The sequence below is a fragment of the Bacillus sp. FJAT-27231 genome, assembly GCF_001183975.1.
GTDB classification, from domain to species: domain Bacteria; phylum Bacillota; class Bacilli; order Bacillales; family Domibacillaceae; genus Pseudobacillus; species Pseudobacillus wudalianchiensis.
Genome location: NZ_LFZU01000001.1, coordinates 386,691 through 502,033 on the forward strand (window position 1 = coordinate 386,691; position 115,343 = coordinate 502,033).

Sequence of the window (115,343 nt, forward strand, 5' to 3'; positions counted from 1 at the left end):
GCCAGGCAAAAAGAGAGCCAATTTATGGCTCTCTTTTTTTATTGATCCTTACGTTATTGAATATAAGGAATTTATCTTCTAATCCCGTTTTGTGTACTTTACTACTTTTCCCGTCATTGCATTGAAGTAAAAAGAGAGCCAATTTATGGCTCTCTTTTTTTATTGATCTTTACGTTATTGAATATAAGGAATTTATCTTCTAATCCCGTTTTGTGTACTTTACTACTTTTCCCGTCATTGCATCTACCAGTACTTCTGCTTCACGTCCATAGACTGTAGATATTTCAACATCATAGACTAATCGGTTGTTGTAGGTGTCTAAGTTGATTTCCGAAATGGTTCCTCGTCCATTTACCTGATCTATTGCTATTTCCCGTGCTTTTTGATTAGAAACTTTTGTTTTGATTTTATTTTTTTCAGGGAGGTATTGGCTAACTTCTGAAATCTTGCCTGTTAAGGCGTTAACGTCCACCTCAAATCGTTTATCCTTTTTTACAATAGTAATTTCGTATTCTTTATTCCCCTCCTTACTTTCTTCCAGGTGGATTTCTCTCACTATCCCGCCCTTTAATTCATTTAATGCAATTCTCTTTGCCTTTACCTCATTAATTAATGGTTTTGTCTCATTTGTTTGGACTGATTTTGGTTCGTTATTCGCCGGAGTGCAAGCACTAACTCCTGATAAAGTTGTTATAAATATGGTCCCTGTTAGGATCTTTGTTATTAATTTCATGATGAAAATCCCTTTCATAATGGCAGTATGTTATTAGTATTCCCACTTCAAATCCCTTTATTTAAGATTGTTTGCTTTTTTCGTCATACCGTAAATGTTAGAAGATGTTCATAAAAATTGATATCAATTCTTTATTTTATGAAAGTGACTCGGCAAGTCCATCTTATGGCTTGCTCCCTTTTAATGGATAGAAAGCTACAAGGAGAATTTTTTCCCTTTCTCTTCTTCTTTTTTCTCTATTTAATTTGTGATAAACTTACGTCATTGTTTAAAAGGTTATTAGTTTTTAATTTAAAGGAGGGTGCCCCATGCTCGAAAATGGATTAATTATGGCGTTGATTATTTTAATTATTAATGTTTGTTATGTATCATTCTTTACTATTCGGATGATCTTAACCTTAAAGGGGTATCGTTATATAGCTGCTTTTGTCAGTATGATCGAGATTGTTATTTACATTATTGGCTTAGGAATGGTGCTTGATAATTTAAACGAAATTCAAAATGTCATTGCTTATGCGATTGGATATGGCCTAGGGGTTATTGCTGGCATGAAATTGGAAGAAAAACTAGCGCTTGGTTATATTACAGTTAATGTCATTACAAAGGAATATGATAAAGACTTGCCAAAACAGCTGCGGGAACAAGGATATGGGGTAACAAGCTGGGCGGCTAATGGACTTGAAGGCGACCGAATGGCATTGCAAATTTTAACTCCAAGAAAGTATGAATTAAAGCTATACAGCCAGATTAAAGAGCTGGATCCTAAAGCATTTATTATCGCATATGAACCAAAAACAATTCATGGCGGGTTCTGGGTGAAAACTGTAAAAAAAGGAAAGTTGGCCGAATGAGTAAAAAGAGAAAGTTTTATTTACAGGAAAATGAAACGATTGATCAGTGCCTTGAGAGAATGGCTAAGGAAGGATATCTTCCTGTGCGAAGAATGGAACGGCCTATTTTTAAGGAAGAAATGACGAATGGAGAGAAAAAGTATATATCAGTTGGCAGAGAAATCATTTTTGAAGGAAAAATGATAGGCTAAACACGAACATTAAAAAATGAAAAAATATAATTGTTCGATTTTTTATTGACAACAACGTTTTAAGCTTGTTAAGATGTAGATGACAAATACGGCGCCTCATATAATAGCGGGAATATGGCCTGCGAGTTTCTACCCGATTACCGTAAATGATCGGACTATGGGGAAAGCACATCTTATCTTGGGCTTATTATATTCTTAACGAGCTTTTTGCCCGGATGAGCTGCTTTCTCTTGTGAGAAAGGCAGCTATCCGGGCTTTTTATATGCAATTAACTATTTTGGGGAGGGCAATCATGTCAGTAGAAGTTGGCGTAATTATGGGAAGTACCTCTGATTGGGAAACGATGAAGCATGCTTGTGATATTTTGGAAGAGCTAGGGATTCCCTTTGAAAAGAAGGTAGTGTCTGCACACCGTACACCGGATCTCATGTTTCAATACGCGGAAAGCGCAAGAGAGAAAGGATTGAAAGTGATCATTGCTGGTGCAGGGGGCGCGGCTCATCTTCCAGGAATGGTTGCCGCTAAAACGACGTTGCCGGTCATTGGTGTGCCTGTCCAATCGAAAGCACTAAATGGTATGGATTCCTTATTATCCATCGTACAAATGCCAGGTGGTGTGCCAGTAGCAACAGTGGCTATTGGGAAAGCTGGTGCTACCAACGCTGGATTATTGGCAGCCCAAATATTGTCTACTGTGAATCAGGAAGTGGCTCTAAAACTCGAGGAGCGACGCAAAAAGATAGAAGAAACTGTGTTGGAAAGTAGTGATCAGCTTGTCTAGACAAATGATTATGCCCGGGCAAACGATGGGAATTATCGGTGGTGGGCAGCTTGGCCGCATGATGGCGCTTGCTGCTAAAGAAGCTGGTTTTAAGATTGCGGTCCTTGAACCAGGAGAAAATTCTCCATGCGGACAAGTGGCTGATATCGAAATTAATGCAGCTTATGACGATCCGGAAGCTTTGGAGCAACTGGCTGCAGTTAGTGATGTCATTACGTACGAATTTGAAAATATTGATTATGAAGGCTTAAAGAAGCTGCAGCAAAAAGCCTTTGTTCCACAAGGGGCAGAATTGATCAGGGTGACACAAAATCGTGTTGCTGAAAAAGAAGCGATTACAAATGCTGGCGTCCCTGTCGCACCTTATGCAGTGATCACAGAAGCAGGGGAAATTTATGATACGATAGATAAGCTCGGATATCCAGCTGTCTTGAAAACAGCACGTGGCGGCTATGATGGCAAAGGTCAATTTGTGATTAAAGAAGCGGCTCATATTGAAGAAGCAGCCCAGCTCTTGCAGCATGGTGTATGTGTATTAGAGAAATGGATTCCGTTTGAAAAGGAAGTTTCGGTTATTGTTTCACGAAATCTTCAAGGGGAAACCACTTACTTTCCGGTCGGAGAAAATATACATAAAGAAAATATTCTCCACGAAACAATCGTACCAGCAAGAGTGACGGATGAAGTCAAAGAAGAGGCGGTCAAAGCAGCGGAGAAGATTGCTGAAGCGCTCTCTCTCATTGGCACATTAGCTGTAGAGATGTTTGTTGGTAAAGACGGAGAAATTTACATTAATGAGCTAGCGCCGAGACCTCATAATTCAGGGCACTATACCATTGAAGCCTGCGACGTTTCCCAGTTTGGCCAGCATATTCGTGCCATTTGCAATTGGCCGCTAAAAACGCCGGAACTGCTAAAACCGGCTCTTATGGTGAATATCCTCGGTGAACACATGCCTGGTGTTCTGGAGGGCATAGCTGAACATCCAGAATGGTCTGTTCACTTATACGGGAAAGCAGAAGCGAAAGTGAAAAGAAAAATGGGGCATATCACCATTTTGGTGAATGACGTCAATGACGCACTTAAAGAAGTCGAGGCAAGCGGAATCTGGAGCAATAATGGAAAGTTGATCGGAGGACAAAAGAAATGATCGAACGTTATACACGCCCGGAAATGGGAGCCATTTGGACAGAAGAAAACCGTTATCAAGCTTGGCTGGAAGTGGAGATTCTTGCTTGTGAAGCATGGGCAGAACTTGGTGAAATCCCGAAAGAAGATGTGCAAAAAATTCGTGAACATGCGGGGTTTGATGTAAATCGTATTAAAGAAATTGAAGAAGAGACACGGCATGACGTTGTAGCCTTTACACGGGCCGTATCCGAAACACTCGGAGAAGAACGTAAATGGGTACACTACGGTTTAACTTCTACAGATGTGGTCGACACAGCGTTATCTTATCTATTAAAGCAGGCAAACACTATCTTGAGAAAAGATCTTGAGAATTTCATTAGCATTTTGAGAGAGAAAGCGAAAGAGCATAAATACACCGTTATGATGGGCCGGACGCATGGTGTTCACGCAGAGCCGACTACGTTTGGCTTGAAGCTTGCTCTCTGGCATGAAGAAATGAAACGAAACCTAGAGCGCTTCAATCAAGCAGCCGAAGGAGTAGAGTACGGAAAAATCTCAGGAGCAGTCGGTACGTATGCGAATATCGATCCATTTGTAGAAGAGTATGTGTGCAAGCATCTTGGAACAAAGCCAGCACCGATCTCTACACAAACTTTACAGCGTGACCGTCATGCTCATTACATGGGGACTCTCGCTTTGATTGCTACTTCGATTGAGAAATTTGCTGTTGAAATTCGCGGTCTGCAAAAAAGTGAAACACGGGAAGTAGAGGAATTTTTTGCAAAGGGTCAAAAAGGCTCTTCTGCGATGCCGCATAAGCGTAATCCAATTGGGTCGGAAAATATGACTGGTCTTGCCCGTGTTATTCGTGGCCATATGCTAACAGCTTATGAAAATGTACCACTTTGGCATGAACGCGATATTTCTCACTCTTCAGCTGAACGGATCATTTTGCCAGATGCTACAATTGCCCTGAATTATATGCTAAACCGCTTTGGAAACATCGTGAAAAATTTAACTGTTTTTCCAGAGAACATGAAGCGTAACATGGATCGGACATTAGGCTTAATTTATTCACAGCGTGTTCTTCTAGCTTTGATTGATAAAGGCATGGCACGTGAAGCAGCCTATGATACGGTGCAGCCAAAGGCGATGGAAGCTTGGGAAAAGCAAGTGCCATTCCGTGAATTAATTGAAGCGGACGAGAACATTACATCAAAATTAACTGCTGAAGAAATTGCTGATTGCTTTGACTATAATTATCATCTTCAGCATGTAGATACAATCTTCACCCGTCTTGGATTAGATCAATAACAAAATAAAGGCACCCGTTTTATACGGGGCCTTCTTCTAACAACTAGTGACTGAAGATTTTTAATTATTTTTACAAGGGGGACGTTACATTGGAAAAGGGCTCAATGCTTTATGAAGGAAAAGCGAAACGGATTTATGCAACCGATCAGGAGGATGTTGTCTTGATCTCCTACAAAGATTCAGCCACTGCTTTTAATGGAGAAAAGAAGGCAGAGCTGGCAGGTAAGGGAAGACTGAACAATGAAATCAGCAGCCGCATCTTTTTAAAGCTTAAGGAGCACAATATTCCCTCTCATTTTATTAAGCAGCTCTCAGAGCATGAGCAGCTGGTTAAGCATGTAACGATTATTCCGCTCGAGGTTGTAACGAGAAATGTGGCGGCAGGAAGCTTAGCCAAACGTCTCGGACTTGAAGAAGGACAAGTATTTGATCAACCAATCGTTGAGTTCTACTTTAAAGATGATCAACTTGGTGATCCTCTTCTTATTGAAGACCATATTCAGTTGTTAAACATTGCTTCTAAAGAAGAAGTAGCTGAGATCAAGAAGCAGGCTTTAGCTATTAACGAAGCTCTTCGCTCATTATTTGCAGAAATGGAAATCGATTTGATCGACTTTAAAGTCGAATTCGGCAAAGACAAAAATGGAGTTATTTTACTAGCTGATGAAATTTCACCAGATACTTGCCGTTTATGGGAAAAGAACACAAATCGCAAGCTGGATAAAGATGTATTCCGCCGCGATTTAGGTAATTTAGTAGAAGCATATGAAGAAGTATTTAATAGATTAGGGGGAAAACAACATGTATAAAGTAAAAGTATTCGTCACATTAAGAGAAAGTGTATTAGATCCACAAGGAAAAGCGGTTCAGCAATCACTAACGAATCTTGGCTATGAAGGCGTTCAAGATGTGCGTATCGGTAAATATATGGAATTAACGATTGATGGAAACAACCAAGATGTAGAGAAGACGGTAAAAGAAGTATGTGAAAAGCTGTTGTCAAATCCAGTTATCGAAGATTATAGATATGAGATTGAGGAGAGTGTTCAGCAGTGAAATTTGCAGTGATCGTGTTCCCTGGCTCTAATTGTGATGTTGATATGTTTCATGCGGTAAAGGATGAATTAGGTGAAGAAGTAGAATATGTCTGGCATGATGCCGATGACTTAAGCCAATTTGATGGTATTTTACTGCCGGGCGGCTTCTCCTATGGTGACTACCTTCGTTCAGGAGCCATTGCTCATTTATCAAAAGTGATGAGTGAAGTGAAAAAAGCAGCTGAAGCAGGAAAGCCGATTCTCGGTGTGTGCAATGGCTTCCAAATTTTACTCGAATCTGGCTTGCTGCCAGGCGCGATGCTGCGCAATAAAGATTTAAAATTTGTTTGCAGACCGACAAAATTACGAGTGGAAAACAACGAAACGATGTTTTCTTCTGCCTATAACAAAGGAGAAGAAATTACTATCCCTGTCGCTCACGGAGAAGGAAACTATTACTGTGATGAGGCAACATTAAAGCAGCTGCAAGACAATCAACAAATCGTGTTTACGTATGCTGATAATTTCAATGGCAGCCTGCAGAGCATTGCCGGAATCGTGAATGAAAAAGGGAATGTTCTTGGAATGATGCCCCATCCTGAGCGAGCAGTGGATGAACTGCTTGGAAGCGCAGACGGATTAAAACTATTTCAATCAATTGTAAAACAATGGAGGGAATCTCATGTCGTTAATGCTTGAACCAAGTCCATCACAAATTAAGGAACAGAAAATTTACCATGAAATGGGCATGACGGATGAGGAATTCGCAAAAGCTGAGCAGATTCTAGGACGTACGCCAAACTACACGGAAACTGGTCTTTTCTCTGTCATGTGGTCTGAGCACTGCAGCTATAAAAATTCCAAACCAGTGCTTCGCAAATTCCCGGTAACAGGCGAACGTGTTCTTCAAGGACCGGGAGAAGGCGCCGGAATCGTTGATATTGGCGATGAGCAGGCAGTCGTCTTTAAAATCGAAAGCCATAACCATCCTTCTGCGATTGAACCGTACCAAGGTGCAGCAACAGGTGTCGGCGGCATTATCCGTGATGTTTTTTCAATGGGGGCTCGTCCGGTTGCCATGCTGAATTCCTTGCGTTTCGGCGAACTAGAGTCTAGCCGTGTGAAATATTTGTTTGAAGAAGTGGTAGCCGGAATCGCCGGGTATGGCAACTGTATCGGTATTCCGACAGTTGGAGGAGAGGTTCAATTCGACCATACGTACGAAGGAAACCCACTAGTTAATGCGATGTGTGTCGGATTAATTGATCATAAAGATATCCAAAAGGGCCAAGCAAAAGGGGTTGGCAACACGGTTATGTACGTTGGAGCCAAGACAGGCCGCGATGGCATTCACGGTGCAACTTTTGCTTCTGAAGAATTAAGCGAACAATCTGAAGAAAAGCGCCCAGCTGTCCAAGTCGGCGACCCGTTCATGGAAAAGCTGTTATTGGAAGCTTGTCTTGAATTAGTAAAAAGCGATGCACTTGTCGGCATTCAAGATATGGGAGCTGCGGGATTAACGAGCTCTTCAGCAGAAATGGCGAGCAAAGCTGGCTCAGGAATCGAAATGAATCTTGATTTTGTTCCTCAGCGTGAAACAGGCATGACGCCATATGAAATGATGCTATCAGAATCACAAGAGCGGATGCTCATCGTTATTAAAAAAGGCCGCGAAAAAGAAATCGAAGAGCTTTTTGCTAAATATGGCCTAGAGGCTGCAACGGTTGGCCGAGTAACAGATGATGGCATGCTCCGTCTTCTTCATAAAGGCGAAGTAGTGGCAGAAGTGCCTGCAGATGCCCTTGCGGAAGATGCGCCAGTGTATTATAAGCCATCAGCAGAGCCGGCTTACTATCGTGAATATCAAGCGATGGAGCAAAAAACACCTCAAGTGGAAGACTTCAAACAAACACTTATTCAATTGCTCTCTCAGCCTACAATTGCAAGCAAAGAATGGGTGTACGGACAATATGATTACCAAGTAAGAACAAATACAGTTGTAGCACCTGGTTCTGATGCAGCGGTCATTCGTGTACGTGGTACGAAAAAAGCGTTAGCGATGACAACAGACTGTAACTCTCGCTATCTATACTTGGATCCTGAAACAGGCGGAAAAATTGCGGTAGCGGAAGCGGCTCGTAATATTATCTGCTCAGGCGGCGAACCATTAGCGATTACCGATTGTTTAAACTTCGGAAATCCAGAAAAACCAGAAATTTTCTGGCAGCTTGAAAAAGCAACAGACGGAATGAGCGAAGCATGCCGCGTGTTAAGTACACCAGTTATCGGTGGAAACGTGTCTTTATACAATGAAACGAACGGAACAGCTGTTTATCCGACACCTGTTGTAGGAATGGTCGGTTTAATTAGAGATCTTTCACATATTACAACTCAGAGCTTCAAACAAGCCGGCGATCTTATCTATATTATCGGAGAAACACAAGCCGAATTTGGCGGAAGTGAATTGCAAAAGCTGCACAATAATGGAGAAATCTCCGGAAAAGCACCAGCGATTGATTTAGCAGTAGAGGAAGCAAGACAAGCAGCTTTATTAAAAGCGATTCAAGCAGGCACCGTACAATCTGCACATGACGTAGCTGAGGGTGGATTCGCAGTAGCGCTTGCTGAGAAAGCTTTCGGCACTGGCCTTGGAGCAAGCGTAGCTGTTGAGGCAAATATTGAGCGAACAGCAGCTTTATTTAGCGAAACGCAATCTCGTTTTATCGTGACAGTCAGCAAGGAAAAGCAAGCGGCATTTGAAGCCACTGTAACGGAAGCGAAGTTGATTGGTGAAGTAACGGCAGAAGCAGATTTAGTGATCGAGCAACAAGGTGAAGCAGTCATCAAAGCGGAAATCCATGAACTTGAAGGTGCTTGGAAAGGGGCGATCCCATGCTTGCTGAAATCAGAGGATTAAATGAAGAGTGCGGCGTGTTTGGCATATGGGGACATGAAGATGCAGCGCAGATTACGTATTACGGTCTGCACAGCTTGCAACACCGCGGTCAAGAAGGAGCTGGAATTGTTGTATCAGACGGCAAAAAGCTTCGTGGTGTAAAAGGTGAAGGTCTTGTCACAGAAGTATTCAGCCAGGAAAAAGTTCAAGAATTAAAAGGTTTTGGAGCCATTGGTCACGTAAGATACACAACAGCAGGAGGCGGCGGATATGAAAATGTTCAGCCGCTGCTGTTTCATTCACAGTCTGGCAGTCTGGCACTGGCTCATAACGGAAATTTAATTAATGCAACTGCTTTAAAGCATCAGCTTGAAGGCCAAGGAAGCATTTTTCAAACAACTTCAGACACAGAAGTATTGGCACATTTAATTCGCCGCGGCGGGTTTGGAACGATGAAAGATCAAATGAAACATGCTTTGTCTATGTTAAAAGGAGCGTATGCCTTTTTAGTTATGACAGAAAATGAACTAATGGTGGCACTTGATCCAAACGGGTTGCGTCCGTTATCAATCGGTCAGCTTGGCGATGCCTTTTGTGTAGCCTCTGAAACATGCGCCTTTGACCTCATTGGAGCGAAATTTATTCGTGATGTCGCACCAGGAGAACTATTGATTATCAATAAAGATGGTGTGCGGTCCGAGCGTTTTTCAATGGCTACGAACCAAGCGATTTGTACGATGGAGTATGTGTACTTCTCTCGTCCAGACAGTGATATTCATGGAATCAATGTTCACAGTGCGAGAAAGCGTTCTGGCATTCAGCTCGCAAAAGAAGTAAATATTGAAGCGGATGTTGTAACTGGTGTACCGGACTCAAGTATTTCGGCTGCAATTGGGTTTGCAGAAGCAACAGGCATTCCTTATGAAATGGGGCTCATAAAAAATCGTTACGTCGGCCGAACGTTCATCCAGCCTTCGCAATCTTTGCGTGAACAAGGGGTTAAAATGAAGCTGTCTCCAGTTCGCGGCGTAGTAGAGGGAAAACGTGTTGTCATGGTTGATGATTCAATCGTACGAGGCACGACGAGCAAACGGATTGTAAAAATGTTAAAGGATGCTGGCGCACTGGAAGTACACGTATGTATTACTTCGCCGCCAATTAAAAATCCTTGTTATTATGGGATTGATACTTCAACGAGAGAAGAGTTAATCTCTGCTGCTCATACAGATGAAGAATTGCGTCAGATTATTGGAGCCGATTCTTTAACGTTTCTGAGTGTAGAGGGCATGATTGAAGCAATTGGCCATGAGAAGCAAAATGGTCACTGCGGCCAGTGCCTCGCTTGTTTTACAGGAGAATACCCAACAGAGATTTTACCGGATACAAAGCATCCGCATGATAAAGAAGTAATGTGTTAATGAAAGAGCTGCGGGGAGGCTCTCGCAGCGATGAGGATATTAAGGGGGAACTTATAAAATGGCAAAGGCGTATGAAGCGGCAGGAGTCAATATTGAAGCAGGCTATGAAGCCGTTGAACGGATGAAGAAGCATGTAAGCCGGACGAACCGTGCTGGTGTGATGGGCGCTCTTGGCAGCTTTGGCGGCATGTTTGATTTATCTGCTGTTAATGTAAAAGAGCCTGTGTTAGTGTCCGGTACAGATGGAGTGGGAACAAAGCTGAAGCTCGCATTCATGATGGACCGCCATGACACAATTGGTATTGATTGCGTGGCAATGTGTGTGAATGACGTAATCGTCCAAGGAGCAGAACCGCTTTATTTCCTTGATTACATTGCCTGCGGCCAAGCTTTGCCTGAAAAAATCGAGCAAATCGTTAAGGGAGTTGCTGACGGCTGTGAACAGGCTGGCTGTGCGTTAATCGGCGGGGAAACAGCGGAAATGCCTGGGATGTACAGCGATGGAGAATATGATATCGCTGGCTTCACGACAGGCGTCGCTGAGAAGAGCAAGCTGATTACAGGGGAGACAATTCAAGAAGGCGATGTGCTCATTGGCTTGCCATCAAGCGGTGTGCATAGCAACGGGTTTTCGCTCGTTCGTAAAATCTTTTTTGAACAACATGGTCTTCAGCCACAAGCTGAATTAGAAGAGCTATCAGCTCCTCTTGGGGAAGTGCTGCTTACACCGACAAAGATTTATGTAAAACCAGTTCTCGAAGTATTAAAGAAGATGGAAATCAAAGGAATGGCTCATATAACAGGCGGCGGCTTTATTGAAAATATTCCGCGTGCATTGCCGGAAGGACTTGGAGCAGTGATTACCGAAGGGACATGGGAAATTCCGGAGATTTTCTATGCCCTAAAAGCGTACGGTAAACTTGATGAGAAGGAAATGTATAATATTTTCAACATGGGGATCGGATTAGTGATGATCGTATCTGCTTCAGAGGAGGAACAGGCTAAACAGCTGATTGAAAAAGCCGGGGAGAAAGCTTACACAATCGGCCGGGTCATCACAGGTGAAGGAGTTCAATTCAAATCATGAAAAAAGAGGGGAAAAGCTGTATCGCTCTGTTTGCATCCGGCAGCGGGAGTAATGTTCAGGCGATCGCAGAAGCGGTTCAAAAAGGGGAAATTCCGGCTCACATTTCGTTGTTAGTTTGTGACCAGCCGGATGCATATGTGATCAAGCGTGCGGAACAATTAAGTATTCCAGTGTTTTCTTTTCGTGCAAAAGACTATGCGTCTAAAGCAGAATTTGAGCAAGAAATCGTTCATAGACTCTGGGAAGCCGGAGTTGACTTTATTTTTCTGGCAGGGTATATGCGTTTGATTGGAGAAACACTTTTGAACGCTTATCGTGGCAAAATAGTAAATATCCATCCTTCTTTACTTCCTGCTTTCCCTGGGAAAGATGCCATTGGTCAGGCTTTTAATGCCCGGGTGAAGATAGCTGGAGTGACCGTTCACTTTGTGGATGAGGGAATGGATACAGGACCAATCATCGATCAGGAAAGTGTTCGGATGACGGAGGATGAGACAAGGGAATCATTGCAGAGAAAAATTCAAGCAGTGGAGCATGACCTGTATCCGCGGGTGATTAAAAAACTTTTAACTGAAGCAGTTATGGAGGGAATAACGGAATGAAAAAACGCGCTTTACTCAGTGTATCGGACAAAAGCGGTATCGTAGATTTTGCAAAAGAATTAGTAGCGTTGGACTTTGAAATTATTTCAACAGGCGGAACAAAGAAAATGATCGAAGAAGCAGGTTTGCCTGTTATGAGTGTCAGTGACGTAACAGGATTTCCTGAAATTCTTGAGGGGCGCGTAAAAACGTTAAACCCATTTATCCACGGCGGTTTGCTTGCTAAAAGAGACGAGGCAGATCATGCAAGACAGCTGGAAGAACAAAAAATTACTCCAATCCACCTTGTTTGTGTAAATTTATACCCATTCCAACAAACGATTGCTAAGCCGGATGTGACAGTGGAAGACGCGATCGAAAACATTGATATCGGCGGTCCGGCTATGCTGCGTGCTTCTGCCAAAAACCATGAATACGTAACCGTTCTTGTCGATTCTGCCGATTATGAAACAGTATTAGCAGAATTGAAATCAACTGGAGCCACGACGAAAGAAACGAGAAGAAAGCTAGCCGCAAAAGTATTCCGTCATACAGCTGCTTATGATGCGATGATTGCCAGCTACATGACAGAACTAACTGATGAAAAACAACCAGAAAAAATGACATTTACATATGAATTAAAACAGTCGCTTCGTTATGGAGAAAACCCTCACCAACAAGCTGCTTTTTACGAACAGCCGCTTGGCTCTGCTTTTTCGATTGCACGTGCTAAACAGCTACATGGAAAAGAGCTTTCCTACAATAACATTCGCGATGCGGATGCCGCTTTGCAAATCGTTAAAGAGTTTTCTGAGCCGGCAGCTGTAGCTGTTAAGCATATGAATCCATGTGGTGCGGGCGTAGGCAGCACGATCCAGGAAGCGTATGAGCGTGCTTATGAAGCAGATCCGACATCTATTTTTGGAGGAATTGTTGCTTTAAATCGTCCTGTAGATGAGGCATTAGCTGAAAAGCTGCATGAAATTTTCCTAGAAATCATCATTGCACCAGAATTTACAGAAGAAGCACTGGCTGTATTAACAGCGAAAAAAAATATCCGCCTCTTAACGCTGTCATTTGATAAAGGAAATGACAAAGAGAAAGTATTAACATCTGTAGAAGGCGGCTTGCTCGTTCAAGATCTTGATCTTCATTCATTGGAGGATGCTGACCTTCGTGTTGTTACAAAGCGTGAGCCGACGGAAGAGGAATGGGCTGCGTTAAAGCTTGGCTGGAAAGTTGTAAAGCATGTGAAGTCCAATGCGATCGTTGTAACGGATGATAAGATGACACTTGGTGTTGGGGCAGGCCAAATGAATCGTGTAGGCGCAGCAAAAATTGCGCTGGAACAGGCTGGAGAAAAAGCAAACGGTGCAGCTCTCGCTTCCGATGCGTTCTTCCCAATGAATGATACGGTAGAAGCGGCAGCAAAAGCTGGTATTACAGCGATCATTCAACCAGGGGGCTCGATTAAAGATGAAGATTCAATTAAAAAAGCAGATGAATACGGCATCGCGATGGTCATGACTGGTATTAGACACTTTAAACATTAATCAAGAGGGGAGGAATGAAGATGAACGTTCTTGTTGTTGGCCGTGGAGGCAGAGAACATGCAATCTGCAAGAAACTGTCGGAAAGCCCGCAAGTGCAGAAAGTCTTTTGCGCACCAGGCAATGCCGGGATTGCCCAAGATGCAGAAATAGTAGAGATTGATGAAATGAATTTTACAGCTTTGAGCGAATTTGCCCTTAGTGAGAATATTGGATTGACGATCATTGGTCCTGAAAATCCGCTTTCTGCTGGGATTGTCGACCATTTTCAAGAAAAAGGCTTAAAGGTATACGGGCCTAATAAAGCAGCGGCAGAGCTTGAAGGAAGCAAGTCTTTTGCTAAGATGATGATGGAAAAACACAACATTCCGACCGCTCGCTATGCCTCTTTTGATCATTACGAAGAAGCAAAAGCTTATATCGAGGAACAGGGAGCACCGATTGTTCTTAAAGCAGACGGGCTTGCAGCTGGAAAAGGTGTAACAGTAGCCATGACCATTGAAGAGGCACTTGCAGCTCTTGAAGAGATGATGGTCGCTAAAAAGTTTGGCGAGGCTTCTTCAAAGTTAGTCATTGAGCAGTATCTTGAAGGGGAAGAGTTTTCTTTAATGGCATTTGTGAACGGCGAACATGTGTATCCAATGGAAGCAGCTCAGGATCATAAGCGGGCCTTTGACAATGATGAAGGTCCAAATACGGGCGGCATGGGCGCTTATTCACCGATCCCTCATATTCCAGCAGATGTGATTGAGCAGTCGGTTCAGGAAATCCTTCTTCCAATTGCTAAAGGAATGGCAGCGGAAGGACGCCCATTCACTGGCATCATTTTCGCCGGTCTAATGCTGACGAAAGAAGGACCGAAAACAATCGAATTCAATGCTCGTTTTGGCGATCCCGAGACACAAGTTGTGTTGCCTCGGCTTGAATCTGATCTTGTCCAGGTTTTCCTCGATGTGCTTGCTGGAAAAGACCCTGAATTAAAATGGAAAGACGATGCGGTGCTGGGTGTTGTGCTGGCATCAGATGGTTATCCGGAAAGCTATGAAAAAGGCCATCCGATTAAAGGTCTTGAAAAAGTAGATTCTGCTGCTGTCCTGCATGCAGGAACCTTTAAAGATGAAGCAGGAACTATTTGTGCGAATGGCGGCCGGGTGCTCCTCGTAACAGGAATTGCTCCGTCTATCCAAGAGGCGAGACAAGAGGCTTATAAAAAAATGACCAATATTCAAACGGATTATTTTTTCTATCGAAAAGATATCGGCAGCCGAGCTATTGCTAGTGCCGAATCAGTAAAGTAATGGCGCAAAGGCAAGACCCTTTTTAAGGGTCTTGTTTTTTTTATATCTAATAAAGTTTTCTTGTTTGTGAGAGATCTCTTGTGGAAAGTAATGATAGTGGATCATATAAAAAAGAAAGGCGGATTGTTATGTTTCATTATACAAAGGTGGTCTCCCTCCCTTTGGAAGAGGCTGTTACGGAGCTGGAGAGCTCTTTAAAAAGCGAGAAATTTGGGGTGCTATGGCAGTTTAACATCCAGGAGAAGCTGCAGGAAAAAGGAGTAGAGTTTAACAAGAAGTTTATTGTGCTTGAAGTATGTAATCCACAGGAAGCTAAAAAAGTATTAGAAGAAGAAAATTTGGCAAGCTACTTTCTGCCATGTAAAATAGTCGTTTACGAAGAGAATGGCCAGACGAAAATTGGCATGCCAAGGCCGACAGTTTTAATTTCTCTTCTTGAGAATGACAAGTTAAAAGAAGCGGCAAAGGATATTGAAGAAAGATTGATTGGCTGCATGGATGCTATTTAGTAAAAGGAAGCCTTATTTTTAAAAATAAGAATACCGCTCAGAAGGATAACTCCTTCTGTTTTTCTTTGTTTTCTAACAGTGACTAGAATCTATTTTGTAGGAAAATAAATTGCTTTTATTAGAGAAATTTAAAGAGAATAAGAGGCAAAAAATGGCTTATATATAAAGGGGAGCGGCTGTATGAAACAGCATGTCTAATTTTTCACATATTGTTCAAAAAAAATCTAATTCTTTAATGCTTTAAACTGTGAAATATGTTAAGATAACACTAATCTAAAATACGGGATGATAGCTTCCTTTCAGGAGGGGTGTTTAGATAAATGTTAGAACAAAGACATCAATGGAAGAACAAACAATTAAGAGAACATGTAGCAGTAGTCAACGGCGAAATTTCTCCGACGCTAGTGCTGAAGAATGCCCGCTTTTTGCATTCCGTGCTAAAGCAGTGGGTGACTGCGAATATATGGATTTATGAAGATCGCATCATCTACATTGGAGAAGAACTGCCACAAAATAATACGGGCGAAGTGTATGATTGCAGTGGTAAAACACTTGTTCCAGGTTATATTGAACCGCATGTACATCCGTTTTTACTTTATAATCCTCAAAGTTTCGCTGAGTTTGCAGCAAAAACAGGAACAACAACATCTATTAATGATAACTTAATGTTATTTTTGGCATTGGAAGAAAAGAAAGCGTTTTCTTTGTTGGAAGAATTCCGGTCGCTGCCTGTTAGCATGTATTGGTGGTGCCGCTATGATGGACAGACAGAATTAGCCAATGAAGAAGAAGTCGTCTCGAATGTAGCCGTTAAATCTTGGATTGAGCATGATGCCGTAGTTCAAGGCGGTGAATTAACAGGCTGGCCGAAGCTGTTGGCCGGCGATGAGATGATGCTGCATTGGATTCAAGAAACGAAGCGGCTTCGCAAAAGAATTGAAGGCCACTTTCCAGGTGCCTCTGAGAAAACATTAACAAAGATGGCTCTGCTTGGAGCGGACAGTGATCATGAAGCAATGAGCGGCACGGACATTTATAAGCGGCTGATGGCTGGTTATATGGTCTCTTTGCGTCATTCATCGATTCGCCCTGACCTTGAAGTGCTGCTTCAGGACATGAGAGAGATGGGGCTTAACCAATATGACATGATGATGTTCACAACAGACGGAGCAAGCCCTTCTTTTTACAAAGAAGGAATTTTAGATTGGATGATTGCTAGAGCGATGGAATATGATATTCCAGCCATTGATGCATATCACATGGCCAGCTACAATGTAGCAAGATATTACCGCATCGACCATTTACATGGCATGATTGCTCCAGGACGGATTGCCAATATTAATATTTTACAAGATGAATTTCATCCTTCTCCAATTTCAGTCCTATCGAAAGGCCAATGGCTGAAAAAAGAGGATGAAGTTCCCTCGTTCCCAGCTATTGAGTGGGAGAAGTTTGGCTTTGGCCCGCTTGCTCTAGATTATAACTTGACAGAAGAAGATTTGCAATTTTCCATGCCTTTTGGAATGCATCTTATGAATAATGTTATTACAAAGCCATACTCACTTGAAAGAGATATGTCGGCAGAAGAAATTTCTACAACAGATGATGAAAGCTTTTTAGTGTTGCTTGACCGTCAAGGTAAGTGGCGGGTTAACACGACTCTTAAAGGGTTTACTTCGAAAGTAGAAGGGCTGGCTTCTTCTTTTTCCAACACAGGCGATATTATTTTAATTGGAAAATGCAAAAGAGAAATGGAGAGGGCATTTAATCGGATGAAAGAAATGGGCGGGGGAATCGTCCTTTCAGAAGGTGGAGAAGTTATTTATGAAATTCCGCTTGCGCTCTCTGGATTAATGTCAACAAAGCCTTTTGAAGAGGTTATGAAAGAAGAGGAAGAGTTGAAAGGACTCTTAGTGGAAAGAGGCTATTTATACGATGACCCTCTTTACACATTGTTATTCTTATCGTCTACTCATTTACCATATCTTCGAATTACACCACAAGGAATGTACGACGTTATGAAGAAAACGGTACTCTTTCCGACGATAATGCGTTAAAATAGTAAAGTACAAGAGAATAGATATGGGAGTTTATGTATGAGAAAATGGACCATGCTAGCCTTGTTAGCAGGCGTTTTGCTATTGGGCGGCTGCTGGGGAGAGAAAAAGACAAAGGTAGAAAAAGATAACGAACGGCAAACGAAGGGACAGAGTTATACGTTTCCTTTAACCGGAAAACAAACAAAAGAACAGTCTGACCAGCGTGCGATCGCTGTAGTTGTGAATAACCACCCTCAAGCCCGGCCGCAAACCGGCCTAGCCGAAGCAGATGTAGTATATGAAGTACTAGTTGAAGGAAATATGACCAGGTTTCTTGCTATTTATCAAAGCGAGCAGCCTAAAGAAGTCGGCCCCGTCCGAAGTGCCAGAGATTACTTTATTGACTTAGCTGAAGGGTATGAAAGTCTTTTCATTGCCCATGGATACAGTCCAGAAGCAAAAGAGCGGCTTTTCAGTGGAGAAGTTGATCAAATAAATGGCATTCAGCATGATAAAACAATTTTTACAAGGGATTCTTCCCGGAAGGCACCACACAATTCTTATGTCCAGTTCGATAAGATGTATGAAGAAGCGAAAGAAAGAGGCTATGAACTCAATGATATGCCAGATCGATTAAATTTCTTAAAGTCGTCCGATGTAACAGAAGGCGCTGAGCAAAAAGCGTCATCTGTTCGTGTTGATTACTCAAGCAATCCTGCTTTTCAAGTAGAGTACAGATATGATGCTGACAAGAAAAGCTATGAGCGATTTGTCGGAGGAGAGCAGCAATTTGATCGTGAGTCGAAAAGAGCCATTCGTGCCGCTAACGTGCTTATCATTGAAGCGGGACACCGTGTGATAGATGGGGAAGGACGGCTTGATATCGATTTATCTTCCGGTGGGAATGCGTATCTCGTGCAAAATGGAGTGATTCATACGGCAGAATGGTCAAACGTAGAGGGACGGATCTTGCCTTTTAAAGATGGTTCACCGATGGGATTTGCGAAAGGGAAGACGTGGATTAATATTATTCCTGCTTCTAAAGGATTAGATAAGATGGTAGACTTTGGAAATAACTAAAAAAGGGGTTTGACACTTAATATGCAAATTGAAAAGCTGCGCGGAAGGGAATTGGATCAGTTATTTGAAGCGGTTCTCACACTTCGTAATTTAGAAGAATGTTATTTATTTTTCGATGATCTTTGCACGGTGAACGAAATTCAGTCTCTCGCCCAACGTTTGGAAGTAGCACGCATGCTGAAAGAAGGAAAAACCTATCATAAAATTGAAAGCGGAACGGGCGCATCTACGGCTACCATTTCACGAGTGAAGCGCTGCCTTAACTACGGCAACGATGCGTACCAGCTTGTTTTAGATCGATTAAAAGAAAAAGAAAATTTGAAAGAACAGCAATAATGGGGTCTGACCCCCACCGCGTTAATATGTTAATGCGATGGGGGTCAGACCTTTGTTTTAGCATAGAGGAACAAATGTTATAATGATGGGGTGCAATTTTGCGAATGGCAAGAGCACGGATAAAAGAATGGAGGAAATTGCTAGATGTATGATGTGCGTGAATGGCGTCATGTGTTTAAGTTAGATCCAAATAAGGAGATAGATGACTCCGCGTTAGAACAAGTATGTGAGTCAGGGACAGATGCTGTTATAATCGGCGGCAGTGATGGAGTTACTTTGGATAATGTATTAAATTTAATGGCGCGTATCCGCCGTTACACCGTACCGTGCGTACTCGAGGTGTCCACGATTGAATCGATTACCCCGGGTTTTGATTTGTATTTTATCCCCACGGTGCTAAATAGCAGAAATACAGAGTGGGTGACAGGGCTTCATCATCAGGCAGTGAAAGAGTACGGAGAGCTGATGGAGTGGGAAGAAATTTACATGGAAGGCTATTGTATTGCCAATCCCGATTGTAAAGCAGCAGCCTTAACAGAAGCCAAAGCGCCGCTTGAAATAGAAGACATTACAGCTTATGCGATGATGGCGGAGAGAATGTTTCAGCTGCCGCTGTTTTATTTAGAATATAGCGGTACATATGGCGATTTAGCTGCCGTAAAGGCCGTACGTGAGACACTTGAAAAAACGGTTTTCTTTTATGGCGGAGGGATTACAGGCCCTGAGCAGGCAAAGGAAATCGCTCAGTATGCAGATGTCATTGTCGTTGGGAATGCCGTGTATGAAAATGTAGATAAAGCTATTGAAACAGTCACAGCAGTGAAAAATCAGATATAATAGGAACGAACGTTCTAATAGGCGGTGAAAGTATAATGCAGTTTTTAACTGAGAAGCTATTAACAGGTTTGAATAAACAGCAGCAGGAAGCTGTTAAAACAACGGAAGGCCCGTTATTGATCATGGCAGGGGCAGGGTCTGGCAAGACAAGGGTGTTAACGCATCGGATTGCGTACTTGATGGTGGAAAGAGGCGTTAATCCTTATAATATCCTCGCGATTACCTTTACGAACAAAGCAGCGCGGGAAATGAGAGATCGGATCGGAGCATTGCTCGGCGGAGCGGCAGAAGAAGTGTGGATTTCCACGTTCCACTCGGCTTGCGTCCGTATTTTACGACGAGATATAGATCGGATTGGCTACAACCGGAACTTCACAATTTTAGATACAACAGACCAGCAGTCAGTTATTAAAGGAATCTTAAAAGAGAAAAATCTTGATCCTAAAAAGTTTGATCCCCGTGGCATTCTGGCAGCAATCAGTTCGGCAAAGAATGAATTAATTGATCCCGAGACATTCGCTAAGCGACAAGGCGGTTACATGGATCAAATCGTGAGCGAAGTATACACTGAGTATCAAAGACGCTTGAAAAAAAATCAGGCACTTGATTTTGACGATTTAATTATGGTGACCATTCAATTGTTTCAACGAGTTCCGGAGGTGTTGGAGTTTTATCAGCGGAAATTTCAATACATTCATATCGATGAGTATCAGGATACAAACCGGGCTCAATATATGTTAGTCAAGCTGTTAGCGAGCCGCTTTCAGAACTTGTGTGTAGTCGGAGATTCTGATCAAAGTGTATACGGCTGGCGGGGAGCAGACATTGCTAATATTCTTTCTTTTGAAAAAGACTACCCGCAGTCACGTGCAATCTTCCTTGAACAGAACTATCGGTCAACGAAGCGGATTTTACACGCGGCAAATGAAGTGATTAAAAACAATTTTAATCGGAAGCCGAAAAACTTGTGGACGGAAAATGCAGATGGATGCAATATTTCCTATTTCCGGGGCGACACACAGCAAACGGAAGCACAGTTTGTCGCCGGAAAGATTCAAGAATTAACAGCAAGCGGCAAACGGAATCGCTCAGACATCGCGATTTTATACCGTACGAATGCTCAATCGCGTGTAATAGAAGAAGTATTGATGAAGTCGAATATTGATTACAATATCGTGGGAGGCACCAAGTTCTACGACCGTAAGGAAATTAAGGATTTGCTGGCCTACTTGCGGCTCATCGCTAATCCGGCAGATGACATTAGCTTACAGCGTATTATTAATGTGCCAAAGCGTGGACTAGGCTCAACGTCTCTTGATAAAATATCACGGTACGCCCAAGATAATGATTTGACGATGTATGAAGCTTTAGCAGAAGCGGACTTTATCGGAATTAGCAGCAAGGCGGCAAAGACGGCCCTGGAATTCCGCAGACTGATTGAAACGTATACTCAGCAACAGGAATATCTATCGGTCTCTGAGCTAGTCGAAGAAGTACTAGAGCGCACCGGTTACCGTGACATGCTAAAGGCAGAAAAGACCATTGAAGCACAAAGCAGACTAGAGAACATTGATGAGTTTCTTTCTGTTACAAAGAACTTTGAAGACAACAGCGAAGATAAAAGTTTAGTTGCTTTTCTTACGGATTTAGCTCTTGTGGCAGATATTGATGAAGTAGGCAAAGAGGAAAAAGTGCAGGATTCCGTTGTTTTAATGACGCTTCATTCTGCCAAAGGATTAGAGTTTCCAGTCGTCTTTTTAATGGGAATGGAAGAAGGTGTATTCCCTCATAGTCGTTCCTTGATGGACGAAAACGAAATGGAAGAAGAAAGACGTTTAGCTTACGTTGGGATCACGAGAGCAGAGGAAGAGCTGTACTTAACGAATGCTCAAATGCGGACCTTATATGGACGAACTAATATGAATCCTGTATCGCGGTTTATTAGTGAAATTCCGGCTGATTTAATTGATGACTTAGCAGCAAGCAAAAAGGTCAACACGTCATTCGGTTTGAAAACACAGCCTGCCCGCCGTCCTGTCACACGTCCGCAAATTAAAACAGCCAGCATAGAATCTGATTGGAAGGTTGGCGACAAAGCGACCCATAAAAAGTGGGGCACAGGCACGGTCGTCAGTGTGAAAGGCAGCGGAGAAAGCATCGAATTAGATATCGCATTTCCAAGCCCAATTGGCATTAAACGTCTGCTGGCAGCATTTGCCCCGATTGAAAAAGCGTAAATGAAGGAGTGGTCAACATGGACTTGCAAGCTGCTGAAAAAAGAGCACAGGAGCTTCATAATCTCTTAAATCAGTATAATTATGAATACTACGTGCTGGACCAGCCATCTGTTCCGGATTCGGAGTATGACCGCTTAACACAGGAATTGCTTAAGATAGAAGAAGAGTTTCCTGAACTACAAACCTCTGAGTCGCCTACTCAGCGTGTTGGCGGCCAAGTGCTGGACGCATTTAAAAAAGTGCAGCACAATGTACCAATGTTGAGTCTTGCCAATGCGTTCAATGAAGACGACTTGCGGGATTTTGACCGTCGGGTAAGTCAAGCGCTTGATGAAAATAGTTATTCCTATGTATGTGAATTAAAAATTGACGGCCTAGCTGTTTCCTTAAAATATGAGGATGGTTTGTTCGTTCAAGGATCGACACGTGGAGATGGCACAGTCGGTGAGGATATTTCTGCTAACTTAAGAACCATTCGCTCTATCCCTCTGCGCTTAAAAGAGCCATTGACGCTAGAGGTACGCGGAGAAGCCTTCATGCCGAAACAATCTTTTATTGCATTAAATGCCATCCGTGATGAAAAAGGGGAAGAGCCCTTTGCGAATCCCCGCAATGCGGCGGCAGGATCTTTGCGCCAGCTAGACCCGCGCATTGCGGCTTCCCGCAACTTAGATATTTTTCTATACGGCGTAGCCAAAGCAGAAGAATTAGGAGTTAGCACTCACAGTGAAAGTTTAGAGATGTTAGACCGTCTTGGCTTCAAAACGAATAATGAACGAAAAGTATGCCGCACGATTGATGAGGTCATTCAGTATGTTAGCGGCTGGGCGGATAAACGGCCTAAGCTGTCTTATGAAATTGATGGGATCGTTGTTAAGGTGAATTCGCTTGCCCAGCAAAAAGAGCTCGGCACTACGGCAAAAAGTCCGCGCTGGGCGATTGCTTTTAAGTTTCCGGCTGAAGAAGTCGTAACGAAGTTAACAGGTATCACATTAAGTGTCGGACGAACAGGTGTCGTGACCCCGACGGCTTTATTGCAGCCGGTGAAAGTAGCTGGTACTACGGTCCAAAGAGCGACATTGCACAATGAAGATCTCATTAGAGAGAAAGATATTAAAATTGGCGACTTTGTCGTCATTAAAAAAGCAGGAGATATCATTCCGGAAGTCGTCAATGTGATTGCTGAAAGACGGACAGGCGAGGAAGAGGAATTCCATATGCCAACGCATTGTCCGGAATGTAACAGTGAACTCGTTCGGTTGGAGGGAGAAGTGGCACTTCGTTGTATCAACCCGCAATGTCCAGCCCAAATACGTGAAGGCATGATTCATTTCGTTTCCCGTAATGCGATGAACATTGACGGCTTAGGGGAAAAAGTGGTGGCTCAGTTGTATAGAAGCGGGCTTGTACATGATGTCTCTGATTTATATAGCTTGACGAAGGAGCAGCTCATTCAGCTTGAACGGATGGGGGAAAAGTCAGCGGATAATTTGTTGAAGGCGATTGAAGCGTCCAAGGATAATTCACTAGAGAAACTGTTATTTGGTCTTGGCATCCGCCACGTTGGAGCAAAAGCAGCGAAAACACTAGCCCAGCAATTTGAAACAATGGAAGCACTCGCTAATGCTGACATGGAACAACTAACCGCTATTCACGAAATTGGTGGTAAAATGGCAGAAGCGATCGTCACATATTTTGATCAGCCAGAGGTGGGTGAACTCATAGCCAAGCTACAAACAGCCGGGGTGAATATGACGTATAAAGGGCCGAAGCTGTCAGCCGTGGAAGCATCCGATTCATTCTTTGCAGGGAAAACAGTTGTCTTAACTGGTAAGCTGTATGAATTGACTCGCAATGAGGCGAAAGAGCAAATCGAAGCGCTTGGTGGAAAAGTAGCAGGAAGTGTTAGCAAAAATACAGATGTTGTCATTGCCGGTGAAGAAGCAGGTTCTAAATTAGAAAAAGCTCTGCAGCTGGGTGTTGAAGTATGGGACGAACAAAAGCTATTGGATGAACTTAATAAGTAAGAGGTGGCTCTTTTGAATAAAAAGGTATTTTCGGCGGCATTTGCAGCGATGCTTCTTGTCAGTGGTTGTGCGCCGAAATTAGATAAAAAAGAAGAAGTAATCCAGGAAGATGGGAAACAGGAGAAAGCGATCATTCCAAATTATCAAATCTCTGAGAATTTTTATCGGACGATCGTGCCATTCAAGCCAGGAAAGGCAAGGGGAATGGTCGTCTCGAACCTTAACACACGCTTTGATATTGTAGAGTTTGAAACAGGCTTAATGAGGATTGCCCAGGATAATTTTTCACCGAAAAGTTATTTATTTCAGGAAGGTCAAATGCTTGATAGTGATACGATCAAAGCCTGGCTGCACCGGAAATATACGGATGAGCAACTAAAAGAGAAGAAGCTTGAATCGAAAGATAACCTTGGCTTGAACCCAATAGATGATGGGAAAGGCTCAGTGGAGCAGCGGAATGAAAAAAGCCCCATTTATCTAGCGCACATTATGGAGCATGATTATCTGACAAAAACAGATAATAATTCACTGCAGCTATCAGGAGCGGTCATTGGCCTTGCTTTAAATTCTGTGCACTATTATACAAAAGAGAAGTACGGGGCCGTATATGATTATAAGATCCCTGATGAAGAAGTAGAAAGAGAAGGCAAAAAAATAGCGGACGAGGTAGCAAAAAGAGTACGGCAGACGAAAGGGCTGAAAGATATACCCGTCACGATTGCTCTTTTTAAGCAAGCACCTCAAAACTCAGTCGTACCTGGCAATTTTATTGCCTACACCCATCTTGACGCCGATGAAGACACGATTAAAGGCTGGGAAAAAGTGAATGAAAAATATTATCTTTTCCCATCGGCAGAAGCGGAAAAAGATCATCGGGATGATACGACCTACTTCTTGAACTTTAAACAGGATGTTGAAAAGTACTTTCAAAACTACAATGGTGTTGTTGGGACAGCTCTTTACAACGGTGAAGAACTTGTTGACTTGAGAATTAAGATTCCAATCCAGTTCTATGGAAAAGCAGAAGCGATTGGGTTCACCCAATTCGTAACAGGGCTGATCATGGATCATTTCCCAGCTTACGTCCCGATTGAAGTTACCATTTCTTCAGTGAATGGGCCAGAAGCGCTCATTGTGAAGAAAGCCAATGAGAAAGAACCACAAGTTCATATTTATGAATAACAAAAGAGAATGTCCTAAAACTTTTATGTTTTAGGACATTCTCTTTTTAATTTTAATGATTGGCACCCCAACAACATCATTTGTTTTTTATCTCTTCTAACAGAGAAATCATCTTTTCATTTTGCTGAATGATGGTTTCGTTTTGTTTTCTTAATTTTGTAAAGTCAAATAAATAGATCAATAGAATGATGACGACAAGAAACCCCATACCTTCACCTCTGGCTCTGCTTTACTTGAATTTTACCATATTCAAGAAAAATTTTTTCAGAAAAGGTTGATATTTCCTGAAAACTGTATTATATATATTAATACAGTTAATACGGTTGGCTGAAAGGAAGCGAAGCGATGTTTACGATTGATACAAGGAGCCGTGTCCCGATTTATGAGCAGCTGATGAGCAAGTTAAAGGAATTAATTATTCGTGAAGTGTGGAAGGAAGATGAACAGCTGCCGTCGGTCCGGTCACTTGCCCAGGATTTGACGATTAATCCAAACACGATACAAAAGGCATATCGCGAATTGGAACGAGAAGGCTACATCTATTCTGTTCCGGGAAAGGGAAGCTTTGTCGCCCCTGTGAAAAAAGAAATTAGCGAGGAGCGGATGATGGTGCTGAAGAAAGAGTTAGAGAGGGTAGTAGGGGAAATCTTATTTCTAGGAGTATCTAAAGAGGATGTCATTCGATTAATTGAAAAAATGGAGATGCCGGAAAGGGAGAACGAGGATGATCACAGCTGAAAAAGTATCAAAGCGATTCGGACGCTATGAGGCAGTAAAAGACGTCTCTATCCATGTAAAAAAGGGTTCCATCTATGGACTGCTTGGTTCAAATGGAGCTGGGAAAACAACTTTTTTAAAGATCATAACAGGGATCATTCGTCCGGATCAAGGCTTGACAGAGATTGAAGGAGAGTCTGTGTATGAACGGCCGGAAGTAAAAGAAAGAGCCTTGTTTATTCCAGATCAGCCTTATTTCTTTCAGCAGTCCACACTGATGCAGATGTCTTCTTTTTATAAAGCAGTTTATAAGCGTTGGGATGAAAAGCGATTTCAAAAGCTGCACGGACACTTTGGATTAAATCCTCATGCAAAGCTGTCACGAATGTCAAAAGGGATGCAGCGGCAGGCGGCCTTTATTTTAACGTTGTCTGCCATGCCGGACGTACTTATACTAGATGAGCCGTTTGACGGTCTTGATCCTGTCGTGCGGCAGCAAGTGAAGAACCTGCTGATCCAAGATGTCAGCGAGCGAGAAATGACTGTCATCGTTTCTTCACATAACTTGCGTGAAATGGAAGATTTCTGTGATAGTGTCGGCATCATGCATAAGGGCAGATTACTATTTGAGCGAGAATTAGAAGAGTTAAAGACAGATGTTTGCAAAGTGCAAGTCGCTTTTCGAAAATTGCCGGATTCATCATTTTTGGACGGCTTGAACCTTCTTCACTATGAAAAGCGGGGACGTGTACTCATTTGTATTGTGCGCGGACAGGAAGAGGAAATTCACCGGCACGTGCAAGCTTTTGAACCGGCAATATTTGATATTCTGCCGTTAACTCTGGAAGAAATATTTACGTATGAAATGGGGAGTGTCGGCTATGAAATCCGGAACCTTATCGTTTAATAAAGGGCTGTTTCAGCAGCATGCCCGCTCAGTTTTATGGATTAGCATCTTTTTTGCACTGGCTTTGCTCCTTGTTCTTCCGCTCGGTATGTGGATGATCTATATGAATGCAGAATCAATGGATATTTATCTCCCTCATAAAGGGAAAAACGGAGTGTTTACTTTTTCCTACCCGTATCAGTTTATCACTTTCCTTGTTTTTCCTGTGATTACTGGATTAGTTTTAACTAGTTATATGACGAAAAAAGGGTCTTCTGATTTTATGCATAGCCTGCCTTTCAAGCGGGAAACTTTATTAACACATGTATATGCGGCTGGTGGCATCGCTTTGATTCTGCCTATTCTATTAACTGGGGCAGTATTAATAATCATCCGTCCATTTATGACGCCACCGCTTTATACAATGGGGAATATTGTTGGCTGGATCGGCATTTCATTGCTCATTGTCTTATTAATGTTTACCGTCACTATTTTTGTTGGCTTATTTATCGGCTCAACCTTGATTCAAGGAGTCATGGCTTACGGCATTCTCATTTTGCCGGGAGCACTCATTATGCTTGCTTTAGGCAACGCCCGCTTTTTCATTAACGGATTGGCGGCAGATGCTTATATCGATAGGGTTATGACAAAAGGGATTTTTCTAGTAAGGGCGGCATCCATTACAGAAAAGCCATTCAGCAGTTTAGAGCTGGTTTTATATATTGGATTGATCGTTCTGCTCATTGCTGTTTCTTATTTTATTTATAAAGTACGGCCAGCAGAAGCTGTCGATGAGACGATTGCGTTTCCTTTCTTTCGTTCTCTGTTCATTTTCAGTCTTACCCTGTTTGTTATGCTTGCAAGCGGACTGTACTTTGCAGAGTTTTTGAATGGGGCATTTGGCTGGACATTGTTTGGCTATGCAATCGGCGCATTCGTTGGTTATACGATTATGCAAATGATCGTCCAGAAAACCTTGCGTCTTTCATGGCCGTGGAAGGGGTTTGTTCTGTATGCCGCCGCTGTTATCGTTTTATTGATACCGACAGCTATTTTGGCGGGTGCTTACGAGAAAAAAATTCCGGCAGAAAACGAGATTGCCGCAGTATATGCTGGAGATAGTATTTCTTACGACTCTACGTATCTTCCTGACTCTGCAGCTATTGATAAAAAGAGATTTGGAGAAATGAAAGGAAGAGAATCCATTCGTCAAACGATTTCCCTTCACAAACAATTAATGAAGGAAGGGCATCCATCTAAACAGCGGAATTATCAAGTTGGCATTGTATATAAGCTGAAAGATGGAAGCCGGATAGACCGGCAATATTATTTAGATGCTGACCAGGTAGCAGAAATGACAAAGGAGTTAAGAAACAATCAAGAATTCAAGCAAAAAACGAGCCCCATTTTTGCCATTACTCGTCCTGAAAAAATCAGTTATTTAGCTGTCGCAGACTTTCAAGGAACGAGAGATCTGCGAGTAACAGATCAAGAAGAGATGAAGAGTCTCATCCAAGCTGTAAAAAGGGATACGTTAAGGGAAGCATCACGCCGATTTGTCATTTATGACCTTTCTCAAGTTGGCGAAGTGCAGATCTGGTTTACGAACGGGCATATGATGTCTGTCCCAATTTATCTGGACCAGGAACAGACTATGCGTTACATTCATGAAAAGGTTAGAGGCGGAACGAATTTCGCATCGGCTGAACAAGTAGAAGAAGCTTACATTCTAACGACTGATACATCAGAGCGCCGCGAACAGCTCATGACGTATATAAATGAAAATTCTTTCAGTGAGAAGGAAACAGAATTGAGTGATATTCCAGTGCCAGCCGAGAAAGTGACAGACCCTGGCCAATTAAAACAATTGTTAGACCCTGCTCATCTGGAACAAGAAGGCAACAAGAGTTTATTGATTAGATGGAAAGGAAATAGACAAATATCTATTGTAGGGATAAAAGAATAATAGAGAAACAGCTGCCGAGATCACTCGGCAGCTGTTTTTATATTTGTCGAAAAGAAAATTTAAAATAGTTTGAAAAAGGGCTTCCATTTTCAAAAACACTGTTATATAATACAAACAACAGATGATAACTGTTTTATAACAACAGATGATCAACACAAGCAGCGAAGAATGGGGTAACGACAGGCATTAAGGCAAAGAATGCCACTTGAACAAGGGCAGTGCTGTTACATAATTTTTTAAAACAGCTATTGCGCAACATTCATAAAAAAACATATGGGAGGAATTAAAATGACAAACGAACGCGTACAACAATTACAAGAACAATGGGAGAATGATAAAAGATGGCAAGGGATTACTCGTCCCTATACAGCAGAGGAAGTAATCAAACTACGTGGCTCTATTGACATTGAACATACACTGGCACGCCGCGGAGCAGAAAAGTTATGGAACTACTTAAATACGGAAGACTTCATTAATGCTCTTGGTGCTTTAACTGGAAACCAGGCTGTCCAACAAGTAAAAGCAGGACTGAAAGCTATTTACTTGAGCGGCTGGCAAGTAGCGGCAGATGCCAACCTTTCCGGTCATATGTACCCAGACCAAAGCTTGTACCCTGCGAACAGCGTTCCGAGTGTAGTCAAGCGTATTAATCAAGCTTTACAACGGGCTGACCAAATCGCTCACATGGAAGGCGACGATTCCATTGATTACTTTGCGCCGATCGTGGCAGATGCCGAAGCTGGATTCGGCGGCCAGTTGAACGTGTTTGAATTGATGAAAGGCATGATCGAAGCGGGTGCAGCAGGTGTTCACTTCGAAGATCAGCTTTCTTCAGAGAAAAAATGTGGCCATTTAGGCGGAAAAGTTCTCCTCCCAACGAAAACAGCCGTGAAAAACTTGATTGCGGCCCGCCTTGCAGCAGACGTTATGGGAACACCAACTATTCTAGTTGCCCGTACAGATGCTAATGCCGCTGATTTAATTACAAGCGACTTTGACCCAGCTGATGCTCCATTTATTACGGGCGAGCGCACACCAGATGGTTTCTATCGTACAAAAGCTGGCCTTGACCAAGCGATTGCTCGCGGCCTTGCTTATGCTCCATATGCAGACCTTATCTGGTGTGAAACATCTGAGCCAAATCTTGAAGAAGCGCGCCGCTTTGCTGAAGCGATTCATGAGCAATTCCCTGGAAAAATGCTTGCTTACAACTGCTCGCCTTCTTTCAACTGGAAAGCAAAACTTGACGATGAGACGATCGAAACGTTCCAAGTGGAGCTTAGCAAAATGGGGTATAAGTTCCAATTCGTTACACTTGCTGGCTTCCATTCTTTGAACCACAGCATGTTCAAATTGGCGCTTGGCTACAAGGATCGCGGCATGGGCGCTTACTCCGAGCTGCAACAAGCCGAATTCGATTCAGAAAAAGATGGCTACACAGCTACACGTCACCAGCGTGAAGTTGGCACTGGCTACTTTGACCAAGTATCCATGGTCGTTTCTGGCGGTGAATCTTCTACAACAGCCCTAAAAGGTTCAACAGAAGAAGACCAATTCCAAACACAAGCTTAATACACTGAACTGCCTCCAGCATATTGGAGGCAGTTTTTTGTGTTGAGTATAAGCATTAGTTGTTAATTTTGAACAAACTAGCGAAAACAGGAGAGAAAAGAAAGATTCTTTTACGTAGAAGCTATTTGAATAATAGAAAGCGTGATAAAATAAAGGCTGGAGAAATCCTTTAGAATATTGCTACTAAGCGTTCATATTTGATAAGATGAATAGTATTGTGATCGTTTTATATTTTTCTTGGAGGTGAAGGAAATTGTCACGAATTTCCGAAGAGCAAGTTAGACACGTCGCTCATCTTGCGCGTCTGGCTATAACAGACGAAGAGGTAGAAACATTTACAGCTCAGCTTGATAGCATTATCCAATTCGCTGAACAGCTGAATGAACTAGATACAACTGGGGTAAAACCAACGTCACACGTGTTGGATATGAAAAATGTATTGCGTGAAGACAAGTCCGAACCAGGGTTGCCGCGCGAGGAAGTATTGAAAAATGCTCCGGATCACGAAGATGGGCAAATCCGCGTTCCGGCAATCATTGAGTAAGGAGAGAACAAAATGTCATTATTTAATCATACATTGACGGAGCTTCATGACCTTTTACATAAGAAAGAAGTATCCATTCCTGATTTAGTGGATGAATCTTATAAAAGAATTAGCGAAGTAGAAGATAAAGTAAAAGCTTTTATCACATTAGATGAAGAAAATGCTCGTAAGCAGGCAGAGGCGTTACAGGCGAAAGTTGGCACGGATGAAGCAAAAGGCCTTCTATTCGGAATGCCAATTGGAATTAAAGATAATATTGTAACAAAAGGGCTGCGCACAACGAGCGGCAGCCAAATTTTAAATAACTTCGATCCAATTTATGATGCAACGGTGATGCACAAGCTTCACGAAGCCCAAGCCATTACGATTGGAAAGTTAAACATGGATGAATTCGCGATGGGGTCTTCGACAGAAAATTCTAGCTATCAAAAGACAGCAAACCCATGGGATGTAAGCAGAGTGCCAGGTGGTTCATCAGGCGGTTCAGCTGCAGCGGTGGCGGCAGGGGAAGTACCGTTCTCACTAGGTTCTGATACAGGTGGTTCCATCCGCCAGCCAGCCGCTTTCTGTGGCGTTGTCGGGTTGAAACCCACATATGGCCGTGTTTCTCGTTTTGGTTTGATTGCTTTTGCTTCTTCTTTAGATCAAATCGGGCCGATTACACGTAATGTAGAAGATAATGCTCGTTTGCTTGAAGCCATCTCCGGTTTAGACCCAATGGATGCTACTTCTGCAAATGTACCAGTTGATACGTATTCTGATGCGTTAACAGGCGACATTAAAGGTTTAAGAATTGCTGTGCCAAAAGAGTATCTTGGCGAAGGGGTCTCAGAAGACGTGCGTCAATCTGTGTTAGATGCATTAAAAGTATTAGAAGGACTCGGCGCTACATGGGAAGAAGTGTCTCTCCCACATTCTAAATATGGATTGGCTACTTATTATTTATTGTCTTCTTCAGAAGCGTCTTCTAACCTTGCCCGTTTTGACGGTATTCGTTACGGCTACCGTGCTGAAAATGCAGAAAACTTAATTGATCTTTACAAAAAGACACGTGCGGAAGGCTTTGGCGATGAAGTAAAACGTCGTATTATGCTCGGTACATTCGCTTTAAGCTCTGGCTACTACGATGCTTACTACAAAAAAGCTCAACAAGTACGTACATTGATTAAAAAAGACTTTGAAGACGTATTCGAAAACTATGACGTCATTATCGGACCAACAACACCGACCCCAGCTTTTAAAATAGGTGAAAATATTGATGATCCATTAACGATGTATGCGAACGATATTTTAACGATTCCGGTAAACCTTGCAGGGGTTCCGGGAATTTCCGTGCCGTGTGGATTCTCAGGCGGTATGCCGCTTGGTCTGCAAATTATCGGCAAGCACTTTGATGAGAAAACGGTCTACCGTACGGCTTATGCATACGAGCAGGCAACTAATTTCCATCAACAGAAACCATCGCTGTAAGGGGTGACACACATGAACTTTGAAACGGTTATTGGGCTAGAAGTCCACGTAGAGCTGAAAACAGAATCCAAAATCTTTTCTTCTGCTCCCGCTCATTTCGGAGCAGAACCAAATACGAATACAACGGTCATCGATCTTGCTTATCCAGGTGTGCTCCCTGTTTTAAATAAGCAGGCAGTCGAGTTTGCAATGAAGGCGGCTATGGCGTTAAACTGTGAGATCAATACAGAAACGAAGTTTGACCGCAAAAACTACTTTTATCCGGACAATCCGAAAGCCTACCAAATTTCGCAGTTTGATAAGCCAATCGGTGAAAATGGCTGGATTGAAATTGAAGTAAATGGCGAAAAGAAAAAAATCGGCATTACGCGTCTACACTTAGAAGAGGACGCTGGGAAATTAACACACTCCCGTAACGGTTATTCGCTCGTTGACTACAATCGTCAAGGCACACCGCTCGTTGAAATCGTCTCTGAACCGGATATCCACACGCCTGAAGAAGCGTATGCGTATCTTGAAAAATTAAAATCCATCATCCAATATACAGAAGTATCCGACTGTAAAATGGAAGAAGGCTCCCTTCGCTGTGATGCGAATATTTCTCTTCGTCCATACGGTCAAGAAGAGTTCGGTACAAAAACTGAGTTAAAGAACTTAAACTCTTTCAACTTTGTTCGCAAAGGGTTGGAGTACGAAGAAAAGCGCCAGGCGGATGTATTGTCTTCCGGCGGTGTCATCGAACAGGAAACACGCCGCTTTGATGAAGCGACAGGCAAAACATTGCTTATGCGTGTAAAAGAAGGCTCCGATGATTATCGTTATTTCCCTGAGCCGGACCTCGTTGAATTGTACATCGATGACGAGTGGAAAGAGCGTGTCCGCGCTTCGATTCCAGAATTGCCGGATCAACGGAAAGAGCGTTATATGAATGAACTTGGTCTGCCAGCACATGATGCGAACGTATTGACGATGACAAAAGAAATGTCTGACTTTTTTGAAGCAACTGTGCAAGAGGGAGCTGACCCTAAGCTAGCTTCTAACTGGCTCATGAGTGAAGTATCAGCTTACTTGAACGCAGAAGGCAAAGAGTTAGGGGAAGTTGCCCTGACACCAAAGAGCCTAGCTGATATGATCGCTTTAATTGAAAAAGGAACGATCTCCTCTAAGATCGCCAAGAAAGTCTTTAAAGAGCTTGTAGAAAACGGCGGCGATCCAGCGACAATCGTGAAGGAAAAAGGTCTTGTGCAAATTTCTGACGAAGGCGAATTGCTGAAGTTTATTACAGAAGCGCTTGATGCGAACCCGCAATCTATCGAAGACTTTAAAAATGGTAAAAGCAAAGCAGTCGGCTTCCTTGTCGGCCAAATCATGAAAGCTTCTAAAGGACAAGCCAATCCATCTGTACTAAACAAATTGCTGCTCGAAGAAATCAAAAAACGCTAAATTGTGTAAGCCTCTCAAGCTGTCTGCTTGAGAGGCTTTTTGTCTGATTTTTAGATAAAGCGAGCGCGTTTCAAGATATGTAGCCGATCATCTAGGATAAAATCCATATTCATCTCTTCAAGTACTCCCTCTTATCATGTTCTACGATTACCAACCGCCAGCTTCGTAAATTTCCGCAAATTTTCTGTCCGCAGTTAGCTCATTATTTTCTTTCTCCCATGAATTTAACCTGTAAAGGGAAGAACAAAGGGAGAAGATACCTTTTAAACTTTAATTCCTAGTTGACAGATGGGTAATAAAGGATTAAACTACATATAACCTATAAAAATAATCGGAATTGAAAGGGGAGCCAAATATGAAAGAACAATTTGCAGTTATCCCAGGAGCAGAATCATTTTACTTTGAGGGAAATGATATTGGAATTTTGCTTTCTCACGGTTTTATTGGAACGCCGCAAAGTGTACACTTTTTAGGAGAGAAGCTTGCAAAACAAGGTTTTACAGTTTTGGCTCCTCGTTTGAAAGGGCACGGCACTCATTATCTCGACATGGAGCAGTGCACACATGAAGACTGGTATCAAAGCTTGAAGCAAGGATATTGGCAGTTGAAGAAGCGGGGAAAGAGAGTGTTCGTAATGGGGCAATCCATGGGAGGGACATTGGCGCTTAAGCTTGCTGCTGAGTATAAAGATATTGAAGGAATTATCACAATTAATGCCGCTTTATCTCTTCCTGCTGTTGAATATTTAAGAGAAGAACGAGCTCCTCGTTTTATAAAAGAAGGAGCGCCAGATATTAAAGCGGAGAATGTTCATGAAATTACTTATGAAAAAGCGCCAGTCCGGGCGATTCGCGAATTACAGGAATTGATGGCTGAAGCACCAGCTTTGATTCATAACATTCAAGTTCCCGCTCTATGCATTAAATCATTCACCGATCATGTAGTTCCGCCAGAAAATACCGTGTTTATTTACCGAGCGCTTGCATCCAAAAACAAACGGCTTGTGACACTGCCAAACTCTTATCACGTCGCGTCGATGGATCATGACAAAGAGTTGATTGTTGAGCAGGCAGCTCGTTTTATCAGCTCTTACGCTGCGGTTCATGATTATGTTGCTATAAAATAACCTAGTCCAGACACCTCTCTGCCATAGAGAGGTGTTTTATTTTGGTTTCCTGTCGCATAAAAAGAGGTAAATACAAAAAGATAAAATAAAGAGGTGAAGATGATGAGGAAAGGTTTAGGACCACTAGCCATTATTGCCATTATCGTTGTAGTGCTAGCAGCCATGCTGATCCCAAGTTATAATGGCATGGTTGAAAGAGAAGAAAATGTCGATCAAGCTTATGCACAGGTCGAGAATCAACTGCAGCGAAGAATGGATTTAATTCCGAACTTAGTGAATACGGTAAAAGGATTTGCCAGTCATGAAAAAGAAGTGTTGAAAAACGTTTCGGATGCTCGTGCCAAGCTGGCTGGAGCCGGTTCTCCGAAAGAGCAGGCTGAGGCGAATGACGAGTTATCAGGAGCATTGAGCCGATTACTGGTCGTTGTTGAAAACTATCCGCAGTTAAAAGCGGATGCTAATTTCAGACAACTAATGGATGAACTGGCCGGAACGGAAAATAGATTAGCTGTTGCCCGACAAGATTATAACGCTGAAGTAGCGACCTATAATAAAAAAATTAAGCGATTTCCTGGTTCCTTGATGGCAGGCATCTTTGGATTTGATGAGAAAGAATACTTTAAAGCCGAGGCAGGAGCGAAGGAAGCGCCAAAAGTAGATTTTGAGGGTGTACAGCAATGATGAAAAAAGCTGCTTTCTTTTTAGCAGCAGTGATTCTTTCTATTCAATCATTTGTTACGCCTGCTTTGGCGGCACCAGCGCCTCAAGGAGATATTTATGTTCAGGATTTCTCGGGTGTGTTGTCTCCGGAGCAAAAAGCAGAGCTGATCCAGCTAGGGAGGCAGCTTGAAGATGCTACTACTGCTCAAGTTGCTGTGCTGACAGTGCCGACGACAGAAGGCAAGCCTATCGAACAGTATGCGAATGAAGCCTTTCGGCAGTATGGATTAGGAAGTAAAAAAGAGAATAATGGTGTTCTGCTCGTTCTCACAACCGAAGGCGGCGAAGGAGAAAGAGATATTCGGGTAGAAGTCGGCTATGGGCTTGAAGGGGCTTTACCAGATGGGAAGGTCGGCAGGATTTTAGATGAATATGCTATTCCTTATCTAAAAAATGAAGCACCGGCAGAAGCGATTATGAACACATATAAGGCTTTGTATAACGAAACAGCGGCCGAATACAACTGGAATGGACAACAGGCGGATGCAAAAGCTTACTCTGCTAATGAAGGAGAAGGGATGAACCCCTTTCTGCTGATCATTATTGCCGTCGTCGTCATTTTTCTTGATATGAAGTTTTTCGGCGGCTTTTTAACACAAATCTTTTTTGCTATCCTGTCCCGCGGAGGCGGGGGAGGAGGCGGAGGGCCCCGTGGTGGAGGCGGAGGTTCTTCGGGCGGAGGCGGTGCCGGCAGAAGTTGGTAATCTAATTAGATTTTAGCGTGAATTCTCATACGAATTCACGCTTTTATCTTTGTTGATCATTCAATATTTTTTAAGATTTTTCATGTGAATTCACATACAATCAACCCGGGAAAGGCATTAAGAAATAATCCCTTATATTCCTTAATGTTGTTTATCTAAGGCTAGTTTTAAACCAAATCCAATTAAGACAAGACCTGTTGCTTTCTCCATTGTCTTTTGAACTTTTGGGGACATCAGCCATTCACGTAAATAGTTAATGAAAAAGACATAAATAAAAAACCAAGAAATAGAAAGCAGTGTGTAAATCACTCCCATTATAATCAGTTGTTGTGTTGCGTTTTCTCCTGTTTTCACGAATTGAGGTAAAAAGGTTAAGAAAAACATGGCAACTTTAGGGTTCAGTATATTTGAGAAGAGACCTTGTTTAAAGGCTGACTTTTTTATTTCAACATTATTTTGTTTTTTGATGCTGGTAACTGTCTTCTTTTTTCTTGAGAGAAAAGAAGACAGTCCAAGATATATTAAGTAGATAGCACCAACATATTTAACGATCTCAAAAGCAACAGTGGACTGCATCAAAATAGCTGACAGTCCAAAAGCAGCAGCAAATGTATGCACCAAAGAGCCAGTTGTAATCCCTACAGCCATTTTATACCCATCGTTTCTTCCGTCTGAAATGGTCCTTTTCGTAATAAGTGCTGTGTCGATCCCTGGGCTCATCACAACAAATAATGAAAGGATTAAGAACGTAAAAAATTCATCCATTTTCTCCACCTCCTACTGACCTGTAAAACGTCATCTCTTAAAATAAAATTTAACACATACTCAGTTTTTTGTTAATTGTAATTTTTGAAAATTCAATCATATTCTTTTTTTTGCAGCCTCGCCAGCCTTTTAACTGTCTTTTAAATTAAAAAACGCTGTTGAAATCAAACTCAACAGCGTTTTCTTATGTGAATCACTTGTTAGCATCTTTAAAAATAATCCGTTATAATAGTCACTTTTTTTGTTATTGGCCAGCTGTTTTCTCGTATGTATGTTCCTTAATTGTTTCGATAAGGATAGCTGCTGCCTGATTCATTTCTTCTTCTGTTACATTCAGTGGCGGAAGCAGACGAATGGTATTCGTACCGGCTGTTAAAATTAACAGTCCTTTTTCGCGTGCCGCGGGAATGAATGACGCTGCTTCTTCGTTCATTTCGATGCCGACCATCAAGCCTTTTCCTTTTATTTTTTTGACTTGTGGAACAGAAGAAAGACCTTCTGTAAGCAGGGAAGAAAGGTGCTCACCTTTTTTCGTCACGTCCTCTAAAAAGACATTGTCAAAAATGGTGTCAAGCGTCGCTTTTGCGGCAGCAAGAGAGACGGGGTTGCCGCCGAAGGTAGAACCGTGTGAACCAGGTGAAAAGGCCTCCGCCAATTCTTTTTTGCCGATAATGGCACCGAGCGGCAGGCCGCTGGCAATGCCTTTAGCGCTTGAAACAATATCGGGGTTAAGCTCAATATGCTGGAAGGCAAACGGTTTTCCCGTCCGTCCAATTCCTGTTTGCACCTCATCGACAATAACGAGCGAGCCGTTGTCATGAGCAAGCTGTTCGACTTGAAGGAGAAATTCGGGATCACCAGCGTTCAGGCCGCCTTCTCCTTGGATAATTTCAAACATGATGGCTGCTGTTTCTTCGTCTACCGCTGCTTTCAAAGCTTCCAAATCATTGAAGGGAACATACTCAAATTTCTCAAGCATTGGACCGAAGCCTGTTTTGATCTTTTCCTGTCCAGTTGCGGCCATCGTGCCGAATGTGCGCCCGTGGAAGGAGTCAATAAACGTAATAATTTTAGGCCGTCCTGTTGCTTTGCGAGCTAATTTGATCGCGGCTTCGTTCGCCTCTGCGCCGCTGTTTGCGAAAAAGACTAAATCGAGACCTGAAGCGGCCGTCAATTGTTTGGCTACTTCTTCCTGCAGCTCGATTTGAAAGAGGTTAGATGTGTGCCAAAACTTTTCAAGCTGTTCGTTCACCGCTTGTTTCACATTGTCGGGCACATGGCCAAGATTGCATACACTAATTCCGGTCGTAAAGTCCAAATATTTTTTTCCGCTTTTATCTGTCAGCCAGGCGCCTTTAGCTGTGACCGGTGTGACATCCCAGCGGGCATAGGTAGGAAATAAGCTGCTCATATTGTCACCTTCTCTTTAATAAATTTTGTTCCGAGCCATTCACCGTGCTCATAAAAAGCTTTCTTGCCAGAAACGATATGCACACTTTGCACATGATCGGAAAAAGCTTTCAGGGCAGAGTGGACTTTAGGGATCATTCCGCCGCTAATAATGCCTTTGTCAATGAGTGCTTTCGTTTCCGTTTCTGTGAGTGTCGGTACAAGCTCGCCGTCCTTTAATACACCGTCTACATCGGTTACCATGAGGAAATGCTCTGCTTTTAAGGCGTTGGCTACTGCGCAGGCGGCGTGATCAGCGTTAATATTCAATACTGTTCCATTAGGTCCTGCTGCGAGCGGAGTCATTACAGGAAGCAGCTGTTCCTGGCACAGCAATTGAATAAATGGACTATTGACCGCCGTTACATCACCGACATAGCCGAGCTGCTCCTGATTAATAAAGTCAGCTTCGAGCAAGCCGTTGTCACTTGAGTTTAAACCGATTGCACGAATACCGTGCTTTTCAAGCATTCTGACGAGCTGCCGATTTAAGCTGCCGGCAAGAGCAAGCTCTGCTGTTTTCAATACTTGCTTAGAAGTAACGCGCAGTCCATTTTTAAATTCACTTTTTACTTGCAGCGCTTCAAGCATAGAATTGATTTCAGGTCCGCCGCCGTGTACAAACACGATGGCATAGCCTTGTTCTTGCAACTCTTTCATGCTGTCAAAAAACGCTTCTGATAGTTCGCTCAACACACTGCCTCCGCACTTTACAACGATGGTTTTCATAAGCTCCTCCTTGATAAAAATAGTAAGGAGCCAGTAGTTTGCAGGCTCCTTTTATGAGAAAAATTTAAGTTCTGTAGCTTGCATTGATTTTAATATAGTCATAAGAAAGGTCGCAGCCCCAAGCTAAGCCGTGGCCTTCTCCTAAGTGAAGGTTCACCGTAATTTTAATTTCTTCTTCTTTTAAATAAGCGATTACGTCTTCTTCTGAGTAATCGACTACTTCGCTTTGAGAAAGAATGAGGTGATCGCCGATGGAAATGTCGATCGTTTCCGGGTTGACTTCAATGTCGCTATAGCCAATCGCACTAATGATTCGGCCCCAGTTCGCATCAGCACCATAAACGGCTGTTTTGACGAGGTTGGAGCCAACTACTTCCTTAGCGGCTTTTTTTGCTTCTTCATCAGACACGGCACCAAGTACTTCTACCTCAACAAGCTTTGTCGCTCCTTCGCCATCGCGGGCAATTTTTTTGGCGAGCTGCTCACTAACTTCGTGAAGCATAGAGAGGAAGACCGGCCATTCCGGGTGCTCAGGTGAAAGCGGGGCGTTGCCTGCCAAACCATTCGCCATGACAACGACCGTGTCATTTGTGGATGTATCACCGTCAACCGTAATTTGATTAAAGGTTTGGTCTGTGACTTCGCTTAGGGCTGTTTGCAAATGTTCGGAAGCAACAGCTGCATCGGTTGTAACGTAAGCAAGCATGGTGGCCATGTTTGGATTAATCATCCCGGACCCTTTTGCGGCTCCACCCATTGTGACGGTTTTACCGTCAATCGTTGCTTGTACGGCCCACTTTTTTGTGGCAAGATCGGTTGTTAAAATAGCAGCCTCGAATTGTTCGGCTGCCGTTGCTTCCGGGGCAGGCTGCAAGTTCGCAATACCGGCTTTCATTTTATCCATTTTTAAGTATTCACCGATGACACCAGTGGAAGAAACAGCGACCAAGTGCTCCGGAATATTTAAATGTTCTGCAAGCCACTGACGTGTTTGATAAGCATCAGCGAGACCGCGCTTTCCTGTACAAGCATTGGCGCAGGCGCTATTGACCAAGATAGCTTGCAGCTTGTTTTCAACGGCCAGGCTGTCTTTTGTAACTTTAATTGGCGCTGCTTGGAAATGGCTCGTCGTATAAACCGCAGCGCTCTCAGCGGGGACTTCACTAAAGATGACACCTAAATCATTCTTAGAGTGACGCAGACCGGCGTGCAGTCCGGCAGCGGAAAACCCTTTCGGTGAGACGATCGAGCCTTGTAGCAGCACCTTTATATGAGTAGTTTCTTTTATTGCAGGCATAGTTGTTACCTCCTAAAGTGATTATGGATAGATTGGGAATCCGCGTAAGCCGGCTGTTTCTTCAAAGCCAAACATCAGGTTAGCGTTTTGGATGGCCTGGCCTGCTGCTCCCTTCATTAAATTATCGATAACAGAAACGATGGTGACTCTGTTCGTCCGTTCATCAACGGCCACTCCGATATCACAGAAATTCGAACCGGCGACTTCTTTTACGCCAGGGAACTCTCCTAGCGGACGGACGCGGACAAAAAAGTCATTTTGATACGTTTCTTCATATAACTGATGCAATTCTGCTGTAGTCATTGGCTTTTTCATTTGGGCATACGTTGTTGTCATAATTCCACGAGTGATAGGCAAAAGATGAGTAGAAAAGGTAATTGGGCTGCTACTGTTATCCCAGAGGCACAGCTGCTGCTCAATCTCAGGGATATGCTGATGTTGATTTACTTTGTAGATTTTAAAGTTGTCGTTCATTTCTGCAAAATGGACAGCAAGGGAAAGTCCGCGGCCGGCACCAGATACACCAGACTTGGCATCAATGATAATTCCGGTGCTGTCAATTGCCTCTGCCTGGATAGCAGGAGCAAGGCCTAGCAAGGCGGCTGTCGGATAACAACCCGGATTAGATAAAAGTGTTGCATTTTTGACTGCTTCCCGGTTCCATTCCGTCAAACCGTATACTGCTTGTTCTAGCACGCTCAGTTCAGCCGGTTCTTTTTTGTACCATTTTTCATAATGTTCCGGCTCTTTTAGACGTAGGTCACCTGATAGGTCGATCACTTTCGTACTGTTCTCTAATAACTTAGGCGACAGGGCGGCTGAAGCTCCAGAAGGAACAGCGAGAAACACGGCGTCGCATTCGTTTGTTATTTTCTCAGGATCGATTTTCATTAAAGGCAGTGGACAAATATCTTTTAAATGGGGATAGTCATCCGTTGCCGGTACTTGATCTTTACTCGATGAATATACAGAATGAAGGGTGAAGCTTGGATGGTTGGATAAAAGACGTATAAGTTCAATTCCTCCATATCCAGTAGCCCCGATAACTGCTGCTTTCATTGTGGCCTCCTGTTGTATTTTTATTTATCTAAATACATAAATATTAATATTTTTTTATAATTATAAGTTGGTTAACAAATTAAATCAACCACTTTTAGAAAAAAGCTCCACTTTATGAGATAATAAGGAGAGATCCTTTTATAATTCAGAGAAGAATAAAAGGATTTCTGGGAAGAATAGCGAATAACAAAGAAGAAGTATGAAGCTTCTTAGATCAATAAGTGGAGGAAAAGACCATGAATTTGATGGATTGGTTTCAAAAAGGCATCCCAGCGGATGAGTATATTGAAAATATGAAAGAGAATAAGGAAAGAGTTAAACAAATTCAATCCTCTTTTCAAATTCAAAAGGACGAAGCTTCTTTTTTAACAGGTCTGCAGGCAGAACAACTAAAAGTGATTGTACTGACGGAAGATTGGTGTGGTGATGCGATGTTAAACGTACCGATTTTACTAGAAATCGCGCATCATTCTGACATGGAAGTTCGCTTCTTATATAGAGATGAAAACTTAGAGCTGATGGATCAATATTTGACGAATGGGACGTCCCGGGCTATCCCGATCTTTATTTTTATTAATGAACAGGGAGAAGAGAAAGCCGTCTGGGGCCCCCGTGCTCAAGAGCTGCAGGAACTTGTAAACAGCAAACGGTCCAGCTTGCCGCCGCTTGATCATGAAGATTTTGCGGACAGGCAGAAAGAGATGTACCAGGAGCTTCAAGAGGCATACCTTACGAAAAGAGAGTTGTGGCAGGAAGTATACCGAAGTATCAAAACGTCATTGGCTGAACGGTTGTTTTAATAGAGGGCAGGCTTTCGGGAGAAATTCCGAAGCCTGCTTTTCTTTCGCAAAACGGCAAACGACATGGTACGATAAATGAAAGAACGGAAGGTGGACACATGGATGCTGTATCAGCATATTTAAAACAGCTGAAAATGAATAGAGAAAAACCCAGCTTAAATTATTTGCAGCGGCTTATCCAGCACCATTTGTCGCTGATACCATATGAAACGTTTAGTAAATTTCACTATTTTAATGAACAAGGGTGCGAAGTGCCGACCTTTACTCAGTTTGTAGAGAATCTTAAAAGCAGGGGATGGGGAGGCACTTGTTATTCGTTAAATATGAATTTTGCGAGGCTTCTTGAACAACTAGGCTTTTCATGTTCGTTTGTTCGTGTACTGCCGGGGCATGCAGCGATTATGGTTCACATGGCTGACAGGAAGTTTTACGTAGATGTTGGTTACGGGTCGCCTATTACACGCCCTATTGAACTAAACAGCCGACCAAAGCACGTTCTTCATGGTTTTGGAGAAGAAATTATTTTTACAGGCCGTAATGAGAAGGAATTTCAGCTGGAACGGCGGTCTCATGGAAAGACATTTGTGACAAAACAGATTATCTGGGAGCCGCTCACGGAAGAAGAGCTGCAGCAAGATATTGAAGAGTCTTATAAAGATAGTAACAACAATATTACGATGAGGCGGATTTCAGCTGTCCGTTTTCAAGGAAATAACTGCTATTTTCTGCGCAATGAGACACTCAAAGTGATTAATTACCGGGATATTAGAGAATACCACTTTCGTGAGCCGGCTCAATGGATAAGTACAGTAGCGGAAGCATTCCAGCTTGATGAAAAGGGAATAGAAGAGTCACTCGTCTTTTTAGCGGATCGGGGCATTTATGTATTTGATGAAGAGACACAGAGTGAGAAATAGCTTTTTCGCATAAAACGTAGTAAGATATAAAACGGAAATGTGAATGGTAAAATTAAGCATGATCATAAATGAGACTGGGATGGATAGACATGAAAAGAGCACGTATTATTTATAATCCTACTTCAGGGCGGGAGCTGTTCAAAAAGAATTTGCCAGAAGTACTGCAAAGGCTTGAAGAAGCCGGCTATGAAACATCCGCTCATGCTACCACTGGTGCAGGTGATGCCACAAGAGCTGCCAGGATAGCGGTAGAACGCCGTTTTGATATCGTCATCGCTGCTGGCGGCGACGGCACGCTGAATGAAGTCGTCAATGGTTTAGCTGGTCAGGAGTATCGTCCGAAATTCGGTGTCATTCCGATGGGAACGACAAATGACTTTGCCCGAGCCCTGAAAATTCCCCGCGACATTGATGGAGCTGTAGATGTAATCACAACTGGAAAAACCATTCCGGTCGACATTGGAAGAATGAATGATAAATACTTTATCAACATTGCTGGCGGCGGACGTCTGACGGAGCTTACGTATGAAGTGCCAAGTAAGTTAAAAACGATGATTGGCCAGTTGGCATATTACTTAAAAGGCATTGAAATGCTGCCTTCTATTAAAGCCTCAGAGGTAACGATTGAATATGATGGCAAGTTGTTTGAAGGAGAGGTTATGCTGTTTTTAATCGGGCTGACAAACTCTGTGGGCGGCTTTGAAAAGCTGGCGCCGGACTCTTCTGTGAACGATGGCTTGTTCTCTTTATTGATTTTGAAGAAAACAAACTTAGCTGAGTTTATTCGAATTGCCTCTCTCGCTTTAAGAGGAGAGCACTTAAATGATCCTCATGTCATTTATACGAAGGCAAATCGTATTAAAGTACATGCACCGGAAAAAGTCTTGCTGAATTTAGATGGAGAACCAGGTGGATCATTGCCGGCAGACTTTGAAAACTTATACCGTCATATTGAAGTCTTTGTTCCGGTCGATCAGCTTCGACCGCAAGACCGGATTTACTAAATAGAGAAAACTGTCGAATCTTTTCGGCAGTTTTTATTTTGCCTGTGAATGGGGGCCTGTTGATTTCCATTTCAGGCGTTTCGCTTTCCGCGAGGCGGGCGGTGAGCCTCCTCGCGGAAAGCGAAACGCCTGCGGGATCTCACCTGTCCCGCTGATCCCGCAGGACGTTGAATAACACCCTTGAATTCGCATCGCACGAGATCATGCGAATGCATGATGGAGGAGTTTTTGCGCTTTTCATTCCAATCAACAGGGTTTAAAAAGTTAGGATAGCCGTACAATCTATTTTAGAATAAATAGATAGAAACCTTGAAGTGATAAATATGCTTTCATAAAAAGCCTAATTCAACGGGAACAGCGTGTTCCCTAGCCCCATTTAGCCTGTAAGATGGAAGCAGCCCTTAATTTCTCTTTTATTTATAAGCTGAACTGCCGATTTTTTGGCAGTTTTTTATTTTCTTTTAAGAAAACTGTGTTACAATAAGAAAGTTGAAAAAATAGTTACCTAGGTAACTAAAGGAGAAGAGATATGGAGCTGCATGTTTTATTCCACTCTGTTCACCAGTTATCCCGGCAAATTATGAAGCACAATAACATGGTCTTGCAAGAATACGGCCTTTATAGTGCGCAATGGTCGGTGTTGTATGTGCTAAAGCAAAGGGGAAGGCTCACACAAAAAGAGCTTAGTGAGTATTTAGCTGTAGAAGCACCGCCGATGACGCGGACGATTCAGCGTCTCGTCAAGCAAGGATACGTCAGGCAGGTGCCTGGCCAAGATAAGCGGGTGAAATTTATTGAGCTGACGGAGCTGGCTGAAAGAGAGTATCCCGTGTGGGAACAGGCTGTATTAAAAATGAACGAAAAAACGATTAGAGGTTTTTCAAAAGAACACCAACAGCAACTGCAGAAACTTATGACAGAATGGTTATCTGCAATGGAAAGTCATCAAGGAGAGGAAGAAAAGAAATGAATAAGGAGCCTTTATGGACGAAGGATTTTATTAGTGTATCAGCGAGCAATTTCTTTTTGTTCGTTGCTTTTTATTTTTTACTAGTTACGATGCCGATCTATGCTATTCAAGAATTAGGAGGGAGTCCTGCACAGGCGGGATTGCTGACTACATTCTTTTTAATTTCGGCTATTATTGTTCGGCCCTTTGCTGGTCAATGGATTGAGCAGTTTGGAAAGAAGGCTGTCTTAATCAGTTCGCAAGTTATTTTTCTAGGCGCATCGCTATTATACTTTTTTCCCGACACGCTTAATATGATGTTAGTCATTCGCTTCATTCATGGTATTGGCTTTGGAATGGCGACGACAGCGACAGGGGCCATGGTGGCTGAAATCATTCCTGGTTCCCGACGTGGAGAAGGAATGGGGTATTACGTGATGTCTACAAATCTGGCGATGGTTATTGGTCCTTTCTTAGGACTGACTGTCATGCGGGAATGGGGCAGCTTAGTTATGTTCACTATGTGTATCGTAATTTCAGGGCTTGCACTGATTGCTGGATTATTAGTGAATGTAGTAGAAAGCAAGAATAACATCCGCGTGATGTCTATTTTTCAAGTGAAATTCAATCCAAGAGATTTATTTGAATTTTCAGCACTGCCGATTGCCATAGTGGGAGCCTTTTTCTCGATTGCGTATTCGTCTATTTTATCGTTCGTTTCTGTTTACGCAGAAGAAATTCAAGTCGGAGAGGTAGCCAGCTATTTCTTTATTGTCTATGCCGTTGTTTTACTCTTATCCCGTCCGTTTACCGGCAGATGGTTTGATCAGTATGGAGCCAATGTTATTGTCTACCCAGCTATTTTTCTTTTTGCGGCTGGACTGCTTTTACTCAGCCAAGCAGAAACAGCTCTTATCTTTCTTGTGACAGCTGGAATGATTGGTGTTGGATGGGGCACATTGTTCCCAAGTTTCCAGACGATCGCTATTCAGGAAGCAGCACCGCAGAAAAAAGCGCTGGCGACCGCTACATTCCTATCTGTATTTGACTTCGGCATTGGTCTCGGCTCCTTCATTATCGGCTGGGCCGTTACAGGAATAAGCTTTAGAACGCTTTATGCTTATTGTGCGATTTATGTGATCGTTGGTCTGTTCGTTTATTTAATGCTGCATGGCAGGCAGGAGAAGAAGAAGCGCCAAATGGTTTGATGATGCGCATTGCTTGGACTATACTGGTAAAAATACGGTTGTGACATTGCGCCAATAGGAGGGGAAGTCTGCCGTGAAAAGTGTCTTGTTTTATTTAAAACCATATAGGAATTACATGGCCTTTGCTTGGTTGTTAATGCTTGTAGAGCTGGCGGTTGAACTAACCCATCCATTGTTTATGGCAAAAATCATCGATGAAGGAATCGTACAGCATGATATGGGAGCTGTTTATAAATGGGGAGGGCTTATGCTAGGCACTTCTTTACTAGCCTTTGCTTCCGGTATTATTAATTCCTTCGCAGCCGCTCATGTCGGTCAGAACTTTGGCTTTGACTTACGGGAGAAAATGATGGATAAAATCCAGTCATTTTCTTTTGCCAACTATAGCCGATTTGCCGCATCTTCTTTAATTACAAGGCTGACAAATGATGTCACCCAGGTGCAAAATTCCGTTTTCATGAGCTTACGCATCATGCTGCGAGCTCCGTTGATGGTCGTCTTCGGAACAGTGATGGCTTTGCTCATCCATGCAAAGCTGACGATTGTTTTACTCATAACGATTCCGCCGATGATTATGTTTCTATTAAAAATGCTAAAGAAAAGTGCTTCTTTATTCCGGTCCGTTCAGCAGCGGCTTGACGGTGTGAATAATGTGATGCAGGAAAACTTAACGGGTATCCGCATCATCAAGGCGTTTCTGAGATGGAAATACGAAAACAGCCGTTTTCAGCAGGCGAGTGAACAGCTTATGGCACAGACGACCCGTGTCTTGCGCACAGTAGAGACAACAACACCTGTTTTGCTGCTCGTAATGAACAGCAGTCTCATCGCTATTTTATGGTTTGGATTCGCTGAATTTACAAATGGTACGGCAACAGCGGGTCAGATTGTGGCGATTATCAACTATGCTACGAGAATTATTTCTTCCTTATCTATGTTTACGTTTATTTTAATGGCTTTTTCAAGAGCGCGCGCTTCAGGACAGCGGATCGGCGAGCTTTTAGAGCAGCCGGAAGAAGAAGCGGATCAGCGCTTGAAAGGGAACGATTTCTACCCTCAAGGAGGAAAAATCCAGTTTGACGATGTAAGCTTTTCTTTTCTAGGGGGAAGAGAGCCTGTTCTTGATGATCTTACACTTTCGGTTCAGCCCGGAACAACAGCCGCTATTTTAGGTGCAACCGGCTCGGGAAAATCAACGCTCTTTTATTTAATTCCCCGCCTATATGAGCCGGATAGGGGCAAAATCTTCATTGATGATCAGGATATCAGCAAGGTTCAGCCAGCCGCGTTACGTGAGCAAATCGGCTTTGTTCCTCAGGAATCTCATTTGTTCACGGGGACGATCCGTGAGAATATTTCTTGGGGGAAAGAAGATGCCTCTATGGAAGAAATAATAGATGCGGCCCGACGTGCTCAGATACACGAAACCATTGAACAGCTGCCGAATCAATATGAAACGATGATTGGCCAAAAAGGTGTCAACCTATCAGGCGGTCAAAAGCAGCGATTGTCGATTGCACGAGCGCTGATCCGTAAGCCGCTTATACTGCTGCTGGATGATAGTACGAGTGCCCTAGATGTGCAGACAGAAGCTAAATTACTGTCGGCTCTACGAGAGGAACGTTGTACAACCATCATCATTACACAAAAAATTAGTACGGCATTGCAGGCCGACCAAATTATTTTACTTGAAGACGGCCATGTTACGGCATCTGGCAGCCATGAAGAATTAACAGCAGGCAGTGAATTGTATCGCCGCCTGTTAGCTTCCCAATATGGAAAAGGAGGGATGCCGCATGTCAAGGTCAGCCGTTAAGCCTGCCCATCCACATAGCCGGCATGCTCACCTCGGGCCAAAGCCGCAAGTGAAAGAGCTAGTGCCAACCTTGAAAAGATTAGTTGGATACTTAGCAAGGAGAAAGGGACTGCTTTTTCTCGTTGTTCTGATGGTAGCAGCAAGCTCCGCGCTTGGGCTGCTCGGACCTTATCTTGTCGGGATGGCCATCGATGATTTTATCATGACGAAAGATGAAAAAGGTCTGGTACTGCTGCTGTCATTACTTGGTGTTGTGTATCTCTTGTACTCTTTGACGATCTTTTTACAAAACTACTGGATGGTCGGGGTTGCCCAAAAAACAGTATTTGAGATGCGGACAGAATTGTTTGCACACCTTCATCAGCTGCCGCTGTCTTTCTTTGATAAACGCCAGCATGGAGAGCTGATGAGCCGGGTAACGAATGATATTGAAAATATTAGCAGCACGCTGAACAGCTCTGTCATCCAAGTTACCTCGAGCGTTCTGACCCTTACCGGAGCCGTCGCGGTTATGCTTTATTTAAGTCCGGTGCTAACGGCTGTTACTTTATTAATCGTGCCGCTTCTCTATATCGGTATGAATTGGATTACACGCCGGACACGCCGGCTATTCAAGGAGCAGCAGCGCCATTTAGGCGAGTTGAACGGATTTATTGAAGAAACAGTATCAAGCAAGCATATTGTAAAAATGTTTTCCCGGGAGGAAAAAATTGCGTTAGCATTCAATGATAAAAATAAAAAGTTAAAGGAAGCCGGCTTTTGGGCGCAGACCTACTCTGGTTTTATCCCAAAACTGATGAATATGCTGAATAACATTAGCTTCGCGTTAATTGCCGGAGCAGGAGGACTGTTGGCGCTGCACGGTTATGTGACTGTCGGGGTGATTGTCGTTTTTGCTGAATATTCCCGCCAGTTTACAAGGCCGCTTAATGATCTGGCGAACCAATTTAATACATTGCTTTCTGCGATTGCCGGGGCAGAGCGGGTCTTTGATATTTTAGACACAGAAAAAGAAGAGGAAGAAAAAGCAGAGAGAATTCGTCTTGATGAAGTCCGGGGAGACATTGAGTTCCGCAATGTTTCTTTTTCATACGAAAAAGGGAACGAAACGATTAAGCAAGTCAGCTTTAAAGCAAACCAAGGGGATATGGTCGCGCTCGTTGGGCCAACTGGTTCAGGAAAGACAACTATTATTAATCTGCTCTCCCGCTTTTATGATCCGGACAGTGGGGCGATCTTTGTGGATGGCTGCAATACCGCTGATATTTCACGGCAGGAGCTGAGAAAGCATATGGGCTTCGTGCTGCAGGATTCCTTCTTATTCGAGGGAACGATTAAAGAAAACATTCGCTATGGCCGTTTGGAGGCAACGGATGAAGAAGTGATAGAGGCGGCTAAGTCTGCTAATGCTCATACATTCATCATGAAATTGCCGGACGGCTATGAAACAAAGCTCCAGCATGAAGGCACTGGTATTAGCCAAGGACAGAGACAACTGCTCGCCATTGCGAGAGCGATCCTAGCAGATCCGGCTATTCTCATTTTAGACGAAGCAACGAGCAGTATCGATACGATTACAGAAATGTATATCCAAGAAGCGCTCGGCCGTCTTATGGAGGACCGTACAACCGTCGTAATCGCCCACCGGTTGAACACGATCCGGCAAGCCGATCAAATCCTTGTTCTCCATCAAGGACGGATCGTGGAACGAGGCAATCATGAAGAGCTTATAAAGGAACAAGGACAATATGCCGGCTATGCCGGAAGCCTGTCTCCCACTGCTTTAAAGCAGTGAAGGGGCGGGCTTTTTTTGTGTGAAGAAAGAAGAGTATCAGGAGAACTGCTTTGTTTATCGGAGAAGGTTGGCGGTTTATCATGACAGAGTACTCTTTTATCAAGAAAAGAGGAACCTATATCATGAATCGCCCCTTTTTTGCGAATGGCTTTACATATATGATAGAATAACTTTCGATTCTTAAGAAAAACCAAAGAGGGTGGATAATCGTGGCAAAAATTCAAGCCCCTGTTCAAAAAAATCAAGTGATAGACGTGGAATTTGAAGATTTAACGCATGACGGGAATGCGGTCGCAAAGGTAGAGGGCTACCCGCTGTTTGTGGCAGGTGCGCTGCCGGGAGAGACGGGCCGTATCCAAGTGACAAAGATTAATAAAGGGTATGGCTTCGGCCGGCTAATGGAGCTTTTTGAGCGAAGCCCGCATCGGGTTGATGTCCCGGCTGCTGACCTGCATAAATACGGAGGAACCCAGCTGCAGCACATTAGCTATGAAGGACAGCTGCAATTTAAAGAAAAGCAAGTACGTGAAGTACTTACCCGGATCGGGAAATTGGAGGACGTAAAGGTGCATCCTGTGTTAGGCATGGAAGAGCCATGGTATTACCGCAACAAGGCTCAAGTACCTGTTGGGGAGAAAAATGGCAAGCTGATTGCTGGTTTCTTCAAACCACGCAGCCATGAAATTGTCGATACGAATGAAAGTATCATCCAGCTGCCAGAGGTCAATGAAGCGATTCAGACAGTAAAAGAAATCTGCAGTGAGTTTGGCATTAAAGCATACGATGAAGTAACGCATAAAGGTGTGCTTCGTCATATTATGGCACGCTATGGAAAACAAACAGGGGAACTCATGGTTGTGCTTATTACCCGGACAGCTGATCTTCCTCATAAAGAACAGATTGTGAAGGAGATCATTAAGCGGCTGCCACGGGTAAAATCGATTGTTCATAATGTTAATTCCAAACGAACGAACGTGATTATGGGCGACACAACAAAAGTGATCTGGGGAAACGAAGTGATCTACGACTACATCGGAGGCGTGAAGTTTGCCATTTCAGCTCGATCTTTTTACCAGGTGAACCCGGTGCAAACGAAAGTGCTGTATGACAAGGCGCTTGAATATGCAGGGCTCACCGGAACTGAAGCTGTAATTGACGCTTATTGCGGTATCGGTACGATCTCTTTATTCCTTGCACAAAAAGCGAAAAGCGTCTTTGGTGTCGAAGTAGTTCCAGAAGCGATTGAAGATGCTAAACGAAATGCTGAATTGAACGGTATTCATAACGTTGAATTTGCTGTTGGGAAAGCCGAAGACGTGATTAGCGAATGGTACAAGCAAGGAAACAAAGCAGACGTGTTGGTCGTTGATCCGCCGCGCAAAGGCTGTGATGAATCCCTTTTGCAGACGATCATTGACATGAAACCGACAAAAGTCGTCTACGTCTCCTGCAATCCGGCTACACTCGCTCGTGATTTACGTATATTGGAAGACGGCGGCTACAAAACGATGGAAGTGCAGCCAGTGGATATGTTTCCGCAGACAACACATGTGGAGTGCTGTTCACTACTCGTAAGAAAAGACAAATAATAGATGCAACAGTGAGTACAGAGCCTTTCCCTTTAGAAAAGGCTCTTGTTTTTATTTTAATACCGTTTTTATCTAATCTTAGAAAGGTTCGTCTTAATTCATTAAGACTTGAAAGCTCCATTTGTGAAAGCAGAATAAAAGATTTGGAGAAGGTGAATAATATTGAAGAAATTCTAAGTATTGTATCGGAATGTAAAGTTAACGCGTTTGGAGAACTTGCCATTTACGATACATCCATAAGGATAGGCTCTTATTATGTTATAAAACCAACTAACGTTTATTTGCATACAAATGTAAAAGTGGGTGCCAAGAAATTAAGATTAGATTTTCGAAAGAAGAAATTAAAAATAGATGATTTTCATATTGAGTTACAAAGTATGCCCTCTTTAGAGCTTGAGGATTTTCTATGTATAGATACAAATAAATTTAAAGTATCTTAAACTTGTTAAAGGCTAAGTAGATTACTTGGCTTTTTTTGAGTAATTTTGGTTTGAATGTTGATACATTAGCCTCTAACAGTATTAGGGAGTGATGATGCATGAGAAATTGAACTAAATTCCACAAGAATTTAAAGACAACTAAGACTATTTAACAAAAGATTAATATATTTGAAAGAGTCCCTTATTACATCTGGGTCTTTAATCTTTAGTTTTTTTTACTAGATTTTACTTTATTCGTGCTTTTTAACTTCTAGACATTACTTATGTATGCCTCGACTTCCAATAATGTCCTTTATTTGCCATACCATTGCTTTGTTTTCCGATATTAAGTCTAAAATTACAGTAAATTAACAAACTTATTAGAATCATCTGTTAACTTTTTTAATAGAGCTTGCTTTAACAAATAGCATCCTTAAGAAAATAAGTTATGGGGGTAATGTTGATGAGTGCTAGTAATAATGGTTTAAACAGGCGTGACTTCTTAAAAGTCGGAGGTGTGGGTGCGGTAGCCTTAACGTTAGGAACAACAGGGCTATTATCACTAAATGGAGCTACCCAGAGTTTAGCTGCAGCCAATCATAATCCTACGAGCGGCTTTGGCGGCTATGGCCCTCTTGTAAAGGATCCAAATGGCATTCTTGACCTTCCGCGGGGATTCCACTACAAGATGCTTTCTCAAACTGGAGACATCATGCCGAACGGTGACCGAGTCCCTTCTATGCATGATGGAATGGCGGCATTTAAAGGAGAGAAAAACACAACAATCCTTGTAAGAAACCATGAGAATAGTACGAATGCAGACTATCCCGTAAACGGAAAAAACCCGTGGAACAATGGTGCAGCTGGTGGAACAACAACTTTAATTGTTGGACCAAATCGCGAAATTATTAACCAATACGTATCTAGTTCGGGGACAATCCGCAATTGTGCCGGCGGTCCTACTACTTGGGGCACGTGGTTAACTTGTGAAGAGACTCGTAATATGGGCCATGGTTTTGTCTTTGAAGTGAATCCCCTTGATCCAGAGAATGAAATGTCTAAAACACCTATTCGTGATATGGGTTACTTCTCTCATGAAGCATGCGCCGTTGACCCTTCCACAGGTATTTGGTATTTAACTGAAGACGCGTCGCCAAGCTTCCTTTATCGATTTACACCAAATGATCGCAGCCAAAAGCTTGGGTCCCTTCAAAAAGGAGGCAAGCTTGAAGCAGCAGCCATTGAAGAATTGCCAACTTCTTCTGCTAGCCAATTTTACAGCGGGCAAAAATTCGGTGTCGTATGGAAGGAAGTAAATCCTGAACGTGCACAACAAGATGCAAAAGATAAAGGCTGTATTCAATTTAGCCGCTTAGAAGGGGCATGGTTCTCTGCAGGAGTATTCTGGTTTGATGACACAAGTGCCGGCGGTAAAGCACTTGGCCGTGTTTATCGTTATCACCCAGCTACTAATACATTAGAGCTTTTCTATGAATCTACAGATAAGAATGATTTAGAAATGCCAGACAATATTACCATTACTCCTTGGGGAGACCTTTGGATTGCGGAAGATGGAGGCGGAAATGACCGAATCGTTGGGCTTACACCGGAAGGAAATGTTTACACTTTCGCCGAGAATAAGATGAACGGATCTGAATTTGCGGGACCAGCATTTTCTTCAGACGGGAATACTTTCTTCGTAAATATGCAAACACCTGGTATTACTTTTGCGATATGGGGGCCTTTTGCCCGTAGAAATGCAGCACGTCAACGGGCAATGGGGCATGCAGCACCACCGGCAGATCTTGCACCTGTAGTTTCTAAAAAGCTAGCGGCATTTGCTGAAGAACAAGGAATGTCTATTTTAGAAGCGGCCGCGTTAGAACGCCACGGGATGCCGATAATATAATTACTTAATTCCAACAGGTAGAGAGTTACCAGGCACTAAAACGATTCATCCTGTAGGAGGTGGAATTGATGCTATCAAATATTGGGATTCCAGGGTTAGTTCTCATACTCGTCATTGCTTTAATTATTTTTGGTCCTTCTAAACTTCCTGAAATTGGACGGGCATTTGGCAGTACCTTGAAGGAATTCAAAAAAGCAACGAATGATTTAGTTAGCGGTGACAAGGAAGAAATGGGGTCTCCGAAAGAGGAAAGTAATGTACTAGCACATGAAAAGTCTGAAAGTAAGATTGGGAGCTAATGCCTTAAGGATGTAAGTGGCAGAAGGAGAGACTGTTTACATCTTCCCATTTGGTTTTTATGTAAAGTGCCAGCTCAGCAATTGCGAGAATGAGCATTTAAGACAGAGAACTTTCGTCTGTCTTTTTTTATTTGCTGTAGTGGTCAGTATTCTGCCTATGTGGAAGCAGCCACTAAGCTAATTGTAGTAGAAGGGAACTAATCTAATCGCTGATTCCGCTCGTCTTCTCGTGGAGAGGATGTAAATCGGTTTAAAGGGTTCCCTTTTACAGGTCATTAGCTGTTATGCTGCTGAAGTGAAGCAGTACGACTGCTAACTCTTGTTTTTAAATAACCAGAGCTCTTGTAAATTGAGCTGCCTCGTCATTGTTAAACACAATTAACGATTACGAGGTGTTTTTATATCTAAGTCTTTTTTTAGAGATTCTTGTCTAACTGAATATTATTGTGAGAAAGAATGCGAAAACTAATTCTAATATAGTTAATGGAAGTAGAAATGTCGTTAATTTCATAAAAATAAATGGTTATCTTGAGGTTAATAGCGTGCCTCTTCTCTAGCTCATTTGACATAAAAGTTATATTGATATATAATATTGTAGGTTATATTTTTGTTTCATATCCATTTCATCCCCCTTCAAACGTCTTTTGTTCATTTATTCTTTATTTTCCTAGGTGAATCTATTATGGATAGTTTTCAGTTGATGGAGTCCTTTGTCACCTGCTAAATTCACACAAAATCATCGTTGTTAAATATGATCCCCAAACCATTTCCTCGGTTGTTTTTATACATTTCGTCAAAATAAGGTTCTAAAATATCAAGAAGCAGGGACATCTATAACAATTAGATTGAGAGAGAGAGCTTCATTTCTTCTCTCTTTCTTTATTTAGCCTATTTTTACAATTTTCTTCGTCTGATATGAAGGCTGGTAAAGAACGGGCTGTCTTCTATTCGGAAAAGAAAGCTGAGCAAGTATTTGAGCTTTATATTGCTTTGCTGGGAGAGGTATAAGTTTTACTCTTGATAGACAAACTAAATACAAAATTGCCAGTTGGCACGGAGAAGCGATAAGCAATGGTACGCGCGTATATGCGCTAGTTTGCATTTTCCGGAAGGTTGCGGCAAAGTGACATTCTCTTTCCTATCCTCACCATTCACATAGTGTGATTGATCATTTATTAAGAGTTGAGTGAAATGATTCATCAGGAAATAAAGCTGATTCTTCATTTGGCTGAATTCTGGTGAAATAATTTTTGGAGAGGAGGTAGAGTTGATGAATGTAAAAAATATAAAAGAAGCTAGAAAAGGTATAGGCTTAGGAGCTGCTTCGGCTGTCGCCTGGGGAATAGATACGGTGATCATCGGCCTTATAATAGCAAGTACACCTTTTAAAGAGGCGGTTGTGCTTGCTCCAATTGTAGCCGCTTTCATGCATGACTTTTTCTCTGCCCTTTGGATATCCTTGCTTATGATTGTAAAAGGTGAATTTATTAACGTGTTAAGGCTGTTAAAAACAAAGAGCGGAGCCATTTTAGTTTTAGGAGCAGTGTGCGGCGGGCCTTTGGCCATGACCTTTTACTTTCTTGGTATCCAATATGCAGGAGTAACGTATGCGGCGAGTATTTCTTCTATCTTTCCTGGGATAGGTGCTGTACTTGCTTTCATTTTTTTGAAGGAAAAAATGAATAGAAAAACTTGGTTTGGTGTTTTTTTGAGTATGACTGGAGTAATTATATTAGCCTATATGCCATCAAAATTTAGCATCGATAGTCACTTCTTCACAGGAATACTGTTTTCATTAGGAGCTGCCATATTTTGGGGGCTTGAAGGGGTAATTGGTGCGTGGGGAATGAAAGGAAAAGAGGTTGTTCCTCTATACGCCATTAATATAAGGCAGATGGTCTCAGCACTGTGTTATGCAATATTAATTATTCCGTTTATTCATGGATATTCTCTAGTATTTCAAGCAGTGTCATCTGAGATCGTTTGGATAATAGTCATAGCAGGTTTATTAGGAACTGCCAATTATTCTTTATACTACATGTCTATTAATGTAATTGGTGCTGCTAGGGGTCAATCACTTAACAATACTTATGTTTTTTGGGCTATAGTAGTTTCAATATTGTTTATTGGCACCCCTGTTAGCTTACAATTTATTATAGGTGCATTAATTGTATTGTTAGGTTCTATTCTCGTTTCAGGAAATTTAAAAGAGTCAAAGAATTGATTAGTATTCTTTATAGGAAAACGGTCGCGGTCACGAACTATCCGGATGCTGATAGGCGGTTTTACTGCGGCAAGCTCGATTTAAGTCGTATTTTGTTGTATATTAGTGTTATGGAAAAATTTCTTCCTTTTTACTTACTTTTAAATGGCTTATAATTATCGTATAATAGTGATATTTTATTCTGCCAGTAAATGTGATATACTATAAGTAAAAGTGATATACTGTAATTGAGATATATTGATACAGAAAAGGTGTGTGTTTAGGTCGTGTCTTGGCTTGCTCGTACCGCCTAAGAAGGAGCGACTATATCTTTTCTGCAAATCTTAGGGGATAAGGAAGGTAAAAATGAGCGACATACAAACTAAAACAGACGTTATCTTAATTGGTGCCGGAATTATGAGCGCGACTTTAGGTACTCTTCTAAAAGAATTAGCACCGGACTGGAATATCACAGTGTTTGAGAAGCTTGACAAAGCAGGAGAGGAAAGCTCTAACGAATGGAATAACGCAGGAACAGGGCACGCTGCATTGTGCGAGCTGAACTACACAGTTGAAAAACCAGACGGATCTGTAGATATTAGAAAGGCAATAAACGTTAATGAACAGTTTCAGGTTTCTATGCAGTTTTGGTCTTATCTTGTAAACAGTAATTTAATCCGTAATCCACATGACTTTATCATGCCATTGCCTCACGTCAGTATGGTACAAGGGGAGGAAAATGTAGCATTTTTAAAGAGACGCTTTGAAGAAATGACTAAGAATCCTCTTTTTAAAGGAATGGAATTTTCGGATGATCCAGAAAAACTGAAAGAATGGATTCCGCTTATTATGCAGGACCGTCCAGCGGATGAAGCTATTGCAGCAACCAAAATTGATACTGGTACAGATGTCAATTTTGGTGCTTTAACACGTATGTTATTTGAACACTTGGAAACTCAAAATGTTGAAATCAACTATAAACATAGTGTTGAAGGCATTAAACGTACGAAAGACGGCTTATGGGAAGTGAAAGTCCACGATCTCGATGGCTGTAAAATGGAATACCATACTGCAAAATTCGTTTTCCTCGGAGCAGGAGGAGGAAGTTTGGAATTACTGCAAAAAACAGGCATTCCTGAAGGAAAGCACATTGGCGGATTCCCGATCAGCGGGTTATTCATGGTATGTAACAACCAAGAAGTTGTTGAGCAGCATCACGCAAAAGTATATGGAAAAGCCAAAGTTGGTGCGCCGCCAATGTCTGTTCCTCACCTTGATACACGATATATTGATAACAAAAAGTCATTGCTGTTTGGACCGTTTGCCGGTTTCTCGCCTAAGTTCTTAAAAAACGGTTCAAATATGGATTTAATTGCTTCTGTCAAACCGCATAATATTACAACGTTGTTGGCGGCAGGGGTTAAAGAGATGGCGTTGACAAAATATTTGATCCAACAATTGATGTTATCGAAAGAACAGCGTATGCAAGAGCTGCGTGAATTTATCCCGAATGCTAAGACCGAGGAATGGGATATTGTAGTGGCTGGCCAGCGTGTACAAGTTATTAAAGATACAGAAGCGGGCGGCAAAGGAACGCTTCAATTTGGTACGGAAGTTGTAAGTGCAGCTGATGGATCGGTTGCAGCATTGCTGGGCGCATCTCCAGGTGCCTCTACAGCTGTTCATGTTATGCTTGAGGTAATCAACAAATGCTTCCCTCAACATGTAAAAGAGTGGGAAGCGAAGATCAAAGAGATGATTCCATCTTACGGCATCTCACTCATGCAAAACCCGGAACTTTTGCATGAAGTTCACACTTCAACAGCGCAGACACTTGGTTTAAGTAAAAGCCAGTCGTTAGAAGCCGCAGGTCATAGCGTATCATAAGCGGGTCGAACGATCATCCAGCACATAAAGACTTAAAGATTACACATATATGATTCTACTAAAAAGGCTTCTCACTTTTTATGAGAAGCCTTCTTTCTTGATTACTTATTATTTTCCCGCAATTCTCTTTAAGCGTCCCGCAATTGGTAAGACAATGATACCAGCGATAACAACCTGCATCACGTTTCCAGGGATGGAGCCGAACGGCTGTACCCAGTTAGCGTAAAGAATAACTTCAGCAAAATAATAGCCTGTGATTTTAATTACCAGTGCAGCGATAATGGCTATTGTATGGACAACCACTTTGTTGCCAGGCATTTTGTCAGAGATAAGACCGGCTGTAAAGCCCATTGCTCCTACGATGATAAATGTAAACGGCGCCCATATTGTCCAACCAGAGATCAGGTCAAACAAGCCCATTCCAAACGCACCTGCTATCGCTCCAGTTTTTCTTCCATAAGCAAAGGCTGCTATAAAAAGGGGAACGTTTCCTAAATGGATGAGTCCTCCGTTACCCATGATGGGAAGCCTAATGTTGATGAACATAGTAGCTACAAGCGTCAATGTGATAAAAAGCGCATTGATAACAATGGCTCTTGTTTTAGATTTGGCTGCACCTGCCGATGAAAATGTTGAATCCATAAGATGACCTCTTTCTTTTTTTAAATATTATGATACTCCTAATTGCATACTTAATAAATACCTAAAACTATTTTTCTAGTAACAACCAAATATGAGAAAAGCATGTGGAACTTTTTTTGAGGCAGTGGGAAAAGAAAAAGCAGGTTTCCAATAAGGGATACCCGCTTTCATAAAAATATGATGGATATGGCAGATGGACTGCTGAAAAAGTGAAGAAAGACCGATTAGAGAAGGGGTTATCTCCTGTCTTTTTCCTCCGTATTTAATTCCATAATGGTAGAAATTTTTTTAAATCCGAACTCCTTATACATATTTTTTGCTGGGTTGCCAGCGAACACATTAAGGTGAATTTTTTTCATGCCTTGGGCTTGAAGCTGTCTGATCGCTTCCTGCATTAACCTCCTTCCGATCCCCGTCTTTCTGTATTGAGGAAAAACATATATTTGAAGCAGCTGTCCAATCACATTGCCGGCCATGAAATCCCCATCTATCCCCAATAGGAGCCAGCCCTTCAGTCTCTGATTTTCTTCCTCAATCAGATAATAGGCACCGTTTTGGATATAGGGTAAAAACATGTGATACGCCGTGTGAACATTATTTTTTATATGTCCCATAGAGCTCTCGCTTAATACATTACCGGTAAGCTGAAGAATATAATGCGTTTCGGATTGATTGGCTCTTCTTATCGTCATCATAGCACCCCAATGAAAAAAGATTATGTATTAATATATAGTGAGGCCGAGCAACAGGTGCTTAAATATAGGATTGTGACATTGTATGAAATATGATTCTGTGGTACATACAATTAAATTGAACCCTGAACCATTTAATATGGGAAAAAATCTTCTTCCATAATATATGTATTGAAGCTAGTATTTTAGTATGCTAGTATAAATACCGACATAATAGTATCTTTAATACAGTCCAGAGAGGCTGAAAAGGCGAGTGAATACGGGATGCTTCTATTTAACTATGCCTATTTATGCCCTTTTGTCCTCTCTGACAAAAGGGTTTTTATTTTGTCCGAATGATGAATACCTCTTTTAAATAAAGTCCCGTGAGGCTTGAAAAGAGAATGGAAGAATTATATGTAATTCATCTATCCATTCCCTCAAAGATAAAAGAGAGTGATTACAACATGAGAAATATCGGAGGGTGGTACAAAATGGATTATCGTAAAAAAACAGTGGTAGCATCAGTCGCTGGATTAACATTAGAAGGCATGGACATTATGTTCATTTCGTTTGCGATGTCAATGATGATTGCTGAGTTTCACATAGACTTGGCAACGGGCGGACTGATTTCTTCGATTACAAATATTGGGATGCTTTTAGGTGGAATGATTTTCGGAGTGCTAGCAGATAAGTTTGGCCGCGTGAAAGTTTTTACTTATACGGTTCTGTTGTTTGCGATCGGCACTGCTTTAACGGGTTTAGCAGCGAATATAGAACAAGTTTACTTATTTAGATTCATCGCCGGATTAGGTGCAGGTGGAGAGTATGGGATTGGGATGGCACTTGTTGCAGAGGCGTGGCCAAAGAATAAGCAGGGAAGAGCCTCATCCTACGTTAGTGCAGGCGCTCAGTATGGTGTCATTCTGGCAGCGCTTTTGAGTGCGATGATTCTCCCTGCTCTAGGGTGGAGAGCGCTGTTTTTTGTTGGTGTGGTGCCGGTTATTTTCGCTGTAATTGTAAGAAAAAATTTAGAAGAGTCTCCAGAATGGCTGGCTGCTCAAAAGGATAAAAAGGCGGCTAAAAAAGGGGAAAAAGGAAAGTTGATTCAGTTGTTTGCCACTCCACGAGCAACGATGACAACTATTGCCTTGAGCATTATGGCAACTGTTCAAATTGCTGGCTATAACGGTTTAATGATTTGGCTGCCATCCATGCTTCAGCAATCACAAGGCTTATCAGTTTCGAGCTCGGCGCTTTGGACGATCAGCACAGCAGTTGGAATGATCATTGGGATGTTAACCTTTGGACAATTTATGGATCGATTTGGAGCAAAGCGTTCCTTTGGCATCTTCCTGCTTGCTTCTGCATGTGCCGTGTTCTTATACTCCTATGCGACTGGCAGCGCTGGAGTGTTAATAGGCGGCGCCATTGTCGGGTTCTTCTCAAACGGAATGTTTGCTGGGTACGGTGCATTAATCAGCAGCTATTACCCGGTTCAAATTCGCAGTACGGCGACAAATACGATTTTTAACTTTGGCAGAGCAGTAGGAGGGCTTTCACCGATCCTAGTTGGTTATATTCTGCAAAGCTATGATATGACCGTAGCTATGATTTACTTGGCAGCACTATACTGCATCTCCTTTGTGGTGATGCTTACGTTGAGCAAAAGACAATCTGGCAGTACACTCAGTGCGATCCAGCCTGTTGAAGAATACTAATGTAAATGCCAACTAAAATGCAACTGCATTTTAGTTGGCGTTTTTATTGCTCGACAAAAGAGAGTCGAGTTTAGTCACGGTGCTTTTTACAACTAAGCATTTGCTGTTTTTTATAAAATCTTACCTTTTTATCTTTTTAATTATTGACCTTTATCGAAAAAGATATTATTATCATAATTAATAATGATAATAAAAAAGAGACATTCAATTCTAGAATTAGTTGATGCATCATTTAGAAATAAAACATTCATGATCACTATTATTCCTGAGGGGGAGAAAATATGGTTGAAAAAGAGGTTGTTATTGAAAAAGACATTTTTGCTACGCTGGCATGCCCAGAACAGGAAGGAACCTTTCCGGCTATTTTGCTCATCGCCGGTTCAGGGCCCCTTGATCGTAATGGGAACGGGCCGAAGGGGAAGTATCAAACGAATTTATATAAAGAATTGGCGCACTTTTTTACTAATATCGGCTTCATCACGCTTCGCTATGACAAATGGGGAACAGGAAAACGAAACGGCAGCTTGGTAGAAGCAGGCTTGTCTAATTTACTGCATGACGCTAAAGTTGCGGTGACCTTTTTGCAGGAGCAGCCAAATGTGTCGGATGTGATTGTGTGTGGCCATAGCGAAGGGACTATCTTGGCAACAGATATTGCTGCAAAGATGAAAATCGACGGCTGTATGCTTCTATCTGGAGGGGTTGATAATCTACTGGAGGCACTCTCTCATCAGCGGCAGCAGGCATACCGGGAGTTGCTTTCCATGCCGGGCTTGAAAGGCTGGTTGAATCGGACGCTTAAAGTAGACGAAAAGGGCGAGAAGAAAGCAGAAAAGATGTTGAAGAAAATGATCGAATCAAATAGCGATATTGTCCGGGTCGCAGGCATGAAGCAACCGGCTAAGTGGTTCCGGGAGCACGATTCGTATAATACAAGAGCCGCTTTGAAGAATGTCTCTTGTCCCGTTTTTGCGTTGCATGGCGATAAAGATTCACTTGTGGAAAGTTCCGTTTTAGAAGAATTGACTGGACTTGTGCAAGGAGAAAGTGAGTATCACATTATTCATAACATGGAACATGGCCTCCGAGAGCAAACAGAGCCAAAAAGTATTTTAGATACGAAAAAGTTAATGAAGGCTATTTTAGAACGGCCGCTTCACAAAGAAGGGTTGCAGCTAATGGCTGCATGGCTAGGGCGATTTCTAGACAGTGGACATAAGTCTGCTTGAAAAAATAGACCTCCTTACACTTAAGTTTATACATGCGGGGAACGAGAAAAGATAAACAATAAGCAGGAGCCTTTTCACTAGGAAAGGCTCTTCGTTTGTTGACAAGTGTATGCTCATATCCCTTCCGTCCTCAAAAGGCAAGCACTTCATTGTATATAAAGCTGCCGTTTTGCTCTGTTCCACGCATTAGTTTTATTATTTCTCTTTTAAATCTAAAAAGGTGTTAATGATTTTAACATATTTTTCTTTTGGATAGTCCTTATATAAGGAGCTGGATAATCGCACAGGATCGCCAAAGAAGTATCTTTCATATTGAGTTTGTCTCGTGCCAAAGGAGCTCATCGTCAGATCCCAAGCTAAACGAAAAATCTTAATTCGGTTTTCTGCTGTTTTGGTGGTCCCTTGAAGATATTGATCGAGATCTCCTCTAATAGTAGAATGAAAGGCTTTTTCGGTTGGTAAAGTGACCATTCCACTAGCTCCGATTAATTGGATAATTTCACTGAAGCGTGGATAGATTTTAGGAAAGACGTTACTGGCAACTTGAAGTGGAATAATGCTCGGCCGCATGTAACCACATTCATCTAATTTCGCATCGTTTTCCGACTTTTCTAGAAGAGCCTTCATTGTTTCAAGTCCAATGATGATCTCTGATAATTTTTCTTGTATATGTTGATAGCTGCTAATATTAAGGGTTTCTATAAGAAGCTCCGCGATCCCTAAAATAAACTCTGTTTTTACAATTTGTCTCGTTACGACTTGGTGTATAGCAAAAGGAGAGAAGGAGCTTTTTGAGAGGAAAGATCTGGCGGCTTCCACATTGTCGTAAAAAAATACCCGATCCCAGGGAACTAGCACATGATCGAAGACGACAATAGAGTCCATTTCTTCGTATTGTGAGCTTAACGGATGATCAAAAATAGATTCTCCTCCAACAAAGCTCTCTCTGCAAATAAATTTTAAGCCTTTCGTGTTGGAAGGGATAGAGAAAGCAAATGCTTCGTCCATCTCAAAGAATAATCGAGGAGCATGGAACACTAGCACTTCATCTGTTAAGCCGCCTTGGGTAGCTAAGAGACGGGCTCCCTTAATGACTATTCCTTCTTCATTTCTGTCAATCACTTTGGCAGAGATGGGTTCCTCGGAGCATTCGAAGTAGGTTTGAGAACGATTTACTTGAGGAGTTATAAATGTATGTGTAAATGACAAATCTTTTTCCCTGGCTCGTTCATATAGAGCTTGAATATTTTTCGGAAAACAATTGTCTTTTCCGATCAAAAGATTCGCGGAGGAGGCAAAGCTCATTAAAACTGTATTTAAATAATCAGGGCTTCTTCCCATCATGCCCCCAGTGCGCCTTGCCCAATGTTCAATCATCGTTCTTCTTTTAATTAAATCTTCCTTTGTTTTTGGCTGTAAATAAGAAATTCCGACAGGCTCTTTCGTCTGGGGGGATAAGAACAGCATCTGCTCTTTTAAGTTTGAATCATGCTGTAAGTCATAAAGAGAGGCTTTTGTTTGGATAAGACCTTTAAAAGCGGGATGCTCAGAGACTTTTCCTTGTATTCTTACTCCATCAAACCAAATTTCGTTATTTAGTTGATCTAATCGGTTAATAAAATCTTTTCCGTTAACCGCTCCCATACTTCCACTCCCTCAATTAAAACAGTCCTGGCAACTGTATTTGTTTGTTGTTTCATCTTATTAGTTAACATGTTGGTCTGTTCCATACTTTTAAAGCAAAAAGCTCTAAATAATGTTGAATATAAGTGGGGAAGTTTGGTGAAGTTGCGGAGTTTCTCAGTTATATGAGAGGAATGCAAACAATCCGCTTTAAACAAAAAAAGTTTAAAGCGGATTGTTTCAGAATGATCGTGCATGCTTAATGGTTGAATAGCAGGCTATGAGCAGCTTGTTTTTACGCTTCTACTAAGCAGCTGTCGTTAAAATAAATCACTTCGGTTAGGAATTTATGACCTTTGATTCTTTTGAAAGCTTCTGTTGCTTCTTTCTGGGTATCATACTCAAACATTTGTACATTGTTTTTAGAATGAACAGTGATAATCCACATAAAAATTTTCCTCCAATTAAAGGGTTCTTTTCCTACTTTTTATTCCACGAGACTTCGACTTTCTTTCCCATGCACATTACACCTTATGCTAATTCATCTCAAGTGATCGACTTAATAAACTTTTTATTCAAGAGTATAGTCTTAAACGTCGTTGTTCGTTTGTCAGCTAGCGCGGATAAGGAGATGTGCTAATTTCCCTGTTTTTATTTGTGTTTTTTTACAAACTCATAAATAATTTTTTATCAGTTTAAACAAATTATATAGTTAGGTCAATATATATTTTTTATTAAAAGTGAATATTGTTTGAATTCTGTTTTTTTAAAACGTTTATTTGATAAGCAAAAAAAATTTGCGCTTATTAAAATGGAATCTGAAACCAAGCAAAGGAAGTAAAGGGAGAGAAGGGGAAAAAGCAAATGAAAGACATTATTAAGTGTGGTGTTATCATTAATTTTTTTGCGCTGTAATCCATAACAGCAAAGGGAGAGTAAATTTAGTCACTACTTAAAGGTGGCTGCTACGTCAGAAACAGCAAGAAGCATTCATGGGTGCATGAACATAACTTTTGGGCTCTTGCTCCTCTTGTGGAGGCGCATTTTCGATAAGCTCTATTGATTTATGATATAATATTATGTCTTAAAAATTTTATATAGGAGGATACCATGGTGCAGCTAGATACAACACCTCAACCTAAACAGGCGACGCACAAAAGAACCTTTTGGTTTGTTGCTGCCTTTATTCTGATTGCAGCTGCTGGATTGTTTTACATCAAATGGTGGCCTTATTATAACAAATCTATTTTAGCAGCCAATACGCATTCTATTGGCGATTCTATTTTAGGAGATCTATCAAGTGAGACGCCATCATGGCAATCGGCTTGGGACTATGCACTTGCTTATTTTAGTTCTGTATGGAAAGCGGCGGTCCTCGGTATTTTGCTTGGTTCCCTGCTTCAAGTTTTATTGCCAGCACAATGGCTGCTTAGATTGCTTGGAAAAGCCTCATTTGGCAGTACAATGATTGCTGGGATGGCTGCCGTTCCGGGTATGATGTGCAGCTGCTGTGCGGCACCGATCGCGATTGGACTTCGTAAGAAGAACGTTTCCGTTGGTGCTGCCTTAGCTTTTTGGATTGGCAATCCTATGATGAACCCCGCTACTCTTATTTTTATGACTTTTGTCTTGTCCTGGAAGTTCACCCTTATGCGGCTCGTCTTTGGATTTATTTTAACGTTTGGCATTAGTTACTGGGCCAATCGTCTTGCGAAAGACGTTCAGCCGGTTGATGTCGACCAAGTGATAGTAGAGACGCAACAAGAGGGCAAATTTTTAAGAAGATGGTTGGGAAGCATAGGAAGGATGCTTCTTTATATTGTGCCGGCATACGTGCTGTCAGTATTGCTTTTAGGAGCAGCGCGCGTTTGGTTATTCCCGCAATTAAGTGAATCAGTAGCGAATAGCCTGCTGGCAATTATTATATTTGCAGTTGCTGGTATGCTTTTTGTCATTCCAACTGCAGCAGAAATTCCGATCATTCAAACGCTTATGTCCTTAGGTCTCGGCGCTGGTCCTGCAGCTGCACTACTTATTACATTGCCTGCTATTAGCTTGCCGTCTTTGTTAATGGTGGCTAAATCATTTCCTAAAAAAGTATTATTTTTTGTCATGGCATCTGTAGTGGTGTTAGGTGTTATCGGTGGTTTGATAGGAAGGATGATCCTATAGGTTTAAGGAGTTATCATCAATGAAACCCTAAAGATTGGACGTGAAAAAAGTGTCTAATCTTTAGGGTTTTCTTTTCAAGTGCAAGCATATTTTGAAATATAAAAAGGAATATAATAGTGTCTACATATTGAACGGGCTATACTGCTTAGTACAATTCGTCTCTATCGCGAAAGAGTATGTGTATTGATTTTGGGATTTTGATCTGTCGTTCATTCAGAAGGGAGAAACAAATGGATTTACTGATGACTGTATTGTTACTGCTTGTTTTTTTGTTAATTTCAAATATCATTAGCCACTATATCCCGTTTATCCCTACAGCCTTAACACAAATAGGATTTGGAGTGATTATTGCGCTCATCTTTAGGGATGTTTCTCTGAAAATCGAAACAGAGTGGTTTTTATTACTTTTTGTAGCTCCTCTTTTATACAATGATGGGAGACATTTTCCGCGTGAAGAATTATGGAAGATGAGGGCGCCTATTTTAGGAAATGCTGTTGTTCTTGTTCTTATCACAACTCTTGGCGGCGGTTATTTTATTCACTGGCTAATACCGAGTATTCCGCTTGCCGCTGCCTTTGCCTTAGCCGCTATTTTATCACCGACTGACCCTGTGGCCGTCAATGGTATTGCTAAACGCATTCATCTCCCTGAAAAGGTGCTTCATCTCGTTAGAGGAGAGTCCTTAATCAACGATGCCTCTGGTTTAGTAGCCTTTAATTATGCGGTTGCGGCCGTTGTAACCGGGTATTTTTCTTTGCGTGAGGCTGTCTTTGATTTTACCTATATGTTTTTAGTAGGGGGGATTTTAGGGTTTGTGTTAGCTTTGCTTGTCACATGGATACGTTTCGTTCTGCGCAAGCAAGGAATTAATGATGTAACGTTTCACTCGTTGTTGCAAATTCTTACACCCTTTATTATTTTTCTCATTACAGAAGAGCTGTTGCATGCTTCCGGCGTCATTGCTGTTGTAGTAGCAGGGGTTGTTCACTCCTTGATAAAAGAAAGAACAGGAACTTTGATCGCTGAGGAGCAAGTGCTGACAGAGAATATCTGGTCCATTGTTTTATTTACTTTAAATGGAGTCGTCTTTTTGCTGCTGGGGTTGAATATTCCTTCTTCTATGATCGAAACGGTAGATAATCCGGCTATGAGCAATTGGTTAGTAATCGGATATGTGATCGCGATCGGGTTTATTATTTTAGGGATTCGCTTTATTTGGTCTTACTCTTTCTCTTACTTTGCTTATCGTTCTGACAAGGAAGAGGACGTATTAAAACCAAATTTTAAAACATCTCTGCTCATTAGCTTAACAGGGGTAAGAGGAGCCGTCACAATGGCGGGTGTTCTCTCTATTCCGTATGTTGTATTGAATGGAGATTTATTTCCAGAGCGATCGCTTATTCTGTTTTTAGCAGCGGGTGTTATTTTATTTACGCTGATTGCGGCGACTCTGCTCTTGCCTCTTCTAAGCAGGAATGAAGCAGCCGAAGGAGAAGAGCTGGGGAAAGCCAGCTTGCAGGAGGCCAAAAGAAAAGTTCTGCTGGCTGCTATTAAAAAGATCCGGCTGGAAATAAATGAAGAAAACAAAGATGCCGCTTATGAGCTCATTGATGAATATAAGATGATGTTTCGGCAGATCCTGCCTGACCCGCATTCAAAGTCATCAGACACCGTCTATTACCAACAAAAACTTACTGAAGTGCGGTTAATGGGTCTAAAAGCAGAACGAAAATATTTCGATGAAATTAGAAAGAAAAATGGCATGGATGAAACTCTGTTTGAAACGCTTGAAAAATCGCTGGATCGCCGACAAGAAGCTCTCTCCAACAATGTTCGCTCGGAAACGATGTATCTAATCGGCCGGATGATCCGGGGATGGCGGCGTTTTATGGAACACTTTCATAAAGACTCCGAAACGAAGCTGGCAAAATTACGGTTAAGAAAGTCACTTCAATTAAAAGCATTGCAAGTCGCACTTAAACATCTGGAAGAGCAGGCACTAGAACATGAAAGACCCGATATTGTCGGGGCCGTCATAGTTGAATATAAGCGAACCATTGATCAGCTAAAGAGACCAGCTGTTCCATACAATGAAGAGCGAGAAGGGAAAAAAGAAGAGCTGCGCCTAAAGGTAATGGACATCGAACGTGGTGAAATTCATGAAATGTATCAATCGGGGGAGATTACTAACGAGCAGGCGAGGGAGTTAAGAAGGTTCGTTAATTACATTGAAAGCGTGACTTTATATGAACATATAGAATAGCTTTCCTTGTTGTTTATGCTTACTCCGCTCCTCGAAAAGCAGAAGTATTGCAAATAGAATGTGTCTATAACCAAAATCAGGCATCCGTATTGGATGCCTGATTTTGTTAGGTTTCGAGCATTTCCCTTAAGGTGGACAACGGTAAATATTTTTTATCCTTTCTTCATATAAATAGGTTGCCGCTAGGAAAAGCTGAAGAAGGAGGGATTTCATGGTTATTGGTTTGTCCGTTATCTTGCTGCTTGTGCTGCTGTTGCCATTCTTCGTAAAACGGGTAGAGGAAAATTTAGAGATATTTTTATTTATTATGGGTTTTTTAGCCGCTGTTATCGGCAAAGTATTAGATAAGGAACTTCTTGTGAAGGCATTAGAGGATCCGCTTCATATTACAATCGCTGTTTTAGTCGCAAGTCTTTTATTTAAATGGTTTAGAAAGCCTTTAGAAAACGGGATTCTTAGTATTAGCAGGATGATGCCATTTCGATTATTTATTGCGTTAGTCGTCATCCTTCTAGGACTCCTATCGAGTGTCATTACGGCGATTATTGCCGCATTAATTTTGGTGTTAATTGTTAGCGTGCTTAGTCTTGATCGTCAATCTGAAGTTCGGCTTGTTGTATTAGCTTGTTTTTCTATTGGGCTTGGCGCTTCTTTGACTCCAATTGGAGAACCGCTTTCCACGATTGCCGTCAGCAAGCTGGGAGAGGATTTCTTTTATCTCTTAAGGCTAATCGGCCCCGAAGTACTAGCGGCTGTTGTACTCTTTGGTGTGCTTTCCATGTTTTTCGTCCATCCGCAGCAAGATCGGGAAGGACTGAAGAGTGACCAGGCAAGTGAAACCTACGAGGACATCGTCGTTCGCACAATTAAAATTTACTTATTTGTGATGGGACTCACACTGCTTGGCACAGGCTTTGAGCCGTTCATTAATCAATACTTGCTAGATGTCCATACCGGTGTGCTGTATTGGATTAATATGATTTCAGCTGTTTTGGATAATGCCACTCTTGCCGCGGCGGAAATTAGCTCGTCGATGGGAAATTCAACTGTACAAGCCATCTTACTTGGGCTTTTAATTAGCGGTGGAATGCTTGTACCTGGCAATATTCCCAATATCATTTCTGCTGGAAAACTCGGGATTACAAGCAAGGAGTGGGCAAGATTTGGCTTACCTGTTGGCTTAGTTGTCATGGTCATTTTCTTTATTGTTCTTACATTAACTTAATGCATAAAAAACTTAAGAAATATCTATGGGCTTTCAGGCTGTTAAAAAAATTCGCTTTCCCACGAAAGACAGAAGTTTTCAATCAGCCTGAGAGCATTGAAAATAGATTTTGTTTACACTGTAAATTTCCTTAAGATTTTTCTCTCTATTGGGCAAAGTAATGGGTAACGAGTTGGGCGAGCGTTTGAAGCTGCTTTTCGTTTAAAAAATCGCGGCTGTCTTTTAAGGAAGACAGGGCACTTTCAATGAGAAACTTTCGAGGATTTCTCGCATGAAGGAGTTCATCTTGAATAAATTCGAGCAATTCCGTACATCTCGGCTTTTCCTCATGACAGTTTAGCGATTTTTTTAAGTCTGTGATCGCCTGGCAAAGTTTTTGCTGAAACGTCTGGTTTGCTTTGTTACAATCCGGGAGCCAGCTGTCTAAAAGCTCAGGCTTAATTAGTTGATCCCCTGCCTCTGATACGTCCTCTACGATTTTGGCTGCTCGTTCTACACTATAACGGACCGCCTGGTGAATGCTCGTATTTGCATCATAAGCTAACGTATAATACCTCAGGTTATGATGCAAAATTCCGATGAACATAATGGCGCAATCCAGTAAATAAGGACGTTTGCTTTCACCAAAAATGTCTATAAATCGTTCATATACCCAGCGGATCATGAGTAATTGGCCTTTTTTCATAAATTGCTTAAGATCTGTGTCATTGGAAACGAGTACTTCTTCAAATAAAAAAATGAGCTTATGTGTTTTATTGGCTCTCATTTGCAGTTCGATTTGCTTAATGAAGATCTCTATATTAGAAGGGTCCTGGCCGATAAGCAGCTCATTCCGTTCTTTCTCAAGCTGCTTGTGAATAGTTCTGAAAAGAGCCATGAGCAATTCACTTTTAGAAGAGAAATAATTGTAAAATGTGCCTTTTGAAATTCCGCTGTAATCTAATATATCTTGAATGGAAGTAGCCTGAAATCCTTTTTCAACAAATAGCTGGTGAGCCATCTTAATCACATGCTGCTTTCTGTCGTTCATTTCATCACCTTTAAGTTTAGTTGGACATACTGTACAACTTCTATAGTACATTAATTTTCAGACTAGTACAAACTTCATAGGGGAAGGGTATTTTTCAGTTGCGATATTTGGACTTGTAGTATATGATATCTTTTGTATGAAACGAAGGTACAAAATAATGAACTTAACGTCTATGGAGGGAACTGAATGGATTATTCAATGCAAAAGACCGATCGCCCACCGTATGGGATTCTGGCTGTGCTCATGATCGGCGCTTTTATCGCCTTTTTAAATAATACACTGCTAAATATCGCACTGCCTTCAATTATGAAGGACTTAGAGGTTGAAGCTTCAACGGTCCAGTGGCTAACAACAGGATTTATGCTAGTAAACGGAATCTTAATTCCAACAACTGCCTTTTTAATTCAAAAATATTCTGTGCGCCGCTTGTTTTTAATTGCGATGGGCTTGTTTACAATCGGAACGATCATTGCCGGAGTGGCTCATATATTTCCTGTTCTATTAGCAGCCCGGATGGTTCAGGCTTCTGGATCCGCTATTATGATGCCGCTTTTGATGAATGTGATGCTCGTAAGCTTCCCTATCGAAAAACGGGGAGCCGCAATGGGGATATTCGGTTTAATTTTAATGGCTGCACCAGCGATTGGCCCAACTTTGTCAGGATGGATTATTGAACATTACGATTGGAGAATGCTGTTCCACTTTGTTACGCCAATTGGGGTTGTCGTTTTATTAATTGGCTTTTTCTTGCTAAAAGATAAGAAAGAGAGAGTGGATATTCGCCTTGATTTGTTTTCACTCGTTTTATCAAGCGTGGGCTTTGGAGGCCTATTGTATGGATTTAGTTCTGCGGGAAGCAAGGGGTGGGATAGTCCGCAAGTGTACGGCACCATCCTTATCGGCGCTGTTTCGTTAACTGCATTTATTTTTCGGCAATTAAAGACCGATCGGCCAATGCTGAACTTTAGAATTTTTAAATACCCGATGTTTGCTTTATCATCATCCATTACGATGGTTGTAAATATGGCACTGTTTTCTGGAATGCTGCTCATTCCTATTTATGTGCAAACCATCCGCGGCATTTCTCCGCTTGATGCGGGGCTGATGATGCTTCCGGGAGCGCTTACGATGGCGCTTATGTCACCTATCACCGGAAGATTATTCGATAAGTTTGGCGGGCGTATTTTAGCAGTCACAGGATTGACGATTACAACGATTACTACTTACTACTTCAGTAAGTTAGCCATCGATACAAGCTACACCCATTTAGTTGTATTGAATGCAATTCGGATGTTTGGCATATCCATGGTGATGATGCCGGTGTCTACAAACGGTCTAAATCAGCTTCCGGCTCGCTTTTATCCACATGGAACTGCAATGAATAACACATTGAACCAAGTAGCCGGTGCCATTGGTACAGCGTTGCTCGTGACCGTTATGTCTACTCGTACAGAAACGCACGCTTCTGAACTGGCTGCAGATGCCATGAAGCATCCAACTGTCCAGCCATCGGACGCTGCTATTGCTGGGATGAAGCAGGAAATCGCCATGAAAGCGATGCTCGAAGGAATCAACGACGCTTTCTTCGTAGCAACTTTAATTGCGGCGGTTGCTCTTATTCTTGCCTTGTTTATCAAGCGTTCAAAGCAGGCTGACGATCCTTTAAAAGGAAGCCCATCAGGCAAGAAGACTGGACAACAGTTGGCAGAAAATTAACAGGAGTTTTGGAATGGAGAGTTTTCCCAGATAGCAGCTAAGCAGCTATTGTGCTTCATGAAAAACTATCTAATTTAAAAGAAAAGGGAGCGCTCTTAACATTTAGTTGCTTAAGAGAGCTCTCTTTTTTATTTATGCACTTCGTTAGTGGTCTTTTTACGAAATACGGCATAAACAGCTGCAACAATTCCGCCTGCCATGCCCGCAAGCAAGTCTGTCATCGTATCCTTATTGCTGTCGCTCTCTAAAAAACCCATAATCGTTCCAGCAAACTCTATGCTTTCCCAAATGACACTGGAAGAGATGGCGAACGATAAGACAAATATAAAAATGAGCCAGCTGGAAACCTTTTTTTCTGCTGGATCAGGGATGAATAGGTTGTACAATGTTATAGCCACAAAGGCCATAAAGACACTGCCGAAAAAGTGAAGCAGTGTATCCCACCAAGAAAATCGATCATAGAACCGAACAATGGCTCCTAAAAAGAACGTGCAGAACAGCAGAAGATAATAACTAATAATCAGCGGCAAACTAAACGGAATCCTTTTACAGAATAAGAGTAGCAAAGGAAGCATACCCATCAGAATTCTGCTTATCGTATCTAGCCAGTCAAACGACTCTCCATGTGAATGCTTTATAAAGGCAGAAGCGGCTATTAAAATAACAAAGATTGCGGTTAAGATTAGGATTGCCTTCTTTTTCATACAATCGCCCCATTTTTTTGGAATTCTTATTAGTATGTCCTTTACAGAGATATTTAGCCATTGCTGTATGGGTGCTTGTCTGATTTCTTATAAGGAAAATCTCTATCGTGAAGGTCTGTTTTTCTTAGCTTGAGAGAGTGTGTTTATTTAAGCTGTTTTTGCGCCTTTGATTACAACTTGTTTATCTGTGGAAAGATAAGAGTAAGTATAAGTTAAAAGGATAGAGGAGAATGAGATGGCTGCTAAAGTAGGAAACCAAGATAGTTATCCGAATCGCTATGCGTATTTATCAAAAAATTTGTGGTCGGGTTTTTTGTTTGGAATAGGTTTTATTGCTTTTTTTGATGAAGCGGTCTTCCATCAGCTGCTTCATTGGCACCATTTTTATGATAAATCAACAACTAGTATGGGGTTGGCATCAGATGGACTGTTTCATGCATTTAGCTGGTTTGCGACCATCGGCGGTTTGTTTTTATTCGCTGATCTTCACCGCAGAAAAGCATTATGGCTTATGAGATGGTGGGGAGGCGTCTTGCTTGGAGCGGGGGGATTTCAGCTGTACGATGGGATTATCCAGCATAAAGTGATGAGGATCCATCAAATACGCTATGTGGAAAACGTCATCGTATATGATGCCATATGGAATGTTGCCGCCGCAGCCATGATTATCATCGGTGCTATTCTGATTGTTCGCACGCAGCGTCATCTCGCACCGGAGGGAGAAAACCGGGCATGAGCAGCTATGCTGATATTTGCTATACAGGCGGCCAGTTATCTGGCGTCATACCTCAGGTGCTGCTTGCGCTCCCATTTGGTTTAGCTTTATTCTGTTATCTTTTTGCCGTCATACGATCTAATCGACATTATAAGAAGTGGCCGTTAGCTCGTACTGTCTTTTGGATTGTGGGTGTGCTGTTTGCTGTTTTTTCTGTAGCAGGTCCTCTTGCAGAACGTGCCCGCTTCGACTTTACAGCCCACATGATCGGTCACTTATTTCTTGGCATGGCCGCTCCGCTTTTTATGGCGCTCGCCGCCCCTATGACTCTTATCCTGCGGGTGCTCCCTATTCATCTAGCCAGGTGTCTTACTCGTCTGTTAAAAAGTGTACCTGTCCGTTTTGTGAGTGATCCGATCGTGGCTTCCTTGCTTAATGTTGGCGGTTTATGGATTTTATATACAACCGGATTATATACAGCAATGCATCAGTCTCTTCTTCTTCATTTATTTGTTCATGTTCATGTATTTTTAGCTGGCTACGTATTCACTATATCGCTGATTTATATTGATCCAATCCCTCACCGAAAAGGCTTCTTATATCGATCAATTGTGCTAATTGTCACTTTTGCCGGCCATGGAATCTTATCAAAGTATATTTATGCTCATCCTCCAGCCGGTGTCTCTTTAGCACAAGCTGAAAAAGGGGGGATGATCATGTATTATGGCGGGGATGCGATTGACCTCGTGTTCATCTTTATTCTATGCATGCACTGGTACAAGTCGACTCGGCCTCGGGAGTTAGCGGAGAAGAAAGTATCAGGCGCCATTCCATTAGCTGCAAGAAGGTGACATAAAAGCTCATGAATGGATGGCTTTGGCGGCACCTTTTCTATTAGCTGACGAATAAATTAGGTTTTTAACGCTCATGCTACGGGAAATAAAATAGATGATAAAAGAGCGAAAGTCTTTAAGGAGGAGAAAGGAGCGGACAGTGTGACAGAATTTTATCGTTTATTAAAGTCTGGGAGCAAGTCGGCTTTATGGGCAACCGTCGTAAACACGATTGTCGCTCTTATTAAAACAGCTGCTTACCTTATTACAGGAAATGTAGCTATGTTTGCTGAAATGATGCATAGTTTTGGAGATGCGGCGAATCAGCTGTTTGTCTATATCGGTTCAGCGTTAAGCAAAAAAGCGCCAACAGAGAAGTTTCCAGGCGGATTTGGCCGGTTAGTCAATCTCGTTTTATTAGGCGCCGTGTTAATTGTGGGAGTATTAGCATATGAAACAATTATAGAAGGTTTTCATCATATTTCTGCTCCAACCCACTCAGAAAATTGGTTTTGGCTTAATATCGGGGTACTTGGAGCAGCTGCTGTATTAGAAGCAAGCGTTCTCGTTAAGGCGATGAAGGAGATTACCGAGCATTTACCAGCAGAAAAAGTGAAGGGGTGGAAGATTATTCCCGAAAGCTATAAGAATGTAAAAAACGCGAAACCGGCTACAAAGCTCGTCTTTTTAGAAGATAATGTAGCTGTAGGCGGGGCCCTTCTTGCTTTAGTCGCCATTTTGGTTGCTAGATACACCTCTTTTCATAGTGCTACGGGATATGCTTCTATTATAATTGGCTGTTTACTCATTTTAGTTGTCGGCCGAGTATTTTTAGATAATGCAGCGGGAGCGCTCGGTGTGGCAGATGTTAAGCTGCAGGCGAAAATTGGTGCTCATGTTCTCCAGCATCCTCAAGTAAAAGATATTCAGGATTTGGATGTGATTAAAGAAGGAGAGGATCTTCATGTTGAGCTTCGGCTGGAAGTAGATCCAGAAATGAAAATTAAGGTGGCAGATGATATTCGGGATCATATTGAAGCAAACATTAAGAAAAGTATAGCGAATGTAACAGACGTGATTATTGAGTTTGATGAAGATGACCGTATCCCAACATGGGCTGGTCCAGCAGAATAAAAGGGGTTTTAGTCTTTTACAGAAGTTTGTTAAAGTTAGCCTGACGACTTGACACCAAGCGCCTAATGAATTATTATATTAGTATAAACTCAATATTCCTTTTTAAGGGGAGTAGCTTTTACAGCAAAGTCGTCATTACAGAGCAATCCGCTCTCGGCTTTGTTGGCAGCGATGGACGTTGTTAGCAAGACCTTACCAAACGGTAGAGGTCTTTTTTTGTTGTTAGGGCCTGTACCGAGTGTGGTACAGGCCCTTTTTGTTTAGCTGCTTATGAGTTCTATTAACAAACTAATCTATAAAGTGAGGAGGGAGAACATGAAGAAAAAGCGTTTACCTTTTCATCAGCTAGTAAAAAAGAATAAGGAGGAAATGATGAAAGATAAGACTATTATTGAAGAAATTGAGAAGAAGCTAGAAGAAAAATATGCAGATAAATCAAAAGCAGTATAACTTATTTACAAAAAATATTGGAGGGTTTTACATGTTGAAAAAAATAATGGCATCGTTAATGGTTTTTAGTTTGTGTTTAGCACCTGTTGGACATATTGTAGATCAAAACACGCAAGTAGCGAGTGCAAAGTCTTATAAATCAGGAAAAAGATCTTACAGTCCCCCTGCCAGCAACAATTCGTCATTTTTTAAGAAAAACAAAGATCAGCAAGTTAATAAACAAAAATCAACAACAAATTATTCAAAGAAATCAGCCGTGACGAAATCGAATAAAGGTGGTTTTCTAAAAGGGTTGTTTCTTGGTGGAGTCGCTGGTTTATTGTTCGGCAGTATGCTTGGACATTTAGGTATCTTTGGCTCCATGCTTGGATTTCTCATCAATATGATGGTCTTAGTGGCGATCGCAGTCTTAATCAAAAAAATTGTTGTTTCCTTGTTCAGAAATAAACGGAGGGACTATGATTCATGGAACAGATAAAAATAACCGAGCAGGATATCATCAATGCTCTTTGTCTCTATATTTCCGATAAAAAGGACGTTTCTCCTTATGAAGTAGAAGTTGAATTGTTATTCGATGATGACTATGGCTTCTCTGCTGAATCTCATGTGTTAGGCCGAAAGCAAATCTTAACGACGGTTAATATGATTGAGGCGATTCGTTTTTGGCTTGATACAGAACTCAATGTCGATCCGTTTGCGGCAGGAATTGAGTTAGTGCTTGATGAAGATGAGGGAATTATTGCTTGGGTGAGATAACAAAACATCCCGCTGTCCATGGACAGCGGGATGTTTTGTTATTTTCTCATTCATTTTCTTTCCACTGCACAAAAGAATTACCGACAGCTAAATGCACAGCATTGCGGCCACTTTCTTTGGAAGAGTAAAGGGCTTGATCTGCTTCTTGCAAAAGCTGATCCATTGTATCAGCAGCCGTCCTCATTTCCGTTACTCCGAAACTGGCAGTGACTGCAAGCGGACCCTTATCTGTCTCTAAAGGGGAAGCGGTGAGATGGGCACGAATCTTTTCCGCTCTTCTGCCAGCCTCATGAATAGCTGTATACGGCAAGCAAATAACAAATTCCTCTCCACCATAACGGCCGAAAACATCTGTTGGCTGCAGGTGCTTTTTACAGATCGATACGACGTGACAAATCGCCGAATCGCCGATACTGTGACCGTAGCGATCGTTGATTTTCTTAAAGTAATCAATGTCAAAAAGAAGAATAGACAATGGTTTCTCATTTTCGATAGCTTGCTGCATGCATTCTTGGCTTTCCACGATAAAATAGGATCGGTTATAAATTTGGGTTAGTCCATCTGTATAAGCGAGTTTTTTTAACTGGTCTTCAAGTGTTTTCTGAGCGGTAATATCACTCAGAACGATAATATGGCCAATCATTTTCTTCTTATCGTTGAACATGGGAGTGACACGCACATGATAGCATTTGTGAGTTTCTTTGTTTATCCACTCAAACTCTTGCTCTTCTTTTTGATTATCATATTGGTAGGGAATCGCCTGATTTTCTTCCCTCAAAATAGCTTCAATGTTTTTTCCAATACTTGAAGAATTCAGTTGTGAAAGAATACTTTCAGCTGCTTGGTTATAATCGATAATTTGGTGAGCTGAGTTAATGACAACGACCCCATCTCGCATGCTTTCAAACACCCGGTCCCTTGCTATTGGGGCTAGAATAAGCAGCTTAGAGGAAAAGATAGCCCAAAGATACAGGGCAGAAGTGAGACACATCACAATGGGTACAGGGTCCATCCCATGTGGTGAAAGCCCGATTAAATATAAAAAGGAAGCCATCATCGGGAGAATTAAACCTAATAATAAAGGTATAATTTGTTTCCAGTACACGTCTTTTGTCCGCTTCCAGTACCATAATAAAATGCAAGCGCCAAGCAAAAGACAGCCAAACGTATAGCTGCCATGGATAATATACCAAGGACCAACGACAATATCGGCTAGCACTGCACCCTCCTCTGGGCGCAAATAAATGGAACGGTACAGCAGATGGTGGAAATCATTTGTGAAAGAGATAAGAGAAGTGAGAGTTGGAATAAGAAATAAAAATAAAAGTGTTTTTCTTTTTACAAACGCTTCTAATCCAGCATACTTCAAAATTAAAACGAGACAGGTTGGAGCAATAAAAGGCAATCCCACGTATTGAACCTTCAGCCAAAGCGTAATTTCAGTGAGATTCCTGCTTGCCAGTTCAAAGGCATGGCCGAATACGTAAATGGCGGAAAGACATGACATGAGAATAAAGGTCGTACTGCTAGAGGATACGTCTCTTTTCGTGTAGGCATAGATGGCTAATAGAATAGATAAAACCCCTGACACAGAAACAATGACAACATAACGGAAGATTTCTAAATTCATCGCGCAGCTCCGAAGGTTAAATAAACGGTATTTTTTCAATAGACTTGGATATTATAACAAATTTTTTGTTTGTTCAGATTGAAAAGTTTGAAAATAAACTTGTTTTTTTATGAGTCATTTTTAATAAATATGTTACTATAGAACTATATAAATGTAATAGAATGTATATTGAAAAGCAAAAACCAATTTATTTAGCATGAATACATAGACTGGCCATATTTATAGAGTATGTTTTGAATAAGTAGGAGTGTTGTCATTGAATGCTGTGATTCAATCAAGTCTTTCCAACATTGCGATTATTTTCTTTATGCATTTATGTATCACCATATTGCTTCATAATAGAGAAAATCTTTCCCGATACTTTGCTATCGGGATTATTAGTGTTGTGTCTTTTGCTGTTATCCTATTGTTTTATTTGCCGATTACGTATGGTGGGTATCATTTTGATTTGCGATTAGTTCCGCTTGTGTTTTTAACGGTTAAATGGGGCTGGAGATTTGCCCTTCCAGCTTTAGTTATAACAGGTGCATGGCGTCTGGGGATAGGCGGGCCTGGAGCTGTTCCTGGTGTGGTGTTCGGCATGGTGCTTCCGGTGTTTTATTCTTTCTTATTCAATAAGGGAGAGCAGTCTAAGCTGGATTCGATTACGCTAGTTTATTTAGTAGTCGGCTCATGGCTGATTTCCGATTTGCCTATTATTATGATGGTGCCGGATGGGTGGAATGTATTTAAAGATATTACGTTTTTTCGCTTTTCCTTTTTTATGTTAATAGCGTTTACTTTAAATTTCTTTATTAACAGTGCAGAAAAAGAACTGGATATAAAAGAAAAGCTCCAATATTACGCCCGCCATGATCCGTTGACAGGGCTATATAACATCCGGTTCTTTGAAGAAAAAATAGCTTCTTATTCAGCATCAGATAAAAAAATGTATATCGCTATGATCGACATTGATTTCTTTAAAGCGATCAATGATACGCATGGGCATGTAAACGGCGATAAAGTTTTAAAAGATGTGGCAGCTGTCATAAGTGAAGAGGCGGCGTGCTATCCTGCAAAAAAGATGGTTGCCGGCCGGTACGGAGGAGAGGAATTTATTCTTTTTGCGATGGTGGATAAGAAGGAAGAGATGGAAAAAACGGTCGAATCAATTCGTGAGAAAGTAGAGAGAACGACTTTCTATACCGAAAATAAGAAACACGAGATTACCTTAACCATTTCTATCGGGGTATGCAGTCTTCCGGTCTTTTCTATGCTGCATGAAGCGATCAACCTGGCAGATCATTCTCTTTACGAGTCGAAGAAAAATGGCCGGAACCAAATTCATTACACAGAATTAAAAGAGAGGCGGTAAAAGGAATAACAAAGAAATTCTTTCTGATGATGGCTGGAAGAAAGCAGACAGACGGACAATGCTAGATTGGCAATAAAGATGGTGCTATGATATTTCTGTGCTTATTATATGTACTGGAGGGTTTTGAATGTTGACGATTAAGGAAATTGCTGAAATGGCGAAGGTCTCAAGATCGACGGTTTCGCGTGTATTGAACGATTCAGGATATGTAAGTGAAGAAGCGCGGCGCCGTGTTCTAGCGGTTATTGAAGAGACAGGCTACATGCCTAGTCAGCATGCAAAGGCACTTCGGACAAAGAAAACGAAAGTTATTGGCGTTATTCTCCCAAAAATCAGCACGGAAACATCAGGGCGCGTCGTAAATGGAATAAACGAGGTACTTCAAGATCAAGGGTACCACATTTTATTAACGGCAACGAACCTTGACTACCAAAAAGAGATCGAATACTTGCGTTTATTAAAGAGCAGGCAGGTGGATGGAATTATTTTAATAGCTACTACGGTCAATGCAGAATTGATAGCAGAAATCCATCAGCTTAACATGCCTTTTGTAGCCATCGGCCAGGACATTCCGAAAGCATCAAGTGTCACATTTGACGATTATCATGCAGCGAAAGAAATGACGAATTATCTTATTCGTAAAGGATATAAGAATATTGCCTTCATCGGAGTAGACGAATCTGATCCAGCAGTGGGGATTCATCGTAAGCAGGGATTTATGGCGGCGATGAAAGAAGCTAAACTTACGATTCACAAGGAATGGATGGGACAGGCAAACTTCACTATTCCATCTGGCTTTGAGGCGATGAAGAGGATTATCCGAAACTCTCCTGAGAACCTCCGTCCGGATGCGGTTTTTGCGGTGACGGATCGGATCGCTATTGGGGCCATGCAATATTTAAAAAAAGCTGGCTGCATAGTTCCTCAAGAAATGGCTGTAGCGGGAATCGGTGCGGCTGATATTTCTAAGTACATTGATCCTGCATTAACGACGATAGACTTTGAGAATGAACGGGCAGGAAGAAAAGCAGCCGTGATACTTCTAGAAAAAATCGAAAGCTATAGCGAACAACAGAAAAAAGTTGTTTTAAATTATAGAGTCATCGAAGGAGATAGTGTATAATTGAGTGTGAAATCGATTTCACACTCTTTCATGAATCCTTTCTTTGGTCTTAGATGACCTTGATAAAGGGGGATTTAATGGTGGTTTTATTGCAATCGCTTTCATTGCATGAAGCTGATTTTATTTTTTAACCCTTGTGGTATCGATTCCATACGGAGATTAACTTTACTTAATTAGGGTATGAGTGACTAAAAAAGGGGTGTAAAAATATGGATGTAGACCGCCGCATTGCTGTAGAAATTATCGAGGCCGTTGGTGGAAAAGGAAATATTATGTCGGCTGCTCATTGTGCCACACGCTTAAGAATCATGGTAAAAGACAAAGAGAAAATTGACCAGAACCGAGTAGAGCATATTGAAAAAGTCAAGGGAGCCTTTTTTAATTCTGGTCAATATCAAGTGATCCTCGGAACGGGAACGGTGAACAAAATTTATGAAGAGGTGATCAAACTAGGCGTTGAGGGCTCCTCAAAGGGAGAGCAGACAAAAGAAGCGGCCAAGAGCGGCAGTGCTTTCCAAAGAGCTATTCGTTCATTTGGCGACGTATTCGTTCCGATTATTCCAGCTCTTGTAGCAACAGGCTTGTTTATGGGCGTTCGTGGGTTAGTCATGCAGGAACAAATACTTTCCCTCTTTGGAATCACTCCAGATCATGTTCCAGATAACTTTATTTTATTTACACAAGTATTAACAGATACAGCTTTTATTTTCCTGCCAGCTCTCGTTGCCTGGTCTACATTCAGGGTATTTGGCGGATCGCCGATTATTGGCTTAGTTTTAGGATTAATGCTCGTCAGTCCCTCCCTGCCGAATGCTTGGGAAGTGGCCGGCGGACAGGCAGAAGCGATTAAGTTCTTTGGATTTATTCCTGTTGTCGGCTATCAAGGCTCTGTGCTGCCGGCTTTTATCACGGGAATTGTTGGGGCAAAGCTTGAGCAGCAAATTCGAAAACGTGTCCCCGATACGTTTGATTTAATCGTTACCCCTTTTTTAACGTTACTTGTCATGATTGTTTTAGCCTTATTCATCATTGGCCCTATTTTCCATAGTGTCGAGGAAGTGATGCTGCATGCAACAGTAGCTGTTTTAAAATGGCCATTTGGAATTAGCGGGTTCATTATTGGTTTCCTCAATCAAATGATTGTTATTACAGGAGTCCATCACGTCTTTAACTTATTAGAAATTCAACTGCTCGAAAAATTTGGAAACAATCCGTACAACGCTATCGTCACATGTTCGGTCGCCGCACAAGGCGGAGCCGCTTTTGCGGTTGGACTAAAAACAAAGTCTAAGAAATTAAAAGCATTAGCCCTTCCATCGTCTTTATCCGCTTTGTTAGGAATTACAGAACCGGCCATTTTCGGGGTTAATTTGCGCTATTTCAAACCATTTGTAATGGGATTGATCGGCGGCGGTGCAGGTGGATTTTTTGCCTCAATCTTTGGATTAAAAGGAACGGGGATGGCTATTACAGTTATTCCGGGAACGCTTCTTTACTTGAATGGACAAATCGTTCTTTATTTGCTCGTTAACCTCATCGCCATTGCCGTTGCGTTTATTTTAACTTGGTTGTTTGGCTTTCATGATAAAATGCTAAAAAACCAAGAATGATTGCGGCTATTGCGATCAGCAAAGGAGAAGGTGCGTATGAAAACTGGACTTATGACGCTTGGCGAGGCTTTGATCGACTTTATTCCAATGGATGCTGAAAATAAGACGTATATAAAGAGCCCTGGCGGTGCTCCTGCCAATGTGGCGGTGGGCGCTGCCCGTTTAGGGATGACTTCCGCTTTCATTGGGAAGCTAGGGAAAGATGTGCTGGGGACTTTTTTGAAAGAAACATTGCAGGAGTATGGAGTAAGTGTTTCATCTCTCATTTTGACAGAATCCTATCGCACGGGCCTTGTGTTCGTCGCATTGGAGGAAGACGGAGAGCGCAGCTTCAGCTTTTATATAAAGGACAGTGCCGATTTCTTTTTAGAAGAAGCCGAGATAAAAGAAGACCTATTTATGGATCATAAAATCTTTCACTTTGGTACGATTTCGCTTTTAAGAGAACCGGTGAGAACGGCTACAGAGAAAGCGCTGTTTTACGCCAAAAAGCATGGAATGATTATTTCATTCGATCCGAATGTGCGTCTAACTCTTTGGAAAGATGAAGAGCTTCTTAGACATACGGTCTTAGCCATACTGCCGAAAGTAGATGTGTTAAAGCTGTCCGAGGAAGAATTATTGTTTTTATCCGGGGACACGAAGACAGAAGTCATTGAACAATGGATCAAAGAATATAACCTTTCGCTCGTCTGTTTAACGAAAGGAGCACAGGGAAGCATCGTCTTTACGAAAGGCGGTTTTGTGGAAGTGGAAGCTTTAAGAGTGAAAGCCATTGATACGACTGGAGCTGGAGATGCCTTCGTATCCGCCTTGCTATATTGTCTGAACGAGCGGACAGAGGAACTTTCTTTTCTCACACTTGAAGAAGCAGCTGAGATGGCTCGCTTTGCTTCTGTCTCAGGAGGGCTGGCTGCCTCGCAAAAAGGGGCCATGACGGCGCTGCCTGTACTGCCTGATGTTCAGAAAATAATCGGAGAGAACAGGAGTATAGAATGAATCAACAAGAATGGCTTCACCAAGTTGCTGCAAAAGTAAAAGAAAACGAGGAAAATCGAAAGAAAGACCCGCATCGCCTTCTTTTTCATTTGATGCCGCCAGTAGGATTGTTAAATGATCCAAACGGGCTGATTCAATACAAAGGAAAATATCATGTTTTCTACCAATGGAATCCATTTGCCACATCGCACGGTCCAAAATGTTGGGGTCATTATTCTTCTGGCGATCTAGTGCACTGGGAAGAACAGCCTCCAGCTCTGATGCCAACTGAATGGTATGACAAAAACGGCTGTTACTCAGGCAGTGCGATTGAAGAAGCGGGAAAGTTACTATTGTTTTATACAGGGAATGTGAAAAAGGGAGAACAGCGGGAAACATATCAATGTATAGCTGTTTCGGATAATGGGATTCATTTCGAGAAAGAAGGGCCGGTTATTTTGCTGCCTGCCGGTTTTACGGCTCATTTTCGTGACCCGAAGGTGTGGAAAACAAATGGCAGCTGGTACATGGTCGTAGGTGCACAAACGGTTAAAGAAGAAGGAGTGGTCGTGCTTTTTTCTTCATTAGATTTGAAAAAATGGCACTATAAAGGTCCTATTGCAGGGAGCTGCATGAACGGTTTAGGTCATTTCGGATATATGTGGGAGTGCCCGGATTTCTTTCAACTGGATGACAAAGATATTTTACTAGTCTCTCCCCAAGGATTAAAGCCGGATGGCTATCGTTATCAAAATCTGTTTCAATCTGGTTATTTCATCGGAGAATGGAAGGAAGGAACGATCGAATTTACTCATGGAGAGTTTTGGGAGCTTGATCACGGGTTCGATTTTTATGCCGCCCAGACATTTAAAGATGAAAAGGGAAGACGCATTATGATTGGCTGGATGGGGATAACGGATGAACAGGAATCCTTCCAGCCAACGATTAAAAAAGGCTGGGTTCATGCGTTAACGATTCCGCGTGAATTAGTTTTGGAAGGAACAAAGCTTTTGCAAAAGCCTGTTGCAGAATTAATGAAGCTGCGGAGAAAAGAGACATTTCATGGCCGTGTTTCTTTAGGAGTGAACGGAAAGACATGGGATGGGATATGTGAAGAGGCTAGCGAGATCAAGGTACAATTTGATAACTTGGGTGGAGAAAAGATAGAAATCGAGATTCGTGGCAATGTCACTCTCCTTTTTTGTCCGATCAAAAAGCTGTTTACATTAACGAGAAAATCCTATAAAGACGGAGCGGTTGAAAGCCGGTCTTGTGAGTTGCTGCGATTAGAAGATGTGCATATTTTTCTCGATACAAGTTCGCTAGAGGTTTTTATAAACGGAGGACAAGAAGTATTTACAGCTAGATTTTTTGCGGATCCAGAAGAACGATCTATTGTTTTTAAAACAAATGGACGAGCCAATCTTTTTATTCAGAAATGGAAGCTGGGAAATTAAATCATGATTAAAAGATGGAGGGGTGGAGATGTTTAAGAAGTTATTTGGCAAGAAAGAGGCCGCCTCAGAGACGATTAGTGTGTATGCTCCTGTAAGCGGTCGGTTTATTCCTCTTGAAGAAGTACAGGACCCCGTTTTTGCGCAAAAAATGATGGGGGATGGCGTAGCGATCGAACCATCTGAAGGAACCATTGTATCACCGATAAAGGGAGAGGTAGTGTTAGTATTCCCAACCAAGCATGCCATTGGGCTTAAAGCGGAAAACGACGCAGAGCTATTAGTCCATATTGGGCTTGATACGGTAATAATGAATGGGGAAGGATTTACACTTCATGTAGCAGAAGGGGAGGAAGTAGCGCCTGGCGACAAATTAGTGACGTTTGATCTAGAGTTAGTGAAGTTAAAAGCAAAAAGTGCTATTACTCCTGTTGTTATTACCAATAGTGATAACATACAAGATATTGAAAAGAAAGAGTCCGATGAAGTAGTGAGCGGTCAAAGTGAAATAATGATCGTCACTTCCTCTTAAGGGATAAAAGGTCTATAAAAAGAAGATTTTAAAAGCAACTGCTGACAAATGGCGGTTGTTTTTTTGTTGTGTTGGAGTAACATGTATTTTGATTATTGGAGTTATCGTTCGAAAAAATGATATGATTTATAAAGGAAAGAAAACGAACGCATTGATTTGGACTAAAATGCAGTCATAGAGGTGGAAGGCGAATGAGCAAGATTGATGATCAGCTTTATCATTATTTAGTAGATAATTCAAATGCCATTACAGATGCCTGGCTGGCAATGAGAGACGAGAAGGCAGGATCTGTTTACTCAGCGGATGCCGATCCATCTGTAGAACAGTTGCTTCGGCAGCAAAATCGCTTAACGAATCACACGGTGGCGAGCATTCTTCTCGAAGACAAGGAAAACTTTACGCGACAAAAAGAGAAATGGGCTCGGGAAGTAGCTGAGAGCAGAGTATCGAGCAATACGCCGATTCACGAAGTGCAGGTTGCGCTCAATTCGGGGAGAAGAGCGTATTGGGGTTTTGTGGAGAAATTTGTAGAGCAAAATAGAAATGAAGTGACATATGAAGATATTTTAAGATGGGGGAATGTTATTCACTCGGCATTTGACGGGCTGAACATTCTGTTCTCTGAAAAGTATTTTGATCTCATGATGAGCAGGCTTTCAGCTCAGCAAAGTTTGATCGAAGAGCTAGGTTCTCCCGTTATTCCGATTACGGCTTCTACAGGAATATTGCCTTTAGTTGGTGATATTGATACATTGCGCGCTAAAAATATATTAGAGCGAATTCCTAAAAAGTGTGTAGACGCTGGCATTGCTCATTTATTTATTGATCTATCGGGTGTGTCGATCATTGATACGATGGTGGCTCATCAGATCTTCCAAATTATCCAAGTGTTGAAATTATTAGGTATCCAGTCAACTATGACTGGAATCCGTCCAGAAATTGCCCAAACGGCTGTGCAATTGGGAATCGATTTTTCCGGCATCGACTCTTTTAGCTCCTTGCAGCAAATACTAGGAAAACACTCTCTTAAAGAACTCGATGAGTGAAGGATGAAACGAATAAAAGATTGGTCAGCATAAACAATGAGTTCGGAGCGATCAACAGAAGCAGCTGAAAACCTATCTTGAGAAGGGCCAAGTTTTTGGGTGAATAAGGAGGGCGTGTATGCTAATAGCAGGGCAAAGAGATATGCAGCAAATGGACCAGTATACGATAGAAACCATTGGGCTGCCCGGTGTCGTGTTAATGGAAAACGCTGGAGCAAAAGTGGTCGAAGAAGTTTTGAACGTTTCGACTTGCAAACAGCCGAAAGTCATTGTACTAGCTGGTGGAGGAAATAATGGTGGAGATGGGTTTGTCATTGCCCGGAGGCTGTTTGACACGGGGGTAACGGTTCTTCTCTGTTTAGTGGTGGATCCTGAGCGGTTGAAGGGTGATGCAAAGGTTCATTTCCATGTTTACACGAACCGCAAGTTGCCTGTTTTTTATTTGCATGAGCAGTCATTACCAGAACTTCAAAGTCACTTAAACGAAGCGGACATCATTGTAGACGCTCTGTTAGGAACAGGAGTAGATGGGCCGCTAAGAGAGCCTTTTCATCAAGTCATTTCGCTAGTTAATGAACAGGCAGGAAAGAAAGAGATTTTTTCTGTTGATATTCCGTCAGGTTTAAATAGCGACACTGGAAAAGCAGAAGGAGCAGCTGTACAAGCTTCAAAGACAATCAGCTTTGTCTTTCCGAAAAAGGGTTTTTTCCTGCAAGATGGTCCAACGTACATTGGTGAGTGGAAGGCGGTTGATATTTCTGTTCCATCTTCAGCGGCGAAGACTCTGGGGCTTTCGCTGCCAAAGCTGATAACTGAAGCCTTTGTTAAAGCTTCTATACCGTTGCGTCCTCCGAATGGTCATAAGGGAACGTTCGGTCATGTTCTAGTCGTAGGGGGATCTCGCCAATACGTGGGTGCTCCTGTTTTTTCTGCTGCATCAGCTTTACATAGCGGGACAGGGTTAGTGACGCTGGCTGTCCCGGAGAGTATCTATTCCATGATGGCGGCTCAGCATCCAGAAGTATTATTTTTACCATTACCGGAGAAGGATGGCCACTTTGCAGAACAGGCTATTAGTGAACTGGTACCGCGTCTTCATGAATTCGACAGCATAGCGGTTGGGCCTGGCATGAGCCGGTTTCCCGACGGTGAGAAATGGATGAAAGAATGGATGGCGTCGCTGCACGGGCAGCCGGTCGTCATAGACGCTGACGGTTTGTATTTAATTAGAAATCAATTGGATCTAGTAAGGCAATATGAAGGGGATGTTATTTTTACTCCTCATCCCGGTGAAATGGCTAGTTTATTAAATATGAGCGTCAAAGAGGTAGAGGCCGACCGTATAGGCATCGCTCGCTGGTTTGCCCGGGAGCATCAGCTCTATTTGTTATTAAAAGGCCACCGCTCTATTATTGCTGCACCGGATGGAGAAGTTTATGTCAATCCATATGGCAACAGTGCGCTTGGGAAAGGGGGCAGCGGTGATGTGCTGACAGGGCTTATTGCTTCTTTCCTTGCCCAGGGAGCGCCTCCTTCAGATGCCCTCATTTCAGCAAGCTATTTGCATGCGAGAGCTGGTGAGGAAAGGGCGAAAGTATTGTCCCATTACGGAGTTATGCCGTTTGATATCATGGATGGAATACGCGGGCTGCTTAGAGAATACGAGCGGGGCTTATAAAACAAGAAGGGTGCGCTAAAGTTTTTTCTTTAACGCACCCTTCTTTATAGTTAACAGAACGTATCAGACGATTTTGGATTTTTTAATCCGAAAAGCGGACGAATAAACAAAGCAGCATATGTGCCAAGCATCGCCATAACTGCCCAAACCCAGCCATGAAGACTGAAGGAAGCGATACCGCCAAAGTAGGCACCAATGTTACAGCCAAAGGCAAGACGTGCGCCGTAGCCCATTAACAATCCGCCGACAATAGCGGCAGCGGCCACTTTCGGTTGAATTTTCTTCGGTTTAAACGTCCCTTGGAAGGAAGCCGAAATAAAAGCGCCTAAAATAATGCCGAAATTCATGACACTTGTAGAATCGGCCAGAACAGTTTGTTTCAGTGCTTCACCGTTAGGGCCTGAGAAGAATCCCCAGCTGGATACATCTGCTCCCATCGCCATCAGGGCTTTTCCACCCCAAAGCGCAAAAGCAGAAGTAATGCCCCATGGGTTCCCTCTAACGGTTAACGTTAAGGCATTTAATAAAGCTAAAACGATGGCAGCGGTAATTAACGGCCAAGAGCCGCGAATCACTTTTTTCCAACCAGTGGTCGTCGGCAGCGGCTTCATCATTGGCGGGTTTTTCTTTTTCGCAATTTGTACCGTAATCCAATAAATCGCCGCAAATAAAATTAATTGCACAACTAGCGCTCCAAAATAACCGAGACCCGTTGATTCTGCTAAGGAAATCGGCGGCAATGACGGCGTATCCTCCATCCAAAAAGTAAAATGGTAAGCCCCGAGAACCGATCCCGTAATAAAAGCGAGAAGGGTTAAAATCATGGATGAAGCCCCGCCGCCTACTTGATACAGCGTTCCGGAAGCACAGCCATTTCCAAGCTGCATACCAACCCCGAAGATAAAGGCACCGAAAATCAAGCTTGTGCCTACTGGCGATACATAGCCAGCAGGAGTTATTCCTGTAAAGCTAAAGCCTGTTCCGAGTATAATTGCAAACAGGATAGAAGCCACGGCAAGCATAATCATATGAGCCTGCAATCCTTGGACATTCCCCACCGACATGAGCCGGCGGAAAGCAGAAGTAAACCCAAATCGTGCGTATAATAACGTAACACCAAGAGCAAGGCCAATGATAAATAATACTCCTTGTGTCCAGGTTGTCACGTTTACAATCACAGCAAGAAGAATAAGTGCTATAACAATCCCAGCTGACGCTAATGGTTTTTGCATCGGATTCAGCCGGGTAACGACCGTCGTTGATTTATGATCCCAATTCGGCGGCGTAGTCAAAGTTGTCTGTGTCATTCATTCCACCTCTTATCCTATTTAAATAGTTGGGATTAACAATATATATCATAACTCTTTTCTAGAGAAAAGTAAATAAAGTGCATAGACTATTGCTTCCTGAATTAATGAAAGACAGCTAGTTTTTTAATTTGTAAAAACATTCATTTGCAAGAGTTTGAATATTTAAACTTCAATAAATAATTATAATTATTCTAATTAAAGCCGATATAACATTTGGAGATCAGGATAAGAATACATGCTTACTGAGAAAAGAGATTATAAAAGAAAGTGGGTAGAGAATTGTCTCTCATGCGAGCAAATGAAAAGCTATTAAAACGGCAGGAGGTAGTCTAATAAAGACAAAAGAGAATATATTCGTTATAGAGTGTTTGGGAGGTTATCTAAGCACTGATCAGCAAGCAAGGCAATATATATAAATAATAGAGGGGTAAAAAATGAGTAGATTATTTCGTTTTAAGAGCATAAAAGGCAAAATGATAGCTGGATTTTCAGCAGTCATTTTTCTTGTTGTTTTACTGGGGCTTTATAACTATATGGTAATGAAAACCATTAATCAAAATGTTACGTCCATGGTGAACCAAGAGCTTCAACAGCTCACTGCGAACGATCAGATGGCCACTACAATGGCTAACAGAATTGCGACAGCTAGAGCTTATGTGCTGACTGGCAACGACGTGTACATAGATCGTTTTAATGAATACACAGAAGAAGGGAAACGTAACGAAGCAATTGTTAGAGAGCTTGGCGCTTCGGAAGAGTTTGACCGTCTAATTAAGAGTACGGTTGAGTGGCGGCAATTTGTTTCAGCGAACGTATTCGACGAGTATGATAAAGGTAATAAAGACATAGCCCGTCAAAATCTTATCAATTCAGAAAATCAAGTTCGCGAATTAATGGACGGCTATCAAAAACTAGCTAGTAACGAAAAAGACTCCATTAATAAGATGGGTCAGCAAATAATCGCCAGCGGCAAAAAGACAATGACGGTTATCACGATTATATCCCTTTTAGCTGCTGTGTTTAGTGGAGTCATCGCTCTTGTTACTGCCAATCTGATTTCTACTCCATTGAAGAAGGTGATGGAGCGAATGAAGGCTATTGCTGGCGGCGATTTAAGCCTTGAACCGCTGACCGCTAATACAAAGGATGAAGTAGGCCAGCTTGTACAGGCGACCAATGAGATGACTCATAATATGAGAAATTTGCTAAGACAAATCAACGTTGTTTCTGAAACCGTCACAAGCCAAAGTGAGGAGTTAACACAAGCCTCTAATGAAGTGAAGGTCGGAGCTGAGCAAGTTGCGGCGACAATGGAAGAGCTCGCTTCCGGAGCAGAGACCCAAGCGAACAGTGCGGGGAATTTAGCCTCTATTATGGAGACTTTTTCCGGAAAAGTGGAAGAAGCCAATGAAAATGGAGAACATATCGAAACTTACTCCGTTGATGTGTTAAACATGACGAATGAGGGCAATGAATTAATGAATTCCTCTACGACTCAAATGGCTAAAATTGATCGGATTGTACGAGATGCCGTTGAAAAAATGGAAAGTCTCGATCAGCAGTCTCAAGAAATTTCAAAATTAGTGTCTGTTATTAAGGATATCGCTAACCAAACGAATCTTCTTGCTTTAAATGCAGCGATTGAAGCGGCGAGGGCGGGCGAGCATGGTAAAGGGTTTGCTGTCGTAGCAGATGAAGTAAGAAAGCTTGCGGAGGAAGTCGGTGTTTCAGTCAATGACATTACAGGCTTCGTATCAAATATACAAAGTGAATCCAGCATTGTAGCGGAATCGTTAAAAATGGGTTATACAGAGGTTGAGCAAGGAACTGCCCAAATCAAAACGACTGGCGAAATGCTTAATAAAATTAGTTCTGCCGTAACAGAGATGGTGAGCAACATTCAAACGGTCTCTGCTAACTTGTCAGATATAGCAGCAAGTGCGCAGGAAATGAATGGCTCCGTTGAAGAAATCGCTTCGGTTGCAGAAGAGTCAGCTGCAGGGGTAGAAGAAACAGCGGCTTCTGCCCAACAGTCCAGCGCCACGATGGAAGAAGTCGCAGCCAGCTCGAAACAGCTCGCAGCATTAGCAGAAGAGATGAATGGGTTAGTCGGTCAGTTTAAAGTTTAAACAAGACAAGTACAAGCGGGCAGCAGAAAAGCTGCCCGCTTTAAGTGTTAAAGACTATGTAATATAGAATCAGTTTTTCTTCAATCGCTTTTTTAATAAAATGGTATAGAGTGATAAAACATAGACTGCCTATGAGCCCTCCTGCACATACATGAGAATAGACACGAGCAATGCAAAAAATATAGCGGGCCAGTGCCACCGAGGGAATGGAATCGATACAAATGCGGCAAATAGTCCGCAAATGACCAAAAATACGCCTTTATAAAACAGCAAGAGAAAAATGTTATTGAACAGTTTTCTCTTTATTTGCTGCTTCGACGTTTACCCGGCCTGAGAAAAATACAGCTCCCCCGCCCATATCAGCTACTCGATCAGGGGTCAAAGCATTGACGAGATGTTTCTTACCGAGAGCATCTGACCAGAGACCTTGGCTTACGACAACGCCAGGTAAAACTTGGTCACCTGTAGAAACGGTTAACTCACATTCTCCACGGTGATTCCACACACGGACAACTGTGCCGTCTTCGATTCCTAAACGATCTGCATTCTGTTGATTCATAAACAACTTAGGCGTTTTTTCAAGCTTTATATGTTTCTCGTTATTAGAAAACGTAGAGTTCAAGAAGTTATGATTTGGTGCCGGTACAAAGAGAAAAGGAAGATCGGATTCCTGCACTAACGGCTTATGCGTAGGAAGAGCCGGATGGCCGTCTGCTTCCATTTTTTTAGAGTATAATTCGATTTTACCGCTCGGTGTTGGTAAGTTTTTCAGTCGCTGATCTATATCTTTTGCTTTTACGAATCGCTTATTTCTAAGTTCTTCATACGTCACAACAGGGAAGTAAGGGTTAGATACATGACTTAACGCTTGTTCAATTAATTGTTCATCCGTATCTTTAAACTCTTGTTCGTCAAACCCCAACGCTTCTGCTAACAACCGGAATACATCGGGATTCGATTTGCTTTCTCCATAAGGCGCGATGACCGGTTCATGCAAATGAAGGTAATTGTGCCAGGAAGAAGTATAAAAGTCTGTGTTTTCAAAAGCAGAGGTTGCCGGTAAAACAATGTCAGCAAACATGGCTGTTTCGGTTAAAAAGAGATCATGAACGACCGTGAACAAGTCTTCCCGCGCTAATCCATCCCGTACTTTATTGGCCTCTGGCGCCACCACTGCCGGATTCGTGTTGTAAATAAAGAGTGAACGAATCGGCTTTTCCAACTCGAGCAGGGCTTTCCCCAGCAAATTCATATTAATGACCCGTGTTGGCTGCTTGAGAAGGTCTGGCCGCTGTAGCGCTTTTCGATTATATGTTAGATAACCAGAGCTAGACTTAACGGCGCCTCCGCCTCTTAGCAGCCATTGTCCTGTTAAAGCAGGCAGACAAGCAATCGTCCGCACAATCATCCCGCCGTTATCATGGTGCTGGAGGCCGTTTCCAATCCGGATCATAGATGGAGAAACCGTTCCGTACATCCGCGCTAACGTATAAATATCTTCTGCTGGAACACCGGTAATCGTAGAAACAGTCTGTGGATCATAGGCTCCTACATGCTTTTCAAGCTCTTCGTATCCAACTGTGTATTCTTGTAAAAATGAGCGGTTAACTAGGTTTTCCTTATAGAGAATGTGCATGATGCCTAGTGCAAGGGCGCCATCTGTTCCAGGAAGAACAGGGATGAACCAATCTGCCATCCGTCCTGTCTGGTTTTTATGCACGTCAATGACAATGATTTTTGCTCCATTTTTACGCGCTTTTTGTGCAATCATCATTTGATGCATGTTTGTGCTAACAGCATTGATGCCCCAAATGACGAATAGCTTTGTTTCTTTCATTTCTTCCGGATCGGTTCCATAGCTTCCACCCATTGTGTAACTAAACCCTACTGAGCCTGCAATATTACAGATCGTACGGTCAAGCTGGCTAGAACCGAGCCGATAAAAGAAACGGCGGTCCATTCCTTCCGCACTGAGTTTTCCCATATTTCCATAAAAACTGTAGGGGAGAATGGACTCGGCTCCTTCCTCATGAATCAGCTTTTTCCAACGAGTGGCAATCGTTTCAATCGCCTCCTGCCAGCTAATAGGAACAAACCTGCCTTCTCCTTTTTGTCCGATTCGTTTTAGAGGTGTTTTTATTCTTTTATCGTCATAAATGCGTTCACCCATATTTCTTACTTTGTTGCAAATAGCACCTTTCGTTATGGGATGTTCGGGATCGCCTTCAATTTTGGTGATTTTTCCATCTTTTTTATGTACGAGCAATCCGCATTGGTCCGGACAATCAAGCGAACAGACTGAGGGGACTACACCATTTTCTATCTTGATATAGGATTGCATATTTAGTATCCTCCGATCATATAGATTGCTTTTCTGATTATATCATAGTAACGGAACATTTAGAACGTTCAGAAAAATATTTAGGCTGAGGTTATGTATAAAATCGGTTATAGTCTTCAGTAGTTGAGTTTAGCAGTCTCCCAAGCACTAGTGGTACTGCAAAGAATCTGCTTGCCGCAAAAGATTCAAGCCTTCTCTTATTAAAAAATGATTGACACCCCTTCGAGAACGTGTCATAATCCTAGTGAAGTTATATGAATATAAAAAATAATAAATAAACTCTTATCAAGAGCAGGCGGAGGGATGAGCCCTATGAAGCCCGGCAACCGGCTTACTTTTAGCACGGTGCTAATTCTTACAGCAGTTCATGCTGAAAGATAAGAAGTTGTGTTTACCAAAACCTCTTCTTATTGGAGAGGTTTTTTGTGTTTATTTACGGAATGGGATTATAGAGTAAAAAGAAAGAAGTGAGGGCATCTTGAAGAAACCGGTTATATTTTGTGACTTTGATGGTACGGTGACGAAGAAAGACAACATCATTAGTATTATGAAACGGTTTGCTCCTCCTGAGTGGGAGAAGTGGAAAGATGGTGTGCTATCTCAATCTATCAGTATTCAGGAAGGCGTCGGGAATATGTTTGCCCTTCTTCCATCTTCTCTTCGACAAGAGATCATTGACTTTGTTTTAGAGACAGCAGAAATCAGAGAAGGGTTTGGCGAATTTGTACAGTATACAAAAAAACAAGGCATTCCTCTTTATATCGTCAGCGGAGGCATTGATTTTTTTGTAAAGCCAATGCTTGAACCATTTAGTGAAATTACAGGGTTATATTGCAATGAAGCAGATTTCAGTGGAGAGCATATTCATATTCGCTGGCCGCATGAGTGTGATCAGGAATGTCCGAATCAAAATTGTGGCTGTTGCAAGCCGGCTATCATTCGTAATACAGCGAATGCTGATCACTATACTATTGTAATCGGTGATTCTGTGACTGACTTTCAGGCAGCGAAGATTGCAGATTCAGTGATTGCAAGAGATTACTTGGCGGAAAAGTGCGAAGAGCTTTCTATTCCTTTTCAGCCCTTTGAAACATTTTATGATTGTATCAATATTTTAGAAAACTTAAATCTTAAATAAGCAGTTATACTTTCTATATAGCAGTGAATAAATTCGGAATGTTAGGAATAATGAAGGGGGAATTATGATGACAACTATTAAAATTCAAGGAACAAATGAAGTGATCGACAATCAAGAAGAAGTGATTGCCTTTTTGGACAAGCAAGATGTCATTTACGAGCATTGGGATATTTCTAAATTACCCGCTCATTTGCAAGAAAAGTATGTGTTGAATGATGAAGAAAAGCAAGAGATTTTAGCTGCTTTTGAAACGGAAATTAAAGATATTGCCGAGAGACGCGGATATAAAGCTTGGGACGTGATTTCCTTAGCAGATCACACTCCAAACTTGGAAGAGTTATTGAAAAACTTCCAGCGTGAGCATCATCATACAGATGATGAAGTCCGATTTATTGCAAGCGGACACGGCGTTTTTGTTATCCAAGGAAAGGACGGCCGATTCTTTGAGGTTCATTTAAATCCTGGAGATCTTATTTCGGTTCCTGAAAGTGTCCGCCATTACTTTACATTATCTGATGACCGTAAAGTAGTTGCTGTCCGTATTTTCGTAACAGAAGAAGGCTGGGTGCCAGTTTACTAAAAGAGAGTTTTGGAATGAATGAAGTTACAGAATGACAGAGGAGGGCATTTTATGGGTGTAACAGCTACTTATCTGTTCCCGTCGCATCCCGATCAAGAAAAAAAGGCAGAACAATATGCTTTAGGCCTGACAGTCGGTTCTTGGACAGATATTCCACATTTGGAGCGTCAGCAATTACAGAAAAATAAAGGGGAAGTTGTGTCAGTAGAAAAAGGAGAGGAAAAGGACACAGTAAAAATCCATTATCCATCCGCTAATTTTTCAGCCGATCTTCCCGCTATTTTGACAACCGTATATGGAAAGCTTTCTTTTTTTGAAGGCCATGAGTTAGTTGATCTAACATTTGATGATGAGCTTCTCCGCCAATTCCCTGGACCGCGCTTTGGGGTGAAGGGGGTCAGGGAGAAATTAAATCTATACGATCGTCCCTTGTTGATGGCTATTTTCAAAGGAGTGATAGGCAGAGATTTGTCTTTTTTCTCTTCTCAATTAGAAGACCTGCTGGCAGGAGGCATTGATCTGATTAAAGACGATGAAATTCTTTTTGAGAATGAGTTAACGCCTTTTGAAAAGAGAATCACAACAGCTAGAGAAATCATTAACCGTCATTATGAACATACAGGCCAGCGAGCTTTATATGCAGTGAATCTGTCGGGGAGATCAAATGAACTTCAGGAGAAAGCAGAGCGGGCGCAAGAACTAGGAGCGAATGCTTTATTGTTTAATGTGCATGCTTATGGATTGGACACATTGCAAGCGTTGCGTGAAAATGACAATATTTCTTTGCCTATTATGGCACATTCTGCTTTATCAGGCGTTCTAGCTGGACAGCCTGGCGGTGGCTACTCGTATTCCTTGCTTGTTGGAAAGCTAACGCGTCTAACCGGTGGAGATTTCTCCTTATTCCCAAGTCCATACGGGAATGTAGCGATCCCATCGTCTGATGCATTAGCGATTGGGCAGGCGCTTACGGAAGAAAATCGTTTTGAACAAACTTTCTCTGTGCCTTCTGCTGGGATTCATCCAGGAATGGTGCCGCAGTTGTTAAAAGATTTTGGCAGCGAGAGCTTGGTCATCAACGCAGGAGGAGGAGTCTTTGGACATCCAGATGGACCAATCAGCGGTGCCCAAGCTTTCCGAGCTGCGATTGATGCGAGTATAAATAATGTTTCCTTAACGGAAGCAGCTAAAACGTCAGAACCTTTAAAGCGTGCCATTGACCAATGGGGAATTGTCACGACTTCATAAAGTGATCCAAGCCATAAGCGGTTTCGTTTTTTTAATTTTTAGCTCCGTTACAGGTGAATATTATTTCTAAATGGTTGATTGGGGCAGAAAGCAAAGTGACTAGAGTGTAAATCAACATTTATTATTACCAGAGTCCTTTTTTAAAATAAAAGATATTGACAGTTTTGGATGAACGTGACATAATCCAAGTAAATTCATGAGAATAATAAATTTAATAACGAGATCTTATCAAGAGCAGGCGGAGGGATGAGCCCTATGAAGCCCGGCAACCGACTTTTTTAAGCACGGTGCTAATTCTCACAGCAGTCATGCTGAAAGATAAGAAGTTGTTTTTTCGAAAACCTCTTCTTATCGAAGAGGTTTTTTGTATAGAAAGGCAGGTTGATAAGAGTTGAGTATAGTGGTGACTCGGATTCATGAGTTGGCAGATATAAAAGAGGAACTGGCAGCACGCGACTGGTTCATGGGAACGAGCGGGAACTTGGCCATTAAAGTACAGGGTGAGCCGCTCCAATTTCTCGTAACGGCTAGCGGAAAAGATAAACGAAAAAAGACAAATGAAGATTTTTTGCTTGTTGATCAGGACGGAAATCCTGTAGGAGAAACGAATGTTAAGCCTTCTGCCGAGACTCTTCTCCATTGTGAAATCTATGGCAGGTCGAATGCGGGCTGCAGCCTTCACGTTCATACGATAGCGAACAACGTGATTTCGGAAATTTATGGCGATGAAGGAAAAGTTGTATTTAAAGGACAGGAACTGATTAAAGCTTTCGGCCGCTGGGAAGAAGATGCCGAGTGGGAAATTCCGATCATTCCTAATCACGCTGATATTCCAAAACTAGCAGCCGCTTTAGCCCCGTTTGTAGAAGAAGATAAGGGAGCCGTTCTCATCCGCAATCATGGAATCACAGCTTGGGGAAAGAACGCCTTTGAGGCTAAAAAAGTACTTGAAGCATGTGAGTTCTTGTTTCAATACGAGCTGGCGCTTCTGCAGGCAAAGGCAAATTTACAAATCATTAGGCAGAAATAATAGTAGACATAAAGAAATGGCGGGGGACAAATTGATTAAAAGAATGGAACATGTCGGAATCATGGTGAAGAACTTAGAAAAGTCCATTTCATTTTACACAGACATTATCGGTTTTCAGCTTTTGGGCCGCTTGGATCATCCGAACGGTCAAATTAAAATAGCCTTTATCGGAACAGAAGATAAAGAAGGAACCCAGATCGAACTGTTGGAAGGATATAATGATTCATTGCCTGTGGAAGGGAAAGTTCATCATCTTGCTTTAAAAGTGGAGGGCATTGAAAGTGAGATTGCAAGGTTGAAAGAGGCTGGTGTTCGTTTCATTGATAAAGAAATTACAACGCTGCCAAACGGCTCTCGTTACATGTTCTTTGAAGGACCGGATGGCGAATGGCTCGAATTGTTTGAAACTAATTAATTTACAGAAAGTAATAGGGGGATTTTTAAGATGATAAAGATAGCTAAAAAGTTAGCAGTATCAGGTTTAGCTTTAACATTGTTGCTGACGGGGTGTTCAACAGGCGAAAAAACGGCCTCCTCAGATGAAAAGAAACCAGGGAAAATTGAAAATGTGCCTGAACGATTCGCAAACGGAGAAGAAGTGAAAGTAAAAGTCATCCGGAAAATTGGCGGTGACGATCATACAGCTCAATTTTTAGCGGGTGCGAAAAAAGAGGGCGAAGATCTTGGATTTAAGGTGGATATCTTTACAGCGAACGGTGATACGGCTAAATTTCACGATGCCATTGAACAAGCTGCTAACCAAGATTATGACGGAGTGATTATCTCTCATGGGGACGATGCTGCAACTGTTGATGCGGTGAAAAAATTGAGAGAAAAAGATAAGAGTGTTGTTACGTTTGACTCGGTTGAGGATTTAAAACAAGTGGATGGTGTAACCTTAACATCTCAAGATGATAAAGCATTGGCTACCTTAAGCTTAGATCAATTAGTGAAGGATTTTAACGGGAAAGCCAACATTGCTTACCTTTGGGTAGATGGCTTCCCGCCAATGGTTCGCCGTAATGCGGTATATGAGGAAACATTAAAGAACAATCCGGGCATCAAAGAAGTGGAACGATTTGGTGTGGCCGCTGCTGATACGTCCGTTCAAACACAAAACGCGGTTCAGGCAATGTTGAAAAAGTATCCGAAAGGCAAGCTAGATGCGATTTATGCAACATGGGATGCCTTTGCTATCGGAGCAGCTCGTGCGATTAAAGAAGCAGGCCGTGATGAAGTGAAAATTTACGGAATTGATGTATCGAATGCAGATTTACAATTAATGCAGGAAAAAGGCAGTTCATGGAAGTACACAGCAGCAGTTGACCCGTCACTAATCGGGAAAATTGATATGAGAATTTTAGCAAAGAAATTGGCGGGAGAAGACACACCGCAAGAATATGCATTAGATGCAAGCTTAATCTCGCAAAAGGAATTATCTTCATCTAAAGAGCCGGTGAATATGGAGAGCTTAAAGAGCGTCGTGCCTAACTGGGGGAAATCAGCTGAGTTTGAAGAGGATTGGATGAAAACGTTGAAAGAACACTATTGAGAAGAGAGAGCATTCGCTTGATTTCTAGCGGATGCTTCCGTTTTTCTTCATGGCCATACCCATTTTATGAGAAGGGAACGAGTACGATGATTGAAATGAGAAATATCTCGATTGATTTCCCAGGGGTGGCGGCTTTAAAGAATGTGAATTTTCATGTGGAGAAGGGAAAAATTCATGCTCTGATTGGTGCCAACGGAGCGGGAAAATCCACATTAATGAAAGTGCTATCCGGAGCTTATGATCATTATCGAGGGGGCATTTATTTTCACGGGAAGGAAGCGGCTATCCGTTCTCCGAAAGAGGCGAAGCAATTAGGGATTCAAATGGTGTATCAAGAAGTGGATACGGCTCTTATTCCTTACTTAACTGTTGGTGAAAATATTATGCTCGAGAAAATGATTCACAGCATGGGGAAGAAGCAGCTAGTCAATTGGAAATCGCTTCACCGGCAGGCGGCGGATATTCTAGCGAGTTTGCATGTGGCTATTTCGACCCACAAGCGGGTGGATGAACTGACCCTGGCAGAAAAGCAAATGGTATTAATTGCCAGAGCGATTTCTGATCAATGTAAATGTTTGATATTGGATGAGCCGACAGCGCCATTAAGCCAGACGGAAACAGAAGAGCTGTTTCGGCTCATCCGTCTGCTAAAAGAAAAGGAAGTAGCCGTTATTTTTATCTCTCACCGATTGCCGGAGCTGTTTGCTATTTGCGAAGAGATCACGGTGATGAGAAACGGTGAGTTAGTCATGAAAGAAGAGACATCATGTACTTCTCCTAATGACGTCATTACCCAAATGCTTGGAAAAACATTAGACGAACAATATCCCCCTCATCAAGCTTCGATCGGAGACACGATTCTTGAGGTAAAGGGCCTGTCGGATGCGGGGATCGTAAAAAATTTGAACATACAAGTGAAAAAAGGCGAAATCGTGGGAATCGCCGGTCTTGTCGGTGCGGGCAAAACAGAAATTTGCCAGGCGCTATTCGGCGCTTCTTCACAAACAGCCGGTGAGATGATCGTTCATGGAAAAAAGGTGAACATCGCTTCTCCGTCTGATGCTGTACGACACGGAATTGTCCTCGTTCCGGAAGAAAGAAGAAAAGGGGGCATGGTCGTTTCTGAATCGGTGACGACCAATTTAACCGTTTCGAATATGAAACGATTTTCAAAGTTTTTCAGCTTAATTGATTTTAAGAAAGAGAAAAGAGAAGCAGAGAACATGGTGCAGAGGCTTGGGATCGTGACCCCATCTACAGAAGCAAAAGTGGCCAATTTATCGGGTGGAAACCAGCAAAAGGTTGTCATCGGCAAATGGTTAATGGGAGAAGCCGATATTTATATTTTTGATGAGCCGACAAAAGGGGTCGACGTTGGAGCGAAGCGAGAGATTTTTGGATTAATCACGGAGCTTGCTAAGCAAGGAAAAGGCGTCATCTATGCTTCAAGCGAGCTAGCCGATATTTTAGGCATGACCAATCGTGTCTATGTAGTGTATGACGGCGAGGTAGTGAAAGAGATGGAAACGGGTTCTGCGAACGAAGCCGAAATTTTATATTACTCAACAGGAGGAAGATAAATGGCTACAGAACAGACTATCGTAGTGAACAAGCAGCCTGTGAAAAAGCCTTTTCAGCTGTTTGACTGGTTATATAAGTACGGCACCATTGTAACGATCGGGATTTTGATCGCTGTTTTTACATGGGCCAATCCAGCCTTTATCGAAGGGGAAAATATCATCAACATTTTGCGGTCGATTTCGATTGTGACGATCATTGCGATTGGCGTGACCATCTCTCTATCTATCAATGGATTTGATCTTTCTGTCGGCTCGACTGCTTCTTTGGCAAATGCGATTGTGATTTCGATGTTCGTTTGGTATTCCCAGAATATCGTTGTGGCATTAGCTGCTGCATTAGCTGCTGCACTCGTTGTGGGGGCAGTGAATTCTTTGTTAATTGTGAAGTTTAAAATTCCAGATATGCTTACCACTTTAGCAATGATGTTCATTATTCAAGGAGTTGCTCTTACTTATACAAAAGGAGCTACGATCACACAAAACATGGTTATGCCAGATGGCACCTTCGCAATGGGAACGATTAGCCCGGTATTTGAAAAAATCGGCCAGGTGCCTTGGATCATTATCGTCATGGTCGTGGCGGTTATCCTTGTTCATATCTTCTTATCTTATACAAAGCATGGAAGATACATGTATATCATTGGTGGCAATCAGGAAGCGGCCAGGTTATCTGGAATTTCTGTTAATAAGTACAAAATGATCGCTTATTTGCTTTCAGCTGTTTGTGCAGCGATCGGAGGAACGGTGCTTGCTGCAAGGTTAATGACGGCAGAAATCAATGCAGGGGCTCCCTACTTAATGGACGCTGTAGCAGCTGCCTTTATCGGATTCGCAGTCTTCGGAGCAGGCAAGCCAAATGCGATCGGCACGTTTATTGGAGCTGTATTGATCGGAATTTTACAAAACGGTCTTGTGATGATGTCTGTTCCTTACTATGCAATGGACATCGTGAAAGGAGCCGTTTTAGCCTTTGCCCTTGGGTTGACTTATTATAAGCAAAAATAATGGAGGGGACTCACTTGAAAGATTTTACTTCAGCTTATTTTACGATGAATGAAGCGGATGTCGTGGAGTATGTGCAGAACAGATTGAGTGTTTTTAATGATGCTGCTGATTTGGAATGCCGTGAAATCGGGGATGGAAATTTAAATTATGTATTTAAAGTCGTTGATCGTAAAAGCGGCGAGTCCATTATTATTAAGCAGGCAGGACCTGTAGCCCGTATTTCAGATGCGTTTAAGGTGTCTCCAGACCGCAATCGAATTGAAAGTGAAATATTAGCATTACAAGGTGAACTGGCTCCTGGCTTTGTGCCAAAAGTGTATGCTTATGATCCGGTGATGAACTGCTGTGTGATGGATGATTTATCTGACCATGAAATTATGCGTTCAGCTCTCTTAAACTATAAAAAATTCCCGTTATTTGCTGATCATATTACGACCTTTCTTGCTCGTACTTTGCTGCTTACGTCAGATGTTGTCATGGGGCATAAAGAGAAGAAAGAGAGGGTCCAGCAATTTACGAACCCGGAGCTTTGTGAAATCACTGAAGATTTAGTTTATACAGAGCCGTTTTATGATTGCGAGCAAAATGACGTATTTGAAGGAACGAAAGAGTTTGCGCGTGAAGTAATTTGGAATGATGAAAAGCTTAAGCTGGAAACAGCAAAGCTGAAATTTGATTTTATGACGAAGGCCCAGTCTTTACTTCATGGCGATCTTCATACCGGTTCGATTTTTATAAAAGAAGATTCGACTAAAATCATCGACCCTGAGTTCGCCTTTTATGGCCCAGCTGGCTATGATATCGGGAATGTAGTGGCAAATCTGATCTTTGCTTATGTTCATGCTCACTATACAATAGAAGAAACAGAAGCAAGAGCAGATTATCTGCCATATTTAGAAGAGACAATCGTTCAAGTGGTTGAACTGTTTTCAGAGAAGTTTCTGCAGTTATGGAATGAGACGGCAACAGAACAGACAGCCACTCTTCCAAAATTTAAAGAGTGGTATTTAGAGTCTATTCTTGAAGATACAGCGGCTGTTACCGGGTTAGAATTGTGCCGCAGAGTTATCGGGATTGCCCACGTGAAGGACTTGACGTCGATTTCCGATGCGGAAAACCGGACAGCGGCCGAAAAAATTTGTTTAACAGCCGGAAAAACGTTTATTTTGGAACGGACAAGTATTCGAACAGGCGATGATTTTGTAAAGGTACTGCGCCGAAGTGTGAATCAGTTTAGTAAAGGGGAAATCAACGATGACAACACCAATAGCAGCCATTCAATCAGTACGGCTCGATGATGAAAATGATGTTCTCGTTCTTCTCGACCAAACCTTGCTGCCAAATGAAAAAGTCTTTTTACAACTTTCAACAGTAGAAGAGGTGTGGGATGCCATCTATCATTTAAAAGTGAGAGGAGCACCTGCTATCGGAATAGCGGCAGCTTACGGCATTTATTTAGGTGTGAAGCAGGTAAAAGCGGATACTTACGTGAAATTAGCGGCTGAATTTGAAAAAATTAAGCACTATTTAGCGTCCTCCCGTCCGACAGCTGTTAATCTCTTTTGGGCATTGAAGCGAATGGAAGATCGCCTGAAACAGGAAGCAGATAAGAGTATCGCTGAGATTAAGCAAGCGCTGAAGGAAGAAGCAGAAACGATTCGTGAAGAGGACGAACAAGTTTGCCTGGCGATTGGGGAACATGCGCTTTCCCTGCTGAAACCCGGCTGGGGGCTTCTAACGCATTGCAATGCCGGCACAATTGCCACAGCGAAATATGGCACAGCTTTAGCTCCTATCTATTTAGGGCAAGAGCGGGATTATCATTTCAGCGTATATGCTGACGAGACAAGGCCTCTTCTGCAGGGAGCGCGTCTGACTGCGTGGGAACTCCAGGAAGCGGGTGTTGATGTCACGCTTATTTGCGATAATATGGCGTCTATCGTAATGAAAGAAGGCAAGGTGCAAGCTGTATTGGTTGGATGTGACCGTGTAGCGGCAAATGGGGACACGGCTAATAAAATTGGAACTTCAGGCTTAGCGGTACTCGCAAAGCATTACGGAATTCCTTTTTACGTGTGTGCTCCGCTGTCGACAATTGATCTAGAGTGCGCATCAGGTGACGATATTCCAATCGAATTGAGAAAGTCGGAAGAAGTCAGCACCCAATGGTATGAAAAATCGATGGCTCCAGCAAACGTGAAAGTGTACAACCCAGCTTTTGACGTAACTGATCATGAGCTCATTACAGCCATTGTGACAGAAAAGGGAATTGCTTACGCTCCTTTTGAAAAGAGCTTAGCTGAATTGATGGGAAAAGAAGGATAAAAGAAAAAGGCGGACCTATGCAGGTTCGCTTTTTTCTGCGTTTAGGAGGTGTTTCTGGATAAATGGGTCGTCATTTTTATAAAGGATGCATTATTCCGGATAACTGGCTCTTAACTCCAGATAAATCATGAAACCTTCCAGATATATAGTGCATCACTCCGGATAAGCAGGAAAAGCCTGTCACTTTCAGTTGTTAGGAAAACGATAAAAGAGCAAAAAGCTGCACGAGGTCCTACTTATAGGCGGATAAATAGAATTTATTTAGCTGAAACTAATAAAATAGTCAATCGGTTTCTAAGAAATAGAAGAAAAGATGGTGATCATATGCCTTGCTATTCAAGTGATAAACTAAATGCACTCGTAAAAGAAGCAAAGAAATATACAGCACAAGGAAAGGTAGCGGATTACATTCCAGCGCTAAAGAAAGAAAATCCGCACGACCTGTCAGCTGCTATTTTTCACCCTGATGGAAGATGCATTTCTGCAGGAGATGTGGATCAGAAAATCACGCTGCAAAGTATCTCTAAAGTGCTTACTCTCGCCCTTGCTCTCATGGACTATGGAGAAGAACAGGTTTTTGAAAAGGTCGGTTATGAGCCGACCGGCGATCCTTATAATTCCATTGTCAAATTGGAATTATACAATCCTTCCAAGCCGCTTAACCCGATGATTAACGCCGGCGCATTAGCTGTTACAAGCATGATTAAAGGAGAAACAATTGAAAATAGGCTCGAACGCATCTTAAATTTTGTACAAAAATTAGCAGGTCACCGAAAGATCGGTTATTCACAAGAGGTTGCCGATTCAGAGTTCAAGACAGCTTACCTTAATCGGGCACTGTGCTACTTTATGATGGAACATAGAATTATTGAGGAAGAGGTAGAAGGACTTTTAGAGCTTTATACGAAACAATGTGCGATCGAAATGACTTGCTTGGATTTGGCGAGAATCGGGCTGGTGTTCGCCATGGATGGGGCTGATCCTTTTACGAAGGAGCCATTAATCCCGAGAGACATCGTGAGAATATGCAAAACGTTTATGGTGACGTGCGGGATGTACAATGCAGCGGGGGAATTCGCCGTCAGAATCGGCATTCCAGCTAAAAGCGGTGTGTCGGGCGGGATTATGGGCATCGTGCCTAACCGCTTTGGCATTGGTATCTTTGGTCCTGCTCTTGATGAAAAAGGAAATAGCATAGCAGGGTTAAAATTATTAGAGATGCTTTCGGAGAAGTATTCATTGAGTATGTTTTAATTGTTTAATCAAAAAAAGCAGGCACGTGAAAGCTGCCTGCTTCTAGTCATGTCTTTCTTTCTCGCTGTATAAAGGAAGAGGGATCTAAAAATTTCATGCAAGAAAGGCTGCTAGTGAGGAAAGCTTACTTTCTCTCTTGTAAATCTGACACTTATTAACAGCTAAGGCTTTATTCGAAAGTTTTCATATAGTATGATGGTTTTGGGGATAAAGTCTCATTTATGCAGGGGGATTACATAGGGTGAAAAAAAGTATACGGTTTAAAATGGTTAGCATCTTTTCGGCAGTTGTATTGCTAGTATGTTTGATTATTTCTTATCTTAGTTATGTTTCTTCTATCGACCTAGTTGAAGATTCTATGAGCGATACAGCTGGGAATATTGCTAAGCAAGCAACGAAAGTGATTGACGTAAATAAATATGAAAAAGAGATATCAATAGCGTCCGGGGAAAATGCCTACTATAGAGAATTACGTACAGAACTTAATGATATAAGAGAAAAAACTGGATTGACATATCTATATACGATGTCTCGCGAAAAAAATGCTAATGGTTACGACTACTTTTATATGGTGGATGGCATGCCGCTGGGAAATGAGGAAGCCTCGCAGTTAGGTGATAAAGAGGACCCAACTGTTTATCCTAATATTGTAAAAACATTTGAGACGGGGAAGATGCAAGTTGAAATATCAAATACGAAAGAGTACGGGGCGCTGATCACCACGTATGTCCCATTAAAGTCCGCCTCTGGAAAAGTCATCGGAATTGTAGGGGCTGATTTAAATGCTTCTCAAGTTTACACTTCGATGGATACATACAAAAAGAAGATCATCGAGTCTACCCTTATTATTTTAGCCATCACGATCATCCTTGTTTATGTACTGAGTCACTATTTAGTCAAGCCATTAAAGGATTTAACGAATGAAGTAGTGAAAGTGGGAAATGGAGATTTATCTATTACACTTCCATCAGAGCGGAAGGATGAAATTGGTGTTTTAACGACAGCCTTCCAGCAAATGATGAATGATCTAAAGAAAATTATTCAAGGGATCGATGATAATTCGATTAAGTTAGTGGATGCTTCCAATCAGTTAGTAGATGGCACAAATGAGGTAAAAGAAAGCAATCATCAAATTGCCACAACAATGAATGAATTGTCGGGCGGAGCAGATGAGCAAGCTAATTTCGCTAATCAAGTATCTCAATCCATGCAAAGCTTTACTAACCAAGTTCATGAGGCAAGCGATCAGGGGGTGGAGCTTAACCGTTCTTCCCATGAGGTGATAGAATTAACTGCTAATGGCTATTCTTTAATGAATGAATCTGAAAAGCAAATGGAGACGATCCATCAAGGGGTAATGGAATCAATTGAGAAAGTGAAGGGATTAGACCTGCAATCAAAAGAAATCTCTAAGCTCGTTCAAGTAATTCAACAAATTGCTGATCAAACTAACCTGCTGGCACTAAATGCTGCAATAGAAGCAGCGCGTGCAGGGGAACATGGGAAAGGCTTCTCTGTTGTAGCCGAAGAAGTCCGGAAGCTAGCGGAGCAGGTATCAGGCTCTATCGGCAGCATTATTGGGATTGTGGAAGATTTGCAACAGGAATCTAATGAAACAGTCGTAGCTTTACAGCATAGCTATGAACAGGTAGCGCAAGGAACAGAAAAGATTAAGACGACAGGGGAAACATTTCATATCATTAATCAATCTGTACTGAATATGCAAGGGCAAATACAACATATTTCAAGTAATTTAAATGCCATTCTTAAACAAAGCGAGGATATTAATCATTCCCTGGAAGGCGTTGCCTCGATAGCAGAAGAATCCTCTGCGGGAATTGAACAAACGTCGGCTTCTGTTCAACAATCTACTAGTATTATGGATGAAATTGTTATAAGCTCCGAATCGGTTGCCAAATTAGCGGAGGAACTCAATCGATCCGTTGAGCATTTTAAATTAAATTAAAAGTACGATATCCATTATGGTGAGTAAAGAGGAGTCTAAAAGGGCTCCCCTCTACTCAAATGGAGACTTGTTGATTACCATCTTTGTGCTTCTAACGGCGTCAGAGCCCGAGACTGGTCAATATAAATAAAAGCATCATAGCGGTGGCTAATTTTAGAAGGAACGTAATTGCCGTAGACTTCATATTCAGGGTGATAAACAACGCCAATAGCTCTATGGCCGATCCAGCTGTCAAATAAGTGACGATTCTGTTCGTTAAACATCAAAAATTTGTTAAAGGGACCTGCTTGGTGAAGAAGGTCTTCCCATGAATCTCTTTGAGCAGGCGGAACCTCCATCTTTTCATAGGACAAGCCCCATTCTTCGGCCGCGATGACGGTTCCCCGATGAGTGCCAAACCCAATTGCATAGACATCTTCCGGCCGATTTTGCTCGCGGATCAGCTGGCCGACGTTGATCATATTTTCGTTTTTCATGTCAGTGGCAGAAGCATCCCCGATATGGGTATTATGCTCCCAAACGAGAATTTTGGCTTCTTTGCCATAATAATTTCGTAATTCATTGATCGTCTCTACCATATGCTCATCACGAATATTCCAAGAAAGCGCATCGTTTCGTACCATCGCCCGGTAGTATTCTTCCGCATTTTTTGCGACGAGTGCGTTCACTTTTAAGTTAAGGTCAGCTTCCTCTTCTCCTTTATAATGTTCTTCATGCGTCCGAATAGAAGCGAGCAGCTTTGATACCTCATCTACACAAACATCGGAAATATTCAGCGTAGAAATCGCATAGTTTTCTGGCTGGCGGTTGAAAGGCTCAAAGCAGGAAAAAGCTTTTCTTGCTAATGCCAGATCAACGCCTGTTGATTTTGTCTGCGATAAGTAACGGAGCACTTCCTCCATTGACTCCCACAAACTATAGACATCTATGCCGTAAAAGCCTGCTTTTTGCTCCGGTGCCTTCTTTTCATTATAAGCGTGCAGCCATTCAATGAGAGACGCTATTTCTTTATTAGCCCACATCCAAGTGGGCCAGCGGTTAAAGGCTTGTAATACATCTTCTGTTTTCTTCGTCTCTTTGTCATACCCTTTAATGTAGCGGTTTACTTGTTGGGCTGAAGGCCAATCCCCTTCAACGGCAATGACCGAAAACCCTTTTTCTGCAATAAGCCTTTTAGAAAGAGCTGCTCGTACAGAGTAAAATTCAGAGGTGCCATGGCTCGCTTCTCCTAAAAGAACGATCTTCGCCTCTCCAATTTCGTCGACAAGCCTCGATAAATCCTCATTCGTTTCAAAAGGAATCGCATGGCTTTTTATAGCGCTGGCAAGAATTTGATCCATCATGAAAGCTCCTTTTCTTTTTTACTCTGTTACACTTGGTTGTCAACTTTCACTGCAATCAAGAATTGAAACATAACATTCATTTTTTAGAAAGCCTTCTTCCTAAGTCAGCGGTGGGCTGTTTTATTTATTATGCGCTGATATAGGAACAGTACCCGCTATAAGATAAAAGTGAACAATGAGATAAATGAATTGAGTTTTTTTACATGAAAGCCATTGCAGGTAAAAAAACTTTGATATAATGCTTTGTATATTTCGAAGAAACGTAACAGAGGTGCTCTAATGAAGAAAACAATTGGTATATTTGCACACGTAGATGCTGGTAAGACAACCTTTTCTGAACAGCTTCTCTATCATACAAACAGCATTAAGCAAAGAGGAAGAGTGGATCATCAAGATGCTTTTCTCGACAGCCATGAGATCGAGAGGCAAAGAGGCATTACTGTATTTGCTGATCAGGGAAGGATGTCTTATGGCGAATCCACTTATTATTTAATCGACAATCCAGGTCACGTCGATTTTTCTTCAGAGATGGAACGTTCTATTCAAGTATTAGACTACGCCATTATTATCATCAGTGCTGTCGAAGGAGTGGAAGGCCATACAGAGACCGTTTGGCAGCTGCTAAGCAAGCATCATATTCCCGTATTCTTTTTTATTAATAAAATAGATCGTACCGGCGCAGACGTGGAACGAGTATTGGAAGAGATTCGGACAGATTTAGCAGAGGATGCCTTTGATATAACGGAAGCTTTTAACGAGGGAGAAATGAGCGAAGATTTAGTTGAATTTGTAGCTGAGCAGGATGAGGCCCTATTAGAACAATATTTAGAAAGCGGCTATGAAAAAGAGCTTTGGCTGGATACGATGATTCAATTAATTATGGAAAGAAAAATATTTCCGTGTGCCAGCGGTTCAGCGCTTCAGGACATTGGTGTACAGGCTTTTCTTGATAAGCTGGATCAATTGACAGTGACCGATTACTCCAAAGACGAGCCTTTTTCTGGACGCATTTATAAAGTACAGCACGATCAAAATGGAACAAGGATTGCTTTCATTAAGGCAATCAGCGGTACATTGCGTGTCCGCGAAGAAATCAAATATGGGGATGATCTGACAGAAAAGGTCACACAAATACGACACTACAATGGAAGCAAGTTCAAGACAACTGACCATGCTGAGGCAGGTGAGCTATTTGCGGTAACCGGATTGTCGAAAGCATGTGCCGGCGATGGTGTAGGCCTATTAAAACAGAAGACCGCATACGAAATGGTGCCAACGTTAAAGTCGAAAGTTATGGCCGATTCTTCTGTTCATATAAAAGAGGTTTTACGATGCTTTCATATGCTAGATATAGAAGATCCTTCTTTGAATGTCATCTGGGAAGAAAGTCTGCAGGAAATCCACATTCATGTAATGGGTGCTATTCAATTAGAAATATTAAAACAAGTCGTCCAGGAGCGTTTTCGCTTTGATGTTTGTTTCGGCGACCCGGAAATCATTTATAAGGAAACGATTCAGAAGACGGTTACCGGCTACGGACATTTTGAGCCGTTAGGGCATTATGCTGAGGTGCATTTAAAATTAGATCCTGCGGAAAGAAATAGCGGCATTTCATTTGAAAGTGACTGTCATGTGAATGATCTGACGATAGGGAACCAAAATTTAGTCCGCCATCATCTCTTTGAGAAAGAACATAACGGCTTGCTGACGGGTTCTGCATTAACAGATGTCAACATCACACTTTTGACGGGCCGTGCCCATAACAAGCATACCTCCGGCGGTGACTTTAGAGAAGCGGCTTACCGGGCATTAAGACAAGGGCTGGAAAAAGCGGAGAACATGTTGCTCGAGCCGTATTATCAGTTCAAAATTAAAGTAGAACTAGACCAGATGGGAAAAGTATTGGCCGATATTCAAACGGCATACGGCCATTTTGATCCGCCAAAAACAGAAGGCGACAAAGCGATTATAACCGGTAAAGTACCAGTGGCCACCTTTATGAATTACAGCACGGAGCTTGCTGCTTTCACTCAAGGAAGAGGAATGATCAATCTGGTGTTTGGAGGGTACGACCGTTGTCACAATGAACAAGAAGTGGTCGAAAGGATTGGCTACAATAAGGATGCAGACCCCGAGTACAGTTCCTCCTCTATCTTTTGTTCGAAGGGACACGGTTATACGGTGGCCTGGGATGAAGCAGAAGCTAAAATGCATTGTCTCTGATCACGGCGGTTTAAAAAAGAACAAAAAGGAAAGAGTAGGTAAGGAAAGAGAACAATAACAGCGGGAGTGACGGTATGAAAGGGAAAATGGCAGACTTAGGCTACAGGGAGTTTGAATTGGAAATATCCTATGAAGGCGGCAAAGAGTACGAGGCAGAGATTGAACGGAATGAAAAAGGTGCCATTGAGGTAAAAATTGAAGACGAATTAAATGGAGTGGAGATTGAGGGTACAGAAGCCTTTAAACTTCTGTACCCGCGACTGAAAAGGATGGCTATTAAGCGTAAAACTCCTAAACGACAAGCGATTAGAAAAGCTCTTCAAGCATTCCATTTGCCGGCCAATTATAAAAAAATCGAAATTGAAATCATGTTTAAAGATGGTTCAAAACTTGAATTTGAGGATAAGAAGTAAAAGGTTTGCCTGATCTACAGATACGGAAAAGCCCTTTCGTCATTGAAAGGGCTTTTTAGTATAGGTTTTACCCGCCTAATGTTTCAACTAATAAGAAGAGGTTCAGCATAATAACGAGTATAGCAATCGCCCAGGCAGCAACAGTAGTAGCTTTATGGTTAACAAGTCCGCCCATGATGGTTCGATTGCTCGTAAACATAATGAGCGGGATGAGCGCAAAGGCAATTCCGAATGAAAGAATGACCTGGCTCATAACGAGAGCTCCTGTAGGGTTTACACCCGATATAATGATGGCGAGCGGGGGAATGACTGTAATGAATCTTCGCAGGTAAAGGTTAATGTGCCTGCGAATAAACCCCTGCATGACAACATCCCCAGTTAATGTACCAACTGCCGAGCTCGACAAACCGGCGATTAATAATCCGAGTCCGAAAGAAATAGCAGCGGCTGGACCGATATAATCATGAAAGCCATGGAATGCCACATCTAAATCTTCTACAACCATTCCTTTTTTAGAAAATAAGGCGGCAGCGACGATCAACATACACATGTTAATCGCTCCGGCAATGATCATTGCAATCACAATATCAATGAACTCAAATTTAAATATTTTCCGTTTTTCTTCTTCATTTCTGCCGACGATCCGACTTTGTGTCAGTGAAGAGTGAAGATAAATAGCATGTGGCATAACAGTAGCACCAAGAATACCGGCAGCGAGTACAATCGAATTTACGTCTTCAAACTTAGGTACGAGCATGCCGCCTAACACTTCGCTTATATCCGGCTTAGCCAAAAACGTTTGAAAAGCAAAGGCGAGCACAACCATCATCACCATCGCAGCAATGCCCGTCTCGAGCGGCCGGTATCCCCGGCGCTGCAATTCCAATATAGCAAAGGACCCTGCTGCTGTAATGAGTGCTGCTGGCACCATTGGAATATCAAAAAGCAAATACAAGCCTAACGCGGCACCGATAAATTCAGCAAGATCGGTGGCAATGATGACAAGTTCACTTTGGATCCATAAAAAAATCGATACTCCCTTTGGAAAGCGGTCACGCGCGACTTCAGGCAAGTTTTTTCCAGTAGCAATCCCCAGTTTAGCCGATAATGACTGAATGAGAACAGCCATTAAATTGGAAACAGCAATAACCCATAAAAGCAGATAGCCGTATTTGGAACCCGCTGTAATGTTCGTCGCAAAGTTTCCTGGATCGATATAAGCAACAGCGGCAATAAAAGCTGGACCGAGGAAGGGGAGTATTTTTCGAATGCCTTTCGCTTCACCCCGTAGTACAGCTTCGGCAGATAGAGTTGTTTTATTTACTTTCGTCTCGTTGTCTTTGTAAGTCAATTTATCTTTCCTCCCTGCCTAATTGTAAGTACATGCCAATAAAGTTTCCTTAGGTAAAAATCTTATGATTATTTTATGCAATAAATTAAGAAATGTAAATTATTTTATTTGCAAATCGTTAGTCAAAGCTGCAGTGAAAAAGAAATGGCCATGGAATAGATACCCGTTAGTTCAAAATCGTAAGCTAAAGCCGACCGGCAACTGGTTGGAGTGTGTTATCCAGACTTAGCGATTTCACAATAAATCATGAAGGGTTGTATTTGCCTCATTTGTATAAATAAAAATAACCAGTCGCTGGTACGATACCGGCAACTGGCTATTTAGAAAAAGAGAGTTCCTCTTGCGAAGGGGTCTCTTACTTTTATTTAGAGAGTTCCTTTTATAACCTTAAATGAGGAAGGATTGATTTTACAGTAGAGAGTGCTCGTACACTCTTTCCATTTGCGGAAGGATTACCTGTAAATCATAGTTTTTGGAAAGTTCCTTGCTTTTCTTCCCCATTGTGGCTTTCAGAAAAGGATCATCAATTAATTTAGAAATAGAAGAAGCTGTACTAGTAATGTCGTTTACGGGCACTAAAAAACCATTGGACTCATGTAAAACTAAGTCTCTGTTTCCGCGTATGTCCGTAGCGATGATAGGCTTTTTGGCAGCTAGACCCTCCATGATAGCCTTTGGTAAGCCTTCGCGCTTTGACAGGAGACACAAAACATCTGATGAAATCAACAGCTCTGGAATATCTCGACGAAAGCCGCAAAACTTAATTCTCTCCTCCAAAAGCAGTTTGGAGGCCTTTTTTCTTAATTTTGTTTCACCTCTTCCTTCTCCTACAATAAGACACTTTAGGAAGGGGTAGCGGTCTTTTAGACTTTCAATCGCCCGGAGAAGCTGGATTTGGTTTTTGTTTTTGTTAATCTCTGCCACGCAAATTAGCACAAAATCCTGATCAGCAAAGCCAAGCTCTATGCGCTTTTCCTTTCTTATATCCGATTCATTCTGGAATTGAAAGGCGCTTGTATCCATCCCAACCCCGGGAATGTAAAGTACTTGTTTTTTTACAGGGAAACAGCGAGCGCGGTTAAAGTCTTCTTTGTTAATAGTAATTAATGAGTCAGTCATTTTTGCAAAGTATTTTTCAATCGGATAAAACAACCAATTGAACACTTTTCCGCCTTTATAAAAGTGAAAGCCGTGTGCTGTATAAATAATGCTGGGCACCGTTGTTTTCCAGGCGGCAAGCCGGCCAAGTATACCGCCTACGGGAGTATGAACGTGCACCATTTGGTAGTTTTGTTGTTTTAATAATTGATAAAGGCGATGCAAGGCAGATACGTTAGATGGATGAAATGGATTTCTATGAAAAGCAATATCGTGGCAGGGAATCTTTTCTCTTACTAAACCGTCTTTGCCATGATCTGGGCGGGAGATAGCATGCACTTCGTAGCCTTTTTCCTTTAAAAGATGGATAAATGGCAGATGGAATGCCTCTAAGTGCCGGTAAACAGTAGCAATAAAGGCTATCTTTTTAGGTTGATTTAACATACTATCTCCCCCCGTCAATCTGATGATATTCTGTTCATTCATAATTCGCTGCTTTGGATTTGTATAATTGACCAGCACGGATGTATTCTGGTTTGTTTTTCCATTTTAAATGGGAATAGAGAATAATGAGTTTGCCTAGTAAACTTTTTCCTGCGTAGGATTTAAACTCATCCGCTTCAAATCCACCAAAGCCTTTTTTAAATCGGTTAATACCTTGGCCTTCCTTGTCATTCGAATCAAGGGACAAGCCGCAAAAGTCGTACCATCTGCCGCCTTTTTCTTTAAAGGAAAGGATGGCTTTCCAATGCAGAAGGCGATTAGCACGCCCAATTAAGTTTCGTTCAGAAGAATCCTTATCTGCTCGCA

The 115,343-nt window shown here is 42.0% G+C and carries 100 protein-coding genes, 1 pseudogene and 3 riboswitches (1 of these 104 only partly in view); of the genes and pseudogenes, 81 read left to right on the forward strand and 20 right to left on the reverse strand.

What is annotated here, in order from left to right; all coding sequences use genetic code 11:
- Positions 1–199: 199 nt before the first annotated feature.
- A complete protein-coding gene (locus AC623_RS01870; protein WP_049659977.1) occupies positions 200–733 on the reverse strand; it encodes a PepSY domain-containing protein in 534 nt (177 codons plus the stop codon).
- A gap of 308 nt (positions 734–1,041) precedes the next feature.
- On the opposite strand from AC623_RS01870, the gene AC623_RS01875 reads away from it, so the two are divergent.
- The 22 genes from AC623_RS01875 to AC623_RS01980 all read left to right on the forward strand — a co-directional run bounded on the left by AC623_RS01875 (position 1,042) and on the right by AC623_RS01980 (position 25,115).
- Positions 1,042–1,584, forward strand: a complete 543-nt coding sequence (locus AC623_RS01875) for a DUF2179 domain-containing protein (RefSeq protein ID WP_049659980.1) — start codon at positions 1,042–1,044, stop codon at positions 1,582–1,584.
- Positions 1,581–1,775, forward strand: coding sequence for an NETI motif-containing protein (locus AC623_RS01880; RefSeq protein WP_049659982.1), 195 nt, complete (start codon positions 1,581–1,583; stop codon positions 1,773–1,775). The genes AC623_RS01875 and AC623_RS01880 overlap by 4 nt, the downstream gene beginning before the upstream one ends.
- A 76-nt stretch (positions 1,776–1,851) precedes the next feature.
- Positions 1,852–1,953: riboswitch (purine riboswitch) on the forward strand.
- Between the two features lie 114 nt (positions 1,954–2,067).
- Positions 2,068–2,556, forward strand: a complete 489-nt coding sequence (purE, locus tag AC623_RS01885) for a 5-(carboxyamino)imidazole ribonucleotide mutase (protein WP_049659983.1) — start codon at positions 2,068–2,070, stop codon at positions 2,554–2,556.
- Positions 2,549–3,706, forward strand: coding sequence for a 5-(carboxyamino)imidazole ribonucleotide synthase (gene purK, locus AC623_RS01890; protein WP_049659984.1), 1,158 nt, complete (start codon positions 2,549–2,551; stop codon positions 3,704–3,706). The genes purE and purK overlap by 8 nt, the downstream gene beginning before the upstream one ends.
- On the forward strand, positions 3,703–5,001 hold the full coding sequence (purB, locus tag AC623_RS01895) for an adenylosuccinate lyase (protein ID WP_049659986.1): 1,299 nt from the start codon (positions 3,703–3,705) through the stop codon (positions 4,999–5,001). Before purK ends, purB begins: the two co-directional genes overlap by 4 nt.
- Before the next feature lie 89 nt (positions 5,002–5,090).
- Positions 5,091–5,810 (forward strand): phosphoribosylaminoimidazolesuccinocarboxamide synthase, encoded by a 720-nt coding sequence (gene purC / locus AC623_RS01900; protein ID WP_049659989.1) that lies wholly within the window; start codon positions 5,091–5,093, stop codon positions 5,808–5,810.
- Positions 5,803–6,057: a phosphoribosylformylglycinamidine synthase subunit PurS gene (purS, locus tag AC623_RS01905; protein WP_049659991.1), complete on the forward strand. Its 255-nt coding sequence runs from the start codon at positions 5,803–5,805 to the stop codon at positions 6,055–6,057. The genes purC and purS overlap by 8 nt, the downstream gene beginning before the upstream one ends.
- Positions 6,054–6,737 (forward strand): phosphoribosylformylglycinamidine synthase subunit PurQ, encoded by a 684-nt coding sequence (gene purQ / locus AC623_RS01910; protein WP_049659992.1) that lies wholly within the window; start codon positions 6,054–6,056, stop codon positions 6,735–6,737. Before purS ends, purQ begins: the two co-directional genes overlap by 4 nt.
- Positions 6,721–8,955 (forward strand): phosphoribosylformylglycinamidine synthase subunit PurL, encoded by a 2,235-nt coding sequence (gene purL, locus AC623_RS01915; protein ID WP_049659996.1) that lies wholly within the window; start codon positions 6,721–6,723, stop codon positions 8,953–8,955. Before purQ ends, purL begins: the two co-directional genes overlap by 17 nt.
- Positions 8,931–10,352 (forward strand): amidophosphoribosyltransferase, encoded by a 1,422-nt coding sequence (gene purF, locus AC623_RS01920; protein WP_049659997.1) that lies wholly within the window; start codon positions 8,931–8,933, stop codon positions 10,350–10,352. The genes purL and purF overlap by 25 nt, the downstream gene beginning before the upstream one ends.
- Before the next feature lie 58 nt (positions 10,353–10,410).
- Complete coding sequence (purM, locus tag AC623_RS01925) at positions 10,411–11,439, forward strand: phosphoribosylformylglycinamidine cyclo-ligase (RefSeq protein WP_049659999.1); 1,029 nt, start codon at positions 10,411–10,413, stop codon at positions 11,437–11,439.
- On the forward strand, positions 11,436–12,041 hold the full coding sequence (gene purN / locus AC623_RS01930; protein WP_049660001.1) for a phosphoribosylglycinamide formyltransferase: 606 nt from the start codon (positions 11,436–11,438) through the stop codon (positions 12,039–12,041). Before purM ends, purN begins: the two co-directional genes overlap by 4 nt.
- Positions 12,038–13,573, forward strand: a complete 1,536-nt coding sequence (gene purH, locus AC623_RS01935) for a bifunctional phosphoribosylaminoimidazolecarboxamide formyltransferase/IMP cyclohydrolase (protein WP_049660004.1) — start codon at positions 12,038–12,040, stop codon at positions 13,571–13,573. The genes purN and purH overlap by 4 nt, the downstream gene beginning before the upstream one ends.
- Positions 13,574–13,593: 20 nt before the next feature.
- On the forward strand, positions 13,594–14,868 hold the full coding sequence (gene purD, locus AC623_RS01940; protein ID WP_049660006.1) for a phosphoribosylamine--glycine ligase: 1,275 nt from the start codon (positions 13,594–13,596) through the stop codon (positions 14,866–14,868).
- A gap of 128 nt (positions 14,869–14,996) precedes the next feature.
- Positions 14,997–15,377, forward strand: coding sequence for a DUF302 domain-containing protein (locus tag AC623_RS01945; RefSeq protein WP_049660008.1), 381 nt, complete (start codon positions 14,997–14,999; stop codon positions 15,375–15,377).
- Positions 15,378–15,697: 320 nt separating this feature from the next.
- Positions 15,698–17,434: an adenine deaminase C-terminal domain-containing protein gene (locus AC623_RS01950; protein WP_049660010.1), complete on the forward strand. Its 1,737-nt coding sequence runs from the start codon at positions 15,698–15,700 to the stop codon at positions 17,432–17,434.
- 39 nt (positions 17,435–17,473) lie between these two features.
- Positions 17,474–18,496, forward strand: a complete 1,023-nt coding sequence (locus AC623_RS01955; protein WP_049660013.1) for a DUF3048 domain-containing protein — start codon at positions 17,474–17,476, stop codon at positions 18,494–18,496.
- A gap of 21 nt (positions 18,497–18,517) precedes the next feature.
- Entirely contained in the window at positions 18,518–18,832 is a 315-nt protein-coding gene (locus tag AC623_RS01960; RefSeq protein WP_049660014.1) for a YerC/YecD family TrpR-related protein, read from the forward strand.
- 144 nt (positions 18,833–18,976) lie between these two features.
- The gene (locus tag AC623_RS01965) at positions 18,977–19,669 is read left to right on the forward strand and encodes a heptaprenylglyceryl phosphate synthase (protein WP_049660016.1); all 693 of its coding nucleotides are present in this window, start codon (positions 18,977–18,979) and stop codon (positions 19,667–19,669) included.
- 35 nt (positions 19,670–19,704) lie between these two features.
- Positions 19,705–21,906: a DNA helicase PcrA gene (gene pcrA / locus AC623_RS01970; RefSeq protein ID WP_049660019.1), complete on the forward strand. Its 2,202-nt coding sequence runs from the start codon at positions 19,705–19,707 to the stop codon at positions 21,904–21,906.
- A gap of 17 nt (positions 21,907–21,923) precedes the next feature.
- The gene (ligA, locus tag AC623_RS01975; protein ID WP_049660020.1) at positions 21,924–23,933 is read left to right on the forward strand and encodes an NAD-dependent DNA ligase LigA; all 2,010 of its coding nucleotides are present in this window, start codon (positions 21,924–21,926) and stop codon (positions 23,931–23,933) included.
- Positions 23,934–23,945: 12 nt separating this feature from the next.
- A complete protein-coding gene (locus AC623_RS01980) occupies positions 23,946–25,115 on the forward strand; it encodes a CamS family sex pheromone protein (protein ID WP_442853523.1) in 1,170 nt (389 codons plus the stop codon).
- Positions 25,116–25,191: 76 nt separating this feature from the next.
- On the opposite strand, the gene AC623_RS22065 is transcribed toward AC623_RS01980, so the two are convergent.
- Positions 25,192–25,323, reverse strand: coding sequence for a hypothetical protein (locus tag AC623_RS22065; RefSeq protein WP_269429900.1), 132 nt, complete (start codon positions 25,321–25,323; stop codon positions 25,192–25,194).
- 137 nt (positions 25,324–25,460) lie between these two features.
- Between AC623_RS22065 and AC623_RS01985 the strand changes: the two genes are divergently transcribed.
- The 10 genes from AC623_RS01985 to AC623_RS02030 all read left to right on the forward strand — a co-directional run bounded on the left by AC623_RS01985 (position 25,461) and on the right by AC623_RS02030 (position 36,263).
- Positions 25,461–25,853, forward strand: coding sequence for a GntR family transcriptional regulator (locus tag AC623_RS01985; protein ID WP_049660022.1), 393 nt, complete (start codon positions 25,461–25,463; stop codon positions 25,851–25,853).
- A complete protein-coding gene (locus tag AC623_RS01990; protein ID WP_049660026.1) occupies positions 25,840–26,739 on the forward strand; it encodes an ABC transporter ATP-binding protein in 900 nt (299 codons plus the stop codon). The genes AC623_RS01985 and AC623_RS01990 overlap by 14 nt, the downstream gene beginning before the upstream one ends.
- On the forward strand, positions 26,714–28,684 hold the full coding sequence (locus tag AC623_RS01995; RefSeq protein WP_049660028.1) for a DUF6449 domain-containing protein: 1,971 nt from the start codon (positions 26,714–26,716) through the stop codon (positions 28,682–28,684). The genes AC623_RS01990 and AC623_RS01995 overlap by 26 nt, the downstream gene beginning before the upstream one ends.
- Before the next feature lie 288 nt (positions 28,685–28,972).
- Complete coding sequence (gene aceA / locus AC623_RS02000; RefSeq protein WP_049660030.1) at positions 28,973–30,256, forward strand: isocitrate lyase; 1,284 nt, start codon at positions 28,973–28,975, stop codon at positions 30,254–30,256.
- Positions 30,257–30,509: 253 nt separating this feature from the next.
- Positions 30,510–30,800 (forward strand): Asp-tRNA(Asn)/Glu-tRNA(Gln) amidotransferase subunit GatC, encoded by a 291-nt coding sequence (gatC, locus tag AC623_RS02005; RefSeq protein ID WP_049660032.1) that lies wholly within the window; start codon positions 30,510–30,512, stop codon positions 30,798–30,800.
- A gap of 12 nt (positions 30,801–30,812) precedes the next feature.
- Positions 30,813–32,270 (forward strand): Asp-tRNA(Asn)/Glu-tRNA(Gln) amidotransferase subunit GatA, encoded by a 1,458-nt coding sequence (gatA, locus tag AC623_RS02010; RefSeq protein ID WP_049660033.1) that lies wholly within the window; start codon positions 30,813–30,815, stop codon positions 32,268–32,270.
- Positions 32,271–32,282: 12 nt separating this feature from the next.
- The gene (gatB, locus tag AC623_RS02015; RefSeq protein WP_049660035.1) at positions 32,283–33,713 is read left to right on the forward strand and encodes an Asp-tRNA(Asn)/Glu-tRNA(Gln) amidotransferase subunit GatB; all 1,431 of its coding nucleotides are present in this window, start codon (positions 32,283–32,285) and stop codon (positions 33,711–33,713) included.
- A gap of 355 nt (positions 33,714–34,068) precedes the next feature.
- Complete coding sequence (locus AC623_RS02020; RefSeq protein ID WP_049660036.1) at positions 34,069–34,839, forward strand: alpha/beta hydrolase; 771 nt, start codon at positions 34,069–34,071, stop codon at positions 34,837–34,839.
- 102 nt (positions 34,840–34,941) lie between these two features.
- Entirely contained in the window at positions 34,942–35,520 is a 579-nt protein-coding gene (locus AC623_RS02025) for a LemA family protein (protein ID WP_049660038.1), read from the forward strand.
- Positions 35,520–36,263 carry a TPM domain-containing protein gene (locus tag AC623_RS02030; protein WP_053104188.1) on the forward strand — a complete coding sequence of 248 codons (744 nt, stop codon included), beginning with the start codon at positions 35,520–35,522 and terminating at the stop codon, positions 36,261–36,263. The genes AC623_RS02025 and AC623_RS02030 overlap by 1 nt, the downstream gene beginning before the upstream one ends.
- 141 nt (positions 36,264–36,404) lie before the next feature.
- Here AC623_RS02030 and AC623_RS02035 read toward each other — a convergent pair whose 3' ends face one another.
- The 5 genes from AC623_RS02035 to argC form a co-directional block, all read right to left on the reverse strand.
- Positions 36,405–37,028 (reverse strand): LysE family translocator, encoded by a 624-nt coding sequence (locus tag AC623_RS02035; protein WP_049660040.1) that lies wholly within the window; start codon positions 37,026–37,028, stop codon positions 36,405–36,407.
- 244 nt (positions 37,029–37,272) lie between these two features.
- Positions 37,273–38,439: an acetylornithine transaminase gene (locus AC623_RS02040; RefSeq protein WP_049660042.1), complete on the reverse strand. Its 1,167-nt coding sequence runs from the start codon at positions 38,437–38,439 to the stop codon at positions 37,273–37,275.
- Positions 38,436–39,206 (reverse strand): acetylglutamate kinase, encoded by a 771-nt coding sequence (argB, locus tag AC623_RS02045; RefSeq protein WP_049660044.1) that lies wholly within the window; start codon positions 39,204–39,206, stop codon positions 38,436–38,438. The genes AC623_RS02040 and argB overlap by 4 nt, the downstream gene beginning before the upstream one ends.
- A gap of 64 nt (positions 39,207–39,270) precedes the next feature.
- Positions 39,271–40,503 (reverse strand): bifunctional ornithine acetyltransferase/N-acetylglutamate synthase, encoded by a 1,233-nt coding sequence (gene argJ, locus AC623_RS02050; RefSeq protein WP_049660047.1) that lies wholly within the window; start codon positions 40,501–40,503, stop codon positions 39,271–39,273.
- A gap of 21 nt (positions 40,504–40,524) precedes the next feature.
- Positions 40,525–41,562 (reverse strand): N-acetyl-gamma-glutamyl-phosphate reductase, encoded by a 1,038-nt coding sequence (gene argC / locus AC623_RS02055; protein ID WP_049660048.1) that lies wholly within the window; start codon positions 41,560–41,562, stop codon positions 40,525–40,527.
- A gap of 236 nt (positions 41,563–41,798) precedes the next feature.
- On the opposite strand from argC, the gene AC623_RS02060 reads away from it, so the two are divergent.
- From AC623_RS02060 to mqo, 13 genes are all read left to right on the forward strand, one after another.
- Positions 41,799–42,362, forward strand: coding sequence for a thioredoxin family protein (locus tag AC623_RS02060; RefSeq protein ID WP_049660051.1), 564 nt, complete (start codon positions 41,799–41,801; stop codon positions 42,360–42,362).
- A gap of 98 nt (positions 42,363–42,460) precedes the next feature.
- Positions 42,461–43,279, forward strand: a complete 819-nt coding sequence (locus tag AC623_RS02065) for an arylamine N-acetyltransferase (RefSeq protein ID WP_049660053.1) — start codon at positions 42,461–42,463, stop codon at positions 43,277–43,279.
- Between the two features lie 89 nt (positions 43,280–43,368).
- On the forward strand, positions 43,369–44,283 hold the full coding sequence (locus AC623_RS02070; RefSeq protein WP_049660055.1) for a diacylglycerol kinase: 915 nt from the start codon (positions 43,369–43,371) through the stop codon (positions 44,281–44,283).
- Positions 44,284–44,812: 529 nt separating this feature from the next.
- Positions 44,813–45,253, forward strand: a complete 441-nt coding sequence (locus tag AC623_RS02075; protein WP_049660057.1) for a MarR family winged helix-turn-helix transcriptional regulator — start codon at positions 44,813–44,815, stop codon at positions 45,251–45,253.
- Positions 45,250–46,440 carry an MFS transporter gene (locus tag AC623_RS02080; RefSeq protein ID WP_049660059.1) on the forward strand — a complete coding sequence of 397 codons (1,191 nt, stop codon included), beginning with the start codon at positions 45,250–45,252 and terminating at the stop codon, positions 46,438–46,440. Before AC623_RS02075 ends, AC623_RS02080 begins: the two co-directional genes overlap by 4 nt.
- 73 nt (positions 46,441–46,513) lie before the next feature.
- Complete coding sequence (locus tag AC623_RS02085) at positions 46,514–48,256, forward strand: ABC transporter ATP-binding protein (RefSeq protein ID WP_156186983.1); 1,743 nt, start codon at positions 46,514–46,516, stop codon at positions 48,254–48,256.
- Entirely contained in the window at positions 48,237–50,051 is a 1,815-nt protein-coding gene (locus tag AC623_RS02090) for an ABC transporter ATP-binding protein (RefSeq protein ID WP_049660062.1), read from the forward strand. Before AC623_RS02085 ends, AC623_RS02090 begins: the two co-directional genes overlap by 20 nt.
- A 209-nt stretch (positions 50,052–50,260) precedes the next feature.
- Complete coding sequence (gene rlmD / locus AC623_RS02095; RefSeq protein WP_082174302.1) at positions 50,261–51,640, forward strand: 23S rRNA (uracil(1939)-C(5))-methyltransferase RlmD; 1,380 nt, start codon at positions 50,261–50,263, stop codon at positions 51,638–51,640.
- A gap of 11 nt (positions 51,641–51,651) precedes the next feature.
- Complete coding sequence (locus tag AC623_RS02100) at positions 51,652–52,080, forward strand: hypothetical protein (protein WP_156186984.1); 429 nt, start codon at positions 51,652–51,654, stop codon at positions 52,078–52,080.
- A 442-nt stretch (positions 52,081–52,522) separates the two neighbouring features.
- A complete protein-coding gene (locus AC623_RS02105) occupies positions 52,523–53,968 on the forward strand; it encodes an alkaline phosphatase PhoX (protein ID WP_049660066.1) in 1,446 nt (481 codons plus the stop codon).
- 68 nt (positions 53,969–54,036) lie between these two features.
- Positions 54,037–54,267 carry a twin-arginine translocase TatA/TatE family subunit gene (locus tag AC623_RS02110; protein ID WP_049660068.1) on the forward strand — a complete coding sequence of 77 codons (231 nt, stop codon included), beginning with the start codon at positions 54,037–54,039 and terminating at the stop codon, positions 54,265–54,267.
- A 1,270-nt stretch (positions 54,268–55,537) separates the two neighbouring features.
- The gene (locus AC623_RS02115) at positions 55,538–56,491 is read left to right on the forward strand and encodes a DMT family transporter (RefSeq protein ID WP_049660073.1); all 954 of its coding nucleotides are present in this window, start codon (positions 55,538–55,540) and stop codon (positions 56,489–56,491) included.
- A 345-nt stretch (positions 56,492–56,836) separates the two neighbouring features.
- Entirely contained in the window at positions 56,837–58,357 is a 1,521-nt protein-coding gene (mqo, locus tag AC623_RS02120; protein ID WP_049660075.1) for a malate dehydrogenase (quinone), read from the forward strand.
- A 108-nt stretch (positions 58,358–58,465) separates the two neighbouring features.
- Here the strand turns inward: mqo and AC623_RS02125 are convergent, their stop codons facing one another.
- Both AC623_RS02125 and AC623_RS02130 read right to left on the reverse strand, forming a co-directional pair.
- Positions 58,466–58,999: an ECF transporter S component gene (locus AC623_RS02125; protein ID WP_049660078.1), complete on the reverse strand. Its 534-nt coding sequence runs from the start codon at positions 58,997–58,999 to the stop codon at positions 58,466–58,468.
- Positions 59,000–59,235: 236 nt separating this feature from the next.
- The gene (locus tag AC623_RS02130) at positions 59,236–59,691 is read right to left on the reverse strand and encodes a GNAT family N-acetyltransferase (protein WP_049660079.1); all 456 of its coding nucleotides are present in this window, start codon (positions 59,689–59,691) and stop codon (positions 59,236–59,238) included.
- 473 nt (positions 59,692–60,164) lie between these two features.
- Here AC623_RS02130 and AC623_RS02135 point away from each other — a divergent pair, with 473 nt between their 5' ends.
- Together AC623_RS02135 and AC623_RS02140 are read left to right on the forward strand one after the other, a co-directional pair.
- A complete protein-coding gene (locus AC623_RS02135; RefSeq protein WP_049660080.1) occupies positions 60,165–61,391 on the forward strand; it encodes an MFS transporter in 1,227 nt (408 codons plus the stop codon).
- A 281-nt stretch (positions 61,392–61,672) separates the two neighbouring features.
- Positions 61,673–62,620, forward strand: coding sequence for an alpha/beta hydrolase family protein (locus AC623_RS02140; RefSeq protein ID WP_049660082.1), 948 nt, complete (start codon positions 61,673–61,675; stop codon positions 62,618–62,620).
- 195 nt (positions 62,621–62,815) lie between these two features.
- On the opposite strand, the gene hpaB is transcribed toward AC623_RS02140, so the two are convergent.
- Both hpaB and AC623_RS21675 read right to left on the reverse strand, forming a co-directional pair.
- The gene (gene hpaB / locus AC623_RS02145; protein WP_049660084.1) at positions 62,816–64,264 is read right to left on the reverse strand and encodes a 4-hydroxyphenylacetate 3-monooxygenase, oxygenase component; all 1,449 of its coding nucleotides are present in this window, start codon (positions 64,262–64,264) and stop codon (positions 62,816–62,818) included.
- 274 nt (positions 64,265–64,538) lie between these two features.
- Complete coding sequence (locus AC623_RS21675) at positions 64,539–64,691, reverse strand: hypothetical protein (protein WP_176713743.1); 153 nt, start codon at positions 64,689–64,691, stop codon at positions 64,539–64,541.
- Between the two features lie 662 nt (positions 64,692–65,353).
- Here AC623_RS21675 and AC623_RS02150 point away from each other — a divergent pair.
- From AC623_RS02150 to AC623_RS02160, 3 genes are all read left to right on the forward strand, one after another.
- On the forward strand, positions 65,354–66,415 hold the full coding sequence (locus AC623_RS02150; protein ID WP_049660086.1) for a permease: 1,062 nt from the start codon (positions 65,354–65,356) through the stop codon (positions 66,413–66,415).
- Between the two features lie 230 nt (positions 66,416–66,645).
- Entirely contained in the window at positions 66,646–68,679 is a 2,034-nt protein-coding gene (locus AC623_RS02155) for a Na+/H+ antiporter (RefSeq protein WP_049660088.1), read from the forward strand.
- Between the two features lie 211 nt (positions 68,680–68,890).
- A complete protein-coding gene (locus AC623_RS02160; protein WP_049660090.1) occupies positions 68,891–69,904 on the forward strand; it encodes a DUF1646 family protein in 1,014 nt (337 codons plus the stop codon).
- A 145-nt stretch (positions 69,905–70,049) separates the two neighbouring features.
- On the opposite strand, the gene AC623_RS02165 is transcribed toward AC623_RS02160, so the two are convergent.
- A complete protein-coding gene (locus tag AC623_RS02165; protein ID WP_049660095.1) occupies positions 70,050–70,934 on the reverse strand; it encodes a TetR/AcrR family transcriptional regulator in 885 nt (294 codons plus the stop codon).
- A gap of 186 nt (positions 70,935–71,120) precedes the next feature.
- Between AC623_RS02165 and AC623_RS02170 the strand changes: the two genes are divergently transcribed.
- Positions 71,121–72,650, forward strand: a complete 1,530-nt coding sequence (locus AC623_RS02170) for a DHA2 family efflux MFS transporter permease subunit (protein WP_049660098.1) — start codon at positions 71,121–71,123, stop codon at positions 72,648–72,650.
- Between the two features lie 128 nt (positions 72,651–72,778).
- On the opposite strand, the gene AC623_RS02175 is transcribed toward AC623_RS02170, so the two are convergent.
- Positions 72,779–73,354, reverse strand: coding sequence for a hypothetical protein (locus tag AC623_RS02175; RefSeq protein ID WP_049660102.1), 576 nt, complete (start codon positions 73,352–73,354; stop codon positions 72,779–72,781).
- Between the two features lie 235 nt (positions 73,355–73,589).
- Between AC623_RS02175 and AC623_RS02180 the strand changes: the two genes are divergently transcribed.
- The 6 genes from AC623_RS02180 to AC623_RS02200 all read left to right on the forward strand — a co-directional run bounded on the left by AC623_RS02180 (position 73,590) and on the right by AC623_RS02200 (position 77,242).
- Positions 73,590–74,090: a DUF2243 domain-containing protein gene (locus AC623_RS02180; RefSeq protein ID WP_049660104.1), complete on the forward strand. Its 501-nt coding sequence runs from the start codon at positions 73,590–73,592 to the stop codon at positions 74,088–74,090.
- Positions 74,087–74,920 carry a cytochrome c oxidase assembly protein gene (locus tag AC623_RS02185; protein WP_049660106.1) on the forward strand — a complete coding sequence of 278 codons (834 nt, stop codon included), beginning with the start codon at positions 74,087–74,089 and terminating at the stop codon, positions 74,918–74,920. Before AC623_RS02180 ends, AC623_RS02185 begins: the two co-directional genes overlap by 4 nt.
- A gap of 144 nt (positions 74,921–75,064) precedes the next feature.
- On the forward strand, positions 75,065–76,036 hold the full coding sequence (locus AC623_RS02190; protein ID WP_049660110.1) for a cation diffusion facilitator family transporter: 972 nt from the start codon (positions 75,065–75,067) through the stop codon (positions 76,034–76,036).
- 315 nt (positions 76,037–76,351) lie between these two features.
- Complete coding sequence (locus AC623_RS20870) at positions 76,352–76,486, forward strand: FbpB family small basic protein (protein ID WP_156186985.1); 135 nt, start codon at positions 76,352–76,354, stop codon at positions 76,484–76,486.
- A 31-nt stretch (positions 76,487–76,517) separates the two neighbouring features.
- A complete protein-coding gene (locus AC623_RS02195; protein WP_049660112.1) occupies positions 76,518–76,964 on the forward strand; it encodes a hypothetical protein in 447 nt (148 codons plus the stop codon).
- On the forward strand, positions 76,952–77,242 hold the full coding sequence (locus AC623_RS02200; RefSeq protein WP_049660115.1) for a YxcD family protein: 291 nt from the start codon (positions 76,952–76,954) through the stop codon (positions 77,240–77,242). Before AC623_RS02195 ends, AC623_RS02200 begins: the two co-directional genes overlap by 13 nt.
- A gap of 46 nt (positions 77,243–77,288) precedes the next feature.
- On the opposite strand, the gene AC623_RS02205 is transcribed toward AC623_RS02200, so the two are convergent.
- Positions 77,289–78,872, reverse strand: coding sequence for a histidine kinase N-terminal 7TM domain-containing diguanylate cyclase (locus tag AC623_RS02205; protein ID WP_049660117.1), 1,584 nt, complete (start codon positions 78,870–78,872; stop codon positions 77,289–77,291).
- Positions 78,873–79,137: 265 nt separating this feature from the next.
- On the opposite strand from AC623_RS02205, the gene AC623_RS02210 reads away from it, so the two are divergent.
- The 8 genes from AC623_RS02210 (at position 79,138) to AC623_RS02245 (ending at position 88,647) form a co-directional block, all read left to right on the forward strand.
- Positions 79,138–80,226, forward strand: a complete 1,089-nt coding sequence (locus tag AC623_RS02210) for a diguanylate cyclase (protein WP_231603576.1) — start codon at positions 79,138–79,140, stop codon at positions 80,224–80,226.
- 127 nt (positions 80,227–80,353) lie between these two features.
- Positions 80,354–81,349 (forward strand): LacI family DNA-binding transcriptional regulator, encoded by a 996-nt coding sequence (locus AC623_RS02215; RefSeq protein ID WP_049660121.1) that lies wholly within the window; start codon positions 80,354–80,356, stop codon positions 81,347–81,349.
- Between the two features lie 209 nt (positions 81,350–81,558).
- Positions 81,559–82,959 (forward strand): sucrose-specific PTS transporter subunit IIBC, encoded by a 1,401-nt coding sequence (locus AC623_RS02220; RefSeq protein ID WP_049660124.1) that lies wholly within the window; start codon positions 81,559–81,561, stop codon positions 82,957–82,959.
- A 36-nt stretch (positions 82,960–82,995) separates the two neighbouring features.
- On the forward strand, positions 82,996–83,958 hold the full coding sequence (locus AC623_RS02225) for a carbohydrate kinase family protein (protein WP_197090934.1): 963 nt from the start codon (positions 82,996–82,998) through the stop codon (positions 83,956–83,958).
- A complete protein-coding gene (locus AC623_RS02230; protein WP_049660129.1) occupies positions 83,955–85,394 on the forward strand; it encodes a glycoside hydrolase family 32 protein in 1,440 nt (479 codons plus the stop codon). Before AC623_RS02225 ends, AC623_RS02230 begins: the two co-directional genes overlap by 4 nt.
- Positions 85,395–85,422: 28 nt before the next feature.
- Positions 85,423–85,923 (forward strand): PTS sugar transporter subunit IIA, encoded by a 501-nt coding sequence (locus AC623_RS02235; RefSeq protein WP_049660131.1) that lies wholly within the window; start codon positions 85,423–85,425, stop codon positions 85,921–85,923.
- A gap of 191 nt (positions 85,924–86,114) precedes the next feature.
- Complete coding sequence (locus AC623_RS02240) at positions 86,115–86,969, forward strand: STAS domain-containing protein (protein ID WP_049660135.1); 855 nt, start codon at positions 86,115–86,117, stop codon at positions 86,967–86,969.
- A gap of 118 nt (positions 86,970–87,087) precedes the next feature.
- A complete protein-coding gene (locus tag AC623_RS02245) occupies positions 87,088–88,647 on the forward strand; it encodes a bifunctional ADP-dependent NAD(P)H-hydrate dehydratase/NAD(P)H-hydrate epimerase (protein WP_049660137.1) in 1,560 nt (519 codons plus the stop codon).
- Between the two features lie 50 nt (positions 88,648–88,697).
- Here AC623_RS02245 and AC623_RS02250 read toward each other — a convergent pair whose 3' ends face one another.
- On the reverse strand, positions 88,698–89,954 hold the full coding sequence (locus AC623_RS02250; RefSeq protein WP_049660139.1) for a YeeE/YedE family protein: 1,257 nt from the start codon (positions 89,952–89,954) through the stop codon (positions 88,698–88,700).
- A gap of 437 nt (positions 89,955–90,391) precedes the next feature.
- On the opposite strand from AC623_RS02250, the gene AC623_RS02255 reads away from it, so the two are divergent.
- A complete protein-coding gene (locus AC623_RS02255; RefSeq protein ID WP_049660142.1) occupies positions 90,392–92,086 on the forward strand; it encodes a methyl-accepting chemotaxis protein in 1,695 nt (564 codons plus the stop codon).
- Positions 92,087–92,369: 283 nt separating this feature from the next.
- Here the strand turns inward: AC623_RS02255 and AC623_RS02260 are convergent, their stop codons facing one another.
- Positions 92,370–94,427, reverse strand: coding sequence for a molybdopterin-containing oxidoreductase family protein (locus AC623_RS02260; protein WP_049660145.1), 2,058 nt, complete (start codon positions 94,425–94,427; stop codon positions 92,370–92,372).
- 279 nt (positions 94,428–94,706) lie between these two features.
- Positions 94,707–94,811, forward strand: a riboswitch (SAM riboswitch).
- A gap of 91 nt (positions 94,812–94,902) precedes the next feature.
- Between AC623_RS02260 and AC623_RS02265 the strand changes: the two genes are divergently transcribed.
- From AC623_RS02265 to AC623_RS22210, 13 genes and pseudogenes are all read left to right on the forward strand, one after another.
- On the forward strand, positions 94,903–95,565 hold the full coding sequence (locus AC623_RS02265) for a 2-hydroxy-3-keto-5-methylthiopentenyl-1-phosphate phosphatase (RefSeq protein WP_049660147.1): 663 nt from the start codon (positions 94,903–94,905) through the stop codon (positions 95,563–95,565).
- Between the two features lie 67 nt (positions 95,566–95,632).
- The gene (locus tag AC623_RS02270; protein ID WP_049660149.1) at positions 95,633–96,145 is read left to right on the forward strand and encodes a 1,2-dihydroxy-3-keto-5-methylthiopentene dioxygenase; all 513 of its coding nucleotides are present in this window, start codon (positions 95,633–95,635) and stop codon (positions 96,143–96,145) included.
- Positions 96,146–96,196: 51 nt separating this feature from the next.
- Positions 96,197–97,393, forward strand: coding sequence for a 2,3-diketo-5-methylthiopentyl-1-phosphate enolase (locus AC623_RS02275; protein ID WP_049660150.1), 1,197 nt, complete (start codon positions 96,197–96,199; stop codon positions 97,391–97,393).
- Between the two features lie 222 nt (positions 97,394–97,615).
- Positions 97,616–97,718, forward strand: a riboswitch (SAM riboswitch).
- Between the two features lie 66 nt (positions 97,719–97,784).
- Complete coding sequence (locus AC623_RS02280; protein ID WP_049660152.1) at positions 97,785–98,423, forward strand: methylthioribulose 1-phosphate dehydratase; 639 nt, start codon at positions 97,785–97,787, stop codon at positions 98,421–98,423.
- A 43-nt stretch (positions 98,424–98,466) separates the two neighbouring features.
- The gene (locus tag AC623_RS02285; protein WP_231603578.1) at positions 98,467–98,838 is read left to right on the forward strand and encodes a VOC family protein; all 372 of its coding nucleotides are present in this window, start codon (positions 98,467–98,469) and stop codon (positions 98,836–98,838) included.
- A 39-nt stretch (positions 98,839–98,877) separates the two neighbouring features.
- A complete protein-coding gene (locus tag AC623_RS02290) occupies positions 98,878–99,975 on the forward strand; it encodes a sugar ABC transporter substrate-binding protein (RefSeq protein WP_442853552.1) in 1,098 nt (365 codons plus the stop codon).
- Positions 99,976–100,061: 86 nt separating this feature from the next.
- The gene (locus AC623_RS02295; RefSeq protein ID WP_049666163.1) at positions 100,062–101,555 is read left to right on the forward strand and encodes a sugar ABC transporter ATP-binding protein; all 1,494 of its coding nucleotides are present in this window, start codon (positions 100,062–100,064) and stop codon (positions 101,553–101,555) included.
- A complete protein-coding gene (locus AC623_RS02300; RefSeq protein ID WP_049660160.1) occupies positions 101,556–102,560 on the forward strand; it encodes an ABC transporter permease in 1,005 nt (334 codons plus the stop codon).
- Positions 102,561–102,574: 14 nt separating this feature from the next.
- Complete coding sequence (gene mtnK, locus AC623_RS02305; protein WP_156186986.1) at positions 102,575–103,858, forward strand: S-methyl-5-thioribose kinase; 1,284 nt, start codon at positions 102,575–102,577, stop codon at positions 103,856–103,858.
- Positions 103,815–104,885 carry an S-methyl-5-thioribose-1-phosphate isomerase gene (gene mtnA / locus AC623_RS02310; RefSeq protein ID WP_049660163.1) on the forward strand — a complete coding sequence of 357 codons (1,071 nt, stop codon included), beginning with the start codon at positions 103,815–103,817 and terminating at the stop codon, positions 104,883–104,885. The genes mtnK and mtnA overlap by 44 nt, the downstream gene beginning before the upstream one ends.
- A gap of 324 nt (positions 104,886–105,209) precedes the next feature.
- On the forward strand, positions 105,210–106,139 hold the full coding sequence (gene glsA / locus AC623_RS02315; RefSeq protein WP_049660165.1) for a glutaminase A: 930 nt from the start codon (positions 105,210–105,212) through the stop codon (positions 106,137–106,139).
- 805 nt (positions 106,140–106,944) lie between these two features.
- Positions 106,945–107,160 (forward strand): annotated as a pseudogene (locus AC623_RS22205) (HAMP domain-containing protein); the annotation flags it as partial.
- A 123-nt stretch (positions 107,161–107,283) separates the two neighbouring features.
- Complete coding sequence (locus AC623_RS22210; protein WP_442853553.1) at positions 107,284–108,105, forward strand: methyl-accepting chemotaxis protein; 822 nt, start codon at positions 107,284–107,286, stop codon at positions 108,103–108,105.
- A gap of 74 nt (positions 108,106–108,179) precedes the next feature.
- On the opposite strand, the gene AC623_RS02325 is transcribed toward AC623_RS22210, so the two are convergent.
- Positions 108,180–109,445, reverse strand: coding sequence for an erythromycin esterase family protein (locus AC623_RS02325; protein ID WP_049660168.1), 1,266 nt, complete (start codon positions 109,443–109,445; stop codon positions 108,180–108,182).
- 282 nt (positions 109,446–109,727) lie between these two features.
- On the opposite strand from AC623_RS02325, the gene AC623_RS02330 reads away from it, so the two are divergent.
- Both AC623_RS02330 and AC623_RS02335 read left to right on the forward strand, forming a co-directional pair.
- A complete protein-coding gene (locus AC623_RS02330; protein ID WP_049660171.1) occupies positions 109,728–111,671 on the forward strand; it encodes a GTP-binding protein in 1,944 nt (647 codons plus the stop codon).
- 74 nt (positions 111,672–111,745) lie between these two features.
- On the forward strand, positions 111,746–112,084 hold the full coding sequence (locus AC623_RS02335) for a YusW family protein (protein ID WP_049660174.1): 339 nt from the start codon (positions 111,746–111,748) through the stop codon (positions 112,082–112,084).
- A 67-nt stretch (positions 112,085–112,151) separates the two neighbouring features.
- Here the strand turns inward: AC623_RS02335 and AC623_RS02340 are convergent, their stop codons facing one another.
- The 3 genes from AC623_RS02340 to AC623_RS02350 form a co-directional block, all read right to left on the reverse strand.
- Positions 112,152–113,435: an Nramp family divalent metal transporter gene (locus AC623_RS02340; RefSeq protein WP_049660176.1), complete on the reverse strand. Its 1,284-nt coding sequence runs from the start codon at positions 113,433–113,435 to the stop codon at positions 112,152–112,154.
- 408 nt (positions 113,436–113,843) lie between these two features.
- Positions 113,844–114,977 (reverse strand): glycosyltransferase family 4 protein, encoded by a 1,134-nt coding sequence (locus AC623_RS02345; protein ID WP_049660179.1) that lies wholly within the window; start codon positions 114,975–114,977, stop codon positions 113,844–113,846.
- Positions 114,978–115,011: 34 nt separating this feature from the next.
- On the reverse strand, positions 115,012–115,343 hold the 3' portion of the coding sequence (locus AC623_RS02350) for a peptidoglycan bridge formation glycyltransferase FemA/FemB family protein (protein ID WP_049660182.1). The gene runs 511 nt beyond the window's last position; the window shows 332 of its 843 coding nt (coding positions 512–843); its start codon lies off the right edge, out of view; its stop codon occupies positions 115,012–115,014.

Excerpts from the sequence above, each read along its gene's own strand:
- AC623_RS01870 (WP_049659977.1), bottom strand. The coding sequence starts at position 733 with ATGAAATTAATAACAAAGATCCTAACAGGGACCATATTTATAACAACT.
- AC623_RS01875 (WP_049659980.1), top strand. The coding sequence starts at position 1,042 with ATGCTCGAAAATGGATTAATTATGGCGTTGATTATTTTAATTATTAAT.
- AC623_RS01880 (WP_049659982.1), top strand. The coding sequence starts at position 1,581 with ATGAGTAAAAAGAGAAAGTTTTATTTACAGGAAAATGAAACGATTGAT.
- purE (WP_049659983.1), top strand. The coding sequence starts at position 2,068 with ATGTCAGTAGAAGTTGGCGTAATTATGGGAAGTACCTCTGATTGGGAA.
- purB (WP_049659986.1), top strand. The coding sequence starts at position 3,703 with ATGATCGAACGTTATACACGCCCGGAAATGGGAGCCATTTGGACAGAA.
- purS (WP_049659991.1), top strand. The coding sequence starts at position 5,803 with ATGTATAAAGTAAAAGTATTCGTCACATTAAGAGAAAGTGTATTAGAT.
- purL (WP_049659996.1), top strand. The coding sequence starts at position 6,721 with ATGTCGTTAATGCTTGAACCAAGTCCATCACAAATTAAGGAACAGAAA.
- purF (WP_049659997.1), top strand. The coding sequence starts at position 8,931 with ATGCTTGCTGAAATCAGAGGATTAAATGAAGAGTGCGGCGTGTTTGGC.
- purM (WP_049659999.1), top strand. The coding sequence starts at position 10,411 with ATGGCAAAGGCGTATGAAGCGGCAGGAGTCAATATTGAAGCAGGCTAT.
- purN (WP_049660001.1), top strand. The coding sequence starts at position 11,436 with ATGAAAAAAGAGGGGAAAAGCTGTATCGCTCTGTTTGCATCCGGCAGC.
- purH (WP_049660004.1), top strand. The coding sequence starts at position 12,038 with ATGAAAAAACGCGCTTTACTCAGTGTATCGGACAAAAGCGGTATCGTA.
- purD (WP_049660006.1), top strand. The coding sequence starts at position 13,594 with ATGAACGTTCTTGTTGTTGGCCGTGGAGGCAGAGAACATGCAATCTGC.
- AC623_RS01945 (WP_049660008.1), top strand. The coding sequence starts at position 14,997 with ATGTTTCATTATACAAAGGTGGTCTCCCTCCCTTTGGAAGAGGCTGTT.
- AC623_RS01950 (WP_049660010.1), top strand. The coding sequence starts at position 15,698 with ATGTTAGAACAAAGACATCAATGGAAGAACAAACAATTAAGAGAACAT.
- AC623_RS01955 (WP_049660013.1), top strand. The coding sequence starts at position 17,474 with ATGAGAAAATGGACCATGCTAGCCTTGTTAGCAGGCGTTTTGCTATTG.
- AC623_RS01960 (WP_049660014.1), top strand. The coding sequence starts at position 18,518 with ATGCAAATTGAAAAGCTGCGCGGAAGGGAATTGGATCAGTTATTTGAA.
- AC623_RS01965 (WP_049660016.1), top strand. The coding sequence starts at position 18,977 with ATGTATGATGTGCGTGAATGGCGTCATGTGTTTAAGTTAGATCCAAAT.
- pcrA (WP_049660019.1), top strand. The coding sequence starts at position 19,705 with ATGCAGTTTTTAACTGAGAAGCTATTAACAGGTTTGAATAAACAGCAG.
- ligA (WP_049660020.1), top strand. The coding sequence starts at position 21,924 with ATGGACTTGCAAGCTGCTGAAAAAAGAGCACAGGAGCTTCATAATCTC.
- AC623_RS22065 (WP_269429900.1), bottom strand. The coding sequence starts at position 25,323 with ATGGGGTTTCTTGTCGTCATCATTCTATTGATCTATTTATTTGACTTT.
- AC623_RS01985 (WP_049660022.1), top strand. The coding sequence starts at position 25,461 with ATGTTTACGATTGATACAAGGAGCCGTGTCCCGATTTATGAGCAGCTG.
- AC623_RS01990 (WP_049660026.1), top strand. The coding sequence starts at position 25,840 with ATGATCACAGCTGAAAAAGTATCAAAGCGATTCGGACGCTATGAGGCA.
- AC623_RS01995 (WP_049660028.1), top strand. The coding sequence starts at position 26,714 with ATGAAATCCGGAACCTTATCGTTTAATAAAGGGCTGTTTCAGCAGCAT.
- aceA (WP_049660030.1), top strand. The coding sequence starts at position 28,973 with ATGACAAACGAACGCGTACAACAATTACAAGAACAATGGGAGAATGAT.
- gatA (WP_049660033.1), top strand. The coding sequence starts at position 30,813 with ATGTCATTATTTAATCATACATTGACGGAGCTTCATGACCTTTTACAT.
- gatB (WP_049660035.1), top strand. The coding sequence starts at position 32,283 with ATGAACTTTGAAACGGTTATTGGGCTAGAAGTCCACGTAGAGCTGAAA.
- AC623_RS02020 (WP_049660036.1), top strand. The coding sequence starts at position 34,069 with ATGAAAGAACAATTTGCAGTTATCCCAGGAGCAGAATCATTTTACTTT.
- AC623_RS02025 (WP_049660038.1), top strand. The coding sequence starts at position 34,942 with ATGAGGAAAGGTTTAGGACCACTAGCCATTATTGCCATTATCGTTGTA.
- AC623_RS02030 (WP_053104188.1), top strand. The coding sequence starts at position 35,520 with ATGAAAAAAGCTGCTTTCTTTTTAGCAGCAGTGATTCTTTCTATTCAA.
- AC623_RS02035 (WP_049660040.1), bottom strand. The coding sequence starts at position 37,028 with ATGGATGAATTTTTTACGTTCTTAATCCTTTCATTATTTGTTGTGATG.
- AC623_RS02040 (WP_049660042.1), bottom strand. The coding sequence starts at position 38,439 with ATGAGCAGCTTATTTCCTACCTATGCCCGCTGGGATGTCACACCGGTC.
- argB (WP_049660044.1), bottom strand. The coding sequence starts at position 39,206 with ATGAAAACCATCGTTGTAAAGTGCGGAGGCAGTGTGTTGAGCGAACTA.
- argJ (WP_049660047.1), bottom strand. The coding sequence starts at position 40,503 with ATGCCTGCAATAAAAGAAACTACTCATATAAAGGTGCTGCTACAAGGC.
- argC (WP_049660048.1), bottom strand. The coding sequence starts at position 41,562 with ATGAAAGCAGCAGTTATCGGGGCTACTGGATATGGAGGAATTGAACTT.
- AC623_RS02060 (WP_049660051.1), top strand. The coding sequence starts at position 41,799 with ATGAATTTGATGGATTGGTTTCAAAAAGGCATCCCAGCGGATGAGTAT.
- AC623_RS02065 (WP_049660053.1), top strand. The coding sequence starts at position 42,461 with ATGGATGCTGTATCAGCATATTTAAAACAGCTGAAAATGAATAGAGAA.
- AC623_RS02070 (WP_049660055.1), top strand. The coding sequence starts at position 43,369 with ATGAAAAGAGCACGTATTATTTATAATCCTACTTCAGGGCGGGAGCTG.
- AC623_RS02075 (WP_049660057.1), top strand. The coding sequence starts at position 44,813 with ATGGAGCTGCATGTTTTATTCCACTCTGTTCACCAGTTATCCCGGCAA.
- AC623_RS02080 (WP_049660059.1), top strand. The coding sequence starts at position 45,250 with ATGAATAAGGAGCCTTTATGGACGAAGGATTTTATTAGTGTATCAGCG.
- AC623_RS02090 (WP_049660062.1), top strand. The coding sequence starts at position 48,237 with ATGTCAAGGTCAGCCGTTAAGCCTGCCCATCCACATAGCCGGCATGCT.
- AC623_RS02105 (WP_049660066.1), top strand. The coding sequence starts at position 52,523 with ATGAGTGCTAGTAATAATGGTTTAAACAGGCGTGACTTCTTAAAAGTC.
- AC623_RS02110 (WP_049660068.1), top strand. The coding sequence starts at position 54,037 with ATGCTATCAAATATTGGGATTCCAGGGTTAGTTCTCATACTCGTCATT.
- AC623_RS02115 (WP_049660073.1), top strand. The coding sequence starts at position 55,538 with ATGAATGTAAAAAATATAAAAGAAGCTAGAAAAGGTATAGGCTTAGGA.
- mqo (WP_049660075.1), top strand. The coding sequence starts at position 56,837 with ATGAGCGACATACAAACTAAAACAGACGTTATCTTAATTGGTGCCGGA.
- AC623_RS02125 (WP_049660078.1), bottom strand. The coding sequence starts at position 58,999 with ATGGATTCAACATTTTCATCGGCAGGTGCAGCCAAATCTAAAACAAGA.
- AC623_RS02130 (WP_049660079.1), bottom strand. The coding sequence starts at position 59,691 with ATGACGATAAGAAGAGCCAATCAATCCGAAACGCATTATATTCTTCAG.
- AC623_RS02135 (WP_049660080.1), top strand. The coding sequence starts at position 60,165 with ATGGATTATCGTAAAAAAACAGTGGTAGCATCAGTCGCTGGATTAACA.
- AC623_RS02140 (WP_049660082.1), top strand. The coding sequence starts at position 61,673 with ATGGTTGAAAAAGAGGTTGTTATTGAAAAAGACATTTTTGCTACGCTG.
- hpaB (WP_049660084.1), bottom strand. The coding sequence starts at position 64,264 with ATGGGAGCGGTTAACGGAAAAGATTTTATTAACCGATTAGATCAACTA.
- AC623_RS21675 (WP_176713743.1), bottom strand. The coding sequence starts at position 64,691 with ATGTGGATTATCACTGTTCATTCTAAAAACAATGTACAAATGTTTGAG.
- AC623_RS02150 (WP_049660086.1), top strand. The coding sequence starts at position 65,354 with ATGGTGCAGCTAGATACAACACCTCAACCTAAACAGGCGACGCACAAA.
- AC623_RS02155 (WP_049660088.1), top strand. The coding sequence starts at position 66,646 with ATGGATTTACTGATGACTGTATTGTTACTGCTTGTTTTTTTGTTAATT.
- AC623_RS02160 (WP_049660090.1), top strand. The coding sequence starts at position 68,891 with ATGGTTATTGGTTTGTCCGTTATCTTGCTGCTTGTGCTGCTGTTGCCA.
- AC623_RS02165 (WP_049660095.1), bottom strand. The coding sequence starts at position 70,934 with ATGAACGACAGAAAGCAGCATGTGATTAAGATGGCTCACCAGCTATTT.
- AC623_RS02170 (WP_049660098.1), top strand. The coding sequence starts at position 71,121 with ATGGATTATTCAATGCAAAAGACCGATCGCCCACCGTATGGGATTCTG.
- AC623_RS02175 (WP_049660102.1), bottom strand. The coding sequence starts at position 73,354 with ATGAAAAAGAAGGCAATCCTAATCTTAACCGCAATCTTTGTTATTTTA.
- AC623_RS02180 (WP_049660104.1), top strand. The coding sequence starts at position 73,590 with ATGGCTGCTAAAGTAGGAAACCAAGATAGTTATCCGAATCGCTATGCG.
- AC623_RS02185 (WP_049660106.1), top strand. The coding sequence starts at position 74,087 with ATGAGCAGCTATGCTGATATTTGCTATACAGGCGGCCAGTTATCTGGC.
- AC623_RS20870 (WP_156186985.1), top strand. The coding sequence starts at position 76,352 with ATGAAGAAAAAGCGTTTACCTTTTCATCAGCTAGTAAAAAAGAATAAG.
- AC623_RS02195 (WP_049660112.1), top strand. The coding sequence starts at position 76,518 with ATGTTGAAAAAAATAATGGCATCGTTAATGGTTTTTAGTTTGTGTTTA.
- AC623_RS02200 (WP_049660115.1), top strand. The coding sequence starts at position 76,952 with ATGGAACAGATAAAAATAACCGAGCAGGATATCATCAATGCTCTTTGT.
- AC623_RS02205 (WP_049660117.1), bottom strand. The coding sequence starts at position 78,872 with ATGAATTTAGAAATCTTCCGTTATGTTGTCATTGTTTCTGTGTCAGGG.
- AC623_RS02215 (WP_049660121.1), top strand. The coding sequence starts at position 80,354 with ATGTTGACGATTAAGGAAATTGCTGAAATGGCGAAGGTCTCAAGATCG.
- AC623_RS02220 (WP_049660124.1), top strand. The coding sequence starts at position 81,559 with ATGGATGTAGACCGCCGCATTGCTGTAGAAATTATCGAGGCCGTTGGT.
- AC623_RS02225 (WP_197090934.1), top strand. The coding sequence starts at position 82,996 with ATGAAAACTGGACTTATGACGCTTGGCGAGGCTTTGATCGACTTTATT.
- AC623_RS02230 (WP_049660129.1), top strand. The coding sequence starts at position 83,955 with ATGAATCAACAAGAATGGCTTCACCAAGTTGCTGCAAAAGTAAAAGAA.
- AC623_RS02235 (WP_049660131.1), top strand. The coding sequence starts at position 85,423 with ATGTTTAAGAAGTTATTTGGCAAGAAAGAGGCCGCCTCAGAGACGATT.
- AC623_RS02240 (WP_049660135.1), top strand. The coding sequence starts at position 86,115 with ATGAGCAAGATTGATGATCAGCTTTATCATTATTTAGTAGATAATTCA.
- AC623_RS02245 (WP_049660137.1), top strand. The coding sequence starts at position 87,088 with ATGCTAATAGCAGGGCAAAGAGATATGCAGCAAATGGACCAGTATACG.
- AC623_RS02250 (WP_049660139.1), bottom strand. The coding sequence starts at position 89,954 with ATGACACAGACAACTTTGACTACGCCGCCGAATTGGGATCATAAATCA.
- AC623_RS02255 (WP_049660142.1), top strand. The coding sequence starts at position 90,392 with ATGAGTAGATTATTTCGTTTTAAGAGCATAAAAGGCAAAATGATAGCT.
- AC623_RS02260 (WP_049660145.1), bottom strand. The coding sequence starts at position 94,427 with ATGCAATCCTATATCAAGATAGAAAATGGTGTAGTCCCCTCAGTCTGT.
- AC623_RS02270 (WP_049660149.1), top strand. The coding sequence starts at position 95,633 with ATGACAACTATTAAAATTCAAGGAACAAATGAAGTGATCGACAATCAA.
- AC623_RS02275 (WP_049660150.1), top strand. The coding sequence starts at position 96,197 with ATGGGTGTAACAGCTACTTATCTGTTCCCGTCGCATCCCGATCAAGAA.
- AC623_RS02285 (WP_231603578.1), top strand. The coding sequence starts at position 98,467 with ATGGAACATGTCGGAATCATGGTGAAGAACTTAGAAAAGTCCATTTCA.
- AC623_RS02295 (WP_049666163.1), top strand. The coding sequence starts at position 100,062 with ATGATTGAAATGAGAAATATCTCGATTGATTTCCCAGGGGTGGCGGCT.
- AC623_RS02300 (WP_049660160.1), top strand. The coding sequence starts at position 101,556 with ATGGCTACAGAACAGACTATCGTAGTGAACAAGCAGCCTGTGAAAAAG.
- mtnA (WP_049660163.1), top strand. The coding sequence starts at position 103,815 with ATGACAACACCAATAGCAGCCATTCAATCAGTACGGCTCGATGATGAA.
- glsA (WP_049660165.1), top strand. The coding sequence starts at position 105,210 with ATGCCTTGCTATTCAAGTGATAAACTAAATGCACTCGTAAAAGAAGCA.
- AC623_RS22210 (WP_442853553.1), top strand. The coding sequence starts at position 107,284 with ATGAATGAATTGTCGGGCGGAGCAGATGAGCAAGCTAATTTCGCTAAT.
- AC623_RS02325 (WP_049660168.1), bottom strand. The coding sequence starts at position 109,445 with ATGGATCAAATTCTTGCCAGCGCTATAAAAAGCCATGCGATTCCTTTT.
- AC623_RS02330 (WP_049660171.1), top strand. The coding sequence starts at position 109,728 with ATGAAGAAAACAATTGGTATATTTGCACACGTAGATGCTGGTAAGACA.
- AC623_RS02335 (WP_049660174.1), top strand. The coding sequence starts at position 111,746 with ATGAAAGGGAAAATGGCAGACTTAGGCTACAGGGAGTTTGAATTGGAA.
- AC623_RS02345 (WP_049660179.1), bottom strand. The coding sequence starts at position 114,977 with ATGTTAAATCAACCTAAAAAGATAGCCTTTATTGCTACTGTTTACCGG.